The sequence below is a fragment of the Pseudomonas sp. QD4 genome, assembly GCF_049199125.1.
Lineage (GTDB): Bacteria > Pseudomonadota > Gammaproteobacteria > Pseudomonadales > Pseudomonadaceae > Aquipseudomonas.
In genome coordinates, this window is the sequence record NZ_JBLZOM010000004.1 from 396,217 (window position 1) to 507,756 (window position 111,540).

The following is a 111,540-nucleotide window of genomic DNA, read 5'->3' on the forward strand; positions in this document are numbered from 1 at the left end:
ATACAGGGCTTCCAGTTGGCCGACAGGGCCATCAATCACTACAGGGGTTTCACGCATTAGCAAGGAAGGAACTCCGTGACCTCGAAGGGGGTCGACTCGTCTAGCAAATTGTCTGTGCCAATCTATTGCGAGTGAATCGCGGTATACAGCGCAGGTTCGAGCCGTTAACGTAAAGCAAAGCCGTTTATAGAGGAAGGACTCGTGGAACACTCGCTCTTAGTTTGGTTGTTGCCGACTCTTGCCCTGGTTGCCGGTGTCGCCATTGGATTTCTGGTCGCTCGCCTGCTGCCGAATGCCGCGCCTAACCGCACGCAACGTCAGCTGGATGATATTCAGGAACGTTTTGACAATTATCAGAACGAAGTGGTCACCCACTTCAACAGCACCGCAACCCTGGTGAAAAAGCTCACTCAGAGCTATCAGGAAGTGCAAGACCATCTCGCCGAGGGTGCCAACCGCCTGGCCCTGGACGAACTGACTCGCCAACGCCTGCTGGCCGCCCTGCACTCCGACTCGGTACAGGCTCCACGGGAGCGCCTGACACCTCCGCGCGACCAGGAACCACCGCGCGACTACGCCCCAAAAACACCCAATGCCCCCGGCATGCTCGATGAGCATTACGGTCTGAGAAAGTAAGACTCGGACACTAAAAAGCCCGCCCGCTCCTCAATGGAACGGGCGGGCTTTTTTATGCCTCGCCGGTACTCAAGCGCGCACTCAGTACTGCTGGTATTGCTGCCCTTGCTGGCCCGGCTGCTGATACTGCTGGCCAGGAATCGCCTTGAGGTTGACCTCGACTCGACGGTTCTGCGCGCGACCGTTGACATCGGCGTTGCTGGCAATCGGGTTGTCGGGGCCGGCACCGCGCGCCGACAGGTTGGCACCGCTGACACCTTGCGAGGTCAGGTAGGTCGCTACGCTCTGTGCACGACGCTGAGACAGATCCATGTTGTGCTGACGGCTGCCGGTGCTGTCGGTGTAGCCGACAATCTCGATCTGATTCTGGTTGAACTCACGCAGCGAGTTGGCCAGGTTGTTCAGCGGCTGATAGAAGCTGGGGGCGATGTTCGCCGAATCGGTGGCGAAGGTAATGTTGCCCGGCATGATCAGCTTGATCTGATCGCCCTGGCGCTGCACTTCAACCCCCGTATTGGCCATGCTGGCGCGCAGTTTCTTTTCCTGCTGGTCGGCGTAGTAGCCATAACCCGCAGCGGAAGCCCCCACTACGGCGGCACCAATCAGCGCGCCCTTGCCACGGTTATTGTGATCGATGGCGGCACCGGCCAAGGCGCCCGCCAAGGCACCGAGACCGCCGTATTTCGCAGTCTTGCTCATGCCCGTGGAACCGTCGGCCTGCCCCTGGTTGTCATACGGATTAGGCGAAGCACAGCCAGACAACAAGGCCACAGCGGTAGCGGCAATAATTAAACGACGCGAGGTGAACATGGAAAGCTCCTACTTTTTGCATTCTGTGGTGCAGCGGACGTTGGCAATGGACCTTTGCTGGCGTTGGAACGCGACAAATGGCAAAAATTCCATCAACACCCCTGCAAAACATCAGGCCCGAACAAAGGGATTTTCACGCATCTCATCGCCCAGGCGGGTGTCTGGACCATGCCCGGTCACCACCGTCGCCTCTTCATCGAGGGTGTACAGACGCTGCTTGATCGAACGCACGATGGTGGCCTGATCGCCGCCCCATAAGTCCGTACGCCCGACCCCACGCTTGAACAGGGTGTCACCGGCAATCAACAGCTTAGCCTCAGAAAACCAAAAGCTCATGGAACCTGGCGTATGCCCCGGCGTGTGCAGCGCCACGCCACAGCCACAGGCCAACTCCTCATCATCGGCCAGCCAGCGATCCGGCGCCGGCACGGGCGTGTAAGGCACGCCAAACATGCTGCATTGCATCTCCAGGTTGTCCCAGAGGAACTGGTCCTCCTTGTGCAGATGCAGGGTCGCGCCGGTCTTTTCCTTCAACTGCCCCGAGGCCAGGAAATGATCCAGGTGAGCATGGGTATGGATGATGCTCACCACCTTGAGACCCAAGGCATCGAGCCGCGCCAGAATCAGCTCATGATTGCCGCCAGGATCGACGACGATCGCTTTTTTCGTGACCGGATCGCCGATGATCGTGCAGTTGCACTGCAAAGGACCGACGGGGAAGGTTTCGCGGATGAGCAAGGGCTTTGAGGCTTCCATGGGTGTTCCTGTAAAGTTAATGGCACATTTTTGGCACAGTGCGAAGAAGCGATGGCGACGTTTAGGAAGAAAGGCCCCCACCAGTGGCACGCTCAAATCAGACGTAAAGGGTGGCCCCAACAGACACGCACATTCAATACCCAGCTAGAGGCAAAAACCTGGGCGACCATGATTGAGCGTGAAATGGATGCTGGAGTATTTGTCAGCCGTAGCGAGGCTGAAGCGACCTCCTTCGCCAGCGCGTTAGAGCTGTACGCCAAGGAGATAACCTGCAAAAAACGCAGTAGTGCATCCGAGCTGTCGCGCATCCAGGCTATGCAACGTCATCCAATGGCCCTGCGCTCGCTTGCCAGCATTCGCGGCTCCGATATGGCGATTTACCGTGATAGTCGCATCGAGGAGGGCCTGGCCCCCGCCACGGTGCGCCGTGAACTCGCCTTGATCTCTCACGTATTCACCATCGCCCGAAAAGAGTGGCGTATGGAGTCACTGACCAATCCGGTCGAACTCATCCGCCAACCTAGCGTTGACGACTCACGCGAGCGACGGATTCTTAGCGCTGATGTATGGACGCAAAAAGGCGGGAAGCTGCTGTACGAGCACGTAGACGAGCTCGAAATGATTTGCCGCTACTCTCGCTCGACCGAGCTACCCAAAATCATAACTTTCGCAGTAGAAACAGCGATGCGCCGCAGTGAAATAACTGGCCTGCAAAGCGCTAACGTCAATCTAGAAAAACGAGTTGCTCTGCTGCCGATGACCAAGAACGGCTCTTCCCGTGGCGTTCCTCTCTCCAGCAAGGCAGTAGACATATTGCGTAATCTTGGTCAGCGAGAAGATGGCCGCTGTTTTCGGAGCAGACCCGACTCAATCACCAAAGCATTCGCGAATGCTATCATCGATGCACGAAACGCCTACACGGAAGGTCTATCCCTTCACCTCAAACACAATAAACTCTCACAGGACAAGATCGCCAAACACATCAAGGCCGATCTTTTCCTGGTGAATTTGCGCTTCCACGATCTTCGCCATGAGGCGACGTCGCGTCTAGCTGAAGTATTCCCACTGCACGAACTGACCAAGATTACTGGCCATCAGGATACGCGCATGCTGATGCGATATTACCATCCAAAAACGGAGGACTTAGCCAAGAAGCTGACTTAGTACTAGGCTCGCTGATTATGAGTTGCTGGCCAACTCTAATTCACCAAATCGACCATATTTGAGAATAGTGTAGCGCAGCAGGAAGTGTCGTACTAGCTGGAGAGAACACAGTGTCACGAAATCTATTCCAACTTGAAACTTTACTGCCACTGCACGCGCCTTTCGGGATTCGGCTAGATCACTTTGAGAGCCGACTTTTCCGGTCAGCCGATGTCGCCAAGGCGCGGTCATTCGCAATGCACCACATAAACAATATAACTTTTAGACAGCCAATCACTAGTAGCAATCAGCGACAACACTAATACGAACCATAGATAACTGCAACATTATAATACCACACGCCAACCATATTAAGGCCGACTATGAAAATCCTGAATACTTACGACGACGGAGAAGAGGCTGAAGAGGCAGCAAAAAAGATGACGGGCAACGTGCGCGTCGCTAGCGAGCGTGACGCAGGAGAAACAATATATAATTTATTTGGAGAGCCCACATGGAGAAATTTTTATGAGCTGGGTATGTATAGACTTCCAGAGTTACAAGTCTTGCTGAATAGCCGAGTCTCATGGGGACTGAAGGAAAGTTCAAAGCACAGAGAAATAATATCAACCCTGAGAGTGCTTGAAAAAAATTTCGATATTAAAATTCCTGCGCATTGGCTATAATGCTCGATTGCGTTACTTTGTATTTTCAGGGTTGTTTTCAATGACAAACAGTTTTGCTCTAGAATTAGTTGAAGAACTTTACCGGATTACAGGTATTCTGGCCAAGCTTCCTGCAGAGTATGAAGAAGCACTTTTGAAGCTTGGGATCTTCCTTTCTAGCCAGGAAATATTGCCTCCGGAGGAGCGTCGTAAGCGCCTGCTTGCACGGATTAATTGGAAGTTTCGAGTAAATCAGTCCGCGATTGGGCTTATTTATGCTCATGCGGCTAAGAAAAATTACACTTTTAATTTCCATCAGAAAAATGAAATTCAGCTTGCATTCGACTCATCTTCGCTGGAAAAATTTCGGAGTGTGTTAGCTGAGCGTGAAATTCCTAACAACGTGCAGAAGGAATTGATCGCCCAGTTCAATCCCGCTTCTGAAAAAGTGACAATCTCCGCTTTGCAGTCCGAATTTTTAGAGCCGTCTAAGCTGAGAAATGAGCGAGATGCGCAAGAAGTTAAGGACAGCATTGCGCTGGCAGCACTGGCAGCTTTGGCATATTCATATGCTGAGGAGCGAGTAATGCACAGCCATTTCGACAGCGAATTTGATAACAACAAATATGATGATTCTTTTTGGGTACAGCTCAGAAACACACATCCTGAATTATATAGTAGAACCCGAACGTTAGATTTTATTGAGGCTAGCAGCCTCATAAAATCTAACGAGGGGGGATACGCGGAGGCTAGAAACAAGCTCCTGGCTCAAGTGGCAGGTAGTTACAAAGGCCTAAATAATCATGGCTGTCTCACCGTATGGCTGGACCCTTTGGTTTTAGAAGACAGGAATGTCACTTGGGAATTGGCATCAGATCTAATTCTGTTTGCCGAAAAATTTAACTCCTATCAGTTGGATAAAGGTTATTTTAGACCCGACAAAATAAAAAAAGATACGGAAAGCTATATACCTGCGCTCAAAGAAAAGTGCGTAGATTTCCAAGGAGCGAATGAAGGCTTTACTTATCGAGATACATTTGTTTGCGTAAATAAGCAAGATTCAAAGTTCGGATCAGAATCGCTTTTGCTTATATTCCAAAAAAATATGCGTGACGAGACGCTAGTTCCTTGCCCAGCTTGTCGAAGTCATAATGTAGGCGGCAATTCGTATCCATCCCTAGGCGTCAAGAGCTGGGAGTGCCGGAATTTGCTATGTCCGGACAAAAGCAAATATAACAGAGGAAAGCGTTACTCATTCAAATCGCTATTGATGCAAGAGGCGATTGATGACGAGAGTAATGAGATACCTGTTTCATTTGTGAGAAGCTGGTCCAGGGATGTACAAATAGGGCGAAGTGTTTATGACGCATTTGAAATGGTGGTTAGATGTTATTCGCTGCATGGCGATACAGTCTGGATCTGGGGACGTGAGGGTAATTATCCGGGCTGCGGGCGTGAAATTGTTTTAAATCCAACAACAGAAGCAGTTGCGCCAGAAGCCTTGGTTAAGGTTGAAAAATTCTGGGGATCGAGTTGGTTTGATAAATATATCCTATCAGATGAAACTCCGCTGGCTACGGTTGACGTTCATAAATATAGCGCAAATGGCTTCCGACTAATTCATGGTGACGCTAGAAGTGCGCTATCGATAATTGAAGATGATTACTTTGATGCGGCTATTACTTCACCTCCTTACTATAATGCGCGAGAGTATGCCCAATGGCCAAACATATATTGTCACATGTATGACATGTACAATATTGCGCTGCAGGTTCGCCGGGTTTTAAAGGATGGCGCTCTATACCTGTATAATATTTTTGACTACTTCGACAATGAAAACACTCTGGCATATTCTGCAATGGGCAACAAGAGGGTGCCACTGAGCTCCTATACTGTGGATGCTTTTCGTCGGGCAGGTTTTGTTCTACTGGGAAGCATCACATGGGACAAGGGAGAAATTGAGGGAAAAAGAGGATTTAACTCAGGTAATTTTTCACCCTATTATCAGGCTCCTTTTAACTGCTGGGAACACATTCTAGTATTTCAAAAGAAAAATAGCCTTAGTAGTAATAGCTCTTTCGGACTGGAAAGCCTTGAAAGCCTGCTTAGTGTTGGTCCTGTTATAAAAATGGTTGGTGGAGAAAACGTCCATGGCCATACAGCTCCTTTTCCCGATGATTTGCCTAATTTGTTATCCCGCCTCCTGCCTGAAGGGGCTAAAGTTTTAGATCCGTTCGGCGGCAGCGGAACTACTGCCAGGTCACTTGCTCCAAAGGGGATGGAAGTTACATGCATAGAGCGAGAAGAAAGTTATTGCGTTTTGGCCAGGAGGCTGTTTGACAATAAAAGCTCTGTAATCGAGCCGCAATTAGGTCTTGCCTTTTAAAACACCCGCCATATGTTATATGGCGGGTGGTATTTTCTAATAGTATTGGCAGTCCTCGCTAATTTCGTAGGAGCCTTGTTGATTTAGCCATTTTGCCATTGCCCATGCTTCCTGGAAGCGTATGTTGGCCATAGTCATGCCGTAAGCTCGGCAAAGTTTTTCAAAGTCGCTATACCTTTGCGGGCGCTTAACAAACAAGATCCACATCAAAGCAGCCTCTGTGGTTAGGAAAGCCAATCCACCATTTTTGTGCGAAGGACGCCTAACTACGTTGCAGCGACGACATCTCAAAACCATGTTAGATAGTTGATCCGCCACGCCTTCGATAATTTTTCGATCAGTTATGTTGTTGACAACACAGCGATATATTCCCATTGCGATTTGACTTTGAAGCGACTCAGAGAATTCTGGCAATCCTCGACCAGTTTTGAGCCTATCGCGCAGGAACTCCGTATAGCCTTGAAGTTCCGTTCGCAGCATTGCGCCACTCTCTTGAGCAACGGCATCGGCGGTGTTAATTCGGCCAGAGTTAACGAGCTCTTGTACTTTAAAAGTAACTGCACCAACTATTTCTTTTGGTATCAGATGGTCAGCTTGAAGCTCCAATCTCGTACTGCAGTCCGCACAGCACCCACTTTGATTGAAGTACCATTTTTTTACATTAAGCCAAGTTTGACGTGGCGGGAAATGAGCCTGGAAATTCTTATTTGATGCTATGGATGTGCCAACTTGAGAGGGATTTAAGTGACCAAGTGCCAGCGATGTGACTTCACGCCAGTTAAATATACCTTGTTTGATCAATAGATCCAGAAGCGCTTTCCACTGTTCCTCACTCCATTCTGAATCTTTCTCGGGGTGCTGCGAAAGGAAATGGTTTTCGATACCGCGCATTAAGAGGTTTGCTCATTTTAGATGTCCTTGTCGAGAGCTCTCTCATAACGGGAGATGAAATCCATGAGAGGAACACCCAGTACCAGGCATACCCTACGAAGTTCCGATACATCTAAACGTCGTTCTCTACGCTCAATTTTGCTGATCATCGATTGCTCGACGCCAAGCGCTGCAGCCAGCTGTGCTTGAGTAAACTGAGCTTCCTTACGTACAGCTCGCAGGAGAGCGATCAGAATTGCATAATCATCGCGATTGAGGGGGCTTGGTATCATGCGTGCAGGGTAAGGAGTACTCTTGAATATGCCAAAATCGACTATTTTTGCATCACTACTCTCCCTCTTGGTCGGATTTCGCAGGGCTGCGCTAGGAACTGGCGGCTAGGCTGCGTAGCGCTGAGCGATGAGCGCTGCAAAATCTCAAAAAGATGGTTCACCATCACTAGACCCGATTCAGGTCGACTCAACGAATCGGCAAGTCTTGCGTAGGGTCATCAGCACCTCATCAACCGACGCTGGATAGGAGCTCCTTAGCCAATGCCATAATTGGCTTAGCGGGCAAGGCAGGCCTGGTCTCACGGCCTAACACCCGGGTCGGCTAGAGGATATTGATAAAACACTCGTCATGCGAGGCACGAAACCAGGCATTAGACCATTACCAATCTACCGCTAACGGACCACTTTAATCTTTACTTGGCTTCTTAAACACGTAGTAGCTCTGGCTTGCTACATCTTTAATTTAGTATTTTCATTTATCACGCCTGGAGTAACACAGGCATTAATTAGTTGCATATAAAGTTACACTTGTAGAGAGCTACACTGCAAAAAGCTGCCCGCCCATTATAATTCAACGAGCAAACAGCCTCAGCACAAAACTTGTACACCTTAAGGGACACTCACTCAGTCAAAATATGCGATTTTGGCATATTTTGTCGCGCCTAGTATTCTTTTTCAAACAAGGCGCGAGCAGACAAATGAAGATTATTGATGGCAAAAATAACAAACTAGCTTGGTTATTTTTTATTGAGCCGAATAAAATCAAAGCTTTAATAAAGCCAACATCAACTAAACCAATCGACGTTGCCCCATTATTTTTCTGCAAGACCGAAAAAGGCGAACGTCGGCTCGATATTGTTGAGTTCTTCCTCCACTGCAACTCCCTCAAAATCGAACCAGCACACGTCGCACTAGACATGCAGAAAAAAGAGGTAGTAGCTGATGTCTAGCAACATTCCAAGCGACACCCACTTCTCTGACGAAGCAACGCCTCAAGACTCAGTTAAGGATCTCGTTCCTAAGTCTGGCTTTGGACTTCATGATGAAGTCTGGTCAGAAAAGCAATGGTTTGAACTGATACGCACTTTAGTTGGCTACGGAATAGGAACTTGGCAAGAATTCGCCGCGTTAATTTTGGGGCATTTGAATCCTTCTCAGACAGGCACGAGCCTTGCATCTTCGGAAGGTTTCAAGCGACGTTATGGCAAAGGCAACACAATGCGCATCGTTATGGAATGGGCTTATTCCCAGACCGGGCAGTGTGGAGACTGCGGTAGTCGCCTCGAGTTACAGGCTGACCATATAAAAGGTAAAGCACAATTTGAAGATCAGCTAGATGCCGATTATATTGAAAATATGACACTGCTCTGCCGACGATGCAATGTAATCCGTAGGACTTCGCACAAACTAGGTGGTCAAACTTATTTGACAGCTGAGTCCGCTCTTATGTGGATTTTGTTTGTAATAAAACCTCGTACGCTCGTCGATTACTGCCGTCTTTGCCGTATCTATGGCATGACGATGTCAGATATCCGGATGCAGGAAGCCTGGGCTATGGCTCACTGGCTATCACGCAACGATCCACCTTTATTTGGCATAGAGGATGACAGCAAGACCCACTATGATCTAATTCAGTGGAGTTCAGGATCAATAACGCGAGCAGATGTTGGCACTACATTACCTAATGGAGCTGTTCGAGTATATGAACGGGTGCCTGGTGACCATTGCCTCACATTCGTAGCAATGGGCAATGATAGGCGCAAAAAACTATACAGCTACCCTATGCACTGGATCGCTTTGTCGACATACGACCTAGGAGATTTACCTCCTTATGCGCTGGCTATACGGTACACTCCGCCAGACAGAAAAAAAGGAAAGCCGCAAAGAATAACCTTGCATGCCCCTGCAAATATGACTCTGCTTTCGCATAAACTAGTCGCTCCCGATGAAAAGCTGGTATTCCAGCGTGCGGACGACTTACTTGGCCGCGAAAGGGTAGAAGCGCCCCCTTCCACTAATAAGGGGGTGCTACTGAGCAAATCTTTTCAGAATCTAGATTTCACTTTAGAAATAGAAACGGTTCGTACTCCCTGAAATTAACCAAATTGATCTATAGAATATCCGAAGAATGATCCCGTGTGTACCTGATTAATAAAGGAACCTCCACGACTCTCATTTGGTTAAAGACTGCTACCAGAAAGTTGGAATGTCATGGCCTCAGAGCTATTTCAGCTGTAGCAAGCCTTACTGAAACGTTTTTTATAATTAGCGCAATGTATGCGATCCATGAATTACATCTACCGCCAGATATGCGTCTTGTTTACGGTGGCATTTCTGGCGAGCAGTTCCACATAAACAAGGCACCGTAGCCCTCGACCGATGATGCATGAAGCAGGTGTTCCAGTACGTGGCACAGCCACGTATAGGGCCCTTGGCTGTTGACCTTAGAGGTTTCGAACAAGCTGTAGATCCTGGCACTGGCAGTCGCGCCTTTGGCCGTGTCACTGAACAACCAAGCTTTTCGTCCGATCACAAAAGGTTTTATTTTTCGATCTGCCAGATTGTTGTCAATTGGCAGAAGTTGCATTGCGTCGAATTCTGCCTATGGATGTCCCTTTGCTAAGCCAGGATAAGGATTCGATCCCCTTCATATGTCCTTGTAGACCGCTTAGGCCAACAATTGCACCTTTATCTTTGACAAATGGCGCCTAGCGTCTCAGCCATCATTGTTCTCGCGTGTTATCCATGTCGGTACGCTACAGGAGTCGACAAATTTCCACACAATCAGCGCCCGAAAAACGCTCGCCGGATATGACGAAAAAAAATACGCCACTCTCCAGGCTTTCCCCCATCAAATAGTAGAGCCTGGAGCATTGCAGCTGCCTCTACTGGTCGTTTACGGTAATGCCTACCCATGATTTCGTCGTGAGATTTGTCGCGCATAAACCCCTCCAGGGAAGCATCCAACCCCACAAACCATCTAACAAACCTGAAACAGCGCAGGGTTAGCTGCGGTCGTAAACAACTTTACTCATAATCGACCTAACCTCTCCTTGAAGCACACGAAACTCCACCATCATAGCCTCAACATCCACCGCTCGCGCTCCGTCACCGCGCCTCTCGGCCAGCCACAATTTCAATAAGCCTGCGACCCGTCCAAGGTCGCCATTCACTCTCGCAAGTTCCGTCACAGCTTTGAGGTCCAGCACCGATCGAGTTTTATGATTTAACCCCGCTGCTAATAGGTACGCGGACATAGACAAACCCGCCTGCTCTGCCCTCTTGCCTACTTCAGATTTATCAGCGTCCGTCACCCAAACCTTGACCGGGGGGACTTCCCTGCGAGGCCTAGGCCCATCTGCTTTTTGTGCGTCGTATTCCATCCAGGTTACTCCCATTAGTCGATTAGTCTGTCCGTATTTGGATCGATTTTTTGATCTGGTCGCGGCAGCGACTGTGAGCCCCGCAGATCAAAGAAATGTTGAGCCGAAGGCGAATAAATGAAGTGATGGGGACCCTAGCTGCGAAGCAGCGTAGGCCCACAACACACATCTTGCCGTCTCTTTCCATGCGTAAAGATGCGCCACTACGCGATAAGAGTCGACTGCTCGGAAAATCGCGAATTTACGCACTCTTGCGTGCTCTTACGCATAATTACGCGTTTTTATGCATTGTTAATCTTTCATAAGCACCAAAATTATGTAAGTTTATACAGAGGCTGACGCAACCATACGTAAGCTCCAAATTTGGTCAAAATCACTAGGAAATAAGCAATGACAGACATACAACAGACGATAAGGCGAGGGGTTGGACGCGTGGCCTTTCTAGCAAAACTCGATGAATTCAGAAGGCTAATTGAAGCTGGGTGGTCTATAACCCTCATTTACGAAGATCACGGTATATCCACTGATTTGAGCTACAGCCAGTTTGCTCGCTACATTGGAAAGTACGTTCGTACACCGCCAACGCGAAACAGAAGCACTGAACAACCTAAAACCCAGCCTGCGCTGGAAGAAACGAGCTCAGAGCCGCTCCCTCCACCCTTGAGCCCCAGCGCCAGCGCCAGCCCCAACACTAACCCTGAGCGCCCCCCTGCAAGAGCCGGGAGCGCGTCCAAAAACCGGGCGATTTTCTTCCATGACCCCAACAGTGGCAATAACCGCGACGATTTAATGTAAGTACTGCCTTCAGAAACGGATCTCGACATAAAATTTCTTTGTGTAAAAAACGAAAAGCATAGTGAGGATTTAGATGGCAAGACCACGCACAACCAAAGAACTTCACCGTCTACAAATACAAACAGTTGCGTTTATGAACGCTCTCCGGTTGAGGGTCGGCGCACATAATCCCAGCCAGTTTAGCGACTGGATAAATCACGTATCAGAACCACTTGGCTGGTCCGACATGAAAGACTCTAACAAATGGTACAAATACTTTCGAGGTAATGTAAGTCAAGTCCCCGTCCGCATGCTTCGGCTTCTGAAAGAAATTTTCCCCGACGCTTCAACTCTTTTCTATGAAGGGCCTGAAAGACTCTGGGATGCAATGTGGACGGAAGATGTTAGAGCGTTGTGGCACATATGTAATTTCTCAGGATACGAATATAAAAATCAGGACAAAACTGAAAGCACCTGCTTCATGGGGAACGCTCTTAAATTCAGCGAGACAACATATAACTTTGAATGCGACTTAATACTTAAATTTAACATTTATGGTGAGGTAGACTTTCGCTTATTTACAGAGTCTGTCGCATTATATCGAATTCATAAAATAATAAATGAAATCCATCGAACGGATGAAATAGGGCCATATCGGTGCGTAAAAATGTGCCTGGACACTCCAAAGGTAACAAATGAGCTAAAAGCTCTTGGCATATACAACTTTATCCACGACGAAATTATCAATACCGAAATCTCTCGATTAAATAACGAGCCATGCTATCGAGCAAGTGTTGGCACCAGTAATGTCACCAGCTATGCCCTCGATCCATTTTCACATTGTTCCATCACAGAAAGGATGGAGGTTTTGCGAATCAATTAGCCGATTCGGCTGCATCCAAAATGCGCATGTCAGTACAGCCCATCTGCTACCGCAATCTTCACCAATGCATCAATCCCAACATCGACCAGCCACCCATCATTGAAACGTTATCCACAGCATTCCCTTGGTAGAAATAAGGTAGAAGAAAGGTAGAGGTTGTTTTGCACCTCTGGAGCCCGCGCAATTCAAGGTCTTCAGTCACGAGGGTGGAATGCTACCCCGATAGAACGGAACGCAACCCCGACAGCCCGGAATGCAACCCCGACGTAGACGGAACGCAACCCCGATAGGTCGTCGAGGTCAGAGGCGTGTCCATGTCGCTTGTTCGATGCCTTTCGTATTCAGCTCAATCCTTCCAGCTGCGATGACCTCTACGCGCATCAGTTCCTGCAAGGCAGCCTCAAGTGAATGCCTGAATTTGCGCATTGGACTGGAATACTGGAAATGATCCTTCAACCAAATGAGCTGGAAGCGCTGAATAGACTCATTGGAGGTTGCTATCAGACGCTGCAATGCCTTGGCCATATCCTGACCTTTTCGTATACGCATTCGCTTCTCCCAATCGATTAAGGCGTACTCCCGATTGCGATAAAGAAGGTGCCACCTTGGATCTATACGGATGACGTAGCACTCTCGCTCTGGGTCATACATGAACTTATCAATCAGGTGCAGTGATTCTGACTCACCGACCTCGAATTTTGGCATACCACCCTTCGTAACCTCGACGACCAGCATCGCAAAGGCCAATGCCTTCATCGTTCGGTGCAACCACTGATACTCATATTTGCCAGTGTTCCTGCCAATCGCTCGCAGCAAACGAGCGCGGTTGATGGGTACAGTTTCGCCCAACGGAAACTTAATCGCTTCGTGCATCAACTGCATCCAAACATCAGCCTGAGTTTCGTCTAATTGCTCGCCACTAAAAGTGAGAACCGCATCCTTTCGGCTAGCCAGCACAATGTCCTTATGTATTTTCTTAGTTCCGCGAGCCACAGGTGCGAATAGACTGGATCGTGCAATGTGATTGGGCATTGCGCGGGTGAATTCACTGAGACCCGGTAGAAATAGTTTTGAAGGTAGCCGCAGTACAGCAGGCCGGTGCGGGGCGGATTTTCGTATCTGCTCCATCCGCTCAGAAAGAGAACCCTGAGAGCTCACTTGGCGTAGCTACGCTGCCTAGCGACTTGAGCGGCCTTGGTTGGACGCCCAGGTCGCGCATACTCACTACCTGCAACAGGCTTAGTGAGCCCGCTATCGACTACGTGCTCGGCGAGCCATGCCTCTACATCTTGAACGCGCCATAGTAAGCGTTTAGTACCTGGGAGACGGCAAATTGGAGGAAGCGCTCGAGGATTTCGTGTGACGTCGCTCCTGATGCTTGAGACAGACTTTTGTAAAAAAGCAGAGAGCTGGTCGACAGTGAGTAAGGCTTGCATAGTTTGGCACTCATATGAGCATTCAGCACGGTCGTGCTCAATGCTGCATTGGTTTGCGAATGCCTTCAGGTTTATGCAGAGCGTCCTGTGACTCACGGTAAATATTGGGCTTATTTCTTACCGGTCAGAACATCAGTGTGGTGATTTTCACCTATAAACTCACATGACCGCAGACTGAAGTGCTTCGAGCACCCGGTCTGAAAACCTTACTCCCAGGCCCCCCCATTGCTCACTCAAGGCCTCGGCACAAATCTGGCACACTGAAGTTGCTTAGCACTGCAATTAAGCGCCGCGTATTGCAATACAATGCGATCATCTAACTGTTTGTTTTTAAATAGGATTTCGATTTACAACCAATAAAATCAGTATCCTAGACGCATTTCCTAATTGCAGTTGCACTGCAACGGGCCGACGGGAAAGGTTTCGCGGATTAGAGTGGTTTGAGCGGGAGTCATGAGCAGTTCCAGGCAAACAGTGATGGCATATTTTGGCACAGCTCGCGCCCATCACTCTAAAGCGCGAGCCTGGGCACCTCGGTGGCGTACTAGACGTGACGGCGGTTCCCTCGCAGTCAAAAATCCAACTGCAACGTCCCCCTCCCCTCCAGCGTCAACAGGAGCTGCTTGGCCTCGAGCCCTCCAGCAAAGCCGGTCAGGCTGCCAGAGGCGCCTATCACTCGGTGGCAAGGGGCGACGATCGAGATCGGGTTCCTGCCATTGGCGGCGCCTACAGCGCGAACCGCCTTGGGGCTGCCGACTTGGGTGGCGATTTGGCTGTAACTGCGGGTTTCACCGAAAGGGATGGTCAGCAGGGCTTGCCAGACCTTGCATTGGAAGGGGGTGCCGGCAAAGTCCAGGTCCAGTTCGAACTGCTCACGGTTGCCCGCGAAGTATTCGTTGAGTTGACGCTCCGTTTCCAATAACACCGGTTCGTCGCGGATTTCCTGCAACGGACCCAGGCGCACGCGGTTGAGTTTTTCGTTCTCCCACAGGATGGCGCAGAGCTTTGAGGCCCGGGCGATGAGGGTCAACTGGCCGACGGGCGAGCTCATTCTGGTGTAGACATACGACATGGGTGCCTCCTTGATCCATTCGGGCAGATCGGTGGGGGCCGATCTTCGCCTTTGTAACGGTACGCAGCCACTTTAATTGCCGGTTCAATCGCAAGAACTACGTTTCTTGCGATTGAATTTCTGACTGACACCGCGCACTTTCAGGGCGCCGGCAATCAGGCTCCCCCAGCGCTGGCGAGAGGTCGATTGCCGTTTCGGTTGCCGCTTCAGGTAACGAGAGGGCGTAGCAGGGGCAGCAATCAAGGCTTTATCCGAGCAGGCCGATTTCCTGGGCCCTGGCCACTGCCTGAGTTCGGCGCTCTACCCCGAGTTTGCTGTTGATATGACTGGCGTGGGTTTTTACCGTGTGCAGGGAGATAAACAGCCGATCGCTGATTTCCTGGTTCGAGCAGCCCTGGGCAATCAATTGCAGGACCGCCAGTTCTCGAGAGCTCAAGGTCTCGGTGTGATGGGTCACAGGCTCGACCGGCTCGCGACTGACTGGCGCCGGTAACCGTTCAAGCAGGGCTTGCTGCAACGGCGACTGCCCCCCATGCACCAGCTGTTCGCGCATCCATTGCGGATGCTCGCGAACCAGCCATTCAAAGGGTTGCAACGCTCCGCCCACGGCCGACTCCAGGGCCTGGGCAAAAGCCTGGCGGGCTTCAGGCTCACGACCCAGACTAAGTAACAGGCCGATCTTCTGGTTCAACGCCATCACGTTCAATAATTGCCGGCCGGTGTGCCGCCCATGTTCGATCAGGGCATCCAGACGCTTTTCGGCCTGCGCCGGCTGGCCCTGGATGGTGTCCAGCAACGCCTGCTGCAACTCGATATGCAGCGGCAGCTGGGGATGAAACTCCGGCGGTGCAGCGGCCTGCTCGCCGGTATAGGTCTGCCCCAGGCGTGCCAGCCAGGCCTGGGCCAGGTCGGTACGGCCCTGGGCCAACCAGAGTTCGCACTTCACCAGCGTGATCATCGCCAGGTAATAGATGGGCGGCACATCCCAGATGTGCATCAAGCGTTCGGCCTCGGCCAGTTCCGCAAAAGCCTCGGCGAACCGGCCGTTATGCCCTTCCTGATTAGCGATCACGCAGTGGCCGATCAGTACGCTGATATCACGACAGGCCCGCGCTTCAATCAGACCGCCACGCAAACGCGCCATGCCCGTCTGGTGCTCACCGCGCAGAGTCAGCAAATACCCTTCATACAGCGTCAGGCGGGCACGCACCGCGTACAGCCGTCGTGCCGACAGCCCGAGCAGCCGCTGCTGCCCCTGGCGCACCTCATCCAGCGCGCGCAGCACCTCTCCCCGCGCCTGCAGTACCCGCGCCCGGTCGTAATGGGCCAAGGCCTCGAACAGCGGGTTACCGACCCGCTGTGCCAGCTCCAGGGACTCGCGGTTGAGCCCCCGGGCCCGCCACAAGTCCGCATCGGCAATCGCCAGGTTGGACAGGGTCGACAGGCACATCAAGCGTTGCCCGTAGCGTTTGTGCGGCAGGCTTTCCAGAGCTTCGGTGCAATAGGCCAGGGTCAATTCGCGATCACCACGGCCACGGGCGATGATTCCGCTCAGCGCCAACCACTGTGCCAGCATCGACTTCTGGGCAGTGGCAGACGGCGCCGGCAGAAAGCGGCTCAAGTTCTCCGCCAGCTCCTGCGCGGCATCCAACTGGCACGCCAGGCCCAGCGCCCAGCTGTAGAGCACGATCAGGCGCGGCGTACTGACCAGCAGGCTGTCCGGCAAGTCCATCTTCCACCGCAGCAACATGCCGACGTTCTGCTCGGCCAGCAGCTGTTCTTCGGAAAGGTTCTGCACCAGGTTCGCCGCCACATCCAGGTGTCCGGCGCGCAAGGCCTGCTCCACCGCTTCATCCAGCAGGCCCTGGGCGTTGAACCAGCGGCAGGCGCGCAAGTGCAGGCTGGCGGCCGGCAGCACCGCGTTGGTCCTGGGGCGGCTGCGCAGTAAGTCGGAAAACAAATGGTGGTAGCGATACCAGTGGCCGTGTTCATCCAGCGGCACCAGGAATACCTGATGCGCCTGCAGGTAACGCAGGATCTCCGCGCTGTCATGGGACTCACGCAGCGCATCGCACAACTCGCTGCAGAAACGCTCCTGGGGCGCGGTGTCATACAGAAACGCCTGGACCTCGGCGGGTAGGCAGTCGATGACTTCTTCCAGCAAATAGTCGCGAATCAGCCCTTCCCCACCGTGCAGCCCCTTGGGCAGGGTACTGTCGCTGCCCGCTTCGGACGCTGCCAACAGCCAGAAACGCAACCCGGCGACCCAGCCCTCACTGCGCTGGATCAGGCGCTCCAGCGCCTCACCACGCAGCGAGCTGCTGTGGCGATCCAGCAGCGCCAGGGATTCATCATGGGTCAGGCGCAGGTCTTGCTCATGCAACTCGAGCAGTTGTCGTGACAGGCGCAAACGCGCCAGGTGCCAGTCCGGGCGCTGGCGACTGGTGACCAGCACCAACAGACCATCGGGCAGGTGATTGAGGAAAAACTGCAGGCAACGATCCAGCACCGGGCCCTGGGCAAGGTGGTAATCGTCGAGGACCAACAACAGCGGCGCGCCGAGGGAAAGGTGAGCGGCCAATTCATCGAGCAAGCCGTCGAGCCATTCTTCAAAGGCGAAGGGTTGATGACGCTGGCGCATTTTCAGCTGGCCCAGGGACTGGCTGCCCAACTGCGGAAAGTACAGCTGCAAGCCTTCGAGCAGACGCTCGAGGAACCGCCCCGGGTCATTGTCGCGCCGGCTCAGCCCCAGCCACAAGCTTTGCCAATGCGGTGGCAGGCTCTGACAGAACTCCACCGCCAGCGAGCTTTTACCGAAACCCGCCGGGGCGCTGACCAACAGCAATCGCCCATTCAGGCCCGCACTCAGTCGCTCGCACAAACGCGGCCGCAGAATATGGCCGTCGGGCAAGGGTGGTCGATAAAAGCGCCCCTCCAGCGCGGGAATCATCGCGTCGGCAGGCCCTTGAATGCGGGACAGGTCAGTCATAGCCAACTCTTATTGAAGTGCTGTTGTCGGCATTGCAGATGTCCGCAGACTAGCGGTAAAAGGCCGCCTGTTGAAGATTATTGCTACAAATACATACAAAAAGACTACGAACTGAATGTCGGGATGTATCTGAAATCCATAACGACAACCACTGATTGTTCGAGAGAAATATCTTAAAAAACTGAGAATAACCCTTATTTACTTAGGGATTCGCCTTCAAGCAGAGCGCCGCCCCACGTCTTTTTTGAGCAAAAAAAACGCCCCGAACCAGTCGGGGCGTTTAACGAGGATGCGGCCTCTATTTACAGCAGATTAGCGAACACCGTCCTGACGCAATGCAGCTGGAGTGAAGTCGCTGGTGGTGGCAGTGAAACCGAAGTCATAAGCCTGTTTCTCTTCGTTCTTCATGCCCAGTGCCAGGTAGCGGCCGGACTGCAGGTCGTAGAGGGTTTCCACGGCGTACCACGGCACTTGCTTGTCGTAGTAGTTTTCGGCATGCGCCTCGGCCACACGCCACAGCTGGCCACGACCGTCGTAGTGGTCGATGACTGCGGCCTGCCAGGTGTCTTCGTCGATGTAGAAGTCACGCTTGGCGTAGATGTGACGCTGACCTTCCTTCAGGGTCGCGACCACATGCCAGACCCGGCGCAGCTCGTAACGAGTCAGGTCCTGGTTGATGTGGCCCGCCTTGATGATGTCGGTGTACTTGAGGGTCGGCGAGTCGAGCTTGTAGCTGTCGGAGGCAATGTAGAGCTCTTTCTTGCCTTCGAGTTTCCAGTCGTAGCGATCCGGTGCACCGTTGTACATGTCCAGGTTGTCGGAGGTACGCAGGCCGTCCGCCGCGGTACCCGGGCCGTCATAGGACACTTGCGGTGCGCGACGTACCCGACGCTGACCAGCGTTGTAGACCCAGGCCGAACGCGGTTCCTTCACTTGGTCGAGGGTTTCGTGCACCAGCAGCACACCACCGGCCAGACGCGCCGGAGCGGTCACTTTCTGCTTGAAGTAGAACAGGATGTTGCCCGGGTTGGCTGGATCGTAGTCCTTCATCTTGTCGCGGAATACGAACTGGTCCTGGAAGTACACCAGGCTGAACGAGCCGTTGGCCTGGGGCGTGGCCTGGGTGACCAGACGAGTTACGCTGCCACCACGATAGCGGGTGATGTGGTTCCAGATGACTTCCACGCCACTTTTCGGAATGGGGAACGGTATGGCGGTCTTGAAGTTTTCCAGGCCGTTGCCACCGCTGACCAGGTTGGTCTTGGTGGCGTTTTCCTTGATGGCGGCGAACACATCAGCCGGCACGGTTGCGCCGCGATGGGATGGGTACACCGGCATCTTGAAGGTTTCCGGGTAACGCTTGAACATCGCGTACTGCCCGGGCGCCAGCTTGTCCTTGTACTGCTCGACGTTCTGCGCGGTGATGGTGAATTGCGGCTGTTCGCTGGCATAGGGGTTGGACAGGAAACCTTTGCTGTCCACGGTACCGGCGTTGGTCGGCATCGGCTTCCAGGCCGGAATGGTACCGGCAGCGTTGCCGGCCATCTCCGCGCCCATCGGCGTCAGGGTAGTGCCCAGCTTGGCAGCTTCATCAGCCGAGACCGCGGCCATGACGCTGGTTGCCAGCAAAGACAGTCCAAGCACACCGACGTGCAACAGACTTTTGGTTATTTTCATAATTCGTTCGTCCTGAAAATACAGTGTGCTTAGAAGTTCGCGCCAACGCTGAAAGCGAGGAAGTCCCGGTCATCCACAGTGGTGTAGCGGCCACCGAAGAAGTTGGTGTAAGCCAGGCTCGCGGTGTAGGTGTTCTGGTACTCCGCATCCAGCCCCAGGCTGATCGCCTTGCGGCCTTCTTCGAAGTTGCCGCCAGGGCCTGGCGAGTAACCATCGACGTCATGGGACCAAGCGACGTTGGGCTTGAGGTTGATGCCGGCGAATACATCGGGGTATTCCCAGATGGCCCGACCGCGGTAGCCCCAGGAAGTGGCCGTGGTGAAACCTTCGTTGTTGCAATTGCGTGAGAGGTTGTCTCTCGACGTACCCGCACCAGCGCCCTGAATGGTCCCCGCGTTGAGCGTGGCGCACAAAGGACCTGCTCCAGGCCCATACACAGGGTCACGGCCATAACGCGCTTCATCGCTGCCTTCCAGGCCACCGACATGAGTCACACCTATTTCACCCACCAGGGTGAGACGGCTGGCCCCCATCACTTGGTCAAAGAAGTGGGTGAACGTGGTCTGGAATTGGGTCACTTCTTTGCGGCGATAACCATGCTGATCCTGCCCAGCGACACCTTTAAGCGGTGAGGCTCCAGACAGGCCTGGCAATGGGGTTACGCCCGAATAGAGAATATCGGTGGTGTTGAGTTGGACAGGTGCATTTGGACGGTAGCTGAGTTCGCCACTCCAGGCGGTGCCGGTTGGCAGAGTGGTGGAAAAGCTCAAGCCATACAGGCGGATATCTTCCGGGTACTCGATAAAGTACTTAGAGTTGCCGGCAATGGCCAAAGGACGTAACGACGCTGCCGCCCCCGGCAGGAATGTCACTGCATCCGCATAGACTGAAGCGGGCGCCCCTGTCGCGCTGAAGATCGGCGCACGGCTGTGGTAGTTCATGAAGTAAGCGCCAAACTCGGTGTCCAGCGGCTCGAAGTTGTAGTGCATCGCGACCCCGAACTGGCCGCTATCGCGTGCGTCACGATCGGCGGATCGCTTGACCAACACCCCTTCATCATTGATATCGAGTCCAAACCGCGCCAAGCCTGGCAAAGCGCCGGGCTGAGTAGCGAGGAAGGAGCGCTTGCTCAGCAAACGCAGGTTATCGGTACAACCATCAGCAATCACATCCGGCTGGGAAAAGAACGTCCCGCAGTTGTCGGTGACCGTCTGATCCCATTCCAACTGATAGAAAGCTTCAGCCGACAGGTTTTCGGTCAGGGTCTGGGACACGTAGAACATGTTGACCGGGATCAGGCCTTCCTTGATCTCGGCACCAGGGCGGCGGAACGCCGAGACATCGATCGGGTTGATCGAGTTGATGCCACCACCGATAAAGGTACTTTCACCCCAGCTCACCACCTGCTTGCCGAAGCGCACCGAACCTGGCTGATCGGCAATTGAATAGTTGTGATAGACAAATGCATCAAGAATTTGCCCGCCGGAAGACTTGGCGCCTTCCTTGCGGTTGTGGTCACTGATGTTCTTGAAGTCCAGATCGTCATCTTTCAGCTTGAAGTCATACCAGTACTTGCCACGAACGAACACACCCGTGTCGCCGTACTTCAACTCAAGGTCATGGATGCCTTTGAAGATCTTTGAAAAGCTGTCGCCTTTATCAAAGTTCAAATGGCCGTCATCCGACGTTTGGGATAAGCCTTTACCGCCGTTGTTAACGCCGATCAGGTCCTTGTTGCGCCCCGCCGTCGACCAACTGGCACCCAGCGAAAGGGACGAATCGAAGCTGCCTTCGATTTCACCAATATTGAAACTGACGCCGAATGCGGGTCCGGCGAGCGTAGAGGCGAGGCTGACGGCCAGAGGCAGTTTTGCCCGGCGCCAGAACTGGTTTACTGATGTCATCGACGCTACTCCATGTGCATTATTGTTATGGCAGTGAGCACTTCTAAAAACGCCCCGAACAAACAGAAGCTCGGCTCCCTAGATCGTTCAAGGTGGCAGCCCGGTATCTCGCGTGCTTGCTCCGTTCTTAAAAATCCGTGGACGGACTATATCCAGCAGGTAGTACTGCTAGATCCCTCTAAAGTGTGATTTGCACCCTCCAACCGCACTAGAACAGTCCTTTGCCATGCCAGTGGACACTGGCGGGGGCAAGGATGGCTGAAAATTCGGATTTCACAAGGCAAGCGCTTGCTTGGGGGCGTCTGGCGCGCCCTTTCGGGCGCCCAGAGGGGGATTAAAGGGTCGAGAGAAAGGTGCTGTTGCTGGCCTGCCATTCGCTGATGTCGATGCGAATACGCTTCTTGTCGAGCTTGCCAACGCTGGTCTTGGGAATTTCAGTAACAAGGGCAATCTGGCTCGGGATCGCCCACTTGCTCAGGTGCCCCAATTCCACGAATGGCTTGAGATGCTCCTTGAGCTCCTTGGCCCCGATCAGGTGGCCCTCACGGATCACCAGCAAGGCAAACGGGCGTTCGCCCCATTGCGGATCGGCGATACCCACCACTGCTACTTCACGTACCGCCACGTGCCGGCTGATCAAGTCTTCAAGGTCGAGGGAGGAGATCCATTCGCCCCCAGTCTTGATCACGTCCTTGATCCGGTCGCGAATGTCGATCACGCCCATGCTGTCCAGGGTCGCGACATCGCCGGTATGCAACCAGCCGCCCTCCCAGAGCTCGGCGCCCTTCTGCGGCTCGTTGAAATAGCCTTCGGTCAGCCATGGCGCGCGCAGTACCAGTTCGCCCTGGGACTCGCCATCGGCCGGCAGGAAGTTGCCATCGCCGTCGACAATCGCCGCTTCCACCAAGGGCCCCGGCACCCCGGCCTTGATGCGGTAGGTGGTGCGTTCGTCCTCGCTGCCCGCCATCAACTCATCATTGAGGTGAGCGCAGGCCACCAACGGACCGGTTTCGGACATGCCGTAGGCGGCCGTCAGCTGGATGCCCTTGGCCTTGGCGGCTTCGTACAGGGCGCGATTCAGCGAGCTGCCGCCGATCACGATTTTCCAGCCGTCGAAATCCGTGCCCTGGGCCGCCTTGGCATTGAGCAGCATCTGCAGGATGGTCGGCACGCAATGGGAGAACGTGACCTTTTCCTTGCGCCACAGCTCCACTAGGTACTCGGGGTCATAACGCCCGGGGTAGACCTGTTTCAGCCCGAGCATGGTGGCCACATACGGCAGGCCCCAGGCGTGCACGTGGAACATCGGGGTGATGGGCATGTACACATCGTTGGTGCCCAGCAGCCGCACGCTGTCGATGCAGCCCATGGTGGTCGCGACCCCCATGGTGTGCAGCACCAGCTGGCGGTGGGTGAAGTACACACCCTTGGGGTTACCGGTGGTACCCGTGGTGTAGAAGGTGGTGGCGACCGAGTTTTCGTCGAAGTCTTCGAACTGATACTGCGGGCTGGCCGCGGCCAGCAACTGTTCGTACTCGCCCACCAGGTTCGGCAGCTCGGCGGTTTTCTCCGGGCCATCGGTCAGCAGCAGGGTTTTCTCCACCGTGGTCAGTTGCCCGGCAATGCCCTGGTACAGGCCGACGAACTCGCTGTTGACCAGCACCACGCGGTCCACGGCATGGTTCATGGTGTAGAGAATCTGTTCTGGCGAGAGGCGCACGTTGATGGTGTGGATCACGGCGCCGATCATTGGAATGGCGAACATGCATTCCAGGTAGCGATGGCTGTCCCAATCCATCACCGCCACCGTGTCGCCGGCCTTGACCCCGGCCTGCGTCAGCACATTGGCCAGGCGCGCGACCCTCTCGGTAAGGGTCGGGTAGGTGTAGCGCAGTTGGTCGCGGTAGACGATCTCCCGGGTTTTCTCGTAGCGACTGCCGGACATCAGCAGCCGCTTGATCAGCAACGGGTATTGGTAAGCGCCTTCGGCTGGTGGAATCACGCGAGTCTGCAACATAAGAATCCCTTTTCTGACTGCCCGGTCGTAACTGAAGAATGCCCACTCTAGAGCGAGAGTGCAGCAACCAAATCAGCCAAAGGAATGATTTGCAGAACCAAGCAAATACTAGCGTTACGCCAGTATTTGCGCGGTCAGAAGGGATATTTCTCGATCTGATTCTTTGAATCAGTGCATTTCGGTGAAGGCCAGTTTTACGCCGATGGCGATCAGCACCGCGCCCATGGTCCGGTCAAACCAGTGGCCCATGCGCGCAAAACCGGCGCGCACTCGTTGCTGGCTGAACAGCATGGCCACCAGGCAGAACCAGAACGCCGTCGCCGCCGCCAGGTACACGCCGTAACCGGCCTGGATCGCCAGGGGCGTGTGCGGGTTGATCACCACGGTGAACAAGGATAGGAAGAACAGCGTCGCCTTGGGGTTCAGGCCGTTGGTTACAAAGCCGGAAGTGAAGGCCCCGCGAGCCGTGCGCTCGCCGGCTTCATGGTGCAGGTTTTCCGCGGCCGGGGCAGCCGGCTTGGCGCGCAGCGCCTTGAAGCCGATGTACAACAGGTAGGCCGCCGCCAGCCATTTCAATGCGTTGAACAGCACGATCGACTGCGACACGATCAGGCCGATCCCCAGCAGCGAATAACCCACATGCAGGAAAATCGCGGTGCCCACCCCCAGCGCCGTCCAGGTCCCGGCGCGACGGCCGTGGGTCACGCTCTCGCGGACCACCACGGCAAAGTCCGGGCCTGGGCTGGCTACGGCAAGCAGGTGGATGAGGGCAACGGTCAAGAACTCTGTCAGGTACATGGGGCTCCCGTGTTTCTAATTATTTCATCTGGTAGGCTCGGCAGATTACGCCTTCAGACCTCTAGTGCAAAAGGTACAGTTGATGACTAACCAGCGCCGCGCCGTATTTCTTGACTCCACCTCCCTCGACCTCGGCGACCTTGATCTTGGCGAACTGCGCGACAGCTTCAGCGACCTGCAGCTGTGCTCCAGCAGCGCCCCCGACCAGGTCATCGAACACTTGCAGGGCGCCCAGGTGGCCATCAGCAACAAGGTCCTGCTGGACGCCAAGACCCTCGCCGCCTGCCCTGACCTGAAACTGATCCTGATTGCCGCCACGGGCACCAATAACGTCGACCTCGCCGCGGCCCGGGCCCAGGGCATTACCGTCAGCAACTGCCAGGGTTACGGCACGCCGTCGGTGGCCCAGCACACACTGATGCTGCTGCTCAACCTGGCCACTCGCCTGGGCGATTATCAGAAAGCCGTGGGCGAAGGACGCTGGCAACAGGCCAAGCAGTTCTGCCTGCTCGATTACCCGATTGTCGAACTCGAAGGCAAAACCCTGGGCCTGCTCGGGCATGGCGAACTCGGCAGCGCCGTGGCGCGCCTGGCCGAGGCCTTTGGCATGCGCGTGCTGCTGGGCCAACTGCCCGGCCGCCCGCCCCGCGCCGACCGCCTGCCGCTGGATGAGTTGCTGCCGCAAATCGACGCCCTGACCCTGCACTGCCCGCTCAATGAGCACACCCGCCACTTCATCGGCGCCCGCGAGCTGGCCCTGCTCAAGCCCAACGCCTTTGTAGTCAACACCGCACGCGGTGGCCTGATCGACGAGCAGGCCCTGGCCGATGCCCTGCGCAGCGGCCACCTGGGCGGTGCTGCCACCGATGTGCTGAGTGTCGAGCCGCCAGTGGCTGGCAACCCGCTGCTGGCCGCCGACATTCCACGGCTGATCGTCACCCCGCATATCGCCTGGGGCAGCCGCGAGGCGCGCCAGCGCATCGTCGGCCAATTGACGGAAAATGCCCGGGGCTTTTTCAGCGGTACAGCGCTGCGGGTCGTCAGTTGATAAACTGCGCCACTTTTTTTCAAGGAGCAGGTTATGGATCCGCGCAGTGAAGTACTGCTTCGCCAGGCTGAATTGTTTCAAGGTTCGCTGCTGCTGGCGGGCCTGCCCGCCGACGACTTGCTGGGTCGGCTGCCCGATGCCCATGGCTGGTGCTGGCACGCCGGTGACCAGGCGGCGCTCGACGCTCGTTTTGCCGAACGCAGCCATTTCGGGGTGGATGCGCCGCAGCGAGGGTTCGAAAGCGCCGTGCTCTTCCTGCCCAAATCCAAGGACCTGACCGACTACCTGCTCAATGCCCTGGCCTCGCGCCTGGCTGGGCGCGAGCTGTACCTGGTGGGTGAAAAACGCAGCGGTATCGAAGGCGCGGCCAAGCAACTCAACCCCTTCGGCAAACCACGCAAGCTCGACAGCGCGCGGCATTGCCAGCTGTGGCAAGTCACCGTCGCCAATGCCCCCGAAGCGGTAACCCTGGAAAGCCTGGCCCAGGAATACGAATTGCCCCTGGCCGAAGGCCCGCTCAAGGTCATCAGCCTGCCCGGCGTATTCAGCCACGGCCGGCTGGATCGCGGCAGCGCACTGTTGCTGGAACATCTGGACAAACTGCCCAGCGGCCACCTGCTGGACTTCGGCTGTGGCGCCGGCGTCCTGGGGGCGGCGGTCAAGCGCCGCTACCCGCATAACAGCGTGACGCTGCTCGACGTCGATGCCTTCGCCTCCGCCAGCAGTCGCATGACCCTGGCTGCCAATGGCCTGGAAGCCGAGGTCCTGACCGGCGACGGAATCGACGCCGCGCCCATGGGTTTGAACGCCATCCTGAGCAACCCGCCGTTCCATGTCGGGGTTCACACTGACTATCACGCCACCGAAAACTTGCTGAAAAAAGCAGCCAAACATCTGAAAAACGGCGGCGAACTTCGGCTGGTTGCCAATAGCTTCCTGCGTTACCAACCGCTGATCGAAGAGCATCTGGGGCCATGTTCGATCAAGGCCGAAGGCCAGGGTTTTCGCATTTACCGAGCCAAGCGCGGGTAAGCGGCTTTTGCAAAAGAAGGCTTGCCGAATGGATTTTGCCTAGGCAGAATCCGCTCCGTCCTAGGGGAGTAGTCTCCCACGAGCGCCACGCTCGTCCGGCATGCGTCAACATACTTGGTCAACAGACCATGGCGCATGCGACCCAAGAGTCCGCACAGACGGACCGCAGGGTTTGACAAGACCTATGACACGAACACCTTACCCGGGGCGGGGAGGTTGTACGTGTCATAGCCGTGTCGACCCGCCCCTTAGGAAAAACCTGATGCTGGATTCTCTACTCGTTCCTACCGCAGTCGTTGCCTTGGCCGAAATCGGCGACAAGACGCAGCTGCTCGCCCTGATTCTCGCCGCGCGCTTTCGCAAACCCTGGCCGATCATCGCCGGTATCGTCGCCGCAACCCTGGCCAACCATGCGGCCGCCGGTGCGGTGGGTGCCTGGTTCGGCAGCTTCTTCTCCGACGTCACCCTGCACTGGATCCTTGCCGCCAGCTTTGCCGCCACGGCCTTGTGGACCCTGGTTCCCGACAAAATGGACGAAGACGAAGCCAGCACCGCACGCAAGTTCGGGCCGTTCCTGACCACCCTGATTGCGTTCTTCCTCGCGGAAATCGGTGACAAGACCCAGATCGCCACAGTCATGCTCGCGGCGCAGTACCCTGAACTGTGGTTGGTCATCATCGGCACCACCCTGGGCATGCTGATCGCCAACGTACCTGTGGTACTGGCCGGCAACTTCGCGGCAGACAAACTGCCCCTGACCCTGATCCGTCGCCTGGCGGCATCGGCGTTCTTCGTCCTGGCCCTGGTTGCGGTGTACAAGGCCATGCAAAGCAGCGGGTGGGTGTAAGCAAAACGGAGGGAGGCGCCTGGGGCGCCTTCATCGTCGGCGAGCCGGCCGCTGCACAATCATGCAGAGGCCGGTGTTGCCGGGGATGGCGTCACAGGACGTGACGCCAGGCCATCAGGACTTCTTGGCTTGCTGATACAACGGCATGACCTTGGGGATTGCCGCCTGCAACGAGCTGATCCGGCTAGTGGACGCCGGGTGAGTGCTGAGGAATTCCGGCGGCGCGCCTTCCGACGCCTTGCTCATCTTGTTCCACAGGCTGATCGCCGCGTTCGGGTTGTAGCCGGCACGGGCCGCCAACTCCAGGCCGATCAGGTCCGCTTCGTTTTCGTTGTCGCGGCTGTTGGGCAAGGTCATCAGCAGGTTCACGCCGTTATCACTCAGGTCCACAGCGCCTTTGGGGGCACCGGCGAGCAAGGCGATCTGCTTCAACGCCCCCACACCGTAGGCCTTGGACATGGCTTCACGGCCATGCTCGCGCAGGGCGTGGGCGATTTCATGCCCCATCACCGCGGCGATTTCATCGTCGGTCAGTTGCAGCTTGTCGATCAGGCCGGTGTAGAAAATGATCTTGCCGCCAGGACCACAGTTGGCGTTGAGCTCATCGCTCTTGATCAAGTTGACTTCCCACTTCCACGCCGCGCAATCCGGGCGGAAGGTCGGGGCCTGGGCGACCAGGCGGTCGGCAATCCTCTGCACGCGCTTGGCGGTGGCGCTGGTCTTGTCCAGCATGCCCTTGTTGCTCGCATCACCCAGCGTCTGCTGGTAGTCCTGGGCATAGGACTGGTTGACCTCATCGCTCGACAGCATACTGAACATGTACTGCTTGCGATCGACACCCACGGCGCCGCCACTGGTGGTGTTCACGGCCTGACAACCACCGAGCAGCAGGCTGGTACCCAGTGCACATGCAAGCAATGACTTCTTCGACTTCATCATGAAAACGCTCCCTGAAAACATGGCGCGTATCGTAGGGGGTGACGGGTATCGACGCTAGATGCAAATGGCATCTAAATGCGCTGTTCAAGATACATCCCGACGACCGTAGGAAATAATTCATCAAGCCGCCGCCCCAGGCCCTGCACTGACTTGCCGTATTCATTTGCGACTCGCGCCGATCGGAAACGGTCATTTGCGCAATCAACGCTAATGGCCATTGCAGAGCCTGCCGATACAGCACGGCAGACGCCATTCCTGCGACCGGAGCCCCTATGAAATTCAAGTCGATCCAGTTTTCCGTGGCCGCCCTGGCCGGCGCCATCGTCCTCAGCGTGGTTGCGGCCCTGGTGCTCTACGCACTGTTCGCCGGCGCCCGGACCCAGGACATGGTGCAAGCCCGCACCCAGGCCCAGTTCGAGCAGGTTATCGAGCAGCGCCTGAGCACACTGGCCCAGAACCAGGCCAGCCAGATCCAGCGTGAACTGGAAGCGCCATTGCTGATTGCCAGCGGCCTGGTGCGGGTCAACGCCCTGATGGGAAACCCGGGCAGCCAAGGCTCCCCCCAGTTGAGCCTGAGTCGCGAACAGCTGATCGGCCTGATCAAGGAAAACGTCGCGCAGAACCCGAAAATTCTCGGCGCCTACGTCGGTTGGGAAAAAAACGCCATCGACCAGAACGACGCCGCCTATGTCGGCTCCCAGGTGGTGGGGATCGACGCCGCCAACGGCCGCTTCCTGCCCTGGTGGTTCCGCAATGAAGACGGCAGCCTGGGCCTGGACAAACTGGCAGACGTCGACGACCAGAAGCTGCTCTCCACCGGCGTGCGCGCCAGTGAGTACTACCTGTGCTCCAAGGAAAGCAAAAAGCCCTGCGTGATCGATCCGGCACCCTATAAGGTCGGGGACAAGGTCGTGATGCTCGCCTCCTTCATTCAACCGATCATGCTCAATGGCACGTTCCAGGGCATCGTCGGCGCCGACCTCTCGGTGAACTTCATCCAGGACATGCTCCTGGCAGCGAACCACACACTCTATGACGGCGCCGGGGAAATGGCCCTGATCGGCGGCAACGGGCGGCTGGTGGCCTATACCCGGGACTCGGGCAAATTCGGCGAGCCGGTCAGCAGCATCCTGCAAGGCGACAAGTTGGCCAGGCTGAATCACCTCAAGCGCGGTGAAGTGGCCTACAGCGTCGACCAGGCCGGCAACGAAATCGAAGTCTACCTGCCCTTTGGCATTGGCCAGACCGATGCCCAATGGACCCTGATGCTGCACCTGCCCCTGGACGCGGTAATGGCCGACCTGCAAAAACTGCAGAACGATCTGGCTGCGCAACGCCAGTCCGACACGTTCGGCATGGCGATGGTTGGCCTGCTGGTGGCCAGCGTCGGCCTGCTGGTGATCTGGCTGGTCGGTCGCGGAATCGCTCGCCCGCTGAAGCAGATGGTGGCCATGCTCGACGATATCGCCCAGGGCGAAGGCGACCTGACTCGCCGCCTGAGCAGCGATCGGGTCGACGAACTGGGTTCGATCGCCAAGGGCTTCAACACCTTCCTGGCCAAGTTGCAGGCGATGATCACCCAGGTGGTGAGCTCGGTGCAGAGTGTCAGTGACTCCTCGGAGCACACCGCCGATATCGCCATCCGCACCAATCAGGGCGTGCATAAACAGATGGTCGAAATCGACCAGGTGGCCACCGCGGTGCACGAAATGACCGCCACCGCCCAGGACGTGGCGCGCAATGCGACCCAGGCCGCACAAGCCGCGACCCACGCCGACCAGGCCGCCAGTCAGGGCATGCAGATCGTGCGCGAGACCTCGACTTCGATCGGCTCCCTGGCCGTTGAAATCGGCAAGGCGGTCGGCGTGGTACAGACCCTGGCCAAGGACAGCGAAAACATCAATGCGATCCTGATCGCCATTCGCGGCATCGCCGAGCAGACCAACCTGCTGGCCCTCAACGCCGCCATCGAAGCGGCGCGTGCCGGCGAGCAAGGACGGGGGTTTGCGGTGGTGGCTGACGAAGTGCGCAACCTGGCCCAGAAGACCCAGCAGGCCACGGAAGAAATCCAGTCGATGATCCAGCAGTTGCAGCAAGGCACGCGCGACGTGGTGCGGGTCATGGAAGACAGCCAGACCAAGACCGACCAGAGCGTGCAACACGCGGCCAAGGCCGCCGAAGCGCTGGAGACCATCACTCAAGCGGTGTCGGTGATCAACGACATGAACACCCAGATCGCCAGCGCCGCCGAGGAACAGAGCGCCGTGGCCGAGGACATCAACCGCAACGTGATCAATATCGGCCAGGTGGCCAATGAAGTGGCCGGCGGTGCCGACGAATCAAGCGCAGCCAGTGCGGGCCTGACCAAACTGGCCGAACAGCAGCGGCGCCTGATCAACCAGTTCAAGGTTTGACAAGACCCTGCGCCAGCCTCCGCTACTGCGGCTTGCTCGCGCAGGATAGGCCGGCGCTCCGGGGCGCCAGCCGGTTCAACCCGGCGTCAGGCACTCGGGGGCATTGAGTTTCGGGTCATTCACCAGATTGGCCAGTACCCGTTCGCGCAACGCCGCCGGAGGACTGGCGAGCAAGGCATGCAGGACCGGCAACGGTGTTTGCGGATCCAGCCAAGCAGCCTGGCCCTCGGCATCGAGAATCAGCGGTCGGCGCTGGTTCGACGCGGCCTGGGTCACCACCGCGGTACTCAGCCAGACCTGCTCCTGCACCGGGTAGGCTTCCCAGATCGCGGCAAAAAACAGCGCTGAGCCCTCCCCCGGGGTCAGCCAATACGGGCGCTTGCGCGCACCACCCCGCCATTCATAGAACCCATTGGCCGGCAGCAGGCAGCGCCGCTGACGAAATGCCTCGCGAAACATCGGTTGCTCGGCCAGGGTTTCAGCCCGGGCGTGGGCCGGGGTGCGCGACAGGTCGGTCAACCAGGGCGGGGTCAGGCCCCAGCGAGCCCGCGCCAGGGTGCGCTGCTCAGCTTCGGCGCGCATGATCAGCACCGAGTCGTTGGGCGAAATATTCCACTGCGCCTGCTGATCCGCCGGAAACCCGGGCAAGGCCGCAAACGCGGGGTTCCAGCGAAACAGGGCATAACGTCCACACATGAGGGCAATACAACTCTCGACAAATAGGCGGCCAGCCTAACAGACCAGCACGCCGGCAAAGTTTTCCGGCTCTTCAAAGGGCATCGGCAGGGCCGCATTGTACGCAGCGATCAGCTCCCGTGCGTATTGCGCCTGATCGTTTGGCACCGTCAGCCCAAGCAATCCGAACACCGGCAACTCGCCGGCGCCACCCAGCAGGTCGCGCCCCGCCAGATGCGCCTCGACCCCTTCGCTGGCCAGCATGCTCTGCAGCAACTCGCCCTCCATCAGGTTTTCCGGTTCGTAGATGCGCTGCATACGGCCACCCCATCATTCGTTTTCACTGTGAACATCGAGCATCCATTCCTGACCGTCGGTTTGTAGCCTGAATACAATGGGCCGGCAGCACACCGGGCAGTCTTCGATATAGGTTTGATCGCCGCCGGACAAATCCAGCACGGCCTCGGCTTCTTCGCCGCAATAGGGACAGGAGTAGTGCTCGGTTTCCAGCATCGCGGTCTCCAGAGTGACTTGTGCGTATAATCGCCGGTCTATTCGCAGGGCTATTTTTGTTTGAGCTTACTTTTCAGACCGTGCCCGGCCGTTTTTCGATCCAAACCTTTTCTTACCCTAGCCGTTTCCAACAAGAGAGCATGATGGGCGAATTCGATGCCATCCGACCTTACGACGACAGCGAAGTCCCAGCGGTGCTGGCTCGACTGCTCGGCGACAAGGCGTTTCTAGATATCCTCACCCACTTCCGCTTCCCGCGCTTTGCCGGCGCCTTCGGCTGGCTGCTCAAACCTCTTATAGCTCATCGACTGCGGCGCGAGTTCGCCGGCGTGACTTCGGTAGCCACCCTGCAGGACAAGGTCGAGTACTACGTCGACCACACCATCGAGCGCGCGACCGACGGCGTGACCTATACCGGCGTCGAACAATTCAAGTCCGGCAGCGCCTATCTGTTTATCGCCAACCACCGCGACATCGTGATGGACCCGGCCTTCGTCAACTACGCCGTGTATCACGCCGGCCTGCCGACCCCGCGCATCGCAATTGGCGACAACCTGCTGCAAAAGCCGTTTGTCAGCGACCTGATGCGCCTGAACAAGAGCTTTATCGTGCACCGCTCGATTACCGGGCGTCGGGAAAAAATGGCCGCCTACCAATTGCTGTCGGCCTACATCAACCACTCGATCCGCAATGATTGCGCTTCGATCTGGATCGCCCAGGCCGAAGGCCGCGCCAAGGACGGTGATGATCGCACCGAGTCGGCGATCCTCAAGATGTTCCACATGAGCCGCAAGGATGAGCCGTTCGGCGAAGTCATCCAGTCGCTGAACCTGACCCCGGTCTCGATCAGCTACGAATACGACCCCTGCGACCAGGCCAAGGCCCGTGAACTGTTTATCCGCGCCACCACGGGCACCTACACCAAGGTGCCGGGCGAGGACGATGTGAGCATCGCCAAGGGCATCACCGGCTACAAGGGCCGGGTCCACGTCAACTTCGCCGCCCCTATCAGCGAACTGTTCGAAGACACCAAGCAATTGGCGGTGGAGATGGACCGGCAGATTCTCGGCGGATATCGCCTGTTCCCGGTGCATTACCTGGCGTATGCCCAGTGGAGTGATGCCGACCCGCAGTTGCAGGTGCCCGCGGCCAAGGACGTGTTCCCTGCCCAGGAGCTGGCCAAGGCCGAGGAGGAATGGCAACGGCGCCTGGAAGCCTGCCCCGTGGACCATCGGCCATACCTGGTGCTGCAATACGCGACCCCGGTACGCAACCAGTACCGAGTCAAGGCCGGGCTGGCGCTGTAACCCAAGCTCGCAAAACCACAACGGCGCCCCAGGGCGCCGTTGTTGTGTCTGTCACCCTCAGTGTTCGCGGGTCAAAACCGTGTGCTGATCCAGGACACCAGCAGTGCCAGGGCCAGGCAGGCAAAACCGAAACGGTAGAAGAAGCGGTTCATGCGCAAGGTGGCCACATCCAACAACAGCAAGGGCTGATCGATGCTGCGGCTGGCGCTTTGTGCTTCCAGGCTGGCCAATGCGCGCTGTTCACGACGGCGCGTGGCGTGCAGGACCCAGCTGCCCGGGCAGGCAAACAGCAGCGCGAGCAGGTTGAGCAGTTTGGCGGGGTGAGCGTTGAACAACGACCAGATCACATGCAGCGACATCGGGAACCTCGAGTGAACCCGGCCTCAGCGCCGGGCGATGGTCTAGCGGCGCGAATTCTACCCAAAGCGCCGGTAATCGCCTGCTATTTCCGACAAAAAACGAAATTTGCGCCGATTAATTTACCCGGTCATCTGTTCGTCATCTAAACAGGCCAGTCTGTTGCACCTCGATACACCACGGAGAACATCATGCTGCACGCAGAAAACCAGGATCGTCTTTATCTGATCGCCCAGAGTGATGAGCAGCAGACGCTGGTCGGCAGCCTGGCGTTCAACGTGCAGGACCGGCACTGGCTGGTGTATTGCGCCCTGGGTGGGCATCAGCACGCCGACCTTCCGGAAACCGACTTGCTGACCGGGGTCAGCGTGCTGGATTTCTACGTCGAGGCGGCGTGATCTCGGGCCTGGATAAACCTCAGGCATAAAAAAGCCCGGCTTCATCACTGAAGACCGGGCTTTTTTTGTGCCGCGCGGGCCTGAGCCAGCGCTGGGGCGCAGGTTACTCGCCGAGGATCTGACCCACGGTCGGGTCCTTGAACAGGCGGGTCAGGGCATCGCTCAACACGTCGCTGACCAGCTTGGTGTTGGTTTCCTGGTTCGGCGCCATGCCGAAACGCTGGTCCAGGGAAGCGCCGTAGCGGCCGCTGTAGCGACGGTTGGCATTTTGCACATCAGAGCGGAAGGTCGCGCCGATGGTGGCTTCGGTGACATACAGGCCTTCCTTGGGCGACTGATACTTCAGTTCGGCCAGGGTTACGGTCAACTGCGGCGCGTTGTAGGCATTGCTGGTCGGGGTGAACCCCAGGAGACGCACGGCCGCTTCGGCCTGGGCCTGCAGCTTGGGCAGGATCTGCGCGCCCTGCACAGTGATCGCGCTGGTTTCCGGATACAGACCACCACGGGTGCCCAGGGTTGGCGAAGGCCGACCGTCGACCACCCGCACCACCACCGGCTGGCCATGCCCTACGGGCGCCAGTTGAGTCGTGAGTTTCGGTTCCGGGCTGAGTTGTTGCGGGCTGTGGGCGCAGCCAGCCAGGGTCAAGCTGGTCACAGTGATCAAACCGAACAACAAACGTTGCAACATGCTCATCTCTCCAGAAATCAGGCACAAACAGGGGCGCAGTATAGCGGTGCTCGGCAACGGCTAACCAGCTTCAGAACAGGTTTAGTCAAGGCTCAGACAGGTCCGGTACATGTCGGTTCACGTAATATTTCCGACATAAGCGTCACATCGAGCTGTAACGCTTAACCGGCATCCTTACTCGCAATTGCCCAACAGGTATTTCGCCATGCATTTTCTCTGGTCCTTGTTCGCACCGCGCCAGAAACACCGCAGCTTTGCCCTGCTCGATCAACAGGGTCGCTGCCAGGCCTTCAAGCATTGCAGCCTGCCGCCGACCGGCGATGGCTGGGTGGAAATCGACGAAATCCGCCTCAACTGGCTGCATCAGCCCCTGCCTGCCAGCGCCCGTGTCAGCCCGCGCATTGCCCGGCCACGGGGGCAACAGGTACTGGCCACCTGACCAAAAGGCTAATAAAAGTCATTTAACAGGATCATTTCTGCGCGTTTCTTCGTTACAATCTCCCCCCGATTATAAGGACGTCTCCTGATCGGGCCTCGCAGCACCGCTGATGCGCTTGTATTGGCACCCCGCACCGCCCACAGAGAGCCGCCCACACAGATCGAGTGAAGCTGGCGCTTGCTGTTCCTCCTGCAAACCCCACTTTTCGCGAATCTGCCAGAGCTATCCTTGCTCGGACACTGAGTTGTATGCCCGTTGTGCCTGTCATGCATCCATGCTGGCACCAGCGTTCGGGCCCGGTGCCAGGCTGAGGTAGCCCTTTTTTGAGGTTCACGTCTTCAAAAGAGCGTGAAAAAAACGGGTTTTCACAACTTCACAAGAGTGTGGCGAGCAAATGAATAGTTTTGCGTCAGTACAAGCACCATTAGCGTCTACAACACCCCGACTACACAGGACCGAGCCTTCCTCATATAGCTGCGCTTGAAGCCTGTCCGCTACGGATTTGGTTGCACGAACGGACGTCTTGACCATAAGTCGAATTGCCTGGGATACCCGAAGATGCGTTCATACGCAGCTTGAGGCCCGAATGGCAGCGTCCGCAGAAGTTGCAAAAAATTGCGAAGATTCGGACATGGCGATCCTGGCCATGGGTACCTGGGGCAGAACTGAACGCCCCATCACTCCTGGCAGCTATGCCGTCAATTTGGTGCTGCAGATTTTGGAGACGCGTTAATGGCGCATAACGAAGCAGTAGACGTCGTATTGGTTGGGGCCGGCATCATGAGTGCCACCCTCGCAGTACTGCTCAAAGAACTCGACCCCGCGATCAAGCTGGAAGTCGTCGAGTTGATGGATTCGGGGGCCGCGGAGAGTTCCAACCCGTGGAACAACGCCGGTACCGGCCACGCCGGCCTCTGTGAGCTGAACTACACGCCTCAGGCCGCCGATGGCTCTGTCGACATCAAGAAAGCGGTGCACATCAACACCCAGTTCGAGGTGTCGAAGCAGTTCTGGTCCTACCTGACCAAGAAAGGCACCTTCGGCTCGTCCAAGTCCTTTATCAGCCCGGTACCGCACCTGAGCTTCGTGCAGGGCGACAAAGGCGTTTCCTTCCTCAAGAAGCGTTTTGAAGTGCTGAGCCAGCACCACGCCTTCGCGGACATGGAATACACCGAAGACAAGGCCAAGATGGCCGAGTGGATGCCGCTGATGATGCCCGGCCGCCCGGCGGACGAAACCATTGCCGCGACCCGCGTGCTGAACGGTACCGACGTCAACTTCGGCGCCCTCACCAATCAGTTGCTCAAGCACCTGACCAGCGCACCCGATGCCCAGGTCAAGTACTGCAAGCGTGTCACCGGTCTCAAGCGCAACGGCGCCGGCTGGACCGTCAGCATCAAGGACGTGAACAACGGCAACAGCCGTGAAGTCGATGCCAAATTCGTTTTCCTCGGCGCGGGTGGCGCGGCACTGCCGTTGCTGCAGGCTTCGGGCATCGAGGAAAGCAAAGGCTTCGGCGGCTTCCCGGTCAGCGGCCAGTGGCTGCGTTGCGACAACCCGGAAGTGGTCAAGCAGCACCAGGCCAAGGTCTACAGCCAGGCTGCCGTGGGTTCGCCACCGATGTCCGTGCCGCACCTGGACACCCGTGTGGTCGATGGCAAGAAGTCCCTGCTGTTCGGGCCTTATGCCGGTTTCACCACCAAGTTCCTCAAGCACGGTTCGTTCCTCGACCTGCCGCTGTCGGTTCGCGCCGGCAATATCGGCCCGATGCTGGCCGTGGCCCGCGACAACATGGACCTGACCAAGTACCTGGTCAGCGAAGTCATGCAGTCGATGGAGCAGCGCCTGGAATCCCTGCGCCGCTTCTACCCTGAAGCCAAGGCCGAAGACTGGCGCCTGGAAGTGGCCGGTCAACGGGTGCAGATCATCAAGAAAGATCCGAAGAAAGGCGGCGTCCTGCAGTTCGGCACCGAACTGGTCGCGGCCAAGGACGGCTCTCTGGCCGCTCTGCTGGGGGCTTCCCCGGGCGCTTCGGTGACGGTGTCGATCATGCTCGACCTGATCGAGCGCTGCTTCCCGAGCAAGGCCAGCGGCGAGTGGGCCGAAAAGCTCAAGGAAATCTTCCCGGCGCGGGAAAAGACCCTGGAAACCGACGCTGCGCTGTATCGCAAGATCAACAGCGAAAACAACGTCAGCCTCGAGTTGGTCGAGCAAAGCAACCAGGCCGAAAGCTACGCTTGATGCCTGCTGCATACAAAACGCCCCGTTCTCGTTGAGAGCGGGGCGTTTTTTTTGGCCTTGGATCAGGGTCGGTAGAAGCCAATGCCTCTACCCTTTCCTTCAGCCGCGAGCTTTTTCGATCAGCTCGATGTAATCGGCGCCATTGCGCTGGTCGGCGATCAGGCTCACGAAGTCCTGGCCGTGCTCGTCCTTGCCGTCCAGGTCGTAACCGGCTTCGAGGAAGAACGTCAGGAAACGTTCGAAGTCATCGATGCGCAGGCCGCGGTAGGCCTTGATCAGCTTGTGCAGGGAGGGTGAAGTGGCGTCGACCGGCTCGAAATCGAGGAACAGTTTGATCTGCTCATCGCCGATCTCGTCACCAATCAATTGCTTCTTATCTTTACGCATTGCCGACTCCAGCTCGCAGACATTTCACGGGGCGGGCAGTTTACCCCCAGGCGGCGTCGGGTCTCAACGCGGGCGTGTGGCTCCGGTGTGCAAGTCCGCCCAGATATGGCCGTTGGCATAGCTCAGGAATTGGCAATACACCGTGTCGTTGCGCAACAGATCCATCACCACCCGGTATTGGGCCAGGGGGTAATACAGGGTCAGGGTCTTGCTCTGGGGGTCGTAGATCGGCTTTTTCAGGCTTTTGCTTTCGCCGTCGAAATTCACCAGCACCTGGCTGATGGTCGCGCCCTTGTTCAGCGGCTTGCCCTTGAGGCGCACCAGCAAGGGCGAAGTCACGGGGATCGGCTGCTGATTGGATTGGCGCTGACTGCCGACCACCACCGAGTATTCGGTGACCTGCAACAGCTGCTGTTGCTCAGGGACGGAATCGCGCAGGGTCAGGTCATCGGGTGGCAGAAACTGCGCATGCATCGGCGCCGGGGCTGCCGCCAGAGGCAGGCTCAGGGTCAAAAGAAGGGCCGCGCTACTGCGAATCAACAGGCTCATGACAGGCTCCAGGCAAGGGCCGACCACTCTAGCACGCCTTTTCACCCCCACGCTGGAGTCGCTGCCGCAGGCTGCGCTGGCCGCACCTGACGCCGTGAGCCATCAGGAAAACAAGGGGCGCCTGGACAGGCCCAGCGCAGCCTCGCCAAGCTCGGCAGCGGCCACAGATGTGGGCGGGAATCAATCGAACTGGGCGCGCATCCAGGCATGGTATTGGGCCACTGCGGGCTCGCCTTCGCGGGGTGCCCAACTGGCCATCTCGCCCTCGCCCACCGGACGGTAGGGACCGGATTTGCACTCGAACATCAGGCTGTCAGCCTCCAGCACCACCAGGCCATGGAACACCCCGGCGGGCAGGTCGACACCGACACACTCACCACCGGCCTGCAGCACGCGCTTGGCCAGGACCTGGCCCGCCTCGTCGAACACCAGCAGCCCCAGACGCCCCTTGAGCACCAGCAGGGTTTCTGCCTTGTCGGCGCTCACATGACGATGGGGCGCAATGTAGGTCGCCGGTTGCAGGCCGACCGCCATGCGGTGACACGGCTCTTGCATCTGATGGAAGTTATGGTGCTGCCGCCCCCGGGGGCTGGCCGCTGCCTTCTCGGCCAATTCGGCGAACAGCGATTGGTCGAGAAAGCTCGGCTGGTTCATGACTTACATGCCTTTGACGGCGAAGATGCCTGCGGCGTTGCGCCAGTAGCCTTTGTAATCCATGCCGTAACCGAAGATGTAACGGTCGATGCATGGCAAGCCGACGTAATCGGCCTTGAGGTCCGGGCGTGCCTTGCGGTCGTGGTCCTTGTCGATCAGCACGGCGGTGTGCACAGCGCGCGCGCCGGCATGCTTGCAGAAGTCGATGATGGCGCCCAGGGTGTGACCTTCGTCGAGGATGTCGTCGATGATCAGCACGTCACGGTCGATAAAGGACACTTCCGGCTTGGATTTCCAGAACAGCTCGCCACCGCTGGTTTCATTGCGATAGCGGGTGGCGTGCAGGTAGGAAGCTTCCAGCGGGAACTTCAGGTGAGTCAGCAGCTTGCCGGAGAAAATCAGGCCGCCGTTCATCACGCAGAACACCACAGGATTGCGCTCAGCCAATTCTTCATTGATGCGTGCACCGACCCGGGCGATGGCCGCCTCGACTTCAGCTTCGGTGTACAGGCAGTCGGCCTCTCGCATGATTTGACGGATATGCTCGAGATCAGCGGACATGGCGCTCTCCAAGGGGGTGGCGGTTTCGGAAAAGCGGGCAAAGGTACGCATCCCGCCGGGCCAGATCAAGCCTTTCTGGACTAACGTACTGTATGTCTATAGGACAACACCCTCGGATAGATTAATCTAGGCCGGTTTTTTTGCCCGCCGCCGGAGCCTTTCCCTATGCCCATCCGTGAGATCCGCCATCCGCTGATCCGACACAAACTTGGCCTTATGCGCCGCGCAGACATTAGCACCAAAAACTTTCGCGAGCTTGCTCAGGAAGTCGGTGCCCTGCTGACGTACGAAGCCACCAAAGACCTGCCCCTGGAAACCTACGATATCGAAGGCTGGTGCGGCACTGTCCAGGTCGAAAAAATTGCCGGCAAGAAGATCACCGTGGTGCCGATCCTGCGCGCCGGCATCGGCATGCTCGAAGGCGTGCTGAGCCTGATCCCGGGAGCCAAGGTCAGCGCCGTCGGCGTGGCCCGCAATGAAGAAACCCTGCAGGCCCACACCTACCTGGAAAAACTGGTTCCGGAGATCAACGAACGCCTGGCCATGATCATCGACCCGATGCTCGCCACCGGCAGCTCGATGGTCGCCACCATCGAACTGCTGAAAAAGGCCGGCTGCCGGGATATCCGCGCCATGGTCCTGGTGGCCGCGCCCGAAGGCATCGCCGCCGTGGAGAAAGCACACCCGGACGTGACCATCTACACCGCCTCGATCGACGAGAAACTCAATGAACACGGCTACATCATCCCTGGCCTGGGTGATGCCGGCGACAAGATCTTCGGTACCAAGCAGAAGGATTCCTGATCATGCAGGATGAGTTCAACGATCCGCTCTGGCGCCAGGTGCTGTCGGGCGCGCAGATGCTCTTCGTGGCCTTTGGCGCGTTGGTGTTGATGCCGCTGATTACCGGTCTCGACCCCAACGTGGCGCTGTTCACGGCGGGTCTCGGGACTCTGTTGTTTCAGGTCGTGACCCGGCGCCAGGTGCCGGTGTTCCTGGCGTCGAGCTTTGCCTTCATCACCCCGATCATTCTCGCCAAGCAGCAGTTCGGCCTGGCCGCGACCATGGGCGGCGTGATGGCCGCGGGCTTCGTCTACACCTTTCTGGGGTTGGCGGTGAAGGTCAAGGGCACCGGTTTCATTGACCGCCTGCTGCCGCCGGTGGTGATCGGGCCGGTGATCATTTCCATCGGTCTGGCCATGGCGCCGATCGCCGCCAACATGGCGATGGGCAAGGGTGGGGATGGCGCCGAGCTGATCCACTACCAGACCGCGATGCTGATCTCGATGCCAGCGCTGCTGACCACCCTGATCGTCGCCGTATTCGGCAAAGGGATTTTCCGCCTGGTGCCGATCATCTCCGGGGTGCTGGTGGGTTTTGCCATGTCGTTCTACTTCGGCGTGGTCGACACCGCGAAAATCGCCGCCGCGCCCTGGCTGGCCCTGCCCCACTTCACCGCGCCGGAGTTCAACTGGCAGGCGATCCTGTTTATCGTCCCGGTGGCGCTGGCCCCGGCCATCGAGCACATCGGCGGGGTAATTGCCGTCGGCAGCGTGACCGGTCGCGACTATCTGAAAAAACCCGGCCTGCACCGCACCCTGTTCGGTGACGGCATTGCCACCACCGCTGCCGGCCTGTTTGGCGGCCCGCCCAACACCACCTACGCCGAAGTCACTGGCGCGGTGATGCTGACCAAGAACTACAACCCGAAGATCATGACCTGGGCGGCGATTTTCGCCATCAGCCTGGCGTTTATCGGCAAGTTCGGCGCGTTGCTGCAAAGCATTCCGGTCCCAGTAATGGGCGGGATTCTGTGCCTGCTGTTCGGTTCGATTGCCGCGGTCGGCATGAACACCCTGATCCGCCACAAGATCGACCTGGGGGAAGCGCGCAATCTGGTGATTGTCTCGGTGACCCTGGTGTTCGGGATTGGCGGCGTGCTGGTGGGAACCGGCACCGGGCCGGATGACTTCGGACTCAAGGGGATTGCGCTGTGCGCCGTAGTGGCGATTGCGCTGAACCTGATCCTGCCGGGCAATGACAGCTGGAAGCACAAGAAAGGCGATGAACCGCTGATCTGATGGCTGCGGCCATTGGCGCGTACTTATAGCGGCTGCTGGCTGTGCTGGGCCTTTTATCCCGGAGGGGATTTGAGGGCCAGCGCAGCTCGGCAGCGGCTACAGGTCGACTTAGAGCGCCAGAGGGGCGCGCTCGCAGAGCGTGTTCAGAGCCTTGGCCCATTGCGGGTTGTCATTGAGGCATGGCACCAGCACCAATTCCTCGCCCCCCGCTTCGCGGAACTGTTCCAGGCCGCGATCGCCGATTTCTTCCAGGGTCTCGATGCAGTCGGCAACGAATGCCGGGCACATCACCAGGATTTTCTTTGCCCCCTGCTTGGCCAACTCATCGAGGCGCGCCTCGGTGTAGGGTTCTATCCATTTGGCGCGCCCCAGGCGCGACTGGAACGACACCGACCAGGTACCCGCCGCCAGACCCAGGCGCTCGGCGAACAGCTCGGCGGTCCGCAGGCATTGCGCGCGATAACAGGTGGCCAGGACTTGCGGCGAGGCATTCTTGCAGCAGTCGGCATTCTTGAAACAATGCTGGCCGGTGGGGTCGAGCTTGGTCAGGTGACGTTCGGGCAAACCGTGGAAGCTGAGCAGCAGGTGATCGTGTTCCTGCTCCAGGTACGGCTTGGCACTGGTCACCAGAGCGTCGAGGTATTCGGGCTGATCGTAGAACGGCTGCAGTATCGAGAGCTGCACATCCAGCTTCCTGTCGCGGATCACCCGCCGCGCCTCTTCGATCACCGTGGTCACGGTGCTGTCGGCGAACTGTGGATACAGCGGCGCCAGGGTGATCTTTTTCTGCCCCTGGGCCACCAGGCGCACCAAGGTCGACTCAATCGACGGCTCGCCGTAGCGCATGGCCAACTCAACCGGGCCCTGGGTCCATTGCGCCGTCATCGCCTGCTGCAGGCGGCGGCTGAGCACCACCAGCGGCGAGCCGTCTTCCCACCAGATCGAAGCGTAGGCATGGGCCGACTGCTCCGGGCGCTTGATCAGGATCAGCGACACCAGCAAGCGTCGCACCGGCCACGGCAGGTCGATCACGTACGGGTCCATCAGGAATTGATTGAGGTAGCTGCGCACATCCGCCACCGAGGTGGAAGCCGGCGAACCCAGGTTGACCAGGAGCAACGCGTGATCGGTCATGCAACGTCCTATTTCAAAGGCGGCTGGATAAATCGTCCAGGGCCGCAGGCAAATCAGGGAACTGAAAAGTAAATCCGGCCGCCAGCAAACGCTCGGGCGTCGCGCGCTGGCCACCTAGCAACAGCAACGACAACTCGCCCAGCCCCACGCGCAGTGCAAAGGCCGGCAGCGGCACTATCGCGGGCCGGTGCAGGACGCGGCCCAGGCTCTTGGCGAACTCGCGATTACGCACCGGCTGCGGCGCGCACGCATTATAAGGACCCCGGGCATCGCTGCGATGCAGGAGAAAATCAATCAGGGCGATTTGATCCTTGATATGAATCCACGGCATCCATTGCCGACCATTGCCGATAGGCCCGCCCAGCGCCAACTTGAACGGCAGCAGCAGGCGCGACAAAAAGCCGCCCTCGGCCGACAACACCAACCCGGTCCGCACCAGCACCACACGGATGCCCAAGGCTTCGGCGCGTTGCGCGGTTTCTTCCCAGGCGATACACAACTGGCTGGCGAAGTCTTCGCTGACGGGAGGGGAGTCTTCATGCAACTCACGCTCGCCGCCATCGCCATACCAGCCCACTGCCGAACCCGAAATCAATACACCTGGCTTTTGCTCGCGGGTTTCGAGCCAGGCCAGCAGTGTCTCAGTCAGGCCGATACGGCTGCTCCAGAGCAGCGCCTTGCGTTTATGGGTCCAGTGCCGGTCGCCAATCGGCGCCCCGGCCAAGTTGACCACCGCGTCCAGCGGCTGCTGATCCAGCTCCTGCAACTGCGCGACACCCCGCACCTGGGCGCCACACAGCTGCGCGACTTTTTCCGGCTGGCGACTCCAGACCGTCAGTTGATGACCCTGGCTTAGCCAGAACTGACACAATTGACGGCCAATCAAACCAGTACCGCCGGTCAGCAATATGTGCATGAGATCCTCCTTGCGTGGCGTTTAAGCCCGATCACTAGTCTATTTTTATAGGCAGGGATCTTTTCAATCGGGCAGGCTGTGTTTTAACAATAGACAACCTGCACATCCGATCACGCCAAAAGCTATACCACAAAACAATATTGTACAGGTTTTAGCGACGGCGTAGTCTGTACAGAACGGTAAACGAGGCCCCTATGACTGTACCCATCGCAATTATCGGTACCGGCATTGCCGGACTCTCAGCTGCCCAGGCGTTGCACGATGCCGGGCACGTCGTTCAACTTTTTGATAAAAGCCGCGGCAGTGGCGGTCGCATGTCGAGCAAACGCAGCGATGCGGGTGCTCTGGACATGGGCGCGCAATACTTCACTGCCCGCGACCGGCGCTTTGTCACCGAGGTCCAGCGCTGGCAGGCCAATGGCTGGGTCGCCGAATGGACCCCGCAACTGTACAACTCCCATGGCGGCCAACTGAGCCCCTCCCCCGACGAGCAGACCCGCTGGGTCGGCACCCCCCGCATGAGCGCCATCACCCGCGCCCTGCTCGGCGACATGGAAGTGCACTTCGCCTGCCGCATCACCGAGGTCTTTCGCGGTGAACAGCATTGGCACCTGCAAGATGCCGAAGGCGTGACCCATGGCCCATTCAGCCATGTGGTCATCGCCACGCCCGCGCCCCAGGCCACCGCTCTGCTCGCCGCCGCACCGAAACTCGCCGGCGCCGCTGCGGGGGTGAAAATGGACCCGACCTGGGCCATCGCCCTGGCGTTCGATACCCCGCTGGAAACCCCGATGCAAGGCTGCTTCGTGCAGGACAGCCCACTTGACTGGCTGGCCCGTAACCGCAGCAAACCCGGGCGCGACAGCACGCTCGACACCTGGGTCCTGCATGCCACCAGCGCCTGGAGCCGACAGAATATCGACCTGTCCAAAGAGGCCGTCATCGAGCAATTGCACGGCGCCTTCGCCGAGCTGCTGCACAGCGCCATGCCAGCGCCGACCTTCAGCCTCGCCCACCGCTGGCTCTATGCGCGGCCTGCCACCAGCCATGAATGGGGCGCCCTGGCCGATGCCGACCTGGGACTGTATGTCTGCGGCGACTGGTGCTTGTCCGGTCGTGTCGAAGGCGCCTGGTTGAGCGGCCAGGAGGCAGCGCGCCGGCTGCATGAAAACCTGCAGTGAATCGCCTTAACCCACGCAAGTTGCTGCTGTCGAAATGGACGGCAGCCCTCCCGCAAAACCGCGAGAAACACTTTCTGGTCAGCGAACTGTTCTGCGACGAAGAAGGCACCGTGCTGCAAGTCGAATTGCAAGCGGTCCTCACCCGCCGCTGCCAACGCTTGAACTGGCAGGACCTGCAAAACGACAGCCAGTGGCAGATGGGCTGGAAATAACGCCCTAGGCCCTCATGCAAATACCTATACAGATTATTTGACTTGTACAGCTTTGAATCTATGATAGAGCAAAGTTGTACAGGGTATTAATTCTGTACAGGTATTGGCCGGAGGTGCCTTGATGCCCGATATCACCGTTCCCCAGAGCAAACCGAAAATCGCCATCAGCGCCTGCCTGATGGGCGCCGAGGTGCGCTACAACGGCGGGCACAAGGAATCTCGCCTGTGCAGCCGAGTCCTGAGCGAGTACTTCGACTTCGTTGCGGTATGCCCCGAAGTCGCGATCGGCCTGGGCACCCCCCGCGAGCCGATCCGCCTGGTCGGCGATCCACAGCAGCCGCAAGCCGTCGGCACCGTCGACCGCACGCTAGACGTGACTCAGCCGCTGGCTGATTACGGCACCCGGATGGCGGCCGAACTGGGCGACATCTGCGGCTATATCCTGATGCAGAAATCCCCCTCCTGCGGCATGGAGCGGGTCAAGGTCTATCAGGACAAAGGGCGGCCCGCCGAGCACAGCGGACGCGGCATCTACGCCCAGGCGTTCTGCGCCAAACACCCCAATCTGCCGGTGGAAGAAGACGGCCGCCTCAACGACCCGGTGCTGCGGGAAAACTTCCTGACCCGGGTATTCGCCTACAGCGCCTGGCAGGAGTTGCTCAAGCAAGGCCTGACCCGCCGTGGCCTGATGGAATTCCACTCGCGCTACAAATACCTGCTGATGGCCCACAGTCCCTTGCACTACAAAAGCCTGGGCCACCTGCTGGGCAGCATGGGCAAGGGCGACCCAGCACTGATCGGCCCGCAGTATTTCAGCGAGCTGATGAGCGCGCTGAAAAAATGCGCCACCCGCGGCACCCACACCAATGTCCTGCAGCACCTGAGCGGCTATTTCAAGCAGACCATCAGCGCCGACGACCGCCAGGAAATGCAGCAACTGATCGGCCAGTACCGCCACGGCATCATCCCCTTGGTGGTGCCGCTGACCCTGCTCAAGCACCACCTGCGCCAGCATCCTGACCCGTACGTGGCGCAGCAGGTCTACCTGCAGCCACACCCGGAAAACCTCAGCCTGCGCAATGCGATCTGAGCCATGAGCGAACCTGCATCCGATGATCCGCAAACCGCCACCGACTACGGTCAGGCGCTGGAACAGGGCTGGCTGCCGATCCGGGAAGTGGCGCGCCGCACCGGCGTCAACGCGGTCACCCTGCGCGCCTGGGAACGGCGCTACGGCCTGATCGTGCCGCAGCGCACCCCCAAGGGCCACCGGCTGTTTTCCGAAGAGCATGTGCAACAGATCCTGACCATTCTCACCTGGCTCAATCGCGGTGTTGCCGTGAGTCAGGTCAAGCACCTGCTGGGCTCCACCCCGGCCTTCAGCGTGCCGGCGGCAAACGACTGGCATAGCCTGCGCCAGAGCCTGACCCTGGCCATCAGCCAGTTGGCCGAGCGCAAGGTCGACGACACCTTCAACCAGGCCATGGCCCTGTACCCACCCCGAACCCTGTGCGAACAGCTTTTGATCCCGCTACTGGCCGAGCTCGAACAACGCTGGCAAGGCCAGTTCGGCGCGCAGATGGAGCGGGTGTTTTTCTACTCCTGGCTGCGCAGCAAGCTGGGCGCGCGGATCTATCACAACAACCGCCAATTGCAAGGCGCGCCGCTGCTGCTGATCAACCACTCGGACCTGCCGCTGGAGCCGCACCTGTGGCTCAGCGCCTGGCTGATCAGCAGCGCCGACTGCCCGGTGGAAGTCTTCGACTGGCCGCTGCCCGTCGGCGAACTGGCCCTGGCCGCCGAGCACCTGCAGGCCCGGTGCGTGCTGCTGTATTCGAGCAAGTCCATTCACCTCGGGCAGCTGCCACGGCTGCTGAGCGGGCTGAACTGCCCGACATTGATTGCCGGACCAACGGTATGCATCCACTGCGCCGAACTGACCGTATGTACCACTGAAATCGCTGATCTGCTCCTGGCCGAAGACCCGATCTCGGCACACCAGGCCCTGACCCAGCGAGGACTTCTCTGATCCAGGAATCACCATGCAACTGATCTGGCTACGCAGTGACCTGCGCCTACATGACAACACCGCCCTCAGCGCCGCTGCCGCACGCGGCCCGACCGTGGCCGTGTACCTGCTAAGCCCGGAACAGTGGCTGGCCCACGATGACGCGCCGTGCAAAGTCGACTTCTGGCTGCGCAACCTGCACCGGCTGAGCGAAGCCCTGGGCGAACGCAACATCCCGCTGCTGATCCGCCACGCCGCCACCTGGGATCAGGCACCCAACGTGCTGTTGAACCTGTGCCAGGAGCTGCAGATCCAGGGCCTGCACTGCAACGACGAATACGGCATTCACGAAAGCCGGCGCGACGCGGCGGTGGCCGAGAAGTTGGAAAACAACGGCATCGGCTTCCACAACTACCTCGATCAATTGCTGTTTCAGCCGGGCAGCGTACTGACCAAGAGCGGCACCTATTTCCAAGTCTTCAGCCAGTTTCGCAAAGTCTGCTACAGCCGTTTGCACGGCAGCTTGCCGGGCCTGGTCAGCGCCCCTCGGGTGCAAGCCCCGATGGCCTTGAAAGCCGACCCGGTGCCGCAGCAGGTCGAAGGTTTCGCCCGTCCCAGCCAAAGCCTGCGCGATCTCTGGCCCGCCGGTGAAGATCAGGCGCGCAAACGCCTGGAGCATTTCGCCGATGCCCAGATCGACTACTACCAGGGCGAGCGGGATTTCCCCGCCAAACCCGGCACCAGCCAGCTGTCGCCTTACCTGGCTGCAGGAGTGGTGTCGCCACGCCAATGCCTGCATGCAGCGCTGCAAGCCAATCAGGGCGAGTTCGAAAGTGGCAGCGTCGGCGCCGTCACCTGGATCAACGAACTGCTGTGGCGCGAATTCTACAAACACATCCTGGTGGGCTACCCACGGGTCTCGCGGCACCGCGCCTTTCGCCCGGAAACCGAAGCCGTGGCCTGGCGCCACGCTCCCGAGGAACTGGCGGCCTGGCAGGAGGCGCGCACCGGCCTGCCGATCATCGACGCCGCCATGCGCCAGTTGCTGGAAACCGGCTGGATGCACAATCGCCTGCGGATGGTGGTGGCTATGTTCCTCACCAAAAACCTGTTGCTCGACTGGCGTGAAGGCGAACGCTTTTTCATGCGTCACCTGATCGACGGCGACCTGGCGGCGAACAATGGCGGCTGGCAATGGAGTTCCTCCACCGGGACCGATTCAGCGCCCTACTTCCGTATCTTCAACCCCCTGAGTCAATCGCAGAAGTTCGACAGCGAAGGGCGCTTTATCAAGCATTGGCTGCCGCAACTGGCGGCGCTGAACAAAAAGGACGTGCACAACCCGGCGGCCCTGGGTGGCCTGTTCGGCGTGGCCGATTACCCGGCGCCGATCGTCAACCTGTCGCAGTCTCGCGAACGCGCCCTGGCGGCCTTCAAGAGCCTGCCGCCACGGATGGATGTCGGAGCCGGCCATGAGTGAATTCCTGCGCGACTTCGCCCGCGTCTTTGCCAGCCTCGACAAACATAACCTCGAGCGCCTGTACTCGCTGTACAGCCCGGACATCCAGTTCACCGACCCGCTGCACGAGGTGCAGGGGTTGCCGCGCCTGCGTGAATACTTCAGCGAGCTGTACGCCAACGTCAGCCATTTGCAGTTCGTCTTTTCCGGCATGGACCAGGTGGACGACGGCCAGGGTTACCTGCGCTGGACCATGAGCTACAGCCACCCTCGACTCAATGCCGGCCAGACCATCCACGTCGATGGCTGCTCCCACCTGCAGTGGCGCAACGGTCGGGTCTATCGCCACCACGACTATTTCGACGCCGGCGCGCTGCTGTATCAGCACCTGCCCATCATCGGCCGGGTGATTGCCTGGCTGAAAAGGAGAATCGGATGAAGGCGGCCATGCCCCGGCGTATCTGGCTGACCGGCGCCAGCAGCGGCATCGGCGCGGCACTCGCTGAAGAACTGTTGCTGGGTGGCGCGCACCTGGCCCTCAGCGCGCGCACCCGTGCCCCGCTCGATGCCCTGGCACTGCGCTTTCCCGGACAAGTGCTGGTGGTGCCGGGCGACCTCACCGACCCCGAGCAGGTGCGCCAGATCGGCGAACAGATCGCCCTGGCGTGGGGCGCGCTGGACACGGCGATTCTCAATGCGGGCACCTGTGAATACATTGACGTGCAGCAGTTCAAGGCCGAACTGGTCGAGCAAGTGATGCGCAGCAACCTGACGGCCAGCTGCCATTGCATCGAAGCCGCCCTGCCCTTGCTGCGCGTCGGCAATCGGCCGCACCTGGTGGGTGTCGCCAGCTCGGTGACCTACCTGCCGCTGCCCCGGGCCGGAGCCTACGGCGCCTCCAAGGCCGCCTTGCGCTACCTGCTGCAATCACTGCGTATCGACCTCGCGGCCGAGGGCATCGATGTGACCGTGGTCAGCCCGGGCTTTGTCGAAACCCCGCTCACCGCCCGCAACGACTTCCCCATGCCCATGAGCTGGCCGGCCGCCAAGGCGGCACGCCATATCAACCAGCACCTGTCACAGCGGCCTTTGGAAATCGCCTTTCCGGCCGGCTTTATCGCCGGCCTCAAACTGCTGTCCTGGCTGCCGGGGCGCTGGCAACTGGCGATCGGCAAACGCATGGCACGCAACGCCTCGCCGACCGGGAGCGCCTCATGAAAATCGCCATCATCGGCAGTGGCATCTCCGGGCTGACCAGCGCCTACCTGCTCAATCGCCGCCACGACATCACGGTGTTCGAGGCCGGCAGCTGGGTCGGCGGCCACACCCACACGGTGGATGTCAGCGTGGCGGGCGAAACCCACGCGGTGGACACCGGCTTTATCGTGTTCAACGACTGGACCTACCCCAACTTCATTCGCCTGCTGGGGCAGATCGGCGTGCCGTTCAAACCCACCGAGATGAGTTTCTCGGTGTGCGATGCGCAATCGGGGCTGGAGTACAACGGCAATAACCTCAACAGCCTGTTCGCCCAGCGCCGCAACCTGCTGTCGCCGGGGTTCTGGGGCATGCTGCGGGACATTCTGCGCTTCAATAAAGAGGCCCTGCGCGACTTGCAGCAGCAGCGGATCGCGCCCGACACCACCCTCGGCGACTACCTGCGAGACCAGGGCTACGGCGAGCGTTTTATTCAGCACTACATCGTGCCCATGGGCGCGGCGATCTGGTCGATGTCTCTGGTGGAGATGCGCGGCTTTCCGTTGCAGTTCTTTGTGCGCTTCTTCAAGAACCACGGCCTGCTGTCGGTGAGCAATCGCCCGCAGTGGTGCGTGATCGAAGGCGGCTCCAGCCGCTATATCGAACCGCTGAGTGCCACGTTTCACGAGCGCATTCGCCTGAACTGCCCGGTCAGCCGGGTCGAGCGCGACCTGTCCGGCGTGCTGATCCACAGTGCCGCCGGCAGCGAACGCTTCGACAAAGTGGTGTTCGCCTGCCACAGCGACCAGGCCCTGAGCCTGCTGGCCGCGCCCAGCGATGCCGAGCGGGAGATCCTCGGCGCCCTGCCCTATGCCGACAACGACGTGGTGCTGCACACCGACACCCGGTTGTTGCCGCAACGCAAGCTGGCCTGGGCCAGCTGGAACTATCGCCTGGACGGCAGCAGCGACACCCAGGCGGCTGTCACCTATGACATGAACATCCTCCAGGGCCTGCAAAGCTCGACCACCTTTTGCGTCAGCCTCAACCAGAGCGCCGCCATCGACCCCTCCAAGGTCCTGGCGCGCTACACCTACGCCCACCCGCAATACAGCCTTGGCGCAGTGGCCGCTCAAGGTCGCTGGCAAGAGTTGCAAGGCGCGCAACACAGCTTCTACTGCGGTGCCTATTGGGCCAACGGCTTCCATGAAGACGGCGTGGTCAGCGCCCTGCGCGTGGCCCAGGCGTTCGGGGAACAATTGTGAACAGCGCCCTGTACAGCGGCTGGATCGGCCATCGACGCTTTGCGCCCAAGTGCCACGCGTTTCGCTATCGCATCGGCCTGCTGTACCTGGATCTGGATGAACAAAAGCAGGTGTTCAGCCTCTCGCCCCTGGCTGGCAGCAGCCGTTTTGCGCCATTTTCCCTGCGCGAAAGCGATTACCTGAAGGCCTTCACCAGCCAGGGCATGCCCCTGATCGATGCGGTGCGCCAGCAGGTGGCGGCCGCCATCGGCCATGTACCCGGCGGCGCGGTGTGCCTGTTGACCCAGGTCCGCAGTTGGGGCCTGTCGTTCAACCCGGTGAGCTTTTTCTACTGTTTCGAAAGCAACGGGCAACTGGCGGCGATTCTCTGTGAAGTCACCAACACCCCGTGGCGCGAGCGCTATCACTACGTGCTGCCGGCCCAGGCTGCGACGACCGCCGAGCACCAGCACTTCGCTGTGACCAAGGCCTTTCATGTCTCGCCGTTCATGCCCCGGGACCTGGAATACCGCATGAGCTTCAGCCCCCCCGGCGAGCGCCTGGGGGTGCACATGGCCGACTGGCAGGGCGAGTTCAAGCTGTTTGACGCCACCCTCAACCTGCAACGCCAGGCTCTCGACCGCTCCAGTTTGCACGCCTACCTGCGGCGCTTTCCGTGGATGACCGCCAAGACCTGCCTGGCCATCTACTGGCAAGCCCTGCGCCTGCTGCTCAAACGCATTCCCCTTGTTTCCCATCAGGCTGCCGATGGCACCTATAAAACCGCCGCTGTACAACCCAAGGATCGCCGCCATGAAATCCTCTAGCGTATCGGCCAAGGCCAGCCTGTTGAGCACCAATGGCCTGACCGGCAATCTCCTGCGCCGTGGCGTGCTGCGTCAGCTGGCACAGCTCAAGCACGGACAACTGGTGCTGATCGAGGACGGCGAACGCCATGTGTTCGGCAGTGCCGGAGCCAAGCTGCTGGGGGAGATTCATATTCTCGATGCGGCAGTCTGGGGCCTGGTCGCCAGCAACGGTTCGATCGGCGCCGGCGAAGCCTTTATCCACGGCTACTGGAGCACCCCGGACCTGACCGCCGTGGTACGGGTGTTTGTCAGCAACCTGGAGGTACTTGATGGCCTGGAGGGCGGACTGGCCAAATTGGGCCGGCCGTTGATCCAGGGCCTGCACTGGCTCAACCGCAATACGCGCAAGGGCTCGCAGAAAAACATCGCCGCCCACTACGACCTGGGCAATGAGCTGTTCGAACAGTTTCTCGACCCGACCATGATGTATTCGGCGGCGCAGTTTCGCAGCAGCGAAGACACCTTGGAGCAGGCGCAATTGAACAAGCTGGAGCGCATCTGCCAGAAGCTTGCCCTGCAACCGTCCGACCACCTGCTGGAAATCGGCACCGGCTGGGGCAGCATGGCGCTGTACGCCGCGCAGAACTATGGCTGCAAGGTCACCACCACGACCCTGTCCAGGGAGCAGTTCGCCTTTACCCGCCAGCGCATCGACCAACTGGGCCTGCAAGACCAGGTGACCCTGCTGCTGGAGGATTACCGCGACCTCACCGGGCAGTACGACAAGCTGGTGTCGATCGAGATGATCGAAGCCGTCGGCCACCACTTCCTGCCGACCTACTTCAAGCAGTGCGCACACCTGCTCAAGAGCAACGGCCTGATGCTGCTGCAAGCCATCACCATCCGCGACCAGCGTTATGAGCAGGCGAAAAACAACGTCGACTTCATCCAGCGCTACATCTTCCCCGGCGGCGCCCTGCCCTGCGTGCAGAAGATGCTGGAGATCGTCAGCCGCGACACCGACATGAATCTGCTGCACATGGAGGACTTCGGCCTGCATTACGCGCGCACCCTGCGCCTGTGGCACGAGAACTTCCGCCGCGCCCATGGGCGTCTGGTCGAACTGGGTTACGACCAGTACTTCCTGCGGCTGTGGGAGTTCTACCTGTGCTACTGCGAAGGTGGCTTCCTGGAACGCACCATCGGCACCGCACAGTTACTGCTGGCCAAGCCTGCGGCGGCCCCCGAGCCGTTGCTGGGACGCTTCAATGCGTAAACGCCTGGCCAATGCGGGGCTGTTCCAGCTGGGCTGGTTCGCCTGCGTGATGGGCGGTGACGGCCCCTGGCTGCTGCTGGGGCTGGGCGTGCTGGTGATTCATTTGCTGTGGATAAACCAGTGGGCCGAAGAGGGTCGACTGATCTTCAGCGTGATGCTGTTCGGCATCTCGATCGACAGCTTCCTGCATTGGCTGGGGGTGTTTCAGTTCAAGGAAGTCACGTTGCTGATCCCGCTGTGGCTGATGCTGCTCTGGGCCCTGCTGGGCACCACCTTGCGCCATTGCCTGGCCTGGTGCGCCAGGCCCTGGTGGCTGGCGAGCCTGTTGGGCGCGTTCAGCGGGCCGCTGTCGTACTACGCCGGTGGGCGCCTGGCGGGGGTGCAATTTCCGTATGGGTTGTGGCCGACGCTGATTGGCCTGGGGTTGCTCTGGGCCGTGGTCTTTCCCTTGCTGCAACTGATGGCCAGGCATCTGCCCAATGGGCAACTGCGCACATCCGCAGGCTAAGCGTCCGTCAGTGCATTCACACAGCCCGGTCCCACTGCCTTACACTGCGCGCCTATGAACACCATCCCCCACACCCAGATTGCTGAACCTGCGGTCACCTGCTCCACCTGCGCGGCGTGCTGCTGCCAGCTGGAAGTCATGCTGATCACCGACACCGGTGTGCCTGAACGGTTTATCGATACCGATGACTGGGGGGGCGAAGTCATGCTGCGCCTGGATGACGGCTGGTGCGCCGCGCTGGATCGCAACAGCATGATGTGCACCATCTACGAGAAGCGCCCGCTGATCTGCCGGGAGTTCGAGATGGGCGAAGCCGACTGCCTCACCGAACGCCGTGGCATCGCCACGGCGTATCGCTGACCGCAGCCGTTAATACGGCTGCGGCGTGCGGCTTACAACGGCATGGTGTAGTGCAGCGCGTAACTCTCTACGCCGTCGTTGTTGCTGCTGATACCGGCGTTGGAGTAGTGAGTGGCACGAATGCCCACTTCGTGCCCGCCGGCGAAGCGCAGGCCGAAACCAATCCGGTCTTCAAACTGGAAGGCTGACCCCAGTTTGTTGCTCTCGACTTCGGTGTGGTTGAACAGCGCGACCCCGATCCCCGCTTCAACGTACGGTTTGACGTTTTCACCGGAGAACTCATACACCAGCACCGGCGAGAACGACAGGCTGTGGTTGCTCGACTTCTTGTCGCCATCCCAATAGGTGTAGGCCCCACTCCAGTAGCCGGTCAGGCGACCGACATCGCTTTGCAACCAGCTCTTGTCCCAGTCGAACTGCATGCCCAGGCGGTAAGTCTGGGTCGAGTCGCTGGTCTGGCCTACGGCGAATTCGACGCCAGCGGCCTGTGCACTAAAACTTTGCCCCAAGAGTGCGGCCGCAAGCGCGGCCAAACAGAACAGACGCTTCATCACGAACATCCTTTTTAAACGTTTTTGTATGTTGTTGTACGATCGTACAGACAAGCTATAGAAATCCGCGCGGAATCAGAAGTTCAGCGCTATTCCGCTTTTTTTCACGTTTTTTTTACAAATCGAAAGGGTGTACAACGCCGCTACTGTGCCACAACAGCGGAAGAATATGCTTGAAGTGCGGCACATTGCCACTGGTCCAGAACTGCGCTTCGCGCGCCGGGCCCTGAGCACGCAATTGCTGCTCGTCGAGCAGGCGCTCCAATTGCCGGGCCACGGCGGCGCCGGTGTCGATCAGGCTGATGTGGGCGGGCAGCATCGGCTTGAGCAGAGGCTTGAGAAAGGGGTAATGGGTGCAGCCCAGAATGATGGTGTCGCATCCTGCGGCCAGCAGTGGGTCGACATAACTCTGCAACAGCTCGCGCAACGCCGGACTGTGCAGGTCACCGGCCTCGATCAGTTCCACCAGGCCCGGGCAAGGCCGGGTGATGACCTTGATATCGGTGGCAAAACGGTCGAGCAAGGCCGCGAACTTGGCGCTCTTCAAGGTGCCGGTGGTCGCCAGCACCCCGACCACGCCACTGCGGGTCGCGGCGGCAGCGGGCTTGACCGCGGGCTCCATGCCCACGATCGGCCACTGCGGGTAATCGCGGCGCAACTCGGCCACCGCCGCCACCGTCGCGGTGTTGCAGGCCAGCACCAGGGCCTTGGCCCCCTGCTCACGAAAGAAGCGCGCCATCACGCCACAGCGCTGACGGATAAATTCCGGGGTTTTCTCGCCGTAAGGAATGTGCCCACAGTCGGCGAAGTACAACAGTGACTCGCCAGGCAGGCGCTGCTGGATTTCCGCCAGCACCGACAAGCCGCCGATACCGGAGTCGAATACCGCGATGGGCGCTTCACCCATGTGTGGGCCCACAGACACTGCACCCTGGGTCACGCTTGACCCGCAACTCACGAAAACGTGAACCCAGCGCATCGATCAACAGCAGGCGTCCTACCAGGGGTTCACCGAAGCCGGCGAGCAACTTCAACGCTTCGAGCGCTTGCAGGCTGCCGACCATGCCGACCAGGGGCCCGAGCACTCCGGCTTCGCTGCAGGTCAGCTCGGCGTCGCTGCCGTGCCCGTATAAACAGTGGTAGCACGGGCTTTCGGCGCGCCGTGGATCGAACACCGACAATTGGCCTTCAAGGCGAATCGCCGCGCCGCTGACCAGGGGTTTGCCGGCCGCGACACAGGCCGCGTTGACCGCCTCCCGGGTGGCGAAGTTGTCGCTGCAATCGAGCACCAGGTCGACGGCGGACACCGCCGCCGCCAGGGAATCCTCGTCCAGCGCAGTGCGGTGCGGCACCAGGTGCACCTGCGGGTTGAGCGCGGTGAGGCGGCGGATCGCCGAGTCCACCTTGCTCATGCCGACGCTGTCGGTGTCATGGATGATCTGGCGTTGCAGGTTGGTCAGGTCGACGCTGTCGAAGTCGGCCAAATGCAACTCACCGACCCCGGCCGCCGCCAGGTACAAGGCCACCGGCGCTCCGAGGCCGCCGAGGCCGACAATCAGGGCGCGGCTGTGTTTGAGGCGCAATTGGCCGTCGATATCGACATGCTGCAACAGAATCTGTCGGCTATAGCGCAACAGCTCCTGGTCATTCAGCACGGCAGGCGCCCCAGGCTGATGCGTTCATGGCCACCCAGATCGACTCGGCTGTGCACCTCATCAAACCCCTGGCCGAGCAGCAAATCGCGCACGGCCGCCGCCTGATCGTAGCCGTGTTCGAGCATCAACCAGCCGCCGGCTTCAAGGTGCTGCGGGGCCTGGGCGATGATCAAGCGCAGGTCATCCAGGCCATCCGGCCCTGCGACCAGCGCACTTTCCGGCTCGAAACGCACGTCGCCGGCCGCCAGGTGTGGGTCGGCCGCTGCGATGTAGGGCGGGTTGCTGATAATCAGGTCAAAGCGTTGCGCGTGCAGGGCGCTGAACCAGTGGCTGCTGAGCACCGTGACGTTGTTCAACTGCAAGCGCTGGCGGTTGCGCTCGGCCAGGGCCACGGCTTCCAGCACTCGGTCGACCGCCGTGACCTTCCACGCCGGGCGCTCGCTGGCCAGGGCCAGGGCAATCGCGCCGCTGCCGGTGCCCAGGTCGAGCACCTTGGCCGGTGTGGCGGGCAGCAGTTCCAGGGCGGCTTCCACCAACAGCTCGGTGTCAGGCCGTGGGATCAGGGTGTGCGGCGCGACTTCCAGGTCGAGCTTCCAGAAACCCTGCTGGCCGAGGATATAGGCCACCGGCTCGCCGGAACGACGGCGCTGCAGATAGTCGGCGAAGGTCAACGCGGCCTCGCTGGGCACGATGCGCTCCGGCCAGGTGTGCAGGAAGCTGCGCGGCTTGCCCAGGGCGGCGGCGAGCAGCAACTCGGCATCCAGACGCGCCGTCGGCGAATCAGGCAATTGAGCTGCGCGCAGCAGGCTGGCGATGATGGTCATTTACTCACCCAATGCTGCAAGTTGATCCGCCTGGTACTCGGCCAGCAACGGCTCGATAACCGCGTCGACGCCACCGGCAAGAATGTCGTCGAGGCAATACAGGGTCAGGTTGACACGGTGATCGGTCACCCGGCCCTGGGGGAAGTTGTAGGTACGGATGCGCTCGGAACGATCCCCCGAACCCACCAGCAGCTTGCGCTCGCTGGCAATGGCATTGGCGGCGGCGCTGGTCTGCTGGTCATTGAGCTTGGCCGACAGCCAGGACATGGCCCGCGCCCGGTTCTTGTGCTGCGAGCGCTCTTCCTGACACTCGACCACGATCCCGGAGGGCAAGTGCGTGATGCGGATCGCCGAGTCGGTCTTGTTCACGTGCTGGCCACCGGCACCGGAAGAGCGGTAGGTATCGACCCGCAGATCCGCCGGGTTGATCTCGATCGCCTCCTGCTCGTCCGGCTCCGGCAATACCGCCACGGTGCAGGCCGAGGTGTGGATACGGCCCTGGGACTCGGTGGCCGGCACCCGTTGCACACGGTGCGCGCCAGATTCGAATTTGAGCTTGCCGTAGACGTTGTCGCCCTCGACTCGGGCAATGACTTCTTTATAGCCGCCGTGCTCACCCTCGTTTTCCGAGAGGATCTCCAGTCGCCAGCCACGCCGTTCGGCGTAGCGCGAATACATGCGGAACAGGTCGCCGGAGAAAATCGCCGCTTCGTCGCCACCGGTGCCGGCGCGGATCTCCAGGAACACGTTGCGCCCGTCGTTGGGGTCCTTGGGCAGCAGCATGCGTTGCAGGGTGCTTTCCAGCTCCAGCATTTGCTCCTTGGCTTCGCGGACTTCTTCCACGGCCATTTCGCGCATGTCCGGATCATTGTCCTTGAGCAGCGCCTGGGCACCTTCGAGGTCGGCCTGGACCTTGAGCACCTGCTTATAGGCGCTGACGATCGGCTCGACTTCGGCGTACTCCTTGGAATACGCGCGGAACTTGGTCTGATCGGCAATGACTTCGCCGTCGCCGAGCAAGGCGGTCAATTCCTCGAAACGGTCCTGGAGGATGTCCAGTTTATTGAGCAGTGACGCTTTCATTGCGGTTTTTTATCCGAAGAGCTATCCGACGAGCCCTCACCGAGGGCAAAAAGTTCTTGGGCCATGGCCAACGCATCGAGGCGGCCTTCAGCGGTCAGTTTCTTCAACTGAACGCTGGGCGCATGCAGCAATTTGTTGGTCAGGCCACGGGCCAGTTGCGCCAGCACATCTTCGGCACTGCCGCCGTTGGCCAGCAGGCGCAGGGCCTTTTGCAATTCTTCGTCCCGCAGGCGCTCGCTTTGTTGACGATAGGCCTTGAGCACATCCACCGCCGCCAGCTCGCGCAGGCGCACCATGAAGTCCTCGGCGCCGATATTCACCAGCTCTTCCGCCGCCTGGGCCGCGCCTTGACGGCTCTTGAGGTTTTCCGCGACCACTTCGTGAAGATCGTCGACGGTGTACAGGTAAACGTCGTCCAACTCGCCGACTTCCGGCTCGATATCCCGAGGGACGGCGATATCCACCATGAAAATCGGCTTGTGCTTGCGCAGCTTCAGCGCACTTTCCACCGCGCCCTTGCCGAGAATCGGCAACTGGCTGGCGGTCGAACTGATGACGATGTCGCTGTGCACCAACTCCTGGGGAATATCCGAGAGCAGCACCGCATGGGCGCCGAACTGCTCGGCAAGAATGCTTGCCCGCTCCAGAGTGCGGTTGGCGACCACGATGCGCTTGACTCCCAGGTCATGCAGATGGCGGGCGACCAGGGTAATGGTCTCGCCAGCGCCGATCAGCAGGGCCTGGCTGCGTTGCAGGTCGCTGAAAATCTGTTTGGCCAGGCTGACCGCGGCAAACGCCACGGAAACCGGGTTTTCGCCGATGGCGGTGTCGGTGCGCACTTGCTTGGCAGCGCTGAACGTGGCCTGGAACAGGCGGCCCAACAGCGGGCCGATCGTCCCGGCTTCACGCGCCACGGCGTAGGCCGACTTCATCTGCCCGAGAATCTGCGGTTCGCCCAACACCAGGGAATCGAGCCCGGATGCCACGCGCATCATGTGACGAACTGCCGCATCATCTTCGTGCACATAAGCACTGGCGCGCAGGTCATCGACGTTCAAATGATGGTATTGCGCCAGCCAGCGCAGCACGATATCCGCCGAAAGCTGATCCTGTTCTATATAAAGCTCACTGCGATTGCAGGTGGAGAGGATCGCAGCTTCGCGGCTGTCGGTGAGGCGGCAGAGCTGCTGCAAGGCCTCAACCAACTGCTCAGGGGTAAAGGCCACGCGCTCGCGGACGTCTACTGAAGCAGTCTTGTGGTTAATACCGAGTGCAAGGAAGGCCATTCAAGGTCGCTGATGATGTCGAGAAGCCGGCAATTGTCCTACTTCGAAAGATTCAGAACAACCACTGCCGACTATTGTCCTAGTTTTGAGCAAAAACTCGTCGAGCGAAGATCAGGCACGGCGAAAGCAGACGAGGAAGCGGAATTTAGTGGCCTAAATGAGCATTCCGAGTCTGTTTGCGCGTAGCGCCAAGGGCGCCCAGCGTGCCCCATGGTCTCAGCGCAGGCCGTTTTTGCGCATACACTAATAGACGGCCTCTGTTCTGGCGTCCCATTGAGTCTCGGTTATGTTTGACCGAAGGCTTGTGTCATGATGATCCGACCGCAGGTTAGTCGTCCTCTTCCTATATGAATAGATCTTCCGCGTTGCTCCTCGCTTTTGTCTTCCTCAGCGGCTGCCAGGCCTTGGCACCCGTTTCGTCGGACGGTACGCCGCCGGTTGAAGACAATGCCCCCGCCCCTGAAAAGCCCACGGTTTACGCCTCGTTCAGTGAAGACACGGTCTTCAGCCTGTTGAGTGCGGAACTGGCTGGCCAGCGCAATCGTTTTGACATTGCCCTGGACAACTACGTGACCCAGGCCATCAACACTCAGGACCCGGGCATCTCCGAAAGAGCCTTTCGCATTGCCGAATACCTGGGCGCCGACCAGGCAGCACTCGATACCTCGCTGATCTGGGCCAAAAACGCTCCCGACGACCTCGAAGCACAGCGCGCAGCCGCCATACAGTTGGCGCGCAGCGGTCGCTATGACGACTCCATGGTCTATATGGAGAAGGTCCTGCAGGGCAAGGGCGACACCCATTTCGATTTTCTTGCGCTGTCGGCTGCCGATACCGACCAGGACACGCGCAACGGCCTGATGAAGAGTTTCGACCGCTTGCTGCAGAAGCACCCGAACAACGGCCAGCTGATTTTCGGCAAAGCCTTGCTGCTGCAACAGGACGGCGATGGTCAGGGCGCCCTGACCTTGCTCGAGCAGAACCCGCCGGAAGACGGTGAAGTCGCGCCGCTGCTGCTGCGTGCGCGTCTGCTGCAAAGCCTCAACCGAGGCAAGGAAGCGCTGCCGCTGCTGGAAAAAAGCATTCGCCAATACCCGGACGACAAGCGCCTGCGCCTGACCTATGCACGCATGCTGGTCGAACAGGACCGCATGGACGACGCCAAAGTGCAGTTCTCCAGCCTGGTGCAGCAATATCCGGAAGACGACGAGCTGCGTTATTCCCTCGCCCTGGTGTGCCTCGAAGCCAAGGCCTGGCAGGAAGCCAAGGGTTACCTGGAAGACCTGATCGCCCGCGAAAGCCATGTCGACTCGGCGCACCTGAACCTGGGCCGCATCGCCGAAGAGCTCAATGACCCGCAAGGCGCACTGGCCGAGTACGAGCAAGTGGGCCCCGGCAACGATTACCTGCCGGCTCAACTGCGCCAGGCCGAAATCCTGATGAACAACGGCCGCACCGATGAGGCCGAGAAACGCCTGGGCGCCGCGCGCGATGCCCAGCCTGACTACGCAATCCAGCTGTACCTGATCGAAGCCGAGACCCTGTCGGCGAACAATCAGGGCGACCGCGCCTGGAAAGTCCTCCAGCAGGCGTTGTTGCAGTACCCCGACGACCTGAACCTGCTGTACACCCGGGCCATGCAGGCGGAAAAACGCAATGATCTGGCGCAGATGGAAAAAGACCTGCGCCTGATCCTCAAGCGCGAGCCGGACAATGCCATGGCACTCAATGCCCTGGGCTACACCCTGTCGGACCGCACCACGCGCTATGCCGAAGCCAAGGATCTGATCGAACGGGCTCATCAATTGAACCCTGAAGACCCTGCCGTACTCGATAGCCTGGGCTGGGTGAACTTCCGCCTGGGTAACCTGGATGAAGCAGAGCGCCTGCTGCGCCAGGCGCTGGAACGCTTCCCCGATCAGGAAGTTGCTGCCCACCTGGGCGAAGTGCTGTGGGCCAATGGCAAGCAGCGCGAAGCCCGGCAGATCTGGAGCAAGTTCCTCAAGGACCAACCCGACAGCCCTCTCCTGCGCAGCACCATCAAGCGCCTGACCGGATCAGAGACTCTTTAAGACTATGTTTTTGCGCCACGTTATTGCTTTCAGTTTTATCGCCTTGCTCGCCGGCTGCTCCAGCTTCGGCTCCCGTGAATCGGTAGAGGGCCATGGCAACCCCGCGCAATGGCGCGAGCACAAACAGCAACTGACCGGCCTCGACGGCTGGCAGATCAACGGCAAGATCGGCATTCGCGCACCAAAGGATTCGGGTAGCGGCACGTTGTTCTGGCTGCAACGCCAGGATTACTACGACATCCGTCTGTCCGGCCCACTGGGTCGTGGGGCCGCACGCCTGACCGGGCGCCCGGGCAAAGTGTCGCTGGAAGTCGCCAACCAGGGCCGCTATGACGCTGCCACCCCGGAAACCCTGCTCGAAGAACAACTGGGCTGGAAGCTGCCGGTGTCCCACCTGTCATGGTGGGTCCGTGGATTGCCCGCGCCTGACAGCAAAAGTCGCCTGAGCCTTGACGCCGACAGCCGCCTGGCGACCCTTGAGCAGGATGGCTGGCAGGTGGAATACCTGAGCTACGCGCAACAGAACGGCTATTGGCTGCCCGAGCGGATCAAACTGCACGGCAGCGACCTTGATGTCACGCTGGTGATCAAGGAATGGCAACCGCGCAAGCTAGGGCAGTGAGATGACCGCACAGCGACTGACCCTGCCCTCCCCGGCCAAACTCAACCTGATGCTGCACATTCTGGGTCGCCGGGAAGACGGTTACCACGAACTGCAGACCATTTTTCAGTTCCTCGACTACGGCGATGAAATCACTTTCGCCGTGCGCGATGACGGCGTGATCCGCCTGCACACCGAGTTCGCCGATGTGCCCCACGACAGCAACCTGATCGTGAAAGCCGCAAAAAAACTCCAGGAACAATCGGCATGCCCGCTGGGGATCGACATCTGGATCGAAAAGGTCCTGCCGATGGGCGGCGGTATCGGCGGCGGCAGCTCGAATGCGGCGACCACTTTGCTCGGACTGAATCACTTGTGGCAGCTGGGTTGGGATGAAGATCGCCTGGCCAGCCTGGGCCTGACACTGGGCGCCGACGTCCCGGTATTCGTGCGCGGCCATGCGGCTTTTGCCGAAGGCGTCGGCGAAAAACTGACCCCTGTAGAACCCGAAGAACCGTGGTATCTGGTGCTTGTACCGCAAGTCTCTGTAAGTACAGCAGAAATTTTTTCAGATCCGCTGTTGACACGTAACTCCGCGCCCATTAAAGTGCGCCCCGTTCCCAAGGGAAACAGTCGAAATGACTGCTTGCCGGTGGTAGCAAGGCGTTATCCAGAAGTACGTAACGCATTGAATTTGTTAGGTAATTTTACCGAAGCAAAACTCACCGGAACTGGAAGTTGTGTGTTTGGGGGCTTCCCAAGCAAAGCTGAAGCTGATAAAGTCTCGGCCCTTCTTACAGAGACCCTTACAGGGTTTGTAGCAAAAGGAAGCAACGTTTCGATGTTGCATCGCAAGCTGCAAAATCTGCTCTAAAGGAACCGAGTGCCAGGCACTCGATGCAACAGATACAGGGGCGTCGCCAAGCGGTAAGGCAGCAGGTTTTGATCCTGCCATGCGTTGGTTCGAATCCAGCCGCCCCTGCCATTTTCCTATACTCATCCAGGTTACCCTCAGCCTTCAGGTACTGCGCGTGTCCAAGATGATGGTCTTTACGGGGAACGCTAACCCCGATCTGGCTCGGCGTGTTGTACGTCAGCTGCATATCCCTCTCGGTGACATCTCTGTCGGCAAGTTTTCCGACGGCGAAATTACTGCAGAGATCAATGAAAACGTCCGCGGTAAAGATGTCTTCATTATTCAGCCGACTTGCGCTCCGACCAACGATAACCTGATGGAACTGGTAGTGATGGCTGATGCCTTCCGCCGCTCCTCGGCTACTCGTATCACTGCTGTTATTCCTTACTTTGGTTATGCCCGTCAGGATCGCCGTCCGCGTTCCGCACGTGTGGCTATCAGCGCGAAAGTCGTGGCTGACATGCTTACCGTAGTCGGCATCGATCGTGTTCTCACGGTTGATCTGCATGCTGACCAAATCCAGGGTTTCTTCGATATTCCGGTAGATAACATCTACGGCTCCCCCGTCTTGGTGGATGACATCGAAGATCAGCGCTTCGAAAACCTGATGATCGTGTCCCCGGACATTGGTGGCGTCGTGCGTGCACGGGCTGTTGCCAAATCCCTGGGCGTGGATCTCGGGATCATCGACAAACGCCGTGAGAAAGCCAATCACTCTGAAGTGATGCATATCATCGGTGATGTCGAAGGGCGTACCTGTATTCTGGTCGATGACATGGTCGATACCGCCGGCACTCTGTGCCACGCGGCCAAGGCCTTGAAAGAGCATGGCGCAGCCAAGGTTTTCGCTTATTGCACGCACCCGGTACTGTCGGGTCGGGCGATCGAAAACATCGAAAATTCCATGCTGGACGAACTGGTGGTGACTAACACCATCCCGTTGTCCGCAGCTGCTCAAGCCTGCTCGCGTATCCGTCAACTGGATATCGCGCCGGTAGTTGCCGAGGCGGTTCGCCGCATCAGCAATGAAGAATCGATCAGCGCGATGTTCCGTTAAGGGCCCTGCCCTTCTCGAACATTGTTCTGACGAAAAGCGCCCCGCCCCGGCATTCCTGTCGGGGCGGGGCTTTTTTGCCCATATCGCCTTTAGCGCTGGTCGCAAACGCTGGGGCGAATGTGGTTATTTTGGAGATACAACATGAACGATTTTACTCTGAATGCTGAAGTGCGTTCCGACCTGGGGAAAGGTGCGAGCCGCCGCCTGCGTCGTCTCGCAAGCCTGGTTCCAGCTGTAGTTTACGGTGGCGAAAAAGCCCCTGAATCCATCAGCATGCTGGCTAAAGAAGTTGCCAAACTGCTCGAAAACGAAGCGGCTTACAGCCACATCATCGAGCTGAACGTTGGCGGCACCAAGCAAAACGTAATCATCAAAGCTCTGCAGCGTCACCCGGCCAAAGGCCACGTGATGCACGCTGACTTCGTACGCGTTGTAGCTGGCCAGAAACTGACCGCTATCGTGCCTGTACACTTTGTTGGCGAAGAAGCTCCGATCAAGAAAGGCGGCGAAGTTTCGCACGTTGTTTCTGAAATCGAAGTGACCTGCCTGCCAAAAGACCTGCCTGAATTCATCGAAGTCGATCTGGCTAACGCCGAAATCGGCGCGATCATTCACCTGTCTGACCTCAAAGCCCCTAAAGGCGTTGAGTTTGTTGCTCTGGCACACGGCGATGACAAGGCTGTTGCCAACGTTCACGCTCCACGTGTTGCTCCAGAAGCTGAAGAAGGCGCTGCAGAGTAATTACTCTGCAATGCCGGAGTGACCAGGAAACATCGCGGACTGGAACGTAGCGAGAAAGCGGGCGGTAACGCGGAGTTTACATAATGGTAAATGAGCACTTGTCGTCCACTTTCGCCGCAACACCCGGTTGCTGCGATGTTATCCACCACTCCAAGGAAGGGCCCCTATCGTGACTGCCATCAAACTGATCGTTGGCCTGGGTAATCCAGGCGCTGAATACGAACAGACCCGGCATAACGCAGGGGCCCTTTTTGTTGAGCGCATCGCCGAAAAGCAAGGGGTCAACCTTGTGGCCGATCGCAAATATTTCGGCCTGACCGGGCGTTATTCGCATCAGGGTCAGGATGTTCGCCTGTTGATTCCCACCACCTACATGAACCGCAGCGGCCAGGCCGTGGCGGCACTTGCCGGTTTCTTTCGCATCACGCCTGAAGAAATCCTGGTGGCCCACGACGAACTCGACCTGCCACCCGGCGTCGCCAAGCTCAAGCAGGGCGGCGGCCATGGCGGTCACAACGGGTTGCGCGACATCATCGCGCAGCTGGGCAATCAGAATACCTTTCACCGCCTGCGGCTTGGCATTGGCCACCCGGGCGTTGCCAGTATGGTTTCAAATTTCGTCCTGGGTCGTGCGCCACGCGCCGAACAGGAAAAACTCGATGCCAGCATCGACTTTGCCCTCGGCGTGCTGCCGGATATCCTCGCCGGTGAATGGAACCGCGCGATGAAAAACCTGCACAGCCAGAAGGCCTGACTCTTATCCAAGGGGAAACACCATGGGATTCAATTGCGGCATCGTCGGCCTACCTAACGTCGGCAAGTCCACCCTGTTCAACGCCCTGACCAAATCCGGGATCGCGGCCGAGAACTTCCCCTTCTGCACCATCGAGCCGAACACCGGTATCGTGCCGATGCCGGACAAGCGCCTGGAAGCCCTGGCAGCCATTGTCAATCCAAAGCGCATCCTGCCGACCACCATGGAATTCGTCGACATCGCAGGCCTGGTGGCCGGCGCCTCGAAAGGTGAAGGCCTGGGCAACAAGTTCCTGGCCAACATCCGTGAAACCGATGCCATCGCCCACGTGGTCCGCTGCTTCGAAGACGAGAACGTGATTCACGTCTCCAACAGCGTCGACCCCAAGCGCGACATCGAAATCATCGACCTGGAACTGATCTTCGCCGACCTCGACAGCTGCGAGAAACAACTGCAGAAAGTCACCCGCAACGCCAAGGGTGGTGACAAGGACGCCGTGGTCCAGAAGGCCCTGCTGGAACAGCTGATCGCACACTTCACCGAAGGCAAGCCTGCGCGCAGCCTGATGAAGAACATGAGCACCGATGAGAAAGCGGTGATTCGTGGCTTCCATCTGCTGACCACCAAGCCGGTCATGTACATCGCCAACGTCGCTGAAGACGGTTTCGAGAACAACCCGCTGCTCGACGTCGTCCTGGCCATTGCCGAAGAAGAAGGCGCCATGGTGGTGCCGGTCTGCAACAAGATCGAAGCCGAGATCGCCGAGCTCGAAGACGGCGAAGAGAAAGACATGTTCCTCGAAGCCCTGGGCCTGGAAGAACCTGGCCTGAACCGCGTGATCCGCGCCGGCTACGAAATGCTGCACCTGCAGACCTACTTCACCGCCGGCGTCGAAGAAGTCCGCGCCTGGACCGTCAAGGTCGGCGCCACCGCGCCACAAGCCGCTGGCGTGATCCACACCGACTTCGAAAAAGGCTTTATCCGCGCCGAAGTCATCGCCTACAACGACTTCATCCAGTTCAAGGGTGAAGCCGGTGCCAAGGAAGCCGGTAAATGGCGCCTGGAAGGCAAGGAATACGTGGTCAAGGACGGCGACGTGATGCACTTCCGCTTTAACGTCTAAGCACCTGCGGGCTATTGCGGCAAAGCACTTGCCGCAATAGCCCGGTGTTGCACGGCCCGTGTCATGCCATCGCGGCATGCACTGCGGCCTCAGAAGTAAGTCGTAGCCCCCGCAAAAAACGCCCGTCCGGGCACATAGAAATTCGTCGCCCCATCCCGTGGATCTTCATCCAGCAGGTTTTGCACCCCGGCATTCAGGCTCAACCACTTGGTCAGCGCCAGGTTCGCCGTCAGGTCGTAGGTGGTGTACGACTGGGTGAAATCATCACCAATCCCCCGCTGCTTGCCGACATGCTGCGCCGACAGTTCGGTGTTGAGCTGATCATTGACCTGCCAGTTGATGGCGCTGAACAGCGACAGCTTGGGTGAGCTGATCAAGTCTTCACCGGTGGACAGGTTTCGGCTCTCCAGCATGTAGGTGGCGTTGGTGCGCCAGTCCACGGAGTCACCCAATGGCACCCGCGTCGTGCCTTCCCAGCCACGGGTACGCGCCTTGTCGACGTTTTCCAGCATGGTCCACCAGCGTCCCTGGTACTCGCCCAGTGCGGCGTACTCGATCTTGTCGGTGAAGTCGGTGTGGAAGTAGGTCAAGCCGGCTTCCCAGCCACCGTGATCGAAGGACACACCGACTTCCTTGTTGGTGCTGGTCTCCGGCGTCAGGTTCGGGTTGCCAGCCATCCAGCAACTGCCGGAGCCGTACCCCAGGACCACCAGGGAGCCACAGCCACGGCCCCCGGACTCCGTCGCCGCGCCCGCACTGCCCTCTTTCAGGCTGGGCGCGCGAAAGCCCTTGGAGATACCGCCCCGCACGGTCCAGTCGGGGTGCGGGTGATAGACCAGATAGGCCCGTGGGCTGTTGTGGTTACCGTATTCGTCGCTGTGGTCGAAGCGGTTGCCCAAGGTCAGGGACAGGTTGTCGAGCAGGAACAGTTCATCCTCGATAAACGCCGCCGAGTAGTCGGCCTTCAAGCTGGAGCCGTTGACTGGATTGCCCTGGTAGTCAACCGGCACGGTGCCGAGGGTGTTGCTGTTGGTCAGTTCTTCGCGCTTCCATTGACCGCCCAGGGTCAGGCTCTGATTGACCAGCCACTCAAACGGCAGATTGAGGCTGCCCTCAACGATTTTTTCTTCGGAGTTGGCTTTACCCCACTCGATGTCGTTCTTGAATTTGTTCAAGTAGGCATCCAGTTTCGTGCTGCCGAAACTCCAGTCACCGGTGTGGGACAGCACATAACTGTCGCGGATCAGGCGCCCGGCACCGAAGCCTTCGCCGATGGTTTCGCCGTAATCGCCGAAGGTCTTTTTCGATGACCATGAGCGCTCGACACCGTGCACCGCTTCCAGGGACAGGCTCTGCTCTTCGTTGATTTTCCAGTCGAGCAAGGCGTTCACGCTGTGGTCCTTGGAACCCCCGGCACCGTCGCCATACATGTAGTCGCCGGCGGCATCGCGCCGAGGCTCGACCTCGTCGGCAGCGCGGCGAGTCACGTTGGCCCCCAGGCGCAGGCCCAGAGAGTCGGTCAACGGGCCGGCCAGGTTGAGGCTGTTCTGGGTGGTCTGGCCGCGATCCGAATCCTTGGGCACGGTGATGTTGGTGCTGGCCGAGCCGCTCCAGGTCTTGGATACCTTGCGCGTGATGATATTGATCACCCCGCCCATGGCGTCTGAACCGTACAGCGAAGACATCGGCCCACGCACGATCTCGATGCGCTCGATCATGCTCGGCGCGATCCAGTTCAGGTCCTGGCGCGCCAGGTCGCGGCGGTAACTGGTGTCGGCCGAACTGCCGACGCGTTTGCCGTCCACCAGGATCAAGGTGTACTTGTCATCCAGGCCGCGCAGTTTGATCTTCGATTGCTCGCCCACCGGGCCGAAGCCGCCGGTCACGCCGGGGACGCGGCGCAGCAGGGTGTTGAGGTCGTACACCGGTTGGCGCTCGATCTCTTCGCGAGAAATCACACTGACACTGGCAGGGGCGTCCCGGATATCGGTCGCCGCGCCGGTGGCGGTCACAAATGAGGTGTCGAGTTCGGTAACCGCCGGGGAGCTGTTCTCGACAACCTCCTCGGCATGCAGCGTCGGAGCGGCCAGCATGACGCCGGCGGTGAGGAAAAGTGAGTTGAAAAGGCAGGGGGTAGGTCGCATTAAAAACGGTCCTTGTCGATTCAATGCACTGTTACGGTGCACTGAGGAAGGCGCGAGTGTAATGCAAATGAATATCATTTAGAAACAGAAAGAACCTGAAACCTTTCTCGTAGAGCGCTCGGCAACGCTTGCGTCCCGCACTGGCGGGCCGATTGCTGGATAGAGGGGGGAGTTGAGTTACCCGCGATCGATCAGCAACGCAACTGACGGATCGCGGGCAAGCCCGAGGTCGATCAGGCTTTTTTGCTACGCGGCAGGAAGATCGCCAAGATGCCGAACAGCGGCAGATACGCGCACAACCGGTACACATATTCGATGCCGTGCGCGTCTGCCACATAGCCCAGCAGCGCAGCGCCGATGCCACCGAAACCGAACATCAGGCCGAAGAACACCCCGGCGATCATGCCGACGTTGCCCGGCACCAGTTCCTGGGCGTAGACCACGATGGCCGAAAATGCCGAGGCCAGGATAAAGCCGATCACCACGCTGAGGACGCTGGTCCAGAACAGATCGACGTGGGGCAGGATCAAGGTGAACGGCGCCACCCCGAGGATCGAGAACCAGATCACCGCCTTGCGCCCGATCCTGTCGCCGATCGGCCCGCCGAAGAAGGTCCCCGCCGCTACTGCGCCGAGGAACAGGAACAGATGCAGCTGCGAACTGGCCACCGACAGGTCGAACTTCTCGATCAGGTAGAAGGTGAAATAACTGGTGAAGCTGGACATGTAGAAATACTTGGAGAACACCAGCAGCCCCAGCACCACCAGCGCGCTCAGCACCCGGGCTTTGGACAAGCCGTGGGTAGCCGCCTGGCCTTGCTTGAGTTTGAACAGCCGCAGGTGGTTGGCGTACCAGCGGCTGATGGCATACAGCACCACCAGGGCAAACACCGCAAACAGGCCGAACCAGGCCACATTGCCCTGGCCATAGGGAATGATGATGGCCGCCGCCAGTAATGGGCCGAAGGCGGTGCCGGCATTGCCACCGACCTGGAAGGTCGACTGTGCCAGGCCAAAGCGCCCGCCCGAAGCCAGCCGCGCCACGCGCGATGCTTCCGGGTGAAAGGTCGAAGAGCCAATGCCGATCAGCGCCGACGCCAGCAGAATCAACGGGAAGCTGCCGACCTGGGACATCATCAGGATGCCGATCAGGGTGCAGATCATGCCCATCGGCAGCAAGTAGGGTTTGGGATGACGGTCGGTGTAGTAACCGACCCAGGGTTGCAGCAACGACGCCGTCAACTGGAAGGCCAAGGTGATCAGGCCAACCTGGGTAAAGGTCAGGCCGTAGCTTTGCTTGAGCATCGGGTAGATCGACGGCAGCACGGCCTGAATCAGGTCGTTGATCAGGTGCGCCAGCGCTACCGCGCCGATGATGCGCATGACCAGGGGACTGCTTTGCGCCGACGCGGGGGCCGAAGTCGCGGCGGACTGAACGTTGCTGATAGCCATGAGAGTTTCCGTACAGCGAATGGATGCACATTTGCAGGTGCGCCAATGTGCCATTTTTAGGTGCAGCAACGCCATCCCCTTAGCTTGCTAAGTACCTATCCTGACCATCTGCCACTGATAGCGTAACGCCATGGTCTGAATCTTGCTCCGGGATTGCTTCCAACCCGCCGCCCTTACAAAGGGGACGGAAAATGGGAAGTATCGCCACAGCGCCGGCCTGATAACGGCTGCACTGGCGAGCTTTTCGAGGCCTTTTACGAGGGCACGGGTCACGGGCCACACCGCCCTGACCGCACGCCAATGGTGCGTAGTGCCCGGGGGAGTTGTCGGGATGCATCTTTTTCTTTCACCAGGCATTCGGCTGCTCGGGCGTTTCGGTTTCGCCCGCAAATTCCAGCTGCTGTTTCTGCTGTTTATCCTGCCGCTGCTGGTCAGCCTGTGGATGATTGGCCAGGACTACCGCGACAAGCTCAGCCTGATCGCCGGCGAGCGCACCGGGGTGCATCAGCTGCTGGCCCTCAACAACCTGGACAACCTGCTGGCCGCGCAACGCGACCGCGCCGCCCGCTGGCGCGCCACCGAAACCAATCGTCAACCGACCCCGGCAACCCTGGCCGCCATGGCCGCCTTTGATGGCGTGCAACCGGCGCTGGACCAGGCCATGGTCGAACTCGGCGCCGCCCTGCAGACCGCCGGTGCCGCGGGCGACACCCTGGCCCGTTTCCAGGCCTTGCAAGCCGCGCTCAATGGCCTGGACTCCAAGAGTCTGAGCAGCGTTGGTTGGTGGCCGGACGGCTACGATCGCTTCACCGCCGCCTTGAGTGCGCTGCAGGCGCTGCGCGAGCAGATCGTCATGGACAATCGCCTGACCCTCGCCCCCTGGCTGGAAACCTACCTGCTGACGCAGATCTCCACCCAGCATGCGCCGGACCTGATCGAACGGGTCGGGCGCCTGGCCAGCGTCGGCCAGGCGTCGGTGGTTTCCGGGCAGTTCACCCTGCAAAGCCGCCTGCAATTGCGCGACCTGCGCAGCCGTATCGGCGATGCCCGCGACCAGTTGGTGAAGACCGCCGGCCTGCTCGAAGCGCGCCTGCCCAGCGAACTGCAGGCCTGGGCCGGGCACTATCACGACAGCCTCAAGCAGCTCGACGCCGGGCTCAAGGTGCTGGACGACGGGGTGTTCGGCGGCAGCATCAACCTCAAGCCGGAAGATTTTGAACGCAGCCTGGACGGCCTGCTGGGCAATCTGGCGAGCCTGCGTCAGGACTCGCTGAATTCCCTGGACCAACGCCTGGAACACTATCAGGGCGCAGCGGTGCGCCAGTTCATCCTGGTGGCGACGGTGCTCGGTGCGCTGCTGCTGGCGGCGCTGTATCTGTTTATCTGCCTGCAGGCCTCGATCCGCCGCAGCGCCAGCGGCATCACCCAACTGGCCGAGGCCCTGCGTGACGGCAACCTGTGCCTGCAAGTGCCGGTGCATGGGCGCGACGAACTGGCCGCCATCAGTACCGCGCTGAACGTGGCGGTGGTGCAGTTACGCAGCAGCCTGCAGGGCGTGGACCATGAAACCCTGCAACTGAGCAATGCCGTGCGCAGCCTTAACGATCACTCAAGCGGGGCCCTGGGCGAGGTCGAAGCGCAACAGCAGCAGATCAGCCAGATCGCCACCGCCGCGACCCAGTTGGCCGCCACGTCCCAGGGTGTGGCCATGAGTTGCGAGCAGGCCTCCGGCAGCGCCCAGCACACCCAGCGCATTGCCGCCGACAGCAGTCGTGACAGCCAGCGCACTACCGCGAGCATCCAGCAGCTCAATCAACGGCTCAATGAAACCGCCGCGGCCCTGGGCCGGGTCAGCGAGCAAGGGCAACAGATCCAGCTGGTGGTGGACACCATTCGCGGCGTCGCCGAACAGACCAATCTGCTGGCCCTGAATGCCGCCATCGAAGCCGCCCGGGCCGGGGAGCAGGGCCGTGGGTTTGCGGTGGTCGCCGATGAAGTACGCAGTCTGTCGCAACGCACCCAGTCGTCGACCGCGCAGATTGCCGGCACCGTCGACAGCCTGCGCAGCACCGTCAATGAAGCGGTGAGCCTGATGCAAGCTGCCTGCGGCCAGGCCCAGAGCGATGCGCACGCGGTCACCGGCCTGGGCGAACGACTGGAGGAAATTGCCCAGGCCGTGCAAAGCGTCACCGACACCCTGGCGCACATCGCCACCGCCGTGGAGGAACAGGCCTGCACCGCCGATGAAGTCAGCAGCAATATCCAGCAGGTGGATCAGGCCGCCGTACGCCTGCTGGAAGGCGCCCGCGCCGTCAACCTCGCCGCCGACACCCTGAGCCAGGGTAGCCGCGCGTTGAGTGCCAATACCGGGCGCTTTCAACTGACATAAGCCCGTAGCCGCTGCCGAGCCTGCGCTGGCCCGATAGGACACCGTGCAGTGCCAGGTAAATTACGGCGCTCTGAGGGCCTGAAGCAGCGGCTACGCCTGCGTTATCCGCGCCTCGGGAAAATCCGCCTCCAGCTCGGTTTTCAACCACTGGGTGAACCACGCCACGTCCGCCGACCATTGCCCATTGGGCGTCAGCACGCGGTAGCTCTCCAACTGCACCTGGTCTTCCAGCGCCCGCACCAGGGTCCCGGCCTTGAGCTCTTCGCGCACCAGCACTTCATTGGCCAGGGCGATGCCCTGCCCGCTTTCCGCCACGGACAAGGCATGGTCGTTGTTGACGTAGAGCACGTCGGAGCCGATGTGGATGTCCAGGCCATTGGCGGCGAACCACATGTTCCACCACTCACCGTCATCGAAGTGAATCAGGTTGTGCTTGAGCAAATCGGTGGGGCTGCTGATCGGCTCGATGCTGGCCAGGTAACCCGGGGTGCAGATCGGGAACACCCGAGGGCGAATCAGGCTCGCCCGTGATTGGGGGTACTGCCCGTCCAGGCCGTAGGCGATCCCCAGGTCACAGTGCTTGGCATCGACCTCGGTAAAGGTCGAATTAGGCTCGATGGCGAACTTTAATCCCGGTCGCACATGACGCAACGCTTCCAGCCTCGGAGTCAGCCAGCGCTTGGCGAACCCCGGCACCACCATGATCCGCAGCCAGCGCTCGCGATCCCCTGGCTGCAACTCCTGGCCGGCTTCGATGATCAGTTGCAGCGCCTGGGCAACCTTGCGGTGATAGGTCTCCCCGGCGGCGGTCAGGATCACCCCGCGCGAGGTGCGTTCAAACAGCTGCACCCCCAGCCATTCCTCCAGCAGCTTCACATGGCGGCCGATGGCAGGCTGGGTCACGTGCAGGGCTTTGGACGCCTCGACATAGCTGCCAAGGCGCGCTGCCGCATCGAAGGCACGCACCGCATTCATCGGTGGCAAACGCTGTTCAACCATGGCCGGGCACGCCCTCTGCTATTAAATTATTTAACAGCTGCTATGTTAAAATTGAAGTTTCGCCCCCGCAACCCCTCACTGATAATCGGCGCAACAGCAGAATAAAAAAAACACCTAAAGAGCCCGAAAAGCGGCTCGCAAAAGACCTGAAACACATCTCGATCCTGCCCAGAAAAATAAAATCCATGGCCTGACGCCACCGCCCTTTTCCGGGCGTTCGCAGGCGATGGGGGAATCGGAGGTTACGCATGAATGCTGTGCATTCGCTGCAAACGCTGGCTGTGTCTATCCGCTCGGTGCGCAAAGTCTACGGTGATCCGCACAGCGGCCCGGTGGCCTTGAAAAACATCGACCTGGACATTCGCGACAACGAGTTCTTCACCCTCCTCGGCCCTTCCGGCTGCGGTAAAACCACCCTCCTGCGGATGATTGCCGGGTTCGAGTTTCCGACCCAGGGCGAGATCCTGCTCTATGGCGAAAACATCGCCGACCGCCCGCCGTTCAAGCGCCCGGTCAACACTGTGTTCCAGCACTACGCCCTGTTCCCGCACATGAGCATCGCCGAGAACCTGGCCTTCGGCCTTGAGTCGCAGCCCATGGGCAAGGTCTTGAGCAAGGCGCAGATCGCCGAGCGGGTTCGCGAAATGCTGGCCCTGGTGCAGATGGAACGCTTCGCCGGGCGCCGTCCCAACCAGCTCTCCGGCGGCCAGCAGCAACGAGTGGCCCTGGCCCGGGCGCTGGCGCCGCATCCCAAAGTCCTGCTGCTGGACGAACCCCTGTCGGCACTCGACCTCAAGCTACGCCAGGCCATGCGCGAAGAGCTCAAGGCGATCCAGGCCAAGACCGGCATCACCTTTATCTTCGTCACCCATGATCAGGAAGAAGCCCTGACCATGTCCGACCGCATTGCCGTGCTGTCGGAAGGCGAAGTGCAGCAAGTGGGCCGTCCGCAAGACATCTACGAACAACCGCGCAACCGGTTTGTCGCCGACTTTATCGGCGAAACCAACTTTATCCAAGGCACCGTGACCCGGGTCGAGGCCGGCCTGGCCTGGTTCGCCGGCCCCGCCGGGCATCCGCTGCCGGCCCAGCCCTGCAGCGAGGTCCAGGTCGGCGCCACGGTCGCCCTGTCGGTACGCCCGGAACGCCTGCACCTGGTGCCGGCCGGCAGCCAGGGCACACTGCCGTGCCGCATCGAGGCGCAGATCTACCTCGGCACCGACCTGCAATACCAGGTCAGCCTCAGCGACGGGTCGCGCCTCACCGTGCGCACCCCCAACAGCGTCGACCACAGCCAGCGTTTTGCCGTAGGCAGTGACGCCGGCCTGCACTTCGACCGCGGCAGCGCCAGCGTCCTGCTGGATTGAGCACGAGGGTTCGCCATGCACGCTTCACCGATCACTCACAACCTGGAACGTCGCCGGGCCTTGCACAGTTTTCTCGGGGTCAGCCCGGCGCTGCTCGCCATCGGTCTGTTTCTGCTGGTGCCGATCCTGATCGTCATCGGTTACTCGCTGATGGAGGCCAACCCCTACGGTGGGGTCAACAAGGTCCTGAGCAGCGATGCCTACACTTCGCTGCTGTTCGAGCGGCAACTGGACGACAGCCTGGCCTTCACCGATTCCTACCTGGTCATCGCCCTGCGCTCGATCGGCATTGCCGGGCTGACTACCCTGATCACCCTGCTGATCGGTTTCCCGGTGGCCGTATGGCTGGCCATGCAGCCGGTGCAGCGGCGCGGGCTGCTGATCTTCCTGATCACGGTGCCGTTCTGGGCCAACCTGCTGATCCGCACCTACGCCTGGATCCTGCTGCTGCGTAACACCGGGGTCATCAACAACAGCCTGCTCGGCCTGGGCCTGATCGACCAGCCGCTGCAACTGCTCTACACCGACGGCGCGGTGCTGCTGGGCCTGGTCTACACCTACGCCCCGTTCGTGGTGCTGCCGATCTACGCCACCCTGGAAAAAATGGACACGCGCCTGCTGGAGGCTGCCCAGGACCTGTATGCCGGGCGCCTGCGCACCTTGCGCAAGGTGGTGCTGCCGATTGCCAGGCCGGGAATTATCGCCGGTGCAATCCTGACCTTCGTGCCCTGCCTGGGGGCGATGATTGCTCCGGAGCTGTTGGGCGGCGGTACGCGGATGATGCTTGGCAACCTGATCTTCCGTCAGTTCAGCGACGCCCGTAACTGGCCGTTCGGTGCCGCGTTGTCGCTGGTGCTGATGGCGGCGGTGATGCTGGTCCTGACCCTGTATGCCCTGCGCGCTCAGCGCCAGCGCGTTGCCCGGGAGGGTGCATGATGCTGCGTCTATTCAAGCGAAACGGCCTGGGCGTGCAGGACTTCCCCGGCTTTGGCGGCTTCAGTTTCCTGTTCTACCTGTACCTCTACGCGCCGATCGTGGTGCTGGTGGTGTTCTCCTTCAACGCCAACCAGTCGGCCACGGTATGGAGCGGTTTCAGCCTCGACTGGTACCGCGCCGCCTTCGCCAACCAGGCCTTGCGCCAGGCAGCGGGCAACAGCCTGTTGATCGCCGTCTGCGCCAGCAGCATCGCAACCGCGATTGCCACCCTCGCGGCGCTGGGTACCTCGCGCGGCGCCAGGTTCAAGGGCCTGCAACTGTCCATGGGCGCCATCATGCTGCCGTTGGTGCTGCCGGAAATCGTGGTCGGCGTCGCCACCCTGGCGCTGTTTTCCACCATCGGCCTGTCCCTGGGCTACGGCAACCTGATCATCGCCCATACGGTGTTCTGCATCCCGTTCGCCTACCTGCCGATCCGCGCCCGGCTCAATGACATGGACCTGTCTCTGGAGCAGGCCGCTGCCGACCTCTATGCCGGCCCCTGGCGCACCTTTCGCAAGGTCACCCTGCCGCTGCTGATGCCGGGGATTTTCTCCGGACTGATGCTGGCCTTCATCGTCTCGCTGGATAACTTCGTGATCTCGATGATGGTCTCCCAGGCCGGCACCACCACCCTGCCGATCTTTATCTTCGGCCTGTTACGCATGGGGGTGACCCCCGACGTCAACGCCGTTTCGACCCTGATCCTCGGCGTCTCGGTGCTGTTCGTCAGCCTCTCTTATCTGCTGGGCAAAAAGAAAACCTGAACCTTCCAAGCACTGTGGGGAAATAGCATGAGCAAGTTGATTGCAGGCCTCGGCGCCTCGTTGTTACTGACACTGCCACTGACCATGGTCGGCAGCGTTCAGGCTGCGGAGAAACTCAACGTGGTGAGTTGGAGCGGCTACTTTTCGCCGGAGATCCTCGCCAAGTTTCAGAAACAGAGCGGCATTGAAGTCACGGTGGATTCCTACGATTCCAACGAGACGCTGCTGGCCAAACTCAAGCAAGGCGGCACCGGCTACGACGTGGCGATTCCCTCGCACCAGTTCGTGCCGATCCTGATCAAGGAGCAGTTGCTGGAGCGCTTCGACCCGATCAAGCAGCCCTACTACGCCAGCGTGGTCGACAACCTGCAACGGCCGACCTGGGACCCGGACGGCGCCTACTCGATGCCGTTTATCTGGGGCACCACCAGCGTGGTGCTCGACAGCCAGCGCTACGCGGGCCCGGCCGACAGCTACAAGGTGCTGTATGAGCCGCCGGCCGAGTTGCAGGGGCGGATCAACATGTTCGATTCGGTCAGCGATGTGATCGACATGGCCAGCCTGTACCTGAACATTCCGCTGTGCAGCGAAGACCCCAAGCAGTTGCAACAGGTGCTGGCCCTGCTCAAGGCGCAGAAGCCCTTCGTCAAGACTTACAGCTCCAAGGCCGGCTCCATCCGCGAGAACCTGGCCGCCGGCGAAATCGACATGTCGATGTTCTGGGGCGGCTCGTCGATGCGCGCCCGGGAGATGAAACCGAGCCTGAAGTACCTGTACCCGAAAGAAGGCGTGCTGGCCTGGGTCGACAACATGGTCATCCCCAAGGGCAGCAAGAACCCGGCGAACGCCAGGGCCTTTATCGCCTTCCTCAGCCAGCCTGAGAACGCGGCCATGACCCAGAACTTCCTCAAGCACCAGAGCCCGATCAAGGGCGTCGAACCCTTCCTCGACGCGGGCCTGAAGGATGCCCCCGAGCTGCATATTCCCGAGGGCACCAAGGTGGTGTTCAGCCAGACCTGCGGCGAAGGCGCCATTCGCCTGGCCGACCGCCTGTGGACCAACCTGATGCGTTGACCCCCGACCGCCCCGCTGCGGCGGGGCGCTTTCTTCAAGTCGTCTACAAGGCAGCATCACCATGACTTCAAACCCCATCAGCGAACTGGTCCTGCTGCAGGCCCACGAACTCGCCGAACGCATCCGCCTGCGCCAGGTTTCCTGTCGCGAAGTGATGCAGACCTACCTGGCCCATATCGAGCGCTTCAACCCGGCGGTGAATGCGCTGATCAGCCTGCAACCGCCCCAGGCGCTGCTGGCCCAGGCTGACCTGCGCGACGCAGAGCTGGCGCGCGGCGAATACCACGGCTGGATGCACGGCCTGCCCCACGCGATCAAGGACCTGTCGCTGACCCACGGTATTCGCACCACCCTGGGCTCACCGCTGTATGAAGATTTTGTGCCGCAGCGCGACGGCATCATGGTCGAGCGGATCAAGGCAGCCGGGGCGATCATCATCGGCAAGAGCAACACCCCGGAATTCGGCCTCGGCTCACAAAGCTACAACCCGCTGTTCGGCGCCACCGGTTGCGCCTACGACCCGAGCAAGACGGCCGGCGGCAGCAGCGGTGGTGCCGCCGCCGCACTGGCCATGCACCTGGTGCCGGTGGCCGACGGCAGCGACATGATGGGCTCGTTGCGCAACCCGGCGGCGTTCAACAATGTTTTCGGCTTTCGCCCGTCCCAAGGCCGGGTGCCGTTCGATGACAGCAGCGATCTGTTTTTCGACCAGCTCGGCTATGAAGGCCCCATGGCCCGCAGCGTGCGTGACGCCGCCCTGCTGCTGTCGGTACAGGCCGGCTTTGATGCCCGGGCGCCGCTGTCCATCGCCGAATCCGGAGCCGCGTTTGCCGAGCCCCTGGAGCGCGACCTGCGGGGCACGCGCCTGGGCTGGCTCGGTGACTTCAACGGCTACCTGCCGATGGAACCAGGCATCCTCGAACTGTGCCAAGCCACCTTCGCCGACTTCGAGGCCCTGGGCTGCAGCGTCGAGGCGGCCCAGGTCGACTTCGCCCCGGAGCAGCTGTGGGACAGCTGGCGCACCCTGCGCCACTGGCTGGTGGCAGGCTCCCTGGGCGCGGCCTACGCCGATCCGCTGAAACGCGCCCAGCTCAAACCCGAAGCCTGCTGGGAGGTGGAAAACGGCCTCAGCCTCAGCGCCAGTCAGGTGTACGCCGCTTCGGTCAGCCGCAGCCACTGGTACCGCGCCATCAGCCAACTGTTCGAGCGCTTCGACTTTCTGCTGCTGCCCAGCGCCCAGGTGTTCCCGTTCGACAAAACCATCCCCTGGCCACGCAGCATCCAGGGCGTGGCCATGGACACCTATCATCGCTGGATGGAAGTGGTCATCCCCGGCACCCTGAGCGGCTGCCCGGTAGCCAATGTGCAGGCCGGCTTCAATGCCGACGGGCTGCCCATGGGCCTGCAAATCATCGGCCGGCACCAGGCCGACTTCGCCGTGCTGCAACTGGCACACGCCTACGAACAGGCCAGCCGCTGGTTCCAGCGCTGCCCTTCGCCACTGCTGAGTCGGGGGTAATTGGATAAACGGTTGATAGCGTAGATAAATTTCTTACAAAAAGGCTTGACGCAATGTCGTTCTCCGCGAATAATGCGCGCCACTTGGCTACATAGCTCAGTTGGTTAGAGCATAGCATTCATAATGCTGGGGTCCGGGGTTCAAGTCCCTGTGTAGCCACCAAGTACCGGTTTACAGATGTCTACATGAGCCTCTAAACCACCTCAAGAAGCCCGCCTCGTGCGGGCTTTCTTGTTTCTGGCTATCTCTCCTTGTATCCCCCTATACCTTCCCTCCGTGTATCCCCCTGTGTATCCTCGACAAATAATTGAACCGAGGGGATACAAGCCCAAATGAAGCGATCCGAGATAAAACGCCGCCCCCTTTCCGATACCGCATTGGCCGGCCTGGAGCCTGATGCCAACGAGTATCGCGAGCTGGACGGGAGCGGCCTTTATTTCCGCGTGAAGCCTGATGGCCAAAAGTCCTGGCAGCTTCGCTACAAGAAGCCCGACGGCAAATGGTCATGGCTTGGGCTTGGCGGTTACCCCGAGGTGAGCGGATCAGTCGCCAGGCAGAAAGCTGCCGAATTGCGCACCGATGCCGCCGACGGCAAAAACCCGATCGTTACCAAGCAAGCCCGCAAGAAAGCAGTGAGGGATATCGCCGGCGAGACATTCGAGCCACTGGCGAGAGAGTGGTACGCCTCACGTCTCACCAACTGGGATGCGGGTACCGCCAAGCGAATCATCGGCGCCCTGGAGCGTCACGTCTTCCCGGTGTTCGGTAAACGCCCCTATGCCGACATCACACCGCTTGAGTGGATGGAGTTTCTGCGCGGCATGGAACAACAGGGAATTCTTGAGCAAATGAGCCGGGTGCGCTCGTACTGCCGAGACGCCTACGACTTGGCCAGGGTAACTGGCCGGGCCACCCATAACCCGCTTGAAGGGCTGCAAAAATATCTCCAGTCCGGCAAGGCCGAGAACTACGCCCACGTCTCACCCGATGAACTTCCCGGCCTGATCCGCGCCATTGCTGCCTATCCGCACGCCCACGATGTGCGCCTAGGTCTGCGCCTGCTGAGCCTGTTCGCGGTGCGCCCTAGCGAGCTGCGCGAGGCCCAGTGGTCGGAGTTCGATTTCACCAAAAAGCTCTGGACGATCCCAGTCGAGCGCAAAGGCCGCAAAAAGGGACTTGAGCACCTGGTGCCGCTTTCGTCTCAGGCGATCGAGGCGCTAGAGGAACTGCGCCAGTACACCGGCAGCTATCCCCTTCTGTTCCCTGGCCGCAGCGACCACACCAAACCACGCAGTGATACCGTGTTTCTCATGGCGCTACGTCGTATGGGATATGAGGGCCGGCAAACCGGGCACGGCTTCCGGCATATCGCCTCGACGGTGCTCAACGAGAACGGCTTCGACGAAAATCACGTCGAGGCCCAGCTATCACACAAAAAGCCTGGTGTTGCCGGCGTCTACAACAAGGCTCAGTACCTGCCGCAACGCACAAAGATGATGCAGTGGTACGCGAACTACCTCGACGGCCTTGCCGGTGGTGTTGTCATCCAAGGCGACTTCGGCAAGCGCGCTTAAGGTGGCGCTTCCTTTGTTCACGTAGACAGCTATAGACTGAATGCCATTACTGTTTGTATAAACAGTTCCTTCTTTTCACGCGTAAAACATACCTAAGCCAGCAATCGAAGAGGCCCTCTTAGCGCTTTAAAGCTGTGGTAGGAATGTTTAGGGGCCTGCAGATGCTCGACTTTGATGACCTTGAGGATTTCACGCCTTCGGAACGGCTGCCCAACCTAGACCACTGGAAGGCCGTTATGGAGTTCTCCGTAGAGCAAGCCGCTCTGCTGTCGGCAATGATTGATCCTTTTGACTGTGAAAATCTCATCCTGGCAAAGAGACACAACCACGCTCGCTGGAAAAAAGCACACGGTCATGCGTTGGGAATTGTCTCAGCAATACGTCAAGGGTTGATCTCACCAGTCGTATGCATGGGCTATGTGGAAGAAGAAGTGAGCGATTGGAACGGCAATACTTCGCTTGAACGTAATCTACGAGTAGTCCGCCCTACGCAGCGCGAGGCTGAAATTAGCATGGCGGACACCATCATCACTCGAGCATCGCTACTCGCTTGGATTACCACGGCTAATGTCCAAGTTACTCGTCCTCCACGGCCTGTAGAAAAGCAGTTAGTCGAACGGATGCCAAAGGCTTCGGCGCCAATTGTGCAGCAGCCTCCACCATTGGCCCTACCAAACTACAGCCACAAATCAGAAGGGCTGGAATTTGTGGAAGAGGCCATAAAACACTTTTGGTCGACCTACGACGAAGAAGATCCCAGCACCGCACCCCGTCGTGACGAGATCATTGAGTATCTGAAAGGAAGAGGGGCATCAGGCCGTGAATCGGAAGCCGTCGACTTAATCCTGAGACCCAAAAATATGCGAACTGCTCACCTCAAAAACCGTAAGGTGCCCACCCGAGCGGACGAGTAAAACCAAGGCTTACAGCCAAGGTGCCCACTCGATATAACGCCCCAGTGGAGCCCTTACTCCCGCTCTCGTGTGCCCGGTGCCGTACACCCTAGAGGCTTGATTAACACCCGTCGCGTACCGTCAACCTGTTTCCCGTATTCATCAACAACGGGAAACAAATATGACCAACATCTCCTCGACCTCAGCCTCAGCCTCAGCCTCAGATACAAGCGCACGCCCATTCTGTGATCCGGCTACCACCCTCATCCGCATTCCGGAAATGGAAGCCATTACCGGCTATAAGCGACCGACGATTTATAAGCGCCTTAAGGATGACCCGACCTTTCCAAAACCGGTGCCGTTGAGCAACAGCAAAGCGCGCGGCGCACCTGTGGCATGGGTGCTTGCTGAAGTTCAAACATGGGTACGTCAGCGCATCGCATTGCGCGAGGTCGCCGCCTAATGAACAAAAAAAAGGCCGACCAACAGGCCAGCCACAAAAATACTCGCGTCGAGAATACCAGCGGAACCGCACAACGCGCTCGCCTTTTGGAGCGCCTGCAAGCGGGCCCGATTGATACCTTCACCGCCATCCGCGAGCTGAATATCGTCCGCCCTGGTGCGCGCATTAATGAACTGCGCGGCCTGGGCCACAAGATCCTGACCCATCGCCTCACCCTGACCGACGATCAAGGGCGCACTCACCAGGGCATGGCGCTCTACTACCTCAGCACCAACCCGCCGGCGGGGGTGACAGCATGAATGCAATCACGCTGACCCACACCGGGAACGAAGCGCGCGCGGATAGCCGCCAGCTCGCGAAGCAACTGGGAACCAAGCACAAAAACCAAATGGCGCTGATCGAGCGCTACCTGGCGAAGTTTGAAGAGTTCGGGGTTGTTCCTTTTCAAACGGAGAAACCCTTGGCCGGAACTGCCGGTGGTAGGCCGGAGCGCTTCGCCCTGCTGAACGAAGATCAAGCGTTCTTCCTGCTGTCGTTGTCCCGCAATACCGACCGCGTTGTGGAGCTGAAATCGAGCCTGATCATGGCATTCCGCGAGGCACGTTATGGGCACGCTTGCCAGTCGTTGGAGACCCGCAAGAGGGAAGCCAGCAGCAGTGGTCGCCGGCTGGCTCACTGGCGCTATGACAAGCCGGGTGCGTACGCGCACGTAGCTCATTTGAGAGAGCAACTGAAGCTGCCAATCGATTCTGAGGACTTGCGCCCATGACAGCTACGCTCATGACCAGCGATGATCGGTCGATAACTTTCCTTGCCAGCAATCAAAGTCGCCGGTATGGTTCGGACGTCGCTGCAAAATCAGCGAACGGGCTTGGCGGCCTGAACTGTACAAGGCGCAACAGCGCCCCCATGATGATTGCAGGCGCTTTTTTTGTGCCCGCATTCTTGTGTTATGGCGGGTTGCGCAGGAGCACCCTCGGGTGCGCCGGTCTCCTTGTACGCCGGTCCGCCAATCCTGTGCAATCCGCCACCCTAATCTGCTTGGCGGCAGACCGTGGCGGTTCCTCAGTACAAGGAGCCTCACAGATGAAACACACCCTCAATCCGTCCCCAATTCGCGTCTTTGCTCATCGTCGTTTGGCCCTGAGTGCCCTTCGCGCGAACTCGTCCCTTTCCGTTCGTCTCGCTCGCTACAACAGCCACATGGCCATCGTCCGCACCCTGGAAGCACAAGGGGAGGCGAAATGACCAGCTCACCTCGTAGCGCATCCCTGATCGGCGGTGAAGCCATCGACCTGATCCACTCCAGCCGTGAGCACATCACCTGGCTGACCGCGCTGCTCAATGCCGTCAGCGCCGACGTCACCTATGGCAAGGGATACAACGTTAAAGCCCTAGCAGGCCTCGGGCAGTACATCGGAGACGACTGGGCGAACTACCTCAATTGCCAGACTACCGAGCTGCAGGAAAAGCTCGATGCGTTGGAGGGCAAACAATGAACCTGGCGAACATCAGCACAGTAGAAGGCCACCGCTTCCATCCAACCGGCGAAGCCACCAAGCACCAGGCACTTTTCATCGTTAACCCCGGCGTTCCGATCGAGGATGCAATGGAAAGCGTATCCGACCTTCTCAGCACGATCGACGACTCGATTTACGCCGCAGCGATGGGCGAGCGTTCACTCGTAGGCAACGAGGCGTGGCTGGTGAAACACACCTTGGATTCAGCGCGAGCTGTAGTTGATTCGCTGAAAGAATCCTTGACCAAGCAGCGCCTCAAAGCAAACAGGGCCTAAACCATGACGACTTTTCAACAGCGCATTTTTGCGCTGACGGGATCGGCTTGCCTGAAAAAAGCCACAGAGCTGTTTGCCCGGTGCGGCGGCGTAGTTTTGCGTAGTGCTAAGCACCTGGAGGTGGAGCATGAGTAACGTTACTCCGATCAAGCGCAAGGGTAGCGGCGTGCCGCCCACTACTGGCGCGCACATCGACAGCGCCAGCTATGCGCTGCTGGTGGAAACCCTGGTCGGCTTCCTGGAGCTGCGAATCTCGGAGGGCGACCAAGGCCGGCACTGCAAAGAGCTGGAACGCCTCACCCAAGAACTAGAACGCTTGGCCAAGCGGTTTACCCCGCCGAAGGGGGCCGCATGACTGACGCAACGATCCAATTTCGTGATGCACTCCAAGCCGTCTATGGCCAGCTCGACTGGCTTCCCGTGGCAGACGGCGCAATCCATCGTTTCCGCGTCCCAGACGACAAGCCTGGCAGCCTCAACGGTTGGTATGTGCTGTACCTGGACGGTATTGCATCCGGCGCGTTCGGCAGCTGGAAGTCCGGCGGCGCCAACACTTGGTGTAGCCGTGAACCGGTAGACGCCCACAAAGCCGCGCAGATCCGTGAGCGAGTGGATCAGGCCCGGCGCCAGCGCGAAGCCGAACAGCACCGGCGCCAACAACGAGCGGCAGAGAAAGCCAATCACTGGTGGCGCAACGCGCGGCGCGCCTCGCCAGACCACCCGTATTTGGTCGCCAAGGCTGTTCGCCCCTACAGCTTGCGCCAGCGTGGCGCTGACCTTCTGATCCCGCTGTACCTGGATGGGCGCTTGGTCAACCTGCAACGAATTGCTCCGGACGGCGGCAAGCGCTTCCTGTTCGGCGGCCGGATCAAGGGCACCTATTCGCCGCTGGGCATCATTAAACCCGACTCTGTGCTCTGCATCTGCGAAGGGTGGGCGACGGCCGCCAGCCTCCACCAGCACGGCGGCTACGTCGTTGCCGCCGCCATGAACGCGGGCAACTTGATCCCTGCAGCTATGGCCCTTCGCGCTCGCTACCCGGGCCAACCAATCGTCATCGCCGGCGACGACGATCGGCTCACCGATGGAAACCCAGGGCGCAAAGCAGCGAACGCCGCCGCGGCCGCCGTCGGCGCCCAGGTCGCTTTCCCTGAGTGGCCAGAAGGCTCCCCCGGCGACCTCACCGACTTCAACGACCTCGCCAACTGGAAGCTCGCCAATGTCCAAGCCTGACACCAACGTGATCAACCTTCGGCCAGATGCGGCGACCATTGCACCTGATCGTCCCTGCTGGGCCGTGTACGAGAACTGGGTCACCAATGAGAAGGGGCGCAAGCTTCGCCCTGGCGTCTACTGGCACGGCTTTAAGCGTGCTCCAGACCAGGACGACGCCGAGAGCGATACCGGCGACCGCCCTATCTCTGATGAGTGGATCTCCAGCCCGGTAACCGTGGTCGCCCGCACGACCAACAGCGACGATGGCAGCGAGGGGCGTTTACTGCGCCTGGTGACCGAAAGCGGCATCAAGGAATGGATCATCGCCATGGAGGTGTTCGGGGGCAGCGGCGAGGATGCCCGCCGCGCCTTGTTCGGCATGGGAGTCATTATTGCCCTCAAGAAGCGCGGCACCTTCATGGAGTACCTACTCGATCAGCACCCCGCCGAGGTGTTCGCCACCACCAGCCGGCCAGGCTGGCATGAGTCGGGGGCGTTCGTACTGCCTGGACGCACCATCGGCAGCGACAAGGTGCGTTACCAGGCCAGCAACAAGGCCCAGGTGTTGTTCAGCCACCGCGGCGAGTTGGCACTGTGGCAGTCGGAGGTTGCCGCAAAGTGCGCCGGCAATCCGGTGCTCACCTTGGCGATCGGCTGCTCACTGGCCGGCCCACTGCTCAGCCTGGTCGGTGTACTGGGTGGTGGTGTTCACCTTGTGGGCGACAGCTCGAGCGGCAAGTCACTGGCGCAACTGATCGGCTCGTCGGTATGGGGTGACCCTGGAATATTCGCCGCCAGTTGGGACATGACCAAGGGCGGGCTGGAGATCGAGGCATCGAGCCGTAACGACACCATCTTGCCCCTGGATGAAATCAAGCGCGCAGACCCCAAGCGCGTACAGGAAATGGCCTACTCCCTCGCCAATGGTAAGGGCAAAGGCACCATGACCCGCGAGCGTGAGGGCCGCGCCAAACTGAGCTGGCGCTTGCTGACACTTTCCAGCGGTGAGCGCTCCCTCTCCGAACACGCGGCGATATCCGGCAATGCCGCCCACGCTGGCGCCGAGTTGCGCATGGTCGACGTGAACGCCGGCACCCGTACTCATAGGGCTTTCGATGAATTGCACGGCCTGGAGGGCGCGGACTTCCACCGCCAACTCACCGTGGCCGTCGGCGCCCACCATGGCCACCTTGGACCAGCGTTCGTCGAGAAGCTACTCGCCAGTGATGACCGCGCCGGACTGCTCGAAGACTTCGCCGGGATACGTGCAACCTTCGTGGAGGACAACGCCCAGGCCGGTCGAGTGGCAGATCGGTTTGCCGTCATTGCGCTGGCGGGGGAAATGGCCATCGCCTATGGCCTGCTGCCCTGGGAGCCCGGCACCGCCCTAGCTGACTGCCGCTTGCTCTATGGAGAGTGGCTCAGTCGGGTTGGTAGCGGAAACGCCGAAGACCGCCAGATCCTCGCCGGCATCCTGGACTTTATCGACCGCCACGGCAGCAGCCGCTTTTCCGACATCGACGACCAAACGCCCGACACCAAGGTATTCAACCGGGCTGGCTACTGGGAGCTAGTGGGAAACAACCGCCTGTACTTGTTCAACAAGCCGGCACTGATCGAAGCAGCCCACGGCTACGGCCTGTCTCGCATCGTCAAAGCACTCGAGGGCGCGAACGTAATCGCCCGCCGCGACAACGACCGCAAAACCAAGAACTACCGCCTCCCTGGGGGTGGCCAGGCACGCCTCTACGTGATCGATCCAGAGGTCATTGACCGTGAAGGGGGTGGCGCATGACCAGCCCTCAAACACTACTTACTCGGATTGCCCAAGTTCACAGGAACCTAGAATCGCTGGCAACAGTGGCAACACCGGCAACAGCCTTGTGGGGCGTAGCTTGCAGCCGTTGCCACCCTATAAAAAGAGTGGCAACAACTGGCAACGCACACCTGATTTTCAACATAAAAGAGCACCGTCACCCTCTCATTTGGTTATCACTGTTGCCGGTTCAAAACTGGTGGCAACGATTTGGAAGCATCGGCAACGTCTGGAGGCCACGGTTTACGGGGCTGTTGCCTTTGTTGCCGCTGTTGCCGGTGTTTTTGAAATCAGAGGAACATTGGATTACGAGTAATTGCGGCGAGGTGGCGGTATGAGCCTCCTTTCTGCCCTGCTCGATCACATGCCACCTATCGTTACCGCTGCCTCCCCCACAAAACTGCGGAGCAATCCTGAACCTCGCCCGCGCCTGGTGTTGGTCAACCACGTCGATCGCGCTCCCCAGTTCTGCACCAGCCCGCACGCAAGCGCCGCCACCGCCACGCCGGAATGGCGACAGGCACGCGACCAATACCTCAACCACATCATGGTTTGTCGATCCTGCTACGCGCCCAAAGGCCGCCATTGCACGGCTGGCGCCCACCTGCGCACCAGCTACGACGCCACACTTATGGAGGCGCACCAATGACGCCCAGCCTTATCACCCGCTTGTGCAACATCGCTTTGAAGCCTGGCGTCAGCGCCACCACGCAGCTCATCACCACCCGGAGAATCTGTCGCGCCATTGCTGACCAGCTCGACGTTATCCGCAGTGAACGGCGAGCCCTACGCCGGCAAGCGGGAAAGCTGAAAGCGTTTCTACCATTCACCCGGCAGGCCATTGCGGAACTGGAGGAGCAGGCCCGCGAACACCAGGAGGCCACCCGCAGTGCAGCGTGGAGCGCACTTGCTGGGTTTGGCCAATCACTGATGTTCGACCGCGAGGGGCTGGCGCAGGCGCTGGGCTTCGACCAAATGTGCGACCTGCTGGGCGTCAACCCAGTACATCGCCATCGGGCCAGCGCAGACGGCGACACCAGCCTTCGCGGAGTGGCCTACCTATCCCAACTGGAGGACAGCGCCGACCGCAAGAGTGATGAATGGGGCGCCGGTGGCCCGCTGTATCGCGCCTGCCATGCCGCCATGATCCGGTTCATCAGGGAATGCCCAGAAGACCAGCTACCCGACCCATTCGCCCCCGGCGCGCCGTTCGGTCCAAAGCTCCCGCCAGCCCTGAGCATCGTCGGCAAGTGAGCATTTTGCGCGCCACGTTTTCGTGATTCGCAAAACGTGGCGCAACACAGAGCAACACCACCGGGCGACAGCCCATGACCAGCGCCAGCGGCGCATAGAGGAAAACATGACTGACCAAGACAACAACACAACGGGCCAGGCACCCACGCACCAGGAGCGATTCACCGAAGCGTGCAAGATCACGGACTTTGCCAGTGATCCAAAGATGATTGGCGGGTACGTCGTTTGGGGCGTCAATCACATCGTCAAAGGTGGGCGCGACAGAATCGACGGCCCGTATTACACCGAGCAAGAGGCCGTCATTGCCGCTGACTTGCTAAAAGCCATAAACCCATTCGCCAAGGAATACGCGTCTACCCACTGCTCAGCCTGGAACCCTGACCCGCGCCGCGAAAAGGCTATCCGTGACGACGCCATGGCATCCCGAATGCTGCTGGCAATGCAGATCGGAGCCGAAGTACCGACCAACGCCACCAACGGTAAATAGGAGAAATAGACCATGGCCGCATTAGCAATCGAGTACACCCCTCGTACCACCATCATCCTTGGAGGTTCACTCGCGAAGAAATACGGGCGCAAACACACTTTTCTACTTTCCGATCACGGAGACGTACGAGAAGCGGTGAGGGCAATAGATGTGAATCACCGGGGGTTCGCTCAGGATCTAGCAAGTGCAAAGGCTAAAGGCCTTGAGTTCGCAGTGTTCCGCAACGGTAAGAACGTTGGTGAAAATGAGTTCGGTCTGAGCGGTTGCCGTGATATCAGGATTATCCCGGTAATTTGCGGGAGCAAGCGCGCCGGGTCGTTACAAACTGTAGTAGGAGCTGTGCTCGTCATTGTCGGCGCAGTGGTTACCGCACTCGGTGGCGGAGCTGTAGGTGTTCCCATGATGAAAATGGGGGCGGTGGTGGCCATTGGCGGTGTGATTCAAATGCTCAGCCCCCAGGCTGGCGGGCTCAAGACCAGTGCAGCACCAGAGAACACGCCCGGCTACGCCTTCGGCAGCGCCAAGAACACCACGGCTTCCGGTAACCCGGTTTCGCTCTGCGCAGGCCGCCGCCGGTGGGGTGGCGCAATCATCAGTGCAGCCATCTACGCAGAAGATCAGGTATAGCTCGGCCTTGGTCGAACCATTGGGGCCATCGCCAGCAACCGGCCCCGACTCATAAAGGAGTGATACATTCTTCGTTTTATGGAGAAGATCTCAATGCAAAGGATAATTGCCCCGTGCTTGTTAAGTGCCCTGTTGGTGGGTTGCTCGACCTCCGCGGTGCCCACCGACAAAGCAAGACAAGTAGGCGCGGACAAGGTGTATTCGTATCAGGCAACCCCTGCTACTCCATACGGAACGCTTACCGTGGTGCGCGACTCCGGATTCATCAGTGCTGGTTGCGACATGGGCATCTATGTAGACGGCAAACTAGCAGCCAAGCTATCCCCGAAAGAAAGGGTCACATTCAAGATTCCCGCCGGCGAGCTCGTACTGGGGGCGGGGGTAATAGGTAGTGGGTTTTGTGGCACTGCCGCAGATCGCCGAGAGCGAGAGGTCACCTTGAGCGACGGACAGAACAAGAACTACCGGGTTTTCATTAGTAGCGAGGCCGATGTCGACATTCTGCCAAGCACCCTTTGAGGCCTTTCGCTGATCGCCTTGACGGGCCGCTGGTAACCACGCTGGTAACCACCCAAAGTAACCACCTAGCCTGGTTACGATCCGTCACTGAGTCGTCCTACGCCCGCCAACCCTGACAATTGTTAACAGGGTCAGAGACTGTCCATCCCCCATAAACTTCAGCCAGCTAGGCTAAATGCCGAGGCGACTTCGGTCATCGTCTGATAATCGAGCGTCTATTGCCTCACGATATGCCGCCTCGCATTTCCCCCAAAAATCAGGATGGAACTGCCGGAGTTCCGCTTGAACGGCCGCGCCGTACTGAACCCAAAATTTATAACGAACACCTCCAAAGCTTAGTGAGCTTCGGAAGCTCGCGGGAAGGCTGGATGAATCAGCGCAAACCGTCAGCCCACCGTGACCAGCAAATTGGTGCTCTCCGAAACTATCCAGAAATTTTTCATACGTTGGGTCTGCATCAATGTCCAGGAGCACTAAATTAAGATCTGTTTTCCCTACCGCAAATTCGCTTAATGCCAATGGCCGCGGACCGCACGACTCCGCAACGTGACAACAGAGGAGTTTGGCGAAGTAGCGGAATACGTTTAGGTACGGCGTGGACGACAGTTCATATTGCGGTAGGCTGAATACTGATTCCGGAGACTTACCTTGCGATATCAGCTCGGATACCAAGGCACTAAACCGGTCAAACTCGCGATCAGGAGCTTGAGTTTGAGAGCTATTACATGATGCACATATGCGAGCCGAGAAATGAAAGGCCTGGGACTTTGGACCTTGCGCGTCACGGGGAACGCTGGTGCCATCAAAACTGCCGATGACCATAGGCTCTCTCCCAAAGATCTTTCGTAACGCAGAAGCTTTAACCATGTGTTCTCCCGTGAGAGATTCCGGGGAGCCACATAGGCAGCAGCGGTCAGATTGGTATGGTTCGAAAAAAAGCCCCATCGGACGGCTCCTTGCGATCTAGAGAAATTTGGATTTGTCGACGAACCATGCTGCCCACTTGAAAGCGCAATGATAGTCGCAGATGGAAGGTTTGAAACTTGCCTTACCACTTAGGCCATCCTCCCCAGGGACTAACTTTTGCTAACAGCCCGCATGCGTTGCCAACGGTTCCAGACGGGCCTGATGTCAACATCGCGCCAGGCGCCGCACTCGATCCAATGTCAGGTTTTGTCAGGTTATGGTGCGCGCTCAATGACAGGTTTTGACAGGTTCTCGACCTGAAAAAAGGTTAAGTTCTGTTAAGTCGCTGGCGTTGACCAGATCGGGCGGTATCCACTCTGGTATCCACGGTTTGGGATATGCAACATGGATACATACAGGGAGTCACCACCGGTACCGCTATAGCTTGCTTCGGTAAAACGCCCACCAAGCTTCTGACTCACTGAGCAGGCCCTGCAAATCAGCTTCTGAAGACATCCCAGATTTCAAAGAGGCTCGAAGCTCTTGAAACGTGTTGAACGGCAAGGCACCTAGTTTTGCCTGGTCATTCATCATGTGTTCCAACTGATGTTTTGTCGCTGCTGAGGCGTGCTCCATATTTCTCATATCCAGTGCCACTGCAAGCGATACAGCAGGGTCTCTATCCCAAAAGCTCTTGCGATCCATAAAATCTTCAATAGCGGGCCCGACCTTGGCCTCACAGAAAAAAATCACCACGGTCAAAAAAGGCGAGAACCGCATAAAACTTTTCCCACCCCTCGCAGTAAGCGTAGGGGGAGCCAGTGGACAAATGATGCCATTTACTTCGACACCAGCACTCGTAATGTCTGCCCCCCTATGAATCATCGCGTGGCGTAGGAGCCGAAGGTACTGAAAGTTATTTTTCCCCGAGTGCCCACCGTATCCATCGAGTGCGGTTTCAATACAGTCATTGAATGAGTCGTCAAAATCGCTCAGGAGCTCGATTGCGCTGACGAGATACAAAAAATACTCACCATAATATCGGCGGGCGTTGACGCTGAAACTCTCGGCGTCCAACGATTCAAAACCTCGATACGCTTCTACTTTTCGGGACCAATACCAATCGAGGCCATCAAGTAATTCTCCGTGCTTATCGTCCATCCAAAGAGCCTCAGTATGTGATTGGCGCTATTCCGTCTCGACTAGCGTAGATGATTGGAGAGCGAAATAGTTAACGGCTCCTGCCTACCTGCGGAACGTCCCCGTCGGAGGCTGGCGCCAAGTATCGGCAGCAGTGTTTTTCGCTCAGTGTTTCGCGCATGTCCGGCGCGCACCCCAGCAAGGTTTCACGCAGTGTCTTCACGCACCTGGACTGCGCGAACGTTCCGTGGGAGAGAGCTGTGTGCCGATGGTAAGCAGCCAGATACGCACGATCAGTACGCGCCCGCTGATGTGTACCAGCACCAAGTTCGCACCCGAGGTTCGCACTTCTGGTTCGCACCCTCCTACGCGAGGCTTGTGCGAACCAGGCCAGCGGTTACAACTCTGGTTATACCAATGCACTTGGTTTCCAGTCGCTGATTTCAACTTTGGTTTCCAGGGCTTCGCAGTGGTTTCCACTGGCAACTTGGCCAAGCCCAGAACAAACCACGGAACTGGGATCGACTGGCCCGCTGATCACCATTCGACCCGCTCCAATACTGAGTGTTGAATTCAACACACCGTGTAAATCCCAACACGCTGGCGCAGGCTTTTACTTTGACCACGCTTTGACGGAATGTGAGACAGGCGTGAGACGGAATCCAAACCGGGTGGGCGTCTGAGGCTCATCCCGTGCGGTGGCCGTCAAAGAGCAGGGCTTTGCCGTCTCATACCCCTGACAGACCCCAGACGGATTCTGGACAGGCTCTGGACAGATGTAGAGGCCGCAAATCATCCAACTCACCCTATGCTCCAAAGCCAGCAAGGGCTGGCGGTAGATCTGGTAGGCGGCTGGATAGCCACCGCGTACAGAAATAGGGCGGGACAGCGACGGTCCCTTACGGGCAAGTAGCCCACGGTGACCCCAGGCAAACGTTGCCACAACCCTTGAGGAGCTATGACGAACCATGACGGATTTGGACGGATCTCCAAAACGCGGTCACTGCCTGGCACGCTGAAAGCTTCATCCCACATTTTTTCGCCGGGCCGTGGACATTAGACTTATGCGATTGTTTACTGGAGAGCGTCATCGCCACCTAACCACCTGCCGGGGTGGCCGACTTTGTGCAAAATGGCCGCAAGAGTCAGCACCTAATAATCTCAAATCATAAGCTAATCAAGGAAGTGAAATGCATAGAGATCTTGCAGACCCGGAGCTTTTTGGGAACGAAGCTGGCGAAGACGAAGATGAGGAGATTTTGGATAGCTATTTTTTGGATAAGGAGGAATTTGATAGATTCTATTCCCCCCAAAAGCGTCTGGCATTTGTGCGATCACGTAAGGGAATGGGTAAGTCCACGCTTCTCAAGCAAACACTATACAAACGACAAAAAACAAATCCTGATGAGTTAGTAATTCATGTCAAGGCATCTGATCTTTTTGCCTTGCAAGATACTCCAGGACAATCATCCGCAGAGATGATATATGGTTGGCAACAAAGAATATGCACGAGAATAAACTTAGAACTAGGTGCCACGCTCCGTCTCGGCTTCACTGATGACTCCATGCTTCTTATAGAAAGTTCCGAAATCGCTGGCTTCAGGAATAGAAATATCGTTTCCGCACTGTTCGACAGGCTTAAAATTAAAGGAGCTGGAATCGAAGTAGAACGCACGCGAATTTCAGCAAACGATTCAGAACAGGTTCTAAGCAGAGTTCTGGACAAAAAAGACGTTATAGTTTGGATGTCAATCGACGACATTGATGCGACGTTTATAAATACAGAACACGAGCGACTAAAAGTAAGCACATTTTTCAGTGCCTGTAGAAACATCATCAACAATGTTAAAGGGCTGTGCATACGCGCATCAGTTAGAACCGACGTATGGTCAATACTCGCCCAGCATGACGAAGCACTTGATAAGTGCGAACAATATATGCTCGACCTGAAATGGAGTACTACAGATACAGGACGTATATTGGAAAACAAGGTACTTAGTTTTTTTGTCAGATACTACGGAGATGATACTAGGTTCACGAGCTTAAAGCCCGGAACAGACTCTTCAAAGATCAGAAAACTTGTATTCAATGAGCCATTTTCCTGGTCTGGAAGACACTTGGAAGCCTTTCGGCCCATACATATCCTTTCTGCGGGCAGGCCTCGCTGGGCAGCACAACTCTGCAAACTTGCGGGCAGCGATGCTTTCGCGAAAAAGGCTGATAAAATCTCGATAGGTCATATACGCTCTATCTTGAGGCCTTACGGCCAACTCAGAGTCGCTGACTTATATAAAGAGCATCGTCATCAATGCTCTCGACTAGAAGATTTAATTGAAAGCTTTAGTGGTGGAAAAAAGAGGTATACGACAAAAGAGCTAATGAATCATCTGGTGGAAAAGGTAGTTACTCCTCGCGGCTTCCCGAACATTGACGGTGTAACTTCAGAAGGAGGCGTTGTTGGGATAGCACATTTCCTCTACCGGATAGGCTTCATAACGGCTCGTGATGACGAAGACGTCTCAGGTCTAGGCTTTATCAGATTTGAGGACAGGCCTTCTCTGCTTACAACTAAAGCCAATCTTGATGACAGTATGGACTGGGAGATTCATCCCAGTTACCGCAGCGTACTTCGCATAGAGAAAACACAAGAGGCCGATATCTAATATCTGTCGTAGCGCGGACTTTAGTTCGCGCAACCTAATGCATAAATGCAAAAGGTGTTGGTAAGTCATAGGTGCATTCTGAAAGGGAAATCCGAAACCTTTGGCCACCGCTGACGAAATTCTTGACAGGTCTTGACGGATTCATCCGACGCCACCAGCGGCTGGATCGCTTAAAGCCAAGCGGGGCAAGGCTTTGCGGGCACTCTCGCAGCTTGGCCAGCACCAGCCTCGTCAAGAACTCTAGAAGTCCCCGTCAAGGTTGCTGCTCGATCAATATCAAGGCCCACCCTGGCGGGATGAGGTGATGAAATACCGGGCCAGACAGATCCTTAGCGCGCCAGGCAATACTAGACAGGCGCTAGACGGATTTCCGATGACAGAACAAGGGTCAGTTGCCCGCAGCCCAAGCAATGCACCGCTTCCAGCATCAAAGGTGACGTGCTGGTGCTAGATGCTCGTCAAGTATTTTCACGGGCTTCCGGCGACCTGACAGCAGGTTGGAGCAGGTGGTGAACGAATAGTTCACCATAGAGCGGAAACCGGTCGGCCTGCCAGCTTGGCCAGCCTCCGGATTCCAGGTAGCTGCTCACGTTCCGCGGTAACATCTGCAGGTCATCTGCTGGCCCCGCCTCATTCCGGCGCCAGCATCGACCGCGCACCGAGGATAGAGCTGTTTCCGTTATTGACTGTGATTATCTACCCGCCGACAAGGTGGTGTTTCCGCCGGAGCTGGCGCTGCTGATTATCAGGAAGGCCAGCGCAATGGCGGCGGTATTCGAGAAGCAAGCGCTCGACCAGCTCACCAAGGATGCCAGGCGAGCACTCTCCCAGGGAGCGGAGCCTCGGCGCGTCATAAGGGAAATGCGTTTGTAGCGCTGCCCACCCGAACTACCGGAACACCGGTAGTTCCAGTACCTGACCTACCGAAATGGGAGCTCCGTTTTACCGCGAACCTTGAGCAGCGACAGGCGGAGTTGACGACCAATGTCCAGGCCATCGGTCATTGCAAGATATGCAAATAGCCACAGAGCAAGTACCTCTAAGTATCACCACCCCGTATCAGGGGAGTGCTTCAGAATCGGACCAGACTAATCGATCCAACTGAAAAACTGGCTCGTCCCATCCCATTTGGTATAAAGATTTCTGCCGGTCCAATAAGAAACATTTCCGCCGCAGTCAACTTCGCGCGTCACCCGCAGAACGTGCGCTTCGGTTTTCCATGCTAGAACTGTGTCGTCTAGCACTGGCACTTCGTGCCCTTCCAAGCCATGAGCGTCACCTGATATTCGATGCTTAGGTAGGACCATGAGAAGCGCAGCGTGCTTACTCTCTTTCAGCACGAGAGCGAAGGAGTTTTGCATCATCGTGTAGCCAGTCGATGCGTGAACAATTCGATAGTCCGGACCTCCTCCAACCTGCCTAATCTGATTCAGAACGTGAGCATCGGAAATCAATTTTGACTTGTCCGCGATCACGCCGTTCGTCGCATCACGACACCAGTCAGCAACGTCACTAGACGTTCGAAGCTCAATCTGTGCCGTTGACCGTGCGGCGAACCTTCTAGCGCTTGGTAGATATTCGGAAGTCGTGACAAATATGCCTTGGTCAACGCCTGAATCAGCCATTACACCTCGAAGAGCGGCGACAGCCTCGACATTTATCTTTCGGCTCTGCGCGTACTTCTTTGCCTGAACAAATGTCATTACGTCACCTAGTGGCCCTCGCTGAAAGAATCGAACGTCCACCCCTCCATCTCCAGAGCCAGGTCCAAGTTCCGCTTCAAATCCGTGATTCTGAAATATTCGAAAGAGCAGTATCTCGAACTGGCGATGTCCCAGGCGCCTCAGATCTTCCGGGCGCTTGGCAAAATGGGCATAGAGTTCTTCATGAACATCCCCACAATCCTCTTTCACCAGCCCGCATACCCACTGCCAATGAAAATATTGATCAAATGCATCAGCCCAATCCTGCTCGGAAGGATAGAAGTGGACGGAAACACCATCGATGTTCTCAAACCAAAAGCCATGAGATTCGACAATTGCTTCATATTCCGAGTAAAGCCGCTGATCAGCAGAGCCATCAACAACGTCGCGTAGGTGGCCTTCAAAATGCTGAATGAACGCTACTGCTTGATTCCCGGGCTCCCCCCCAACACGATGTGCATAGGTTTGAAATCCGGTGCTTTGCCATAGATCATTTGAAATGGCCCAATCCTGGATAGCGCTTTGCACTGATTTGATTTTTTCCTCGAGCTGAAAATCAGTAAATGCCTCCATGGTCACTCCTTGTATTCAGCAATCGACTGCATTAATACGCCACCTTACGTCGACCGAAACCAAGCAGATCTTGGAATCATAGCTTCCACTGCCGACCACACGTCGGCATGAATTTGGGCCCGCATTACCGTCGACGCAATAGGTTCTCGAAGGGACAGCAGCCAGCGTCGTGTATCCCCTGGTGTATCCCTTTAAAAATCAATTATAAAAATACATAGTAAATACAACAGCTTAAGCTCCCAGTTCAAACGTCTGTGTACCACCAAGTACTAAAAACGGCTTACCGCAAGGTAGGCCGTTTTTTTATGCCTGGAGAAAAGCCCCTGGCTGCTGAAGACGATCCTGTAGTTTCCGGCCGCCTCTCTCTGCGCCACCGCATGCCGCAGTGCGAACGACGCCTGCCCTTGGAGGCGCCAGTCTCAACTGAGGGTGTGCCCCTCTTGCTTCGGCATGAAAAAACGCGCGAAGAGTTCGGACTGCGACTTGATATTGAACTTGGCGTAAATATTACGCCGATGAACCTTTATGGTTTCCGTGGACAGGGAAAGCTTGCCGGCTATCTCCTTGCTGGAGAAGCCACTCAGCAACAACTTGAGTACATCCTTTTCCCGAGCCGTTATTTGCGCACCCAACTGAGCAATGGTGTCCGACCACAGAGGGGGCTCGGTGATGTTTTTTTCCAGGCTGTTTTCAAACGACATGCGCTGATACATCAATGCAATTACCCAGGGTTTGATGATTTCAAGTGTCGCGATTTGCTCCTGGGTGAATCGAACGGTACTGCCAAATGAAACACACAATGTTCTATCCGCATCAAGTTGAACATTGTACTGCGCTTCATCGACGGAAATGTATTGCGCAAAGTACTGATGATAATACTCGGTCTCCAGAAAATGCTCCGGCGCAATGTCGAGCATATGAAAGAAGCCACTCTGCGGATCTTCACGATTGGCAATATAAAAGGGGTCCAGCAAATAAAGACCTTTTACATAGCGATGGGTAAAGGCGTCCACCTCTTCGGCATCGGCCACTTCAGGCAGGCTAATGACCTGAACTTGCTGATCGCTGAAAATCAATACCACCCAATTATCTATCTTCACATACTCATTCAATACGCGAATAAGCGAGCTCCAGAACTCCGGACGGTCCAGCTGCATGATCAACTTTCCAATCGACCGGTGCCAAACCAGGTCATGAAGGTCGAGTGACATTGTCTACCCCTTTAGGGTTAGGAATTCATGGGTCAGAGGTAAGTATTTGTAGGTATTTACTATTCGACGATGCCGAGTATATTCAGCCCCTAGCTTACGATGGCCATGAGGGCCTATCGAGTTGACAGGGATAGTCATATGAGTAAGTCGCATTTGCGAGCTATTTTTTTAGCCTCGCTTTTCAGTGCCGGAATAAGCACATCCGTCAGTGCGGTAGAGCCCGCCGTACATCTGTACAACTGGTTCGGGTTGCTGGCGCCGGAGACCCCCAAGGAGTTCGAGCGGGAGACCGGCACAAGAATCAATATGGATGCCTTTGACAGCGCCGAGATGATGCAAAGCAAGGTTATGGCGGGGCGCACCGGCTATGACGTGGTCGTGGCCACTTCCAATGTCTTGCCGGGCCTGATCGAGGCGGGCGTGCTTCAACCACTGGATCGCAGCCAACTGAGCAATTTGTCCCATATCGATCCAGATATCCTGGCCCTGCTCGCGGCCAATGATCCCGGTAATCGCTACGCGGTGCCCTACTTGTGGGGCACCACCGGTATTGGTTATGACGAACATAAGGTCAAGGCTGCACTGGGCGACAATGCCCCAGTAAATAGCTGGGACTTGATCTTCAAAGAAGAAAACATCAGCAAACTCAAATCCTGTGGCGTGGCCATGCTCGACTCTCCCAGCGAGATCATTTCGATTGCCTTGAATTACCTTGGGCTCCCGAGCAACAGCAGAAACCCCGAGGATTATCAGAAAGCCCAGGCGTTGCTATTAAAAATCCGTCCTTACATTCTCTATTTCGACTCTTCGAGAATCGATGCCGACTTGGCGGATGGCAATATCTGCGCAGTCGTGGGCTGGGCCAATGGTGCCCTTGCGGCGCAGGCTATCAATGAGAAGTCCAACACGGGGCGCAAGATTGCCTACAGCCTTCCTCGCGAAGGCGCACTGGTCTGGTCGGAAAACCTGGTGCTGCTCAAAGACGCTCCTCATCCCAAGGAAGGCATGGCGTTTATCAATTACATGCTGCGCCCCAATGTTATTGCCAAGACTTCAAATCACACGCTGTACCCTAATGCCAATAAAGACGCCTCTGAGTTTGTTGAGCAGAAGTTGCGAGACAACCCCTGGATCTATCCAGACAAGAACACTATCGCCACACTTATTCCACTTGAGCCGCTGCCATTGAAGTTGGAGCGAATTCGTACTCGCGTATGGACCAAGGTCAAGAGCGGCACTTGATCTGGCCTGGTTATTACTGATTGCGCCTCTGCTCCCTCACACAGCGTGAGGGACCAGGGGCTATATAAAGAATCAAAAGACTGCGCGGTGCAGCTGGTCATTGGCAGGCCGAGTACCACACTCGGCACAACTAAGTGACTATCCGCCGCTGTCGCGCGGTGGCCGGCGTTTATAGGCAGCACACGTAATCAGGCAGGGAGCAGCCGAATGACAACGGCGTTGTCATCGAGGTCCCAGGGAAGGAGAAAATCATGTGCCGAGGCGATTGCCAGCGCAACGTGGAGTCGGACGATTACAAAGCGTACAAGGAGATCGAAGAGCAAATCGGTCACTGCTCGCCCGAACAAGCCTGGGCCATGTATTACGTCTCGGCCGGGCTGGTGCGTGAGCACATCGCGCTGGCGGTGATGGAACACATCACCCGGGGCAACAAGGCGCTGCTGCTTGAATTCCCTGAACTGGCCCAGGCTGAAAAAGAGCGAACACGCGTCGAGCTCACCCGAATCAAAAACGTCTTCAGCGCCAAAGAGTCACCCATGGCTGATGAGAAACGCTTTCTGCAAACGGTCCAATCGCTGCACCGACGCCGTTATCAAGGCTGAACAAGAGCACGTCGATCACCACTTGGCAGCCTCCCGGCAACCAGCCGGACGGGCAATGCCCGTTGTCGACGGGTGCCCGGGATCAACGCTGCGCGAGTCGGAGCGGGCCCGTCCATTATCGTGAACCCGCTGCATCGACGCTGGGTTTGGCTACATTGACCACTTCACAGTGAACATCAGGTTGCGCGGGTCACCGAACAGGTTGGCCCCGGCCGAGTTGCTGATGCTCTGGTAATAGCGCTTATCGAACACGTTGTTCATGTTCGCTTGTACTTTGAGGTTGTCGGTCAGGCGGTAGCTGGTCATCAGGTCGGTGATGCTGTAACCGCCCTGCTTGACGTTGAAGCTGGTGTAGGTCCGGCTTTGCGACCTGAAGGCGCCCCCGACGGTCCACCTGTCCAATGCACCAGACAGTTGGTAACTGGTGGCCAGCTTGAACAGGTTGTAGGGGCTGTCGCTGTCGTAGCGATCGCCTTTCTGCGCCTGATCGACACCCTTCACATACTCGGCCGCCGCGTAGGTGTAGCCGGCGGAGGCCTGCCAGCCCGGCGCCACCGCACCAGACAGCTCGAACTCGATACCCCGGGTGCGGACTTCGCCACTGGCTTCATAACAGGCATCCTGGCCCTGCAGGCACTGGCTGAAGGCGAGGGATTTGGCCAGGTTTTCCTGATTGAGCTGGAAGATCGCCGCGCTGGCATTGAGTGCGCCGTCGAAGTACTCGGCCTTCAGGCCCGTTTCAAGATTGGTCCCGGTGACCGGCTCAAGAATCCCGCCCGATGAGTCTTCGTACTCTTGCGGCTGAAAGATCCGGGTCCAGCTGGCGTACACCGAATAGGTGTCGTTGAGGTCATAAATCACCCCGGCATAGGGCGTCAGCTCACGGGTCGCCTTGTAGGGTTCGCCAAAGGCATAGGTGCCGGACACGGTTTTTATATCGTGCTCGTACCAGTCCAGCCGCGAACCGAGAATCAGCTTCAGGTCATCGCGCAGATTGAAGCGCAGCGCCGCATAGGTGCTGGTCTGATCCACCAGCCCCTTGCGCGACCAGTTGTAGACGATCTGCGGCTTGGGCACCGCCTTGTAGTCAAAATTCAGCGGGTCGACGAGGTAGTTGAAGTTCTCGTCCGGGCCGCCGCCAGGCCCGTCATGGGTGTCTTCGCGGCGATAGCTGGCACCCACCACCAGTTCATGGGTTGCGCCGAACAGGCTGAAGGGCCCGCGGGCATATCCATCGATGCTTTTCTGAGTGTGCTCATAGCTGTAGCGACCGGCGTTGAGATGCAGGGTGTCGGTGGCGTCACGGTAGAAACTGCCTCCGAGCATTTCCAGATTGCTCTTGAGCCACGTGGTGTTAACCCGCAGCTTCCAGTCGTTATCGAAGCGATGCTCGACTTCGGCGAACAGGCTCTGGTTCTTTTTATCCCAGTAGGTCCAGGTCGGCGTCAGTCGGGAGGAACGGCTCAGGGGCAGGAAACCACCGTCGACCTGGGTCGGCAAACCATTCCAGTCCGCACCGGGGTTGTCCTCGCGGTTGTAGTAGCCGCCCAGGGTCAGGGTGGTGGCTTCGGACAGGTCGAACTCGCTGATGCCGTACAGCAACTGGCGCTTGCTGCTGTAGGAGTCCGTGAAGCTGTTTTTGTCCTGGAAGGCCGCGACCACCCGACCGCGGACAGTCCCGGCCTGGTTGAGCTTGCTGCTGGCGTCGATCTCGGTCCGATAGTTGTCCCAGGAACCGGCCCCGGCGGTGATCGATACCTGCGGCTCGACAGTCGGGCGCTTGCGCACCAGGTTCAAGGTCCCGGAAGGGTTGCCCGAGCCCACCATCAACCCCGAGGCGCCGCGTACCACTTCCACGCGGTCGAACATGGCCAGGGTCGAGGTGCCCAGGGTGTCGCTGTCGTAAGCGATGGGCAGGCCGTCGATCATGATGTTTTCGACGGCGCTGCCGCGGGAGTAGAACTCCGGGCGCTCGCCACCGGTTCGGCGCAGGGTCAGGCCGGGGGTGTTGGTGGAGATGTCCTCCAGGCTCTGCATATTCTGGTCGTCCATGCGCTGGCGAGTGACGACGGTCACTGACTGCGGCGTTTCCCGTGCCGAGGCCTGAAACTTGGTGGCGCTGCTCATGCTGCCCGTGGTGTAGGAACCGGTGTTCTCCGTCACCTCGCCCAAGGCCTGGCCGACCACGCTGGTGGCCCCCAGTTGCAGCGTATCGCCGCTGACTGCGGGCTCCAGGGTCAGGGTGCCATTGGCGGTGACTCGCAGTTGCAGGCTGCTGCCCCGCAGCGCCTGCTGTACCGCGGCTTCGGGGCTGAAATCACCACGCACCGCAGCACCGCTCTTGCCGCGCACCAGGGCCGGGTCGGCGACGATACTGCGAGCACTTTGCCGGGCGATCTGGCGCAGGGTTTGTTCCATCGGGCCGGGCGCGATGTCGTAGTGGGCAATGGCCTCGGCAGCAGTGGCCGCCTGGCTGGCCAGGGCCGTGGCAGCGCCGGTGCACGCCAGGGCGATGGCCGTGGCCAGGGTGGCGGGACGCAAGAATGTCGGACACATGTTCAAGGGGTTCCTCGCTGAAATGAGTGGGCACTTGCTGATATGTCCAGCCAGTTGGAAAAAGCCCTCATCCCATCGAGATTTTTTTGCAGGGGTCACGCAAGGTCGATCAGGGTCAGCGGACCGTATTGGCTGACCGTGATTGGCAGCACCTGCGCCAGCGATTGCAGGGCACGGTCACTGTCGTCCAGGCTGAACACGCCGAAGACCCGCAGACGCGACGCCGCCTCGGATATCCGCAGCAGGCCATAGCGATAGGGCCGCAGCGCCTCGATCACCGAGCCTAGCGATTCATTTTCAACCTCGAGCCGGCCGGTGACCCAGGCATCGGTCTGGTGCTGATTACCCGGCAAGGCCAGCAGCCGGTCCTGGGAAAAACGCAACGCCCCACCCTCGTTCACCAGCGCCTGCTGGCCGACGAGATTGGTCACCCGAACGCTGTGTTGCTGCACGCCGACCAGGCTTTCCTGTTGCAGTTGGCGCACGCTGAAACACGTACCCAGCGCCTGCACCGAGCCCTGGGCCGTCACGACCTGCAATGGCCGCAGCGGGTCGGCCGCCACCTGGATCCGCAACTCGCCCTGATGCAGGCGCAGACGGCGCGCCGTGGCGCTGAAGTCCAGATCCACCGTAGTCCGGGCGTTCAACAGCAACACGCTGCCATCGGGCAGGGTCAGTTGCTTGCGTTCGGCGGTGCCGCTGTAGATATCGCTCACCAGCCCCTGTAACGGCATGCGCCGCTGGAGCGTGATCGAAGTGCCCAGGCCAAGGAGCAGCGCCAACGCAGAGCCATTACGCAACAGGCGCCGGCGTTCGAGGGAGACACCCGAAGAACGCAACGCCTGGGTCGCGGCGCGCGCACTGCCGGGCAGCGAGCGGTCAGCCTGCACCACCGGCGTGAACGCCGGAGCCAGCGCGCCGTTGAGGGATTCCCAGGCCAGGCGATGGCCGGCATCGGCCGCCAGCCAGCCTTCGAACGCTGCTCGGTCACGGGCTTTGGCGCTGCCGGAATCCAGGAGCACCATCCAGTCGATGGCGGCTTTCAGGACCGGCGTCAGTTCGGCATGGGAGCGGCTCATGCCGGGCTCGATCCCATCTGGACCAGGTAGCACTGGGTCACCGCGCGTTTTATCCAGCGCTCGATGCTGGCCACCGATGCCCCCAGCTCAGAGGCAATCTGCTGATGGGTCATGCCTTCCAGACGGTTGAGCAAAAACGCGTGGCGCACCCGGGCCGGCAAACCGTCGAGCATGGCGTCGATGGACTCGAGGGCTTCACGCAACAGCGCCAACTCCTCCTCGGACGGTGAGCAATCCCCCGGCAGGCTGGCCAAGGCCTGCAAGTAGCTGCGCTCCAGCTCGCCGCGCCGCCAGAACGTGCACAGCACCCGCTTGGCGATCACGCACAAAAATGCCCGGGGCTCTTCTATCTGTTCAAGCCTGGAGGACTTCCAACTGCGCACAAACGTGTCGTGCGTCAGGTCTTGCGCATCGGCATGGCAATCCAGGCGCCGGCGCAGCCAGCGTTCAAGCCACTGATGATTCTGTGCGTACAGAAGCTGGAAAGGATCTTGGGGAGGAGCGCGAAAGTCGGCCATGCGAATCATGCACTAATGGTAATTGTTCTCATTCTTGTTGTTTGGATGTCAATTTGCAAGGCACGAGTATCAGCACCCCGCCGATCCACCTCAGCCTGTGCTCAAGCCTTGCGCTGTCAACGCCCCCTGTTCAAGATCGCTGGCGTTCCTGGGCAGGCACTGCTGCCAGGACGGTTCGACATCAATGGGCGCTCAAGGAGAGTTGGCAATGCTTCAAGTATGGGGACGCCGCAGCGCGTTCAATGTGCAGAAAGTCATGTGGCTGATCGGTGAACTGGGCCTGGCCCATGAACACATTCCCGCCGGCGGCAGCTTCGGGATCAAGGAAACACCGGAATTCCTGGCCATGAACCCCCACGGCCGGGTGCCGCTGATCAAGGACGGCGAGACCGTGGTCTGGGAGTCGCACGCGATCCTCAGGTACCTGGCGGCCACTTACGGCGCAACGGCACTCTGGAGCGACAACCCGGGGCAGCGCTCAGTGGCCGATCGCTGGATGGACTGGGCCCAGTGCAGCCTGCAAACCACTTTTATCAACGGGGTGTTCTGGGGCGGGTTTCGGACCCCGCAGGAGCAGCAGGACAGCGTGGCGCTCAAGGCCAGTGTCCAGCGCTGCGCCGAGCATTTTCAGTTGCTCGATCAGGTGTTGAGTCAGCAACCGTTCCTGGGCGGCAACGAGTTCTCCCTGGCGGACATCCCGGCAGGCACAAACCTGTATCGCTACTTCGAGCTGGAGATCGAACGCCCTGTCATCCCCAACGTCGAGGCCTGGTACGCTCGCCTCCAGGAGCGCCCTGCCTACCGCGAACACGTGATGATTCCCTTCGCCGAGATGCGCGGAAAGCTCGACTTCTAACCCCCATAATCGGCACGACTGGCCCCTGGGGAGCGCTGCGACCAGCGCGCAATAACCAGGGCCATGAGCAGTAACCCCGTGGCCACGGCAAAGCTGACCCGCAGGCCGTGGCTCATGGCATCGGGCGCACTCGTACTCAGCTCGGAGGCAGATGACGCCAACGCGAACACTGCGCCGATGACGGACGCACCGCTGATCAGCCCGAGGTTGCGCGACAGGCTGAGCAAGCCGGACATCGCGCCGCGCTGATCGGCCTGGACGTCCTGCATCACCGCGGTGTTGTTGGCCGCCTGGAACAGTTGATAACCCGGGGTCAGGATCACCAGCCCGGCCACATACCCGACGACGCCGAACAGCGGTGCCAGCACGCTCAGCGCAACCGCCCCGGCGAGCATGCCGAACAACCCGAGCACCACACCCCGGGGCGCCCCCAGTTGGTCGACGACACGCCCCGCCGGCACCCCGCTCAGTGCTGAAACCACCGGCCCCATTGCCATCACTGCACCGACCACGGCCAGGTCGAGCCCCAGCCCACGGCTGAGGTAAAACGGCCCGACCACCAGCGTCGCCATCATCACCGTCGACACCAGGACATTCATGAGCAGGCTGGCGCCGAGCAATGGCTCGCGAAACAACGCCAGGCGAATCAACGGTGACGCCACCCGGCCCTGCCCCCAGACAAACAGCCCGCCGGCGAGTGCCGCCGTCAGCAGCAGCGCGGCATTGCGCCAATCGAAACGGCCATGCCCGAGGGTCGTCGCCAGGGCATAAGCCGCGAGTGCCAGGGCCAGCAACAAGGTACCGCTGTAGTCAAAACCGACCGGCCCAGCCTCGGCGCGTGGGCGATCGGCCGGCAAGTAACGGTAGGCCAGGGCCAAGGCCAACAGGCCCAGGGGCAGATTGAGCACAAAGATCGCGCGCCATCCCAGCCAGGCAATCAGCACGCCGCCCAGGGCCGGGCCCAGAGCTGTGCCGATCGCCGACATGCTCCCCAGCAGGCCCATGGCGCTGCCGGTTTGCGCCTTGGGCACGCTGTCGCCCACAAAGGCCATGGCCAGCGCCATCATGATCGCCGCCCCCAGGCCCTGGATCGCCCGCGCGCCGAGCAACCACCCCAGGTTCGGCGCCAGGGCGCACCCGAGGGAGGCCAGCGTGAACAGGGCAATGCCCGCCAGCAGCAGGCGCCGGCGTCCCATCAGGTCACCAAGGCGGCCGACGCTGACGATCAAGGTGGTGATGGCCAGCAGGTACGCCAGGACGACCCACTGCACCTGCTGGAAAGACGCCTCGAACGCCTGGGCCAGGGCCGGCAGGCCGACATTGGCAATGCTGGTGCCGAGGGAGGACAACAGCATCGACAGTGACAGGCTGGCGAGCACCCCGCGCAGCGCAGGCTCCGGGTGGGCAATGATCGGCTTCACGCTGTGCTCCCTTTTTGAGCGCCGCACAATGCAGCTGGCAACAGGGTATGGCCCGCACTGACAAGGCGGAAGACGCAGCATTTGCACTTCAGGTGTGCACCAGACGCCATACCTCGATCCCGCCTGTGCTAACGTCGCTGCATGTCAAAACCCGACCTCAACCTGCTGTTTACCCTCGATGCCCTGCTCGCCGAAGGCAATGTCACGCGCGCTGCCCAACGCCTGCACCTGAGCCCGTCGGCCATGAGCCGGGCCCTGGCGCGCCTGCGTGAAACCACCGGCGATCCGCTGCTGGTCCGGGCTGGGCGGGGGCTGGTGGCCACACCGAGGGCCCTGGAATTGCGCGAGCAGGTCAGCCGCCTGCTGCAAGAAGCACAAGCCGTGTTGCGCCCCGTCGAACAGCTGGACCTCAAGCGCCTGGTGCGCAGCTTCACCCTGCGCACCAGTGACGGCTTTGTCGAAACCTTCGGCCCAACCTTGATCGCCCGCATCAGCCAGGAGGCACCCGGGGTGCAACTGCGCTTTGTGCACAAGCCCGACAAGGACAGCACGCCCCTGCGCGACGGCACGGTCGACCTGGAGACCGGCGTGGTGGGTCAAACCACTGCGCCCGAACTGCTGACCCAGGCCTTGTTCCGCGACCGTTTTATTGGCGTTGTGCGCCAGGACCATCCCTTGACCCGGGGGGCGATCACCCCGGCGCTGTATGCGGCTGGGCGGCATATCGGCGTCTCGCGGCGTGGTCAGGACAAAGGGCCGCAACAGATCGAGCACGCCCTGCACACCCTTGGCTTGCAGCGCCAGCAGGTGGCCATCGTCGGCGGCTTTGCCAGTGCCCTGGCGCTGACCCGTGGCGACGACCTGATCGCCACCGTGCCTGAACGGCATACCGCCACCCTGCGCACGGGCCTGCACAGTTTTGCCCTGCCGCTGGTTTTGGCGCCGATCACCGTGTCCATGCTCTGGCACCCACGGCTGGACGCCGACCCGGCCCATCGCTGGCTGCGCGCCTGCCTCCGGGAGATCTGCGCAGAGCCCACCGCAACCGACATCCCCGCCTGAACAGCCGGCCGCCCACTGCTGTACATTGCCGCCACGGACGACACATCATTTTCCCAGTGAACGGAGTTCAACGCGTGTTTTCGATCTTCCATCCGCGTCATCGCCGGCTTACCACCCTCTCGCTGATAGCCGCCGCTCTCACCCTCAGTGCCTGCAACAACCCGCCTCCCAGCACCGCCCTGCCCGCGGCCCCGGAAATCGCCTCGGGCTACCGCAGCGACCTGCACACCCGGTATGCCGACCAGCACATGGCCGCCGCCGCCAACCCGCTGGCAGCACAAGCCGGGCGCGAGATCTTGCGCCAGGGCGGCTCGGCCATCGACGCGGCAATTGCCATGCAAGCCGTGCTGACCCTGGTGGAACCGCAGTCTTCGGGCATCGGCGGCGGCGCGATGATCGTGCTCTGGGACGGCAAGGCGGTGCGCACCTACGACGGCCGGGAAACCGCACCGGCCGGCGCCAGCGAAAAACTGTTCCTGCAAGCCGACGGTCGCCCCATGCCCTTTCCCAAGGCGCAGATTGGCGGACGTTCGGTGGGCACCCCGGGCGTCTTGCGAGCCCTGGAACTGGCCCATCAACAACACGGCCGCCTGCCCTGGGCGCAATTGTTTGAGCCGGCTATCCGCCTTTCTGAACAGGGCTTCCCGATCTCCCCGCGTCTGCACGGCATGATCGTGGCCGACCCTTATCTGGCGCAGTCGCCGGACATGGCCGGGTACTTCCTCAACAGCGACGGCAGCCCTAAGGCCGTGGGCACTCTGTTGCACAATCCAAGGCTGGCGGCGGTGCTGAAACGCATCGCTCATGAAGGTCCGAATGCCCTGTACCAGGGCCCGATCGCCGAGGAAATCGTGGCCAAGGTCCAGGGCCACGCCAACCCCGGCAGCCTGTCGCTCGACGATCTGCAAGGCTACCGGGCCAAGGAGCGCGCGCCGCTGTGCAGCGACTACAAGCGCTGGCAGGTGTGTGGCATGCCGCCGCCGTCGTCCGGTGGCATCGCCGTGGCGCAGATCCTCGGCACCTTGCAGGCGCTGGAGGCACGTGACCCGCGCTACGCCCTGGCGCCGCTCAAACCGGTGAAAACCAGCCTGCCGGCCGGCCTCGAACCGGCGCCGCAAGCGGTGCATCTGATTGCCGAAGCCGAACGCCTGGCCTACGCCGACCGTGGCCTGTACGTGGCGGACAGCGACTTCGTGCCGGTGCCGGTGGCCGGCCTGGTCGCCCCCGATTATCTGGCCCAACGCGCGGCGCTGATCGGCGAGCGCAGCATGGGCCTGGCCCAGCCAGGCAAGCCGCAGGGGATTGAAGTGGCGTACGCCCCGGACCGTTCTCCGATGCGTATTTCCACCTCGCAAGTGGTGGCGGTGGATGACCAGGGCGGCGCGGTGTCGATGACCACCACCGTGGAAGCCGCCTTCGGTTCGCACCTGATGGTCCAGGGCTTCATGCTCAACAACCAGATGACCGACTTTTCCTTTATCCCCGAAGAAAACGGCCAGCCGGTGGCCAACCGCGTGCAGCCGGGCAAACGTCCGCGCTCGTCCATGGCCCCGACCCTGGTCTTCGATCGCGCCAGCGGTGAACTGCTGGCCACCGTCGGCTCCCCCGGTGGCTCGCAGATCATCGAGTACGTGGCCAAGTCGGTGATTGGCATGCTCGACTGGAACCTCGACCCGCAAGCCGCCATCAACCTGCCCAACTTCGGCAGCCGCAACGGCCCCACCGAACTGGAGCAAGGCCAATTCACACCGGCCCTGAAACAGGCGTTGCAGGCCAGGGGGCACGCAGTGAACGAGATCGACATGACCAGCGGCACCCAGGCCATCGTCCGCGTGCGCGACGCCCAGGGCAAAGCTTCATGGGCCGGCGGAGCCGACCCACGGCGTGAGGGTGAAGCGTTGGGGGATTGAGCCGAAACTGAAAGGGGCCTACTGCGCAGTAGGCCCTTTCATCGCCGAAGCATCACGCACGGCCAGATCGAACACCGCAAGCACCACGGCAATCGATACCCAGGCCGTCGCCCAGCACTTGATGAAGATCCAGGCAAAAGTCAGCGCCGACAGGCCATAGGGCGAGCCCATGACACCGGCGAACATCAGGGTCAGGTACAGTTTTGCGCAGTACAGCAAGGCGAACAGCGTGGCGCCCCAGGAAGCGCAAAACACCAGCGACCCCATGCGCCCCCGCGATTCATTCGACGTCTTGTGCCGACGGACAATAAAAGCCGCCGCCAGGGCTCCAAGCCCGGTGTACAACGCCAGTTCGAACAGGCTGCTGATCCCCACCATCAGAATGGCCAACGCCTCAAGTGCACCAAAGGTGCCCACCAGTTTCATATCCAGACGCATCGTGCGGGCTACTCCATTGCCGTGCGGGAGCGCCGCGCCACCGCGCAAACGCCCCCAAAATACCGGGACCTGTGGGTGTACAGATCACAGCACTCCCATGAATGAGCGGCCAGGGTGAACCTGTGCTCGCGGGTTATCAACCGTTCCAAGGCATTTAAATCAGAGCGGTTTGAAGGGATTGGAACGTGCTGCGAACAGCGAGTCGGCCACGAGCTGTTGGGGCGTGCATTGATATCAACGCCGGGCGCACGGGAGGAACGCAAAGCGTTTCATCATCAATAGCGCCGAAACACACCTGGCCCTCAGCGCGTCCCCAAAACCCTGACGCGCAACACCCGCGCATCCAGCAAGCCCAACAGGGTCGCCACGGTGATAAAGACCACACCCATAGCCTCGGCCAATTCCGGCAGCAGCGAGCGCTGTATCACCTCGACAAAAGTCCAGGGGAAGTCGGAGAAAGCCAGCACCAGGGTCCGGCACGCAATCACCAGTGCGGCAAACAGGCAGGCCGCCGCCAGGGCGCAGAACAACACCGAAGGCCACAGGGGCTGATCGGCGCAGCGCGGTGCAGAAACCCGCCGAGTGAGGCGCACCGCACCCAGGGTGGCGATACAGGTGGTGAGTACAAGGCCCGTGTGCTCCAGGCCCCACAGCACATTGCCCAGCACCATCAGCGCGGCCAGCACAAAGAACAGCGCGACAAAGTGTTTATCGCGCCTGGACACCCGTCCCAAGCCGGGGAGCCAGGCGCTGCGGCGACCGCCGATGGACGCCAGCGAACTGCCGTCGCCGGCGAAATGCAGCGGCACCCGGGGTTTGCTTTCCGGCTCGGCCACCGGGGCGCCCATGACCTGCGGGTCGAACCAGGCCAGCGCGCCGCCCACCGTCAGCAGGCTGATGCTCCAGCCCTTGAAGAAGGTCCAGCCCAGGTCCAACTGCGGTGCCGGGAAGCGCGCGCCACTGCGGGCGTTGACCACCAGGTCCAGGTAGAGCTTGGCGCTGTACAGAGCCGCAAACAGCGTGGCTGCGACCAGGGCACACCCCACCACACTCGGCCAGACCTCAGGTGCCCGCAGGCGGCGGCTTTTGTGGCGAGCAGTGATCAGCGCCGCCAGCAAGGCCCCAAAGCCACTGAACAAGGCAATATCGAACGGGCTATAGACCGGCAACAGCAGCAACGTCAGGGTTTCAATCAGGAAAAAAACCAGCAGCAGCTGGATATCGTGACGCATCGTACAAGCAACTCCTTTTGCCTGGAGGGGCGGTGCAGCGCCCTTGGGATTAGCCGATATCGCGCAGCGCAAAGGCAAGATGCGCAACAGGGCGCGCATCCTAGCCTTGAGTGGGCGGCGCAGGCAAAAAGAAATGTGTCATGAACCACCAGTGTGGCGAGGGAGCTGGGTCGCGCAGCGGCCCCAAAAATGGGACTGCTTCGCACCGGCCCACCGGCGCCCCCATCGGGAGCACGCTCCCTCGCCACAGGGTACTTTTCGCTTGTTCGATCACTGAAGTGTCAGAGCCTTCTCAAACCATTTCCTGCCAAAAACAACATTTCCAACTGCACCGTCACAGAATGTCGCAGCTACGCCGCTGCAGCGCGGCACCTGGGCCTTATTCTCCGTCCGTCGCTGCCCAATCGGCGACCGGGCTTGGCGGCCCGCCCACGAAAGGCGCAACGGCGCCAATAACACGATTGCAGGCGCTTTTTTTGTGCCCGCTTTTCTGTGTCATGGCGGATTGCGC

At 59.2% G+C, this 111,540-nt stretch carries 108 protein-coding genes, 2 tRNA genes, 1 pseudogene and 1 riboswitch (1 of these 112 only partly in view); of the genes and pseudogenes, 66 read left to right on the forward strand and 45 right to left on the reverse strand.

Going from position 1 to position 111,540, the window contains the following annotated elements; translation table 11 throughout:
* Positions 1-57, reverse strand: partial view of an alpha/beta hydrolase gene (locus ACOZJV_RS24870; protein WP_421548805.1) — the start only. Its footprint begins 573 nt before the window's first position; the window shows 57 of its 630 coding nt (coding positions 1-57); its start codon is at positions 55-57; its stop codon lies beyond the left edge, outside the window.
* A gap of 144 nt (positions 58-201) precedes the next feature.
* On the opposite strand from ACOZJV_RS24870, the gene ACOZJV_RS24875 reads away from it, so the two are divergent.
* Entirely contained in the window at positions 202-636 is a 435-nt protein-coding gene (locus tag ACOZJV_RS24875; RefSeq protein WP_020297572.1) for a YhcB family protein, read from the forward strand.
* Between the two features lie 81 nt (positions 637-717).
* Here ACOZJV_RS24875 and ACOZJV_RS24880 read toward each other — a convergent pair whose 3' ends face one another.
* Together ACOZJV_RS24880 and ACOZJV_RS24885 are read right to left on the reverse strand one after the other, a co-directional pair.
* A complete protein-coding gene (locus ACOZJV_RS24880; protein WP_078472409.1) occupies positions 718-1,446 on the reverse strand; it encodes an OmpA family protein in 729 nt (242 codons plus the stop codon).
* Between the two features lie 111 nt (positions 1,447-1,557).
* Positions 1,558-2,202, reverse strand: a complete 645-nt coding sequence (locus ACOZJV_RS24885; RefSeq protein WP_421548723.1) for an MBL fold metallo-hydrolase — start codon at positions 2,200-2,202, stop codon at positions 1,558-1,560.
* Between the two features lie 168 nt (positions 2,203-2,370).
* Between ACOZJV_RS24885 and ACOZJV_RS24890 the strand changes: the two genes are divergently transcribed.
* The 3 genes from ACOZJV_RS24890 to ACOZJV_RS24900 all read left to right on the forward strand — a co-directional run bounded on the left by ACOZJV_RS24890 (position 2,371) and on the right by ACOZJV_RS24900 (position 6,396).
* A complete protein-coding gene (locus tag ACOZJV_RS24890) occupies positions 2,371-3,366 on the forward strand; it encodes a tyrosine-type recombinase/integrase (protein WP_421548724.1) in 996 nt (331 codons plus the stop codon).
* A gap of 362 nt (positions 3,367-3,728) precedes the next feature.
* A complete protein-coding gene (locus ACOZJV_RS24895; protein WP_421548725.1) occupies positions 3,729-4,031 on the forward strand; it encodes a hypothetical protein in 303 nt (100 codons plus the stop codon).
* A complete protein-coding gene (locus tag ACOZJV_RS24900; protein WP_421548726.1) occupies positions 3,988-6,396 on the forward strand; it encodes a DNA-methyltransferase in 2,409 nt (802 codons plus the stop codon). The genes ACOZJV_RS24895 and ACOZJV_RS24900 overlap by 44 nt, the downstream gene beginning before the upstream one ends.
* A gap of 36 nt (positions 6,397-6,432) precedes the next feature.
* Here the strand turns inward: ACOZJV_RS24900 and ACOZJV_RS24905 are convergent, their stop codons facing one another.
* Both ACOZJV_RS24905 and ACOZJV_RS24910 read right to left on the reverse strand, forming a co-directional pair.
* On the reverse strand, positions 6,433-7,287 hold the full coding sequence (locus ACOZJV_RS24905) for a hypothetical protein (protein WP_421548727.1): 855 nt from the start codon (positions 7,285-7,287) through the stop codon (positions 6,433-6,435).
* A gap of 17 nt (positions 7,288-7,304) precedes the next feature.
* Entirely contained in the window at positions 7,305-7,559 is a 255-nt protein-coding gene (locus ACOZJV_RS24910) for a helix-turn-helix domain-containing protein (protein ID WP_421548728.1), read from the reverse strand.
* Between the two features lie 698 nt (positions 7,560-8,257).
* Between ACOZJV_RS24910 and ACOZJV_RS24915 the strand changes: the two genes are divergently transcribed.
* Both ACOZJV_RS24915 and ACOZJV_RS24920 read left to right on the forward strand, forming a co-directional pair.
* Positions 8,258-8,509 (forward strand): hypothetical protein, encoded by a 252-nt coding sequence (locus ACOZJV_RS24915; RefSeq protein ID WP_421548729.1) that lies wholly within the window; start codon positions 8,258-8,260, stop codon positions 8,507-8,509.
* Positions 8,502-9,653, forward strand: coding sequence for an HNH endonuclease signature motif containing protein (locus ACOZJV_RS24920; RefSeq protein WP_421548730.1), 1,152 nt, complete (start codon positions 8,502-8,504; stop codon positions 9,651-9,653). Before ACOZJV_RS24915 ends, ACOZJV_RS24920 begins: the two co-directional genes overlap by 8 nt.
* A gap of 226 nt (positions 9,654-9,879) precedes the next feature.
* Here ACOZJV_RS24920 and ACOZJV_RS24925 read toward each other — a convergent pair.
* From ACOZJV_RS24925 to ACOZJV_RS24965, 9 genes and pseudogenes are all read right to left on the reverse strand, one after another.
* A pseudogene (locus ACOZJV_RS24925) lies at positions 9,880-10,137 on the reverse strand (IS66 family transposase); the annotation flags it as partial.
* A gap of 427 nt (positions 10,138-10,564) precedes the next feature.
* Positions 10,565-10,942 (reverse strand): plasmid mobilization protein, encoded by a 378-nt coding sequence (locus ACOZJV_RS24930; RefSeq protein WP_421548731.1) that lies wholly within the window; start codon positions 10,940-10,942, stop codon positions 10,565-10,567.
* A 1,957-nt stretch (positions 10,943-12,899) separates the two neighbouring features.
* Complete coding sequence (trfA, locus tag ACOZJV_RS24935) at positions 12,900-13,727, reverse strand: plasmid replication initiator TrfA (protein ID WP_421548732.1); 828 nt, start codon at positions 13,725-13,727, stop codon at positions 12,900-12,902.
* A gap of 879 nt (positions 13,728-14,606) precedes the next feature.
* Positions 14,607-15,107 (reverse strand): methylated-DNA--[protein]-cysteine S-methyltransferase, encoded by a 501-nt coding sequence (locus tag ACOZJV_RS24940; RefSeq protein ID WP_078472411.1) that lies wholly within the window; start codon positions 15,105-15,107, stop codon positions 14,607-14,609.
* 247 nt (positions 15,108-15,354) lie between these two features.
* Positions 15,355-18,096 (reverse strand): LuxR C-terminal-related transcriptional regulator, encoded by a 2,742-nt coding sequence (locus tag ACOZJV_RS24945; RefSeq protein WP_421548733.1) that lies wholly within the window; start codon positions 18,094-18,096, stop codon positions 15,355-15,357.
* A gap of 312 nt (positions 18,097-18,408) precedes the next feature.
* Positions 18,409-19,773, reverse strand: a complete 1,365-nt coding sequence (locus ACOZJV_RS24950) for a DUF1329 domain-containing protein (RefSeq protein ID WP_020297596.1) — start codon at positions 19,771-19,773, stop codon at positions 18,409-18,411.
* 29 nt (positions 19,774-19,802) lie between these two features.
* Complete coding sequence (locus ACOZJV_RS24955; protein ID WP_201127869.1) at positions 19,803-21,677, reverse strand: DUF1302 domain-containing protein; 1,875 nt, start codon at positions 21,675-21,677, stop codon at positions 19,803-19,805.
* A 334-nt stretch (positions 21,678-22,011) separates the two neighbouring features.
* Positions 22,012-23,694 (reverse strand): fatty acid--CoA ligase, encoded by a 1,683-nt coding sequence (locus ACOZJV_RS24960; protein WP_421548734.1) that lies wholly within the window; start codon positions 23,692-23,694, stop codon positions 22,012-22,014.
* A 168-nt stretch (positions 23,695-23,862) separates the two neighbouring features.
* Positions 23,863-24,492, reverse strand: coding sequence for a LysE family translocator (locus ACOZJV_RS24965; RefSeq protein WP_421548735.1), 630 nt, complete (start codon positions 24,490-24,492; stop codon positions 23,863-23,865).
* An 82-nt stretch (positions 24,493-24,574) separates the two neighbouring features.
* On the opposite strand from ACOZJV_RS24965, the gene ACOZJV_RS24970 reads away from it, so the two are divergent.
* The 3 genes from ACOZJV_RS24970 (at position 24,575) to ACOZJV_RS24980 (ending at position 27,419) form a co-directional block, all read left to right on the forward strand.
* Positions 24,575-25,540, forward strand: coding sequence for a 2-hydroxyacid dehydrogenase (locus tag ACOZJV_RS24970; protein WP_421548736.1), 966 nt, complete (start codon positions 24,575-24,577; stop codon positions 25,538-25,540).
* Between the two features lie 33 nt (positions 25,541-25,573).
* Positions 25,574-26,572, forward strand: coding sequence for a methyltransferase (locus tag ACOZJV_RS24975; protein WP_421548737.1), 999 nt, complete (start codon positions 25,574-25,576; stop codon positions 26,570-26,572).
* A 50-nt stretch (positions 26,573-26,622) separates the two neighbouring features.
* Positions 26,623-26,746, forward strand: a riboswitch (yybP-ykoY riboswitch).
* Positions 26,747-26,834: 88 nt separating this feature from the next.
* Positions 26,835-27,419: a TMEM165/GDT1 family protein gene (locus tag ACOZJV_RS24980; RefSeq protein WP_020297602.1), complete on the forward strand. Its 585-nt coding sequence runs from the start codon at positions 26,835-26,837 to the stop codon at positions 27,417-27,419.
* A 114-nt stretch (positions 27,420-27,533) separates the two neighbouring features.
* On the opposite strand, the gene ACOZJV_RS24985 is transcribed toward ACOZJV_RS24980, so the two are convergent.
* Positions 27,534-28,358, reverse strand: coding sequence for a M48 family metallopeptidase (locus tag ACOZJV_RS24985; protein WP_078472419.1), 825 nt, complete (start codon positions 28,356-28,358; stop codon positions 27,534-27,536).
* A gap of 272 nt (positions 28,359-28,630) precedes the next feature.
* On the opposite strand from ACOZJV_RS24985, the gene ACOZJV_RS24990 reads away from it, so the two are divergent.
* On the forward strand, positions 28,631-30,772 hold the full coding sequence (locus tag ACOZJV_RS24990; RefSeq protein ID WP_421548738.1) for a methyl-accepting chemotaxis protein: 2,142 nt from the start codon (positions 28,631-28,633) through the stop codon (positions 30,770-30,772).
* A 75-nt stretch (positions 30,773-30,847) separates the two neighbouring features.
* Here the strand turns inward: ACOZJV_RS24990 and ACOZJV_RS24995 are convergent, their stop codons facing one another.
* From ACOZJV_RS24995 to ACOZJV_RS25005, 3 genes are read right to left on the reverse strand one after another with little or no spacing between them, the layout of a single operon-like run.
* Positions 30,848-31,468, reverse strand: a complete 621-nt coding sequence (locus ACOZJV_RS24995; RefSeq protein WP_421548739.1) for an SOS response-associated peptidase — start codon at positions 31,466-31,468, stop codon at positions 30,848-30,850.
* Between the two features lie 36 nt (positions 31,469-31,504).
* The gene (locus tag ACOZJV_RS25000; RefSeq protein WP_020297606.1) at positions 31,505-31,765 is read right to left on the reverse strand and encodes a putative signal transducing protein; all 261 of its coding nucleotides are present in this window, start codon (positions 31,763-31,765) and stop codon (positions 31,505-31,507) included.
* Between the two features lie 12 nt (positions 31,766-31,777).
* Positions 31,778-31,960, reverse strand: a complete 183-nt coding sequence (locus tag ACOZJV_RS25005) for a CPXCG motif-containing cysteine-rich protein (protein ID WP_020297607.1) — start codon at positions 31,958-31,960, stop codon at positions 31,778-31,780.
* Between the two features lie 140 nt (positions 31,961-32,100).
* On the opposite strand from ACOZJV_RS25005, the gene ACOZJV_RS25010 reads away from it, so the two are divergent.
* Complete coding sequence (locus ACOZJV_RS25010) at positions 32,101-33,267, forward strand: 1-acyl-sn-glycerol-3-phosphate acyltransferase (RefSeq protein WP_078472422.1); 1,167 nt, start codon at positions 32,101-32,103, stop codon at positions 33,265-33,267.
* A gap of 71 nt (positions 33,268-33,338) precedes the next feature.
* On the opposite strand, the gene ACOZJV_RS25015 is transcribed toward ACOZJV_RS25010, so the two are convergent.
* A complete protein-coding gene (locus tag ACOZJV_RS25015) occupies positions 33,339-33,626 on the reverse strand; it encodes a hypothetical protein (RefSeq protein WP_078472423.1) in 288 nt (95 codons plus the stop codon).
* A 189-nt stretch (positions 33,627-33,815) separates the two neighbouring features.
* Here ACOZJV_RS25015 and ACOZJV_RS25020 point away from each other — a divergent pair, with 189 nt between their 5' ends.
* The gene (locus ACOZJV_RS25020; RefSeq protein WP_020297610.1) at positions 33,816-34,022 is read left to right on the forward strand and encodes a hypothetical protein; all 207 of its coding nucleotides are present in this window, start codon (positions 33,816-33,818) and stop codon (positions 34,020-34,022) included.
* Positions 34,023-34,125: 103 nt separating this feature from the next.
* Here the strand turns inward: ACOZJV_RS25020 and ACOZJV_RS25025 are convergent, their stop codons facing one another.
* A complete protein-coding gene (locus tag ACOZJV_RS25025) occupies positions 34,126-34,710 on the reverse strand; it encodes a YajG family lipoprotein (RefSeq protein WP_020297611.1) in 585 nt (194 codons plus the stop codon).
* Positions 34,711-34,915: 205 nt separating this feature from the next.
* Here ACOZJV_RS25025 and ACOZJV_RS25030 point away from each other — a divergent pair, with 205 nt between their 5' ends.
* Positions 34,916-35,149, forward strand: coding sequence for a hypothetical protein (locus ACOZJV_RS25030; RefSeq protein WP_020297612.1), 234 nt, complete (start codon positions 34,916-34,918; stop codon positions 35,147-35,149).
* A gap of 732 nt (positions 35,150-35,881) precedes the next feature.
* Positions 35,882-37,390, forward strand: coding sequence for a malate dehydrogenase (quinone) (mqo, locus tag ACOZJV_RS25035; RefSeq protein WP_020297614.1), 1,509 nt, complete (start codon positions 35,882-35,884; stop codon positions 37,388-37,390).
* Between the two features lie 99 nt (positions 37,391-37,489).
* On the opposite strand, the gene ACOZJV_RS25040 is transcribed toward mqo, so the two are convergent.
* The 4 genes from ACOZJV_RS25040 to ACOZJV_RS25055 all read right to left on the reverse strand — a co-directional run bounded on the left by ACOZJV_RS25040 (position 37,490) and on the right by ACOZJV_RS25055 (position 39,541).
* Positions 37,490-37,777, reverse strand: coding sequence for a PA4642 family protein (locus tag ACOZJV_RS25040; protein WP_020297615.1), 288 nt, complete (start codon positions 37,775-37,777; stop codon positions 37,490-37,492).
* 63 nt (positions 37,778-37,840) lie between these two features.
* Positions 37,841-38,326, reverse strand: a complete 486-nt coding sequence (locus tag ACOZJV_RS25045; protein WP_078472425.1) for a hypothetical protein — start codon at positions 38,324-38,326, stop codon at positions 37,841-37,843.
* 180 nt (positions 38,327-38,506) lie between these two features.
* Positions 38,507-38,980 (reverse strand): WbuC family cupin fold metalloprotein, encoded by a 474-nt coding sequence (locus ACOZJV_RS25050; RefSeq protein ID WP_421548740.1) that lies wholly within the window; start codon positions 38,978-38,980, stop codon positions 38,507-38,509.
* Between the two features lie 3 nt (positions 38,981-38,983).
* On the reverse strand, positions 38,984-39,541 hold the full coding sequence (locus ACOZJV_RS25055; protein WP_020297618.1) for a hypoxanthine-guanine phosphoribosyltransferase: 558 nt from the start codon (positions 39,539-39,541) through the stop codon (positions 38,984-38,986).
* Positions 39,542-39,706: 165 nt separating this feature from the next.
* On the opposite strand from ACOZJV_RS25055, the gene upp reads away from it, so the two are divergent.
* Together upp and ACOZJV_RS25065 are read left to right on the forward strand one after the other, a co-directional pair.
* A complete protein-coding gene (gene upp / locus ACOZJV_RS25060) occupies positions 39,707-40,345 on the forward strand; it encodes a uracil phosphoribosyltransferase (protein ID WP_020297619.1) in 639 nt (212 codons plus the stop codon).
* 2 nt (positions 40,346-40,347) lie between these two features.
* Positions 40,348-41,622 (forward strand): uracil-xanthine permease family protein, encoded by a 1,275-nt coding sequence (locus ACOZJV_RS25065; protein WP_078472427.1) that lies wholly within the window; start codon positions 40,348-40,350, stop codon positions 41,620-41,622.
* Positions 41,623-41,730: 108 nt separating this feature from the next.
* On the opposite strand, the gene hemH is transcribed toward ACOZJV_RS25065, so the two are convergent.
* Together hemH and ACOZJV_RS25075 are read right to left on the reverse strand one after the other, a co-directional pair.
* Positions 41,731-42,756: a ferrochelatase gene (gene hemH, locus ACOZJV_RS25070; protein WP_421548741.1), complete on the reverse strand. Its 1,026-nt coding sequence runs from the start codon at positions 42,754-42,756 to the stop codon at positions 41,731-41,733.
* 13 nt (positions 42,757-42,769) lie between these two features.
* Positions 42,770-43,672, reverse strand: coding sequence for a TIGR01777 family oxidoreductase (locus tag ACOZJV_RS25075; RefSeq protein ID WP_078472429.1), 903 nt, complete (start codon positions 43,670-43,672; stop codon positions 42,770-42,772).
* A gap of 194 nt (positions 43,673-43,866) precedes the next feature.
* Here ACOZJV_RS25075 and ACOZJV_RS25080 point away from each other — a divergent pair, with 194 nt between their 5' ends.
* From ACOZJV_RS25080 to ACOZJV_RS25135, 12 genes are all read left to right on the forward strand, one after another.
* The gene (locus tag ACOZJV_RS25080; protein WP_201127890.1) at positions 43,867-44,853 is read left to right on the forward strand and encodes an NAD(P)/FAD-dependent oxidoreductase; all 987 of its coding nucleotides are present in this window, start codon (positions 43,867-43,869) and stop codon (positions 44,851-44,853) included.
* Positions 44,850-45,065, forward strand: a complete 216-nt coding sequence (locus ACOZJV_RS25085) for a TIGR02450 family Trp-rich protein (RefSeq protein ID WP_078472431.1) — start codon at positions 44,850-44,852, stop codon at positions 45,063-45,065. The genes ACOZJV_RS25080 and ACOZJV_RS25085 overlap by 4 nt, the downstream gene beginning before the upstream one ends.
* Before the next feature lie 121 nt (positions 45,066-45,186).
* Positions 45,187-46,155, forward strand: a complete 969-nt coding sequence (locus ACOZJV_RS25090; RefSeq protein ID WP_078472432.1) for a YbgA family protein — start codon at positions 45,187-45,189, stop codon at positions 46,153-46,155.
* A gap of 3 nt (positions 46,156-46,158) precedes the next feature.
* Complete coding sequence (locus ACOZJV_RS25095) at positions 46,159-47,094, forward strand: MerR family transcriptional regulator (protein WP_421548742.1); 936 nt, start codon at positions 46,159-46,161, stop codon at positions 47,092-47,094.
* A gap of 13 nt (positions 47,095-47,107) precedes the next feature.
* On the forward strand, positions 47,108-48,553 hold the full coding sequence (gene phrB, locus ACOZJV_RS25100) for a deoxyribodipyrimidine photo-lyase (RefSeq protein WP_078472434.1): 1,446 nt from the start codon (positions 47,108-47,110) through the stop codon (positions 48,551-48,553).
* A complete protein-coding gene (locus ACOZJV_RS25105; protein ID WP_421548743.1) occupies positions 48,546-48,971 on the forward strand; it encodes a nuclear transport factor 2 family protein in 426 nt (141 codons plus the stop codon). The genes phrB and ACOZJV_RS25105 overlap by 8 nt, the downstream gene beginning before the upstream one ends.
* A complete protein-coding gene (locus ACOZJV_RS25110; protein WP_421548744.1) occupies positions 48,968-49,750 on the forward strand; it encodes an SDR family NAD(P)-dependent oxidoreductase in 783 nt (260 codons plus the stop codon). Before ACOZJV_RS25105 ends, ACOZJV_RS25110 begins: the two co-directional genes overlap by 4 nt.
* Positions 49,747-50,994 carry an NAD(P)/FAD-dependent oxidoreductase gene (locus ACOZJV_RS25115; RefSeq protein WP_421548745.1) on the forward strand — a complete coding sequence of 416 codons (1,248 nt, stop codon included), beginning with the start codon at positions 49,747-49,749 and terminating at the stop codon, positions 50,992-50,994. Before ACOZJV_RS25110 ends, ACOZJV_RS25115 begins: the two co-directional genes overlap by 4 nt.
* Positions 50,991-51,800 (forward strand): DUF1365 domain-containing protein, encoded by an 810-nt coding sequence (locus ACOZJV_RS25120; RefSeq protein ID WP_421548746.1) that lies wholly within the window; start codon positions 50,991-50,993, stop codon positions 51,798-51,800. Before ACOZJV_RS25115 ends, ACOZJV_RS25120 begins: the two co-directional genes overlap by 4 nt.
* Entirely contained in the window at positions 51,787-53,058 is a 1,272-nt protein-coding gene (locus ACOZJV_RS25125; protein WP_078472439.1) for an SAM-dependent methyltransferase, read from the forward strand. The genes ACOZJV_RS25120 and ACOZJV_RS25125 overlap by 14 nt, the downstream gene beginning before the upstream one ends.
* The gene (locus tag ACOZJV_RS25130) at positions 53,051-53,566 is read left to right on the forward strand and encodes a DUF2878 domain-containing protein (protein ID WP_078472440.1); all 516 of its coding nucleotides are present in this window, start codon (positions 53,051-53,053) and stop codon (positions 53,564-53,566) included. Before ACOZJV_RS25125 ends, ACOZJV_RS25130 begins: the two co-directional genes overlap by 8 nt.
* Positions 53,567-53,620: 54 nt before the next feature.
* Positions 53,621-53,926, forward strand: coding sequence for a YkgJ family cysteine cluster protein (locus ACOZJV_RS25135; RefSeq protein ID WP_020297635.1), 306 nt, complete (start codon positions 53,621-53,623; stop codon positions 53,924-53,926).
* Positions 53,927-53,958: 32 nt separating this feature from the next.
* On the opposite strand, the gene ACOZJV_RS25140 is transcribed toward ACOZJV_RS25135, so the two are convergent.
* The 6 genes from ACOZJV_RS25140 to hemA all read right to left on the reverse strand — a co-directional run bounded on the left by ACOZJV_RS25140 (position 53,959) and on the right by hemA (position 59,325).
* Complete coding sequence (locus tag ACOZJV_RS25140) at positions 53,959-54,477, reverse strand: acyloxyacyl hydrolase (RefSeq protein ID WP_078472441.1); 519 nt, start codon at positions 54,475-54,477, stop codon at positions 53,959-53,961.
* Between the two features lie 115 nt (positions 54,478-54,592).
* Positions 54,593-55,384 carry a glutamate racemase gene (murI, locus tag ACOZJV_RS25145; RefSeq protein ID WP_078472442.1) on the reverse strand — a complete coding sequence of 264 codons (792 nt, stop codon included), beginning with the start codon at positions 55,382-55,384 and terminating at the stop codon, positions 54,593-54,595.
* Complete coding sequence (locus ACOZJV_RS25150; RefSeq protein WP_421548747.1) at positions 55,377-56,132, reverse strand: molybdopterin-synthase adenylyltransferase MoeB; 756 nt, start codon at positions 56,130-56,132, stop codon at positions 55,377-55,379. Before ACOZJV_RS25150 ends, murI begins: the two co-directional genes overlap by 8 nt.
* Positions 56,126-56,956 carry a peptide chain release factor N(5)-glutamine methyltransferase gene (gene prmC, locus ACOZJV_RS25155; RefSeq protein ID WP_421548748.1) on the reverse strand — a complete coding sequence of 277 codons (831 nt, stop codon included), beginning with the start codon at positions 56,954-56,956 and terminating at the stop codon, positions 56,126-56,128. Before prmC ends, ACOZJV_RS25150 begins: the two co-directional genes overlap by 7 nt.
* A complete protein-coding gene (gene prfA, locus ACOZJV_RS25160) occupies positions 56,957-58,039 on the reverse strand; it encodes a peptide chain release factor 1 (protein ID WP_421548749.1) in 1,083 nt (360 codons plus the stop codon). It abuts the gene before it with no gap.
* A complete protein-coding gene (gene hemA, locus ACOZJV_RS25165) occupies positions 58,036-59,325 on the reverse strand; it encodes a glutamyl-tRNA reductase (RefSeq protein WP_020297641.1) in 1,290 nt (429 codons plus the stop codon). Before hemA ends, prfA begins: the two co-directional genes overlap by 4 nt.
* 347 nt (positions 59,326-59,672) lie before the next feature.
* On the opposite strand from hemA, the gene ACOZJV_RS25170 reads away from it, so the two are divergent.
* The 8 genes from ACOZJV_RS25170 to ychF all read left to right on the forward strand — a co-directional run bounded on the left by ACOZJV_RS25170 (position 59,673) and on the right by ychF (position 66,589).
* On the forward strand, positions 59,673-61,397 hold the full coding sequence (locus ACOZJV_RS25170) for a tetratricopeptide repeat protein (RefSeq protein ID WP_421548750.1): 1,725 nt from the start codon (positions 59,673-59,675) through the stop codon (positions 61,395-61,397).
* 4 nt (positions 61,398-61,401) lie between these two features.
* Positions 61,402-62,019 carry a lipoprotein insertase outer membrane protein LolB gene (gene lolB, locus ACOZJV_RS25175; RefSeq protein WP_201127908.1) on the forward strand — a complete coding sequence of 206 codons (618 nt, stop codon included), beginning with the start codon at positions 61,402-61,404 and terminating at the stop codon, positions 62,017-62,019.
* A 1-nt stretch (position 62,020) separates the two neighbouring features.
* A complete protein-coding gene (gene ispE, locus ACOZJV_RS25180) occupies positions 62,021-62,872 on the forward strand; it encodes a 4-(cytidine 5'-diphospho)-2-C-methyl-D-erythritol kinase (protein ID WP_421548751.1) in 852 nt (283 codons plus the stop codon).
* A gap of 36 nt (positions 62,873-62,908) precedes the next feature.
* A tRNA-Gln gene (locus tag ACOZJV_RS25185) sits at positions 62,909-62,983 on the forward strand.
* Positions 62,984-63,029: 46 nt separating this feature from the next.
* On the forward strand, positions 63,030-63,971 hold the full coding sequence (locus ACOZJV_RS25190) for a ribose-phosphate pyrophosphokinase (protein WP_003208392.1): 942 nt from the start codon (positions 63,030-63,032) through the stop codon (positions 63,969-63,971).
* Between the two features lie 141 nt (positions 63,972-64,112).
* Entirely contained in the window at positions 64,113-64,712 is a 600-nt protein-coding gene (locus ACOZJV_RS25195; protein WP_020297646.1) for a 50S ribosomal protein L25/general stress protein Ctc, read from the forward strand.
* Between the two features lie 169 nt (positions 64,713-64,881).
* Positions 64,882-65,466, forward strand: a complete 585-nt coding sequence (pth, locus tag ACOZJV_RS25200) for an aminoacyl-tRNA hydrolase (protein WP_078472449.1) — start codon at positions 64,882-64,884, stop codon at positions 65,464-65,466.
* A gap of 22 nt (positions 65,467-65,488) precedes the next feature.
* Positions 65,489-66,589, forward strand: a complete 1,101-nt coding sequence (gene ychF / locus ACOZJV_RS25205) for a redox-regulated ATPase YchF (protein WP_020297648.1) — start codon at positions 65,489-65,491, stop codon at positions 66,587-66,589.
* An 89-nt stretch (positions 66,590-66,678) separates the two neighbouring features.
* On the opposite strand, the gene ACOZJV_RS25210 is transcribed toward ychF, so the two are convergent.
* Positions 66,679-68,733 carry a TonB-dependent receptor domain-containing protein gene (locus ACOZJV_RS25210; protein ID WP_421548752.1) on the reverse strand — a complete coding sequence of 685 codons (2,055 nt, stop codon included), beginning with the start codon at positions 68,731-68,733 and terminating at the stop codon, positions 66,679-66,681.
* Positions 68,734-68,966: 233 nt separating this feature from the next.
* The gene (locus ACOZJV_RS25215; protein WP_078472450.1) at positions 68,967-70,184 is read right to left on the reverse strand and encodes an MFS transporter; all 1,218 of its coding nucleotides are present in this window, start codon (positions 70,182-70,184) and stop codon (positions 68,967-68,969) included.
* Between the two features lie 1,708 nt (positions 70,185-71,892).
* On the opposite strand from ACOZJV_RS25215, the gene ACOZJV_RS25220 reads away from it, so the two are divergent.
* Positions 71,893-72,573, forward strand: a complete 681-nt coding sequence (locus tag ACOZJV_RS25220) for a methyl-accepting chemotaxis protein (protein ID WP_421548806.1) — start codon at positions 71,893-71,895, stop codon at positions 72,571-72,573.
* A 90-nt stretch (positions 72,574-72,663) separates the two neighbouring features.
* Here the strand turns inward: ACOZJV_RS25220 and ACOZJV_RS25225 are convergent, their stop codons facing one another.
* Positions 72,664-73,572, reverse strand: a complete 909-nt coding sequence (locus ACOZJV_RS25225) for a LysR substrate-binding domain-containing protein (protein ID WP_078472452.1) — start codon at positions 73,570-73,572, stop codon at positions 72,664-72,666.
* A gap of 248 nt (positions 73,573-73,820) precedes the next feature.
* Here ACOZJV_RS25225 and ACOZJV_RS25230 point away from each other — a divergent pair, with 248 nt between their 5' ends.
* The 22 genes from ACOZJV_RS25230 (at position 73,821) to ACOZJV_RS25335 (ending at position 89,398) form a co-directional block, all read left to right on the forward strand.
* The gene (locus ACOZJV_RS25230) at positions 73,821-74,939 is read left to right on the forward strand and encodes an ABC transporter ATP-binding protein (protein ID WP_421548753.1); all 1,119 of its coding nucleotides are present in this window, start codon (positions 73,821-73,823) and stop codon (positions 74,937-74,939) included.
* Positions 74,940-74,954: 15 nt separating this feature from the next.
* Entirely contained in the window at positions 74,955-75,875 is a 921-nt protein-coding gene (locus ACOZJV_RS25235; RefSeq protein WP_078472454.1) for an ABC transporter permease, read from the forward strand.
* Positions 75,872-76,681, forward strand: a complete 810-nt coding sequence (locus ACOZJV_RS25240; protein WP_078472455.1) for an ABC transporter permease — start codon at positions 75,872-75,874, stop codon at positions 76,679-76,681. The genes ACOZJV_RS25235 and ACOZJV_RS25240 overlap by 4 nt, the downstream gene beginning before the upstream one ends.
* A 27-nt stretch (positions 76,682-76,708) precedes the next feature.
* Entirely contained in the window at positions 76,709-77,755 is a 1,047-nt protein-coding gene (locus ACOZJV_RS25245; RefSeq protein ID WP_421548754.1) for an extracellular solute-binding protein, read from the forward strand.
* 61 nt (positions 77,756-77,816) lie between these two features.
* On the forward strand, positions 77,817-79,274 hold the full coding sequence (locus ACOZJV_RS25250) for an amidase (protein ID WP_421548755.1): 1,458 nt from the start codon (positions 77,817-77,819) through the stop codon (positions 79,272-79,274).
* Between the two features lie 85 nt (positions 79,275-79,359).
* Positions 79,360-79,436 (forward strand) — tRNA-Met (locus ACOZJV_RS25255).
* A gap of 170 nt (positions 79,437-79,606) precedes the next feature.
* Positions 79,607-80,848 (forward strand): tyrosine-type recombinase/integrase, encoded by a 1,242-nt coding sequence (locus ACOZJV_RS25260; RefSeq protein ID WP_421548756.1) that lies wholly within the window; start codon positions 79,607-79,609, stop codon positions 80,846-80,848.
* 161 nt (positions 80,849-81,009) lie between these two features.
* On the forward strand, positions 81,010-81,762 hold the full coding sequence (locus tag ACOZJV_RS25265) for a hypothetical protein (protein WP_421548757.1): 753 nt from the start codon (positions 81,010-81,012) through the stop codon (positions 81,760-81,762).
* Between the two features lie 160 nt (positions 81,763-81,922).
* On the forward strand, positions 81,923-82,204 hold the full coding sequence (locus ACOZJV_RS25270; RefSeq protein ID WP_421548758.1) for a helix-turn-helix transcriptional regulator: 282 nt from the start codon (positions 81,923-81,925) through the stop codon (positions 82,202-82,204).
* The gene (locus ACOZJV_RS25275; protein ID WP_179678235.1) at positions 82,204-82,503 is read left to right on the forward strand and encodes a helix-turn-helix domain-containing protein; all 300 of its coding nucleotides are present in this window, start codon (positions 82,204-82,206) and stop codon (positions 82,501-82,503) included. Before ACOZJV_RS25270 ends, ACOZJV_RS25275 begins: the two co-directional genes overlap by 1 nt.
* Positions 82,500-82,973: a Rha family transcriptional regulator gene (locus ACOZJV_RS25280; protein WP_421548759.1), complete on the forward strand. Its 474-nt coding sequence runs from the start codon at positions 82,500-82,502 to the stop codon at positions 82,971-82,973. The genes ACOZJV_RS25275 and ACOZJV_RS25280 overlap by 4 nt, the downstream gene beginning before the upstream one ends.
* Positions 82,974-83,290: 317 nt before the next feature.
* On the forward strand, positions 83,291-83,452 hold the full coding sequence (locus tag ACOZJV_RS25285; protein WP_421548760.1) for a hypothetical protein: 162 nt from the start codon (positions 83,291-83,293) through the stop codon (positions 83,450-83,452).
* Positions 83,449-83,703: a hypothetical protein gene (locus tag ACOZJV_RS25290; protein ID WP_421548761.1), complete on the forward strand. Its 255-nt coding sequence runs from the start codon at positions 83,449-83,451 to the stop codon at positions 83,701-83,703. The genes ACOZJV_RS25285 and ACOZJV_RS25290 overlap by 4 nt, the downstream gene beginning before the upstream one ends.
* Positions 83,700-83,999, forward strand: coding sequence for a DUF3077 domain-containing protein (locus ACOZJV_RS25295; protein WP_421548762.1), 300 nt, complete (start codon positions 83,700-83,702; stop codon positions 83,997-83,999). The genes ACOZJV_RS25290 and ACOZJV_RS25295 overlap by 4 nt, the downstream gene beginning before the upstream one ends.
* A gap of 127 nt (positions 84,000-84,126) precedes the next feature.
* Positions 84,127-84,354 carry a hypothetical protein gene (locus tag ACOZJV_RS25300; RefSeq protein WP_404696123.1) on the forward strand — a complete coding sequence of 76 codons (228 nt, stop codon included), beginning with the start codon at positions 84,127-84,129 and terminating at the stop codon, positions 84,352-84,354.
* Positions 84,351-85,232, forward strand: coding sequence for a toprim domain-containing protein (locus tag ACOZJV_RS25305; protein ID WP_421548763.1), 882 nt, complete (start codon positions 84,351-84,353; stop codon positions 85,230-85,232). The genes ACOZJV_RS25300 and ACOZJV_RS25305 overlap by 4 nt, the downstream gene beginning before the upstream one ends.
* Positions 85,219-87,009, forward strand: coding sequence for a DUF927 domain-containing protein (locus tag ACOZJV_RS25310; RefSeq protein ID WP_421548764.1), 1,791 nt, complete (start codon positions 85,219-85,221; stop codon positions 87,007-87,009). Before ACOZJV_RS25305 ends, ACOZJV_RS25310 begins: the two co-directional genes overlap by 14 nt.
* Positions 87,010-87,109: 100 nt before the next feature.
* Entirely contained in the window at positions 87,110-87,346 is a 237-nt protein-coding gene (locus ACOZJV_RS25315) for a hypothetical protein (RefSeq protein WP_421548765.1), read from the forward strand.
* An 18-nt stretch (positions 87,347-87,364) separates the two neighbouring features.
* On the forward strand, positions 87,365-87,679 hold the full coding sequence (locus ACOZJV_RS25320; protein WP_421548766.1) for a hypothetical protein: 315 nt from the start codon (positions 87,365-87,367) through the stop codon (positions 87,677-87,679).
* Positions 87,676-88,284, forward strand: a complete 609-nt coding sequence (locus tag ACOZJV_RS25325; RefSeq protein ID WP_421548767.1) for a hypothetical protein — start codon at positions 87,676-87,678, stop codon at positions 88,282-88,284. Before ACOZJV_RS25320 ends, ACOZJV_RS25325 begins: the two co-directional genes overlap by 4 nt.
* A 106-nt stretch (positions 88,285-88,390) precedes the next feature.
* Positions 88,391-88,771 (forward strand): hypothetical protein, encoded by a 381-nt coding sequence (locus ACOZJV_RS25330; protein WP_421548768.1) that lies wholly within the window; start codon positions 88,391-88,393, stop codon positions 88,769-88,771.
* Positions 88,772-88,783: 12 nt separating this feature from the next.
* Positions 88,784-89,398 carry a tail assembly protein gene (locus ACOZJV_RS25335; RefSeq protein ID WP_421548769.1) on the forward strand — a complete coding sequence of 205 codons (615 nt, stop codon included), beginning with the start codon at positions 88,784-88,786 and terminating at the stop codon, positions 89,396-89,398.
* Between the two features lie 690 nt (positions 89,399-90,088).
* On the opposite strand, the gene ACOZJV_RS25340 is transcribed toward ACOZJV_RS25335, so the two are convergent.
* Together ACOZJV_RS25340 and ACOZJV_RS25345 are read right to left on the reverse strand one after the other, a co-directional pair.
* Positions 90,089-90,784 (reverse strand): hypothetical protein, encoded by a 696-nt coding sequence (locus tag ACOZJV_RS25340; RefSeq protein ID WP_421548770.1) that lies wholly within the window; start codon positions 90,782-90,784, stop codon positions 90,089-90,091.
* Between the two features lie 477 nt (positions 90,785-91,261).
* Positions 91,262-91,984: a hypothetical protein gene (locus tag ACOZJV_RS25345; protein WP_421548771.1), complete on the reverse strand. Its 723-nt coding sequence runs from the start codon at positions 91,982-91,984 to the stop codon at positions 91,262-91,264.
* A gap of 1,169 nt (positions 91,985-93,153) precedes the next feature.
* On the opposite strand from ACOZJV_RS25345, the gene ACOZJV_RS25350 reads away from it, so the two are divergent.
* Positions 93,154-94,626 (forward strand): P-loop ATPase, Sll1717 family, encoded by a 1,473-nt coding sequence (locus ACOZJV_RS25350; protein WP_421548772.1) that lies wholly within the window; start codon positions 93,154-93,156, stop codon positions 94,624-94,626.
* Positions 94,627-95,307: 681 nt separating this feature from the next.
* Positions 95,308-95,499, forward strand: coding sequence for a hypothetical protein (locus ACOZJV_RS25355; protein ID WP_421548807.1), 192 nt, complete (start codon positions 95,308-95,310; stop codon positions 95,497-95,499).
* 215 nt (positions 95,500-95,714) lie between these two features.
* On the opposite strand, the gene ACOZJV_RS25360 is transcribed toward ACOZJV_RS25355, so the two are convergent.
* On the reverse strand, positions 95,715-96,902 hold the full coding sequence (locus ACOZJV_RS25360; RefSeq protein WP_421548773.1) for a restriction endonuclease: 1,188 nt from the start codon (positions 96,900-96,902) through the stop codon (positions 95,715-95,717).
* A gap of 419 nt (positions 96,903-97,321) precedes the next feature.
* Positions 97,322-98,113: a response regulator transcription factor gene (locus tag ACOZJV_RS25365; protein ID WP_201127928.1), complete on the reverse strand. Its 792-nt coding sequence runs from the start codon at positions 98,111-98,113 to the stop codon at positions 97,322-97,324.
* A 138-nt stretch (positions 98,114-98,251) separates the two neighbouring features.
* Between ACOZJV_RS25365 and ACOZJV_RS25370 the strand changes: the two genes are divergently transcribed.
* On the forward strand, positions 98,252-99,355 hold the full coding sequence (locus ACOZJV_RS25370; protein ID WP_078472459.1) for a polyamine ABC transporter substrate-binding protein: 1,104 nt from the start codon (positions 98,252-98,254) through the stop codon (positions 99,353-99,355).
* Between the two features lie 251 nt (positions 99,356-99,606).
* Positions 99,607-99,957: a hypothetical protein gene (locus tag ACOZJV_RS25375; RefSeq protein WP_238596188.1), complete on the forward strand. Its 351-nt coding sequence runs from the start codon at positions 99,607-99,609 to the stop codon at positions 99,955-99,957.
* Between the two features lie 150 nt (positions 99,958-100,107).
* On the opposite strand, the gene ACOZJV_RS25380 is transcribed toward ACOZJV_RS25375, so the two are convergent.
* The 3 genes from ACOZJV_RS25380 to ACOZJV_RS25390 form a co-directional block, all read right to left on the reverse strand.
* Positions 100,108-102,513, reverse strand: a complete 2,406-nt coding sequence (locus ACOZJV_RS25380) for a TonB-dependent siderophore receptor (RefSeq protein ID WP_421548774.1) — start codon at positions 102,511-102,513, stop codon at positions 100,108-100,110.
* Positions 102,514-102,608: 95 nt separating this feature from the next.
* Positions 102,609-103,592, reverse strand: a complete 984-nt coding sequence (locus ACOZJV_RS25385) for a FecR family protein (RefSeq protein WP_421548775.1) — start codon at positions 103,590-103,592, stop codon at positions 102,609-102,611.
* Positions 103,589-104,119, reverse strand: coding sequence for a sigma-70 family RNA polymerase sigma factor (locus tag ACOZJV_RS25390; protein WP_020297670.1), 531 nt, complete (start codon positions 104,117-104,119; stop codon positions 103,589-103,591). Before ACOZJV_RS25390 ends, ACOZJV_RS25385 begins: the two co-directional genes overlap by 4 nt.
* Before the next feature lie 199 nt (positions 104,120-104,318).
* On the opposite strand from ACOZJV_RS25390, the gene ACOZJV_RS25395 reads away from it, so the two are divergent.
* The gene (locus ACOZJV_RS25395; protein WP_078472462.1) at positions 104,319-104,966 is read left to right on the forward strand and encodes a glutathione S-transferase family protein; all 648 of its coding nucleotides are present in this window, start codon (positions 104,319-104,321) and stop codon (positions 104,964-104,966) included.
* Here ACOZJV_RS25395 and ACOZJV_RS25400 read toward each other — a convergent pair.
* Complete coding sequence (locus ACOZJV_RS25400) at positions 104,963-106,387, reverse strand: MFS transporter (protein ID WP_421548776.1); 1,425 nt, start codon at positions 106,385-106,387, stop codon at positions 104,963-104,965. The two genes, ACOZJV_RS25395 and ACOZJV_RS25400, sit on opposite strands and share 4 nt — an antisense overlap.
* Before the next feature lie 141 nt (positions 106,388-106,528).
* On the opposite strand from ACOZJV_RS25400, the gene ACOZJV_RS25405 reads away from it, so the two are divergent.
* Both ACOZJV_RS25405 and ggt read left to right on the forward strand, forming a co-directional pair.
* On the forward strand, positions 106,529-107,449 hold the full coding sequence (locus tag ACOZJV_RS25405; protein WP_421548777.1) for a LysR family transcriptional regulator: 921 nt from the start codon (positions 106,529-106,531) through the stop codon (positions 107,447-107,449).
* Positions 107,450-107,523: 74 nt separating this feature from the next.
* On the forward strand, positions 107,524-109,359 hold the full coding sequence (ggt, locus tag ACOZJV_RS25410) for a gamma-glutamyltransferase (protein ID WP_421548778.1): 1,836 nt from the start codon (positions 107,524-107,526) through the stop codon (positions 109,357-109,359).
* A gap of 18 nt (positions 109,360-109,377) precedes the next feature.
* Here the strand turns inward: ggt and ACOZJV_RS25415 are convergent, their stop codons facing one another.
* Positions 109,378-109,797: a hypothetical protein gene (locus ACOZJV_RS25415; RefSeq protein ID WP_201127938.1), complete on the reverse strand. Its 420-nt coding sequence runs from the start codon at positions 109,795-109,797 to the stop codon at positions 109,378-109,380.
* Between the two features lie 302 nt (positions 109,798-110,099).
* Complete coding sequence (locus tag ACOZJV_RS25420; RefSeq protein WP_421548779.1) at positions 110,100-111,029, reverse strand: hypothetical protein; 930 nt, start codon at positions 111,027-111,029, stop codon at positions 110,100-110,102.
* Between the last annotated feature and the right edge of the window lie 511 nt (positions 111,030-111,540).

What these genes read in the sequence shown, in the direction of transcription:
- ACOZJV_RS24880 (WP_078472409.1), bottom strand. Translation starts at nt 1,446, where the DNA reads ATGTTCACCTCGCGTCGTTTAATTATTGCCGCTACCGCTGTGGCCTTG.
- ACOZJV_RS24885 (WP_421548723.1), bottom strand. Translation starts at nt 2,202, where the DNA reads ATGGAAGCCTCAAAGCCCTTGCTCATCCGCGAAACCTTCCCCGTCGGT.
- ACOZJV_RS24890 (WP_421548724.1), top strand. Translation starts at nt 2,371, where the DNA reads ATGATTGAGCGTGAAATGGATGCTGGAGTATTTGTCAGCCGTAGCGAG.
- ACOZJV_RS24895 (WP_421548725.1), top strand. Translation starts at nt 3,729, where the DNA reads ATGAAAATCCTGAATACTTACGACGACGGAGAAGAGGCTGAAGAGGCA.
- ACOZJV_RS24905 (WP_421548727.1), bottom strand. Translation starts at nt 7,287, where the DNA reads ATGCGCGGTATCGAAAACCATTTCCTTTCGCAGCACCCCGAGAAAGAT.
- ACOZJV_RS24910 (WP_421548728.1), bottom strand. Translation starts at nt 7,559, where the DNA reads ATGATACCAAGCCCCCTCAATCGCGATGATTATGCAATTCTGATCGCT.
- ACOZJV_RS24915 (WP_421548729.1), top strand. Translation starts at nt 8,258, where the DNA reads ATGAAGATTATTGATGGCAAAAATAACAAACTAGCTTGGTTATTTTTT.
- ACOZJV_RS24920 (WP_421548730.1), top strand. Translation starts at nt 8,502, where the DNA reads ATGTCTAGCAACATTCCAAGCGACACCCACTTCTCTGACGAAGCAACG.
- ACOZJV_RS24930 (WP_421548731.1), bottom strand. Translation starts at nt 10,942, where the DNA reads ATGGAATACGACGCACAAAAAGCAGATGGGCCTAGGCCTCGCAGGGAA.
- trfA (WP_421548732.1), bottom strand. Translation starts at nt 13,727, where the DNA reads ATGGAGCAGATACGAAAATCCGCCCCGCACCGGCCTGCTGTACTGCGG.
- ACOZJV_RS24940 (WP_078472411.1), bottom strand. Translation starts at nt 15,107, where the DNA reads ATGTCGTATGTCTACACCAGAATGAGCTCGCCCGTCGGCCAGTTGACC.
- ACOZJV_RS24945 (WP_421548733.1), bottom strand. Translation starts at nt 18,096, where the DNA reads ATGACTGACCTGTCCCGCATTCAAGGGCCTGCCGACGCGATGATTCCC.
- ACOZJV_RS24950 (WP_020297596.1), bottom strand. Translation starts at nt 19,773, where the DNA reads ATGAAAATAACCAAAAGTCTGTTGCACGTCGGTGTGCTTGGACTGTCT.
- ACOZJV_RS24955 (WP_201127869.1), bottom strand. Translation starts at nt 21,677, where the DNA reads ATGACATCAGTAAACCAGTTCTGGCGCCGGGCAAAACTGCCTCTGGCC.
- ACOZJV_RS24960 (WP_421548734.1), bottom strand. Translation starts at nt 23,694, where the DNA reads ATGTTGCAGACTCGCGTGATTCCACCAGCCGAAGGCGCTTACCAATAC.
- ACOZJV_RS24965 (WP_421548735.1), bottom strand. Translation starts at nt 24,492, where the DNA reads ATGTACCTGACAGAGTTCTTGACCGTTGCCCTCATCCACCTGCTTGCC.
- ACOZJV_RS24970 (WP_421548736.1), top strand. Translation starts at nt 24,575, where the DNA reads ATGACTAACCAGCGCCGCGCCGTATTTCTTGACTCCACCTCCCTCGAC.
- ACOZJV_RS24975 (WP_421548737.1), top strand. Translation starts at nt 25,574, where the DNA reads ATGGATCCGCGCAGTGAAGTACTGCTTCGCCAGGCTGAATTGTTTCAA.
- ACOZJV_RS24980 (WP_020297602.1), top strand. Translation starts at nt 26,835, where the DNA reads ATGCTGGATTCTCTACTCGTTCCTACCGCAGTCGTTGCCTTGGCCGAA.
- ACOZJV_RS24985 (WP_078472419.1), bottom strand. Translation starts at nt 28,358, where the DNA reads ATGATGAAGTCGAAGAAGTCATTGCTTGCATGTGCACTGGGTACCAGC.
- ACOZJV_RS24990 (WP_421548738.1), top strand. Translation starts at nt 28,631, where the DNA reads ATGAAATTCAAGTCGATCCAGTTTTCCGTGGCCGCCCTGGCCGGCGCC.
- ACOZJV_RS24995 (WP_421548739.1), bottom strand. Translation starts at nt 31,468, where the DNA reads ATGTGTGGACGTTATGCCCTGTTTCGCTGGAACCCCGCGTTTGCGGCC.
- ACOZJV_RS25000 (WP_020297606.1), bottom strand. Translation starts at nt 31,765, where the DNA reads ATGCAGCGCATCTACGAACCGGAAAACCTGATGGAGGGCGAGTTGCTG.
- ACOZJV_RS25005 (WP_020297607.1), bottom strand. Translation starts at nt 31,960, where the DNA reads ATGCTGGAAACCGAGCACTACTCCTGTCCCTATTGCGGCGAAGAAGCC.
- ACOZJV_RS25010 (WP_078472422.1), top strand. Translation starts at nt 32,101, where the DNA reads ATGATGGGCGAATTCGATGCCATCCGACCTTACGACGACAGCGAAGTC.
- ACOZJV_RS25015 (WP_078472423.1), bottom strand. Translation starts at nt 33,626, where the DNA reads ATGTCGCTGCATGTGATCTGGTCGTTGTTCAACGCTCACCCCGCCAAA.
- ACOZJV_RS25020 (WP_020297610.1), top strand. Translation starts at nt 33,816, where the DNA reads ATGCTGCACGCAGAAAACCAGGATCGTCTTTATCTGATCGCCCAGAGT.
- ACOZJV_RS25025 (WP_020297611.1), bottom strand. Translation starts at nt 34,710, where the DNA reads ATGTTGCAACGTTTGTTGTTCGGTTTGATCACTGTGACCAGCTTGACC.
- ACOZJV_RS25030 (WP_020297612.1), top strand. Translation starts at nt 34,916, where the DNA reads ATGCATTTTCTCTGGTCCTTGTTCGCACCGCGCCAGAAACACCGCAGC.
- mqo (WP_020297614.1), top strand. Translation starts at nt 35,882, where the DNA reads ATGGCGCATAACGAAGCAGTAGACGTCGTATTGGTTGGGGCCGGCATC.
- ACOZJV_RS25040 (WP_020297615.1), bottom strand. Translation starts at nt 37,777, where the DNA reads ATGCGTAAAGATAAGAAGCAATTGATTGGTGACGAGATCGGCGATGAG.
- ACOZJV_RS25045 (WP_078472425.1), bottom strand. Translation starts at nt 38,326, where the DNA reads ATGAGCCTGTTGATTCGCAGTAGCGCGGCCCTTCTTTTGACCCTGAGC.
- ACOZJV_RS25050 (WP_421548740.1), bottom strand. Translation starts at nt 38,980, where the DNA reads ATGAACCAGCCGAGCTTTCTCGACCAATCGCTGTTCGCCGAATTGGCC.
- ACOZJV_RS25055 (WP_020297618.1), bottom strand. Translation starts at nt 39,541, where the DNA reads ATGTCCGCTGATCTCGAGCATATCCGTCAAATCATGCGAGAGGCCGAC.
- upp (WP_020297619.1), top strand. Translation starts at nt 39,707, where the DNA reads ATGCCCATCCGTGAGATCCGCCATCCGCTGATCCGACACAAACTTGGC.
- ACOZJV_RS25065 (WP_078472427.1), top strand. Translation starts at nt 40,348, where the DNA reads ATGCAGGATGAGTTCAACGATCCGCTCTGGCGCCAGGTGCTGTCGGGC.
- hemH (WP_421548741.1), bottom strand. Translation starts at nt 42,756, where the DNA reads ATGACCGATCACGCGTTGCTCCTGGTCAACCTGGGTTCGCCGGCTTCC.
- ACOZJV_RS25075 (WP_078472429.1), bottom strand. Translation starts at nt 43,672, where the DNA reads ATGCACATATTGCTGACCGGCGGTACTGGTTTGATTGGCCGTCAATTG.
- ACOZJV_RS25080 (WP_201127890.1), top strand. Translation starts at nt 43,867, where the DNA reads ATGACTGTACCCATCGCAATTATCGGTACCGGCATTGCCGGACTCTCA.
- ACOZJV_RS25090 (WP_078472432.1), top strand. Translation starts at nt 45,187, where the DNA reads ATGCCCGATATCACCGTTCCCCAGAGCAAACCGAAAATCGCCATCAGC.
- ACOZJV_RS25095 (WP_421548742.1), top strand. Translation starts at nt 46,159, where the DNA reads ATGAGCGAACCTGCATCCGATGATCCGCAAACCGCCACCGACTACGGT.
- phrB (WP_078472434.1), top strand. Translation starts at nt 47,108, where the DNA reads ATGCAACTGATCTGGCTACGCAGTGACCTGCGCCTACATGACAACACC.
- ACOZJV_RS25105 (WP_421548743.1), top strand. Translation starts at nt 48,546, where the DNA reads ATGAGTGAATTCCTGCGCGACTTCGCCCGCGTCTTTGCCAGCCTCGAC.
- ACOZJV_RS25110 (WP_421548744.1), top strand. Translation starts at nt 48,968, where the DNA reads ATGAAGGCGGCCATGCCCCGGCGTATCTGGCTGACCGGCGCCAGCAGC.
- ACOZJV_RS25115 (WP_421548745.1), top strand. Translation starts at nt 49,747, where the DNA reads ATGAAAATCGCCATCATCGGCAGTGGCATCTCCGGGCTGACCAGCGCC.
- ACOZJV_RS25125 (WP_078472439.1), top strand. Translation starts at nt 51,787, where the DNA reads ATGAAATCCTCTAGCGTATCGGCCAAGGCCAGCCTGTTGAGCACCAAT.
- ACOZJV_RS25130 (WP_078472440.1), top strand. Translation starts at nt 53,051, where the DNA reads ATGCGTAAACGCCTGGCCAATGCGGGGCTGTTCCAGCTGGGCTGGTTC.
- ACOZJV_RS25135 (WP_020297635.1), top strand. Translation starts at nt 53,621, where the DNA reads ATGAACACCATCCCCCACACCCAGATTGCTGAACCTGCGGTCACCTGC.
- ACOZJV_RS25140 (WP_078472441.1), bottom strand. Translation starts at nt 54,477, where the DNA reads ATGAAGCGTCTGTTCTGTTTGGCCGCGCTTGCGGCCGCACTCTTGGGG.
- murI (WP_078472442.1), bottom strand. Translation starts at nt 55,384, where the DNA reads ATGGGTGAAGCGCCCATCGCGGTATTCGACTCCGGTATCGGCGGCTTG.
- prmC (WP_421548748.1), bottom strand. Translation starts at nt 56,956, where the DNA reads ATGACCATCATCGCCAGCCTGCTGCGCGCAGCTCAATTGCCTGATTCG.
- prfA (WP_421548749.1), bottom strand. Translation starts at nt 58,039, where the DNA reads ATGAAAGCGTCACTGCTCAATAAACTGGACATCCTCCAGGACCGTTTC.
- hemA (WP_020297641.1), bottom strand. Translation starts at nt 59,325, where the DNA reads ATGGCCTTCCTTGCACTCGGTATTAACCACAAGACTGCTTCAGTAGAC.
- ACOZJV_RS25170 (WP_421548750.1), top strand. Translation starts at nt 59,673, where the DNA reads ATGAATAGATCTTCCGCGTTGCTCCTCGCTTTTGTCTTCCTCAGCGGC.
- lolB (WP_201127908.1), top strand. Translation starts at nt 61,402, where the DNA reads ATGTTTTTGCGCCACGTTATTGCTTTCAGTTTTATCGCCTTGCTCGCC.
- ispE (WP_421548751.1), top strand. Translation starts at nt 62,021, where the DNA reads ATGACCGCACAGCGACTGACCCTGCCCTCCCCGGCCAAACTCAACCTG.
- ACOZJV_RS25195 (WP_020297646.1), top strand. Translation starts at nt 64,113, where the DNA reads ATGAACGATTTTACTCTGAATGCTGAAGTGCGTTCCGACCTGGGGAAA.
- ychF (WP_020297648.1), top strand. Translation starts at nt 65,489, where the DNA reads ATGGGATTCAATTGCGGCATCGTCGGCCTACCTAACGTCGGCAAGTCC.
- ACOZJV_RS25210 (WP_421548752.1), bottom strand. Translation starts at nt 68,733, where the DNA reads ATGCGACCTACCCCCTGCCTTTTCAACTCACTTTTCCTCACCGCCGGC.
- ACOZJV_RS25215 (WP_078472450.1), bottom strand. Translation starts at nt 70,184, where the DNA reads ATGGCTATCAGCAACGTTCAGTCCGCCGCGACTTCGGCCCCCGCGTCG.
- ACOZJV_RS25220 (WP_421548806.1), top strand. Translation starts at nt 71,893, where the DNA reads ATGAGTTGCGAGCAGGCCTCCGGCAGCGCCCAGCACACCCAGCGCATT.
- ACOZJV_RS25225 (WP_078472452.1), bottom strand. Translation starts at nt 73,572, where the DNA reads ATGGTTGAACAGCGTTTGCCACCGATGAATGCGGTGCGTGCCTTCGAT.
- ACOZJV_RS25230 (WP_421548753.1), top strand. Translation starts at nt 73,821, where the DNA reads ATGAATGCTGTGCATTCGCTGCAAACGCTGGCTGTGTCTATCCGCTCG.
- ACOZJV_RS25235 (WP_078472454.1), top strand. Translation starts at nt 74,955, where the DNA reads ATGCACGCTTCACCGATCACTCACAACCTGGAACGTCGCCGGGCCTTG.
- ACOZJV_RS25240 (WP_078472455.1), top strand. Translation starts at nt 75,872, where the DNA reads ATGATGCTGCGTCTATTCAAGCGAAACGGCCTGGGCGTGCAGGACTTC.
- ACOZJV_RS25245 (WP_421548754.1), top strand. Translation starts at nt 76,709, where the DNA reads ATGAGCAAGTTGATTGCAGGCCTCGGCGCCTCGTTGTTACTGACACTG.
- ACOZJV_RS25250 (WP_421548755.1), top strand. Translation starts at nt 77,817, where the DNA reads ATGACTTCAAACCCCATCAGCGAACTGGTCCTGCTGCAGGCCCACGAA.
- ACOZJV_RS25260 (WP_421548756.1), top strand. Translation starts at nt 79,607, where the DNA reads ATGAAGCGATCCGAGATAAAACGCCGCCCCCTTTCCGATACCGCATTG.
- ACOZJV_RS25265 (WP_421548757.1), top strand. Translation starts at nt 81,010, where the DNA reads ATGCTCGACTTTGATGACCTTGAGGATTTCACGCCTTCGGAACGGCTG.
- ACOZJV_RS25270 (WP_421548758.1), top strand. Translation starts at nt 81,923, where the DNA reads ATGACCAACATCTCCTCGACCTCAGCCTCAGCCTCAGCCTCAGATACA.
- ACOZJV_RS25275 (WP_179678235.1), top strand. Translation starts at nt 82,204, where the DNA reads ATGAACAAAAAAAAGGCCGACCAACAGGCCAGCCACAAAAATACTCGC.
- ACOZJV_RS25280 (WP_421548759.1), top strand. Translation starts at nt 82,500, where the DNA reads ATGAATGCAATCACGCTGACCCACACCGGGAACGAAGCGCGCGCGGAT.
- ACOZJV_RS25285 (WP_421548760.1), top strand. Translation starts at nt 83,291, where the DNA reads ATGAAACACACCCTCAATCCGTCCCCAATTCGCGTCTTTGCTCATCGT.
- ACOZJV_RS25290 (WP_421548761.1), top strand. Translation starts at nt 83,449, where the DNA reads ATGACCAGCTCACCTCGTAGCGCATCCCTGATCGGCGGTGAAGCCATC.
- ACOZJV_RS25295 (WP_421548762.1), top strand. Translation starts at nt 83,700, where the DNA reads ATGAACCTGGCGAACATCAGCACAGTAGAAGGCCACCGCTTCCATCCA.
- ACOZJV_RS25300 (WP_404696123.1), top strand. Translation starts at nt 84,127, where the DNA reads ATGAGTAACGTTACTCCGATCAAGCGCAAGGGTAGCGGCGTGCCGCCC.
- ACOZJV_RS25305 (WP_421548763.1), top strand. Translation starts at nt 84,351, where the DNA reads ATGACTGACGCAACGATCCAATTTCGTGATGCACTCCAAGCCGTCTAT.
- ACOZJV_RS25310 (WP_421548764.1), top strand. Translation starts at nt 85,219, where the DNA reads ATGTCCAAGCCTGACACCAACGTGATCAACCTTCGGCCAGATGCGGCG.
- ACOZJV_RS25320 (WP_421548766.1), top strand. Translation starts at nt 87,365, where the DNA reads ATGAGCCTCCTTTCTGCCCTGCTCGATCACATGCCACCTATCGTTACC.
- ACOZJV_RS25325 (WP_421548767.1), top strand. Translation starts at nt 87,676, where the DNA reads ATGACGCCCAGCCTTATCACCCGCTTGTGCAACATCGCTTTGAAGCCT.
- ACOZJV_RS25330 (WP_421548768.1), top strand. Translation starts at nt 88,391, where the DNA reads ATGACTGACCAAGACAACAACACAACGGGCCAGGCACCCACGCACCAG.
- ACOZJV_RS25335 (WP_421548769.1), top strand. Translation starts at nt 88,784, where the DNA reads ATGGCCGCATTAGCAATCGAGTACACCCCTCGTACCACCATCATCCTT.
- ACOZJV_RS25340 (WP_421548770.1), bottom strand. Translation starts at nt 90,784, where the DNA reads ATGGTTAAAGCTTCTGCGTTACGAAAGATCTTTGGGAGAGAGCCTATG.
- ACOZJV_RS25345 (WP_421548771.1), bottom strand. Translation starts at nt 91,984, where the DNA reads ATGGACGATAAGCACGGAGAATTACTTGATGGCCTCGATTGGTATTGG.
- ACOZJV_RS25350 (WP_421548772.1), top strand. Translation starts at nt 93,154, where the DNA reads ATGCATAGAGATCTTGCAGACCCGGAGCTTTTTGGGAACGAAGCTGGC.
- ACOZJV_RS25360 (WP_421548773.1), bottom strand. Translation starts at nt 96,902, where the DNA reads ATGGAGGCATTTACTGATTTTCAGCTCGAGGAAAAAATCAAATCAGTG.
- ACOZJV_RS25365 (WP_201127928.1), bottom strand. Translation starts at nt 98,113, where the DNA reads ATGTCACTCGACCTTCATGACCTGGTTTGGCACCGGTCGATTGGAAAG.
- ACOZJV_RS25370 (WP_078472459.1), top strand. Translation starts at nt 98,252, where the DNA reads ATGAGTAAGTCGCATTTGCGAGCTATTTTTTTAGCCTCGCTTTTCAGT.
- ACOZJV_RS25375 (WP_238596188.1), top strand. Translation starts at nt 99,607, where the DNA reads ATGTGCCGAGGCGATTGCCAGCGCAACGTGGAGTCGGACGATTACAAA.
- ACOZJV_RS25380 (WP_421548774.1), bottom strand. Translation starts at nt 102,513, where the DNA reads ATGTGTCCGACATTCTTGCGTCCCGCCACCCTGGCCACGGCCATCGCC.
- ACOZJV_RS25385 (WP_421548775.1), bottom strand. Translation starts at nt 103,592, where the DNA reads ATGAGCCGCTCCCATGCCGAACTGACGCCGGTCCTGAAAGCCGCCATC.
- ACOZJV_RS25390 (WP_020297670.1), bottom strand. Translation starts at nt 104,119, where the DNA reads ATGATTCGCATGGCCGACTTTCGCGCTCCTCCCCAAGATCCTTTCCAG.
- ACOZJV_RS25395 (WP_078472462.1), top strand. Translation starts at nt 104,319, where the DNA reads ATGCTTCAAGTATGGGGACGCCGCAGCGCGTTCAATGTGCAGAAAGTC.
- ACOZJV_RS25405 (WP_421548777.1), top strand. Translation starts at nt 106,529, where the DNA reads ATGTCAAAACCCGACCTCAACCTGCTGTTTACCCTCGATGCCCTGCTC.
- ACOZJV_RS25415 (WP_201127938.1), bottom strand. Translation starts at nt 109,797, where the DNA reads ATGCGTCTGGATATGAAACTGGTGGGCACCTTTGGTGCACTTGAGGCG.
- ACOZJV_RS25420 (WP_421548779.1), bottom strand. Translation starts at nt 111,029, where the DNA reads ATGCGTCACGATATCCAGCTGCTGCTGGTTTTTTTCCTGATTGAAACC.